The sequence below is a fragment of the Dyella acidiphila genome, assembly GCF_014863405.1.
Lineage (GTDB): Bacteria > Pseudomonadota > Gammaproteobacteria > Xanthomonadales > Rhodanobacteraceae > Dyella_B > Dyella_B acidiphila.
In genome coordinates, this window is sequence record NZ_JACZZA010000004.1 from 57672 (window position 1) to 173014 (window position 115343).

The 115343-nt window shown below is 64.4% G+C and carries 78 protein-coding genes and 1 tRNA gene (2 of these 79 cut by a window edge); 50 read left to right on the forward strand and 29 right to left on the reverse strand.

Annotation, left to right across the window (positions count from 1 at the left end; translation table 11 throughout):
* Together IGX34_RS08650 and IGX34_RS08655 are read right to left on the reverse strand one after the other, a co-directional pair.
* Positions 1-65, reverse strand: the 5' end (the start) of a protein-coding gene (locus IGX34_RS08650) for a DUF1631 domain-containing protein (protein ID WP_192555322.1). The gene continues 2233 nt to the left of window position 1, outside the view; 65 of the gene's 2298 nt are visible here — the first part of the coding sequence; the start codon lies at positions 63-65; its stop codon lies off the left edge, out of view.
* 158 nt (positions 66-223) lie between these two features.
* The gene (locus IGX34_RS08655) at positions 224-490 is read right to left on the reverse strand and encodes a Trm112 family protein (RefSeq protein ID WP_192555323.1); all 267 of its coding nucleotides are present in this window, start codon (positions 488-490) and stop codon (positions 224-226) included.
* Positions 491-557: 67 nt separating this feature from the next.
* Between IGX34_RS08655 and purE the strand changes: the two genes are divergently transcribed.
* Complete coding sequence (gene purE / locus IGX34_RS08660) at positions 558-1061, forward strand: 5-(carboxyamino)imidazole ribonucleotide mutase (protein WP_192555324.1); 504 nt, start codon at positions 558-560, stop codon at positions 1059-1061.
* Positions 1058-2212: a 5-(carboxyamino)imidazole ribonucleotide synthase gene (locus IGX34_RS08665; RefSeq protein ID WP_192555325.1), complete on the forward strand. Its 1155-nt coding sequence runs from the start codon at positions 1058-1060 to the stop codon at positions 2210-2212. Before purE ends, IGX34_RS08665 begins: the two co-directional genes overlap by 4 nt.
* A 43-nt stretch (positions 2213-2255) precedes the next feature.
* On the opposite strand, the gene IGX34_RS08670 is transcribed toward IGX34_RS08665, so the two are convergent.
* Positions 2256-2837, reverse strand: a complete 582-nt coding sequence (locus tag IGX34_RS08670; RefSeq protein WP_192555326.1) for a superoxide dismutase — start codon at positions 2835-2837, stop codon at positions 2256-2258.
* 109 nt (positions 2838-2946) lie between these two features.
* Between IGX34_RS08670 and grxD the strand changes: the two genes are divergently transcribed.
* The 7 genes from grxD to IGX34_RS08705 all read left to right on the forward strand — a co-directional run bounded on the left by grxD (position 2947) and on the right by IGX34_RS08705 (position 11288).
* Positions 2947-3273 carry a Grx4 family monothiol glutaredoxin gene (gene grxD, locus IGX34_RS08675; RefSeq protein WP_192555498.1) on the forward strand — a complete coding sequence of 109 codons (327 nt, stop codon included), beginning with the start codon at positions 2947-2949 and terminating at the stop codon, positions 3271-3273.
* On the forward strand, positions 3270-4037 hold the full coding sequence (locus IGX34_RS08680) for an SDR family NAD(P)-dependent oxidoreductase (protein ID WP_192555327.1): 768 nt from the start codon (positions 3270-3272) through the stop codon (positions 4035-4037). Before grxD ends, IGX34_RS08680 begins: the two co-directional genes overlap by 4 nt.
* A gap of 64 nt (positions 4038-4101) precedes the next feature.
* Positions 4102-4701: a YhgN family NAAT transporter gene (locus tag IGX34_RS08685; protein ID WP_192555499.1), complete on the forward strand. Its 600-nt coding sequence runs from the start codon at positions 4102-4104 to the stop codon at positions 4699-4701.
* A gap of 151 nt (positions 4702-4852) precedes the next feature.
* Entirely contained in the window at positions 4853-6565 is a 1713-nt protein-coding gene (gene olsF, locus IGX34_RS08690; protein WP_192555328.1) for a bifunctional ornithine lipid synthase OlsF, read from the forward strand.
* A gap of 547 nt (positions 6566-7112) precedes the next feature.
* Positions 7113-9557 (forward strand): TonB-dependent receptor, encoded by a 2445-nt coding sequence (locus IGX34_RS08695; RefSeq protein ID WP_225737333.1) that lies wholly within the window; start codon positions 7113-7115, stop codon positions 9555-9557.
* A 183-nt stretch (positions 9558-9740) separates the two neighbouring features.
* Complete coding sequence (gene ppnN, locus IGX34_RS08700) at positions 9741-11141, forward strand: nucleotide 5'-monophosphate nucleosidase PpnN (protein ID WP_192555330.1); 1401 nt, start codon at positions 9741-9743, stop codon at positions 11139-11141.
* A gap of 70 nt (positions 11142-11211) precedes the next feature.
* Positions 11212-11288, forward strand: a tRNA-Asn gene (locus tag IGX34_RS08705).
* Positions 11289-11459: 171 nt separating this feature from the next.
* On the opposite strand, the gene IGX34_RS08710 is transcribed toward IGX34_RS08705, so the two are convergent.
* Complete coding sequence (locus IGX34_RS08710) at positions 11460-13133, reverse strand: Wzt carbohydrate-binding domain-containing protein (RefSeq protein ID WP_192555331.1); 1674 nt, start codon at positions 13131-13133, stop codon at positions 11460-11462.
* Between the two features lie 345 nt (positions 13134-13478).
* On the opposite strand from IGX34_RS08710, the gene tmk reads away from it, so the two are divergent.
* Positions 13479-14138 carry a dTMP kinase gene (gene tmk, locus IGX34_RS08715; protein ID WP_192555332.1) on the forward strand — a complete coding sequence of 220 codons (660 nt, stop codon included), beginning with the start codon at positions 13479-13481 and terminating at the stop codon, positions 14136-14138.
* A gap of 135 nt (positions 14139-14273) precedes the next feature.
* On the forward strand, positions 14274-15545 hold the full coding sequence (locus tag IGX34_RS08720) for a transglycosylase SLT domain-containing protein (protein WP_192555333.1): 1272 nt from the start codon (positions 14274-14276) through the stop codon (positions 15543-15545).
* A gap of 61 nt (positions 15546-15606) precedes the next feature.
* Here the strand turns inward: IGX34_RS08720 and IGX34_RS08725 are convergent, their stop codons facing one another.
* Positions 15607-17559: a S9 family peptidase gene (locus tag IGX34_RS08725; RefSeq protein WP_192555334.1), complete on the reverse strand. Its 1953-nt coding sequence runs from the start codon at positions 17557-17559 to the stop codon at positions 15607-15609.
* A 170-nt stretch (positions 17560-17729) separates the two neighbouring features.
* Here IGX34_RS08725 and lgt point away from each other — a divergent pair, with 170 nt between their 5' ends.
* Complete coding sequence (gene lgt / locus IGX34_RS08730; protein WP_192555335.1) at positions 17730-18623, forward strand: prolipoprotein diacylglyceryl transferase; 894 nt, start codon at positions 17730-17732, stop codon at positions 18621-18623.
* 9 nt (positions 18624-18632) lie between these two features.
* On the forward strand, positions 18633-19427 hold the full coding sequence (locus tag IGX34_RS08735) for a thymidylate synthase (RefSeq protein WP_192555336.1): 795 nt from the start codon (positions 18633-18635) through the stop codon (positions 19425-19427).
* Here IGX34_RS08735 and IGX34_RS08740 read toward each other — a convergent pair.
* Complete coding sequence (locus tag IGX34_RS08740) at positions 19405-20403, reverse strand: pepsin/retropepsin-like aspartic protease family protein (protein WP_192555337.1); 999 nt, start codon at positions 20401-20403, stop codon at positions 19405-19407. The genes IGX34_RS08735 and IGX34_RS08740 overlap by 23 nt on opposite strands.
* A gap of 100 nt (positions 20404-20503) precedes the next feature.
* Here IGX34_RS08740 and IGX34_RS08745 point away from each other — a divergent pair, with 100 nt between their 5' ends.
* The 5 genes from IGX34_RS08745 (at position 20504) to IGX34_RS08765 (ending at position 23855) form a co-directional block, all read left to right on the forward strand.
* Positions 20504-20992, forward strand: coding sequence for a dihydrofolate reductase (locus tag IGX34_RS08745; protein WP_192555338.1), 489 nt, complete (start codon positions 20504-20506; stop codon positions 20990-20992).
* 9 nt (positions 20993-21001) lie between these two features.
* Positions 21002-21979, forward strand: a complete 978-nt coding sequence (locus IGX34_RS08750) for a Nudix family hydrolase (RefSeq protein WP_338015440.1) — start codon at positions 21002-21004, stop codon at positions 21977-21979.
* Positions 21980-22017: 38 nt separating this feature from the next.
* A complete protein-coding gene (locus tag IGX34_RS08755) occupies positions 22018-22290 on the forward strand; it encodes a putative signal transducing protein (protein ID WP_192555339.1) in 273 nt (90 codons plus the stop codon).
* 105 nt (positions 22291-22395) lie between these two features.
* Positions 22396-23340, forward strand: coding sequence for a DMT family transporter (locus IGX34_RS08760; RefSeq protein ID WP_192555340.1), 945 nt, complete (start codon positions 22396-22398; stop codon positions 23338-23340).
* Positions 23337-23855, forward strand: a complete 519-nt coding sequence (locus IGX34_RS08765; RefSeq protein ID WP_192555341.1) for an adenine phosphoribosyltransferase — start codon at positions 23337-23339, stop codon at positions 23853-23855. The genes IGX34_RS08760 and IGX34_RS08765 overlap by 4 nt, the downstream gene beginning before the upstream one ends.
* 165 nt (positions 23856-24020) lie before the next feature.
* On the opposite strand, the gene oxyR is transcribed toward IGX34_RS08765, so the two are convergent.
* Complete coding sequence (gene oxyR, locus IGX34_RS08770; RefSeq protein WP_192555342.1) at positions 24021-24968, reverse strand: DNA-binding transcriptional regulator OxyR; 948 nt, start codon at positions 24966-24968, stop codon at positions 24021-24023.
* A 196-nt stretch (positions 24969-25164) separates the two neighbouring features.
* Here oxyR and IGX34_RS08775 point away from each other — a divergent pair, with 196 nt between their 5' ends.
* The 5 genes from IGX34_RS08775 (at position 25165) to IGX34_RS08795 (ending at position 37155) form a co-directional block, all read left to right on the forward strand.
* On the forward strand, positions 25165-27843 hold the full coding sequence (locus tag IGX34_RS08775; RefSeq protein ID WP_192555343.1) for a M1 family metallopeptidase: 2679 nt from the start codon (positions 25165-25167) through the stop codon (positions 27841-27843).
* A gap of 126 nt (positions 27844-27969) precedes the next feature.
* Positions 27970-32073 carry a hypothetical protein gene (locus tag IGX34_RS08780; protein WP_225737334.1) on the forward strand — a complete coding sequence of 1368 codons (4104 nt, stop codon included), beginning with the start codon at positions 27970-27972 and terminating at the stop codon, positions 32071-32073.
* Positions 32066-32914 carry a peptide chain release factor N(5)-glutamine methyltransferase gene (prmC, locus tag IGX34_RS08785; RefSeq protein ID WP_192555344.1) on the forward strand — a complete coding sequence of 283 codons (849 nt, stop codon included), beginning with the start codon at positions 32066-32068 and terminating at the stop codon, positions 32912-32914. The genes IGX34_RS08780 and prmC overlap by 8 nt, the downstream gene beginning before the upstream one ends.
* Positions 32915-33059: 145 nt before the next feature.
* Entirely contained in the window at positions 33060-35348 is a 2289-nt protein-coding gene (locus tag IGX34_RS08790) for a TonB-dependent receptor (protein ID WP_192555345.1), read from the forward strand.
* A 196-nt stretch (positions 35349-35544) separates the two neighbouring features.
* Complete coding sequence (locus tag IGX34_RS08795) at positions 35545-37155, forward strand: family 43 glycosylhydrolase (RefSeq protein WP_192555346.1); 1611 nt, start codon at positions 35545-35547, stop codon at positions 37153-37155.
* Between the two features lie 161 nt (positions 37156-37316).
* On the opposite strand, the gene IGX34_RS08800 is transcribed toward IGX34_RS08795, so the two are convergent.
* From IGX34_RS08800 to IGX34_RS08810, 3 genes are all read right to left on the reverse strand, one after another.
* Positions 37317-39917 carry an MMPL family transporter gene (locus IGX34_RS08800; protein ID WP_192555347.1) on the reverse strand — a complete coding sequence of 867 codons (2601 nt, stop codon included), beginning with the start codon at positions 39915-39917 and terminating at the stop codon, positions 37317-37319.
* 110 nt (positions 39918-40027) lie between these two features.
* Positions 40028-41794, reverse strand: a complete 1767-nt coding sequence (gene dxs / locus IGX34_RS08805; RefSeq protein WP_192555348.1) for a 1-deoxy-D-xylulose-5-phosphate synthase — start codon at positions 41792-41794, stop codon at positions 40028-40030.
* Between the two features lie 93 nt (positions 41795-41887).
* Positions 41888-42487, reverse strand: coding sequence for an HNH endonuclease (locus IGX34_RS08810; protein WP_192555349.1), 600 nt, complete (start codon positions 42485-42487; stop codon positions 41888-41890).
* Between the two features lie 255 nt (positions 42488-42742).
* On the opposite strand from IGX34_RS08810, the gene IGX34_RS08815 reads away from it, so the two are divergent.
* The gene (locus tag IGX34_RS08815) at positions 42743-43504 is read left to right on the forward strand and encodes a SapC family protein (protein ID WP_192555350.1); all 762 of its coding nucleotides are present in this window, start codon (positions 42743-42745) and stop codon (positions 43502-43504) included.
* Between the two features lie 157 nt (positions 43505-43661).
* Here the strand turns inward: IGX34_RS08815 and IGX34_RS08820 are convergent, their stop codons facing one another.
* The 7 genes from IGX34_RS08820 to IGX34_RS08850 form a co-directional block, all read right to left on the reverse strand.
* A complete protein-coding gene (locus tag IGX34_RS08820) occupies positions 43662-44174 on the reverse strand; it encodes a RidA family protein (protein WP_192555351.1) in 513 nt (170 codons plus the stop codon).
* Positions 44171-44629 (reverse strand): c-type cytochrome, encoded by a 459-nt coding sequence (locus tag IGX34_RS08825; protein ID WP_192555352.1) that lies wholly within the window; start codon positions 44627-44629, stop codon positions 44171-44173. The genes IGX34_RS08820 and IGX34_RS08825 overlap by 4 nt, the downstream gene beginning before the upstream one ends.
* Positions 44626-46230 (reverse strand): flavin monoamine oxidase family protein, encoded by a 1605-nt coding sequence (locus IGX34_RS08830; RefSeq protein ID WP_192555353.1) that lies wholly within the window; start codon positions 46228-46230, stop codon positions 44626-44628. The genes IGX34_RS08825 and IGX34_RS08830 overlap by 4 nt, the downstream gene beginning before the upstream one ends.
* Positions 46231-46343: 113 nt before the next feature.
* Positions 46344-46817, reverse strand: coding sequence for a GNAT family N-acetyltransferase (locus tag IGX34_RS08835; RefSeq protein WP_192555354.1), 474 nt, complete (start codon positions 46815-46817; stop codon positions 46344-46346).
* 128 nt (positions 46818-46945) lie between these two features.
* Positions 46946-48922 carry a CocE/NonD family hydrolase gene (locus tag IGX34_RS08840; RefSeq protein WP_192555355.1) on the reverse strand — a complete coding sequence of 659 codons (1977 nt, stop codon included), beginning with the start codon at positions 48920-48922 and terminating at the stop codon, positions 46946-46948.
* Between the two features lie 167 nt (positions 48923-49089).
* Positions 49090-50865: an acyl-CoA dehydrogenase C-terminal domain-containing protein gene (locus IGX34_RS08845; protein ID WP_192555356.1), complete on the reverse strand. Its 1776-nt coding sequence runs from the start codon at positions 50863-50865 to the stop codon at positions 49090-49092.
* A gap of 35 nt (positions 50866-50900) precedes the next feature.
* Complete coding sequence (locus tag IGX34_RS08850) at positions 50901-51398, reverse strand: hypothetical protein (protein ID WP_192555357.1); 498 nt, start codon at positions 51396-51398, stop codon at positions 50901-50903.
* A 258-nt stretch (positions 51399-51656) separates the two neighbouring features.
* Between IGX34_RS08850 and IGX34_RS08855 the strand changes: the two genes are divergently transcribed.
* Both IGX34_RS08855 and IGX34_RS08860 read left to right on the forward strand, forming a co-directional pair.
* Positions 51657-52124, forward strand: a complete 468-nt coding sequence (locus tag IGX34_RS08855; RefSeq protein WP_192555358.1) for an SET domain-containing protein — start codon at positions 51657-51659, stop codon at positions 52122-52124.
* Positions 52125-52205: 81 nt separating this feature from the next.
* Positions 52206-52754 (forward strand): type 1 glutamine amidotransferase domain-containing protein, encoded by a 549-nt coding sequence (locus IGX34_RS08860; protein WP_192555359.1) that lies wholly within the window; start codon positions 52206-52208, stop codon positions 52752-52754.
* A gap of 227 nt (positions 52755-52981) precedes the next feature.
* Here IGX34_RS08860 and IGX34_RS08865 read toward each other — a convergent pair whose 3' ends face one another.
* Positions 52982-53476, reverse strand: coding sequence for a GreA/GreB family elongation factor (locus IGX34_RS08865; protein WP_192555360.1), 495 nt, complete (start codon positions 53474-53476; stop codon positions 52982-52984).
* A gap of 152 nt (positions 53477-53628) precedes the next feature.
* Entirely contained in the window at positions 53629-55668 is a 2040-nt protein-coding gene (gene fusA, locus IGX34_RS08870; protein ID WP_192555361.1) for an elongation factor G, read from the reverse strand.
* 442 nt (positions 55669-56110) lie between these two features.
* On the opposite strand from fusA, the gene IGX34_RS08875 reads away from it, so the two are divergent.
* Positions 56111-56980, forward strand: coding sequence for a hypothetical protein (locus IGX34_RS08875; protein ID WP_192555362.1), 870 nt, complete (start codon positions 56111-56113; stop codon positions 56978-56980).
* Between the two features lie 75 nt (positions 56981-57055).
* Positions 57056-59005, forward strand: coding sequence for a hypothetical protein (locus tag IGX34_RS08880; protein WP_192555363.1), 1950 nt, complete (start codon positions 57056-57058; stop codon positions 59003-59005).
* A 176-nt stretch (positions 59006-59181) separates the two neighbouring features.
* Here the strand turns inward: IGX34_RS08880 and IGX34_RS08885 are convergent, their stop codons facing one another.
* From IGX34_RS08885 to IGX34_RS08900, 4 genes are all read right to left on the reverse strand, one after another.
* Complete coding sequence (locus IGX34_RS08885; protein WP_192555364.1) at positions 59182-61437, reverse strand: xanthine dehydrogenase family protein molybdopterin-binding subunit; 2256 nt, start codon at positions 61435-61437, stop codon at positions 59182-59184.
* Positions 61434-61958, reverse strand: a complete 525-nt coding sequence (locus IGX34_RS08890; RefSeq protein WP_192555365.1) for a (2Fe-2S)-binding protein — start codon at positions 61956-61958, stop codon at positions 61434-61436. The genes IGX34_RS08885 and IGX34_RS08890 overlap by 4 nt, the downstream gene beginning before the upstream one ends.
* 53 nt (positions 61959-62011) lie before the next feature.
* Positions 62012-63331 (reverse strand): APC family permease, encoded by a 1320-nt coding sequence (locus IGX34_RS08895; RefSeq protein WP_192555366.1) that lies wholly within the window; start codon positions 63329-63331, stop codon positions 62012-62014.
* A gap of 123 nt (positions 63332-63454) precedes the next feature.
* Positions 63455-65386: a S53 family peptidase gene (locus IGX34_RS08900; RefSeq protein ID WP_192555367.1), complete on the reverse strand. Its 1932-nt coding sequence runs from the start codon at positions 65384-65386 to the stop codon at positions 63455-63457.
* A gap of 374 nt (positions 65387-65760) precedes the next feature.
* On the opposite strand from IGX34_RS08900, the gene IGX34_RS08905 reads away from it, so the two are divergent.
* From IGX34_RS08905 to IGX34_RS08945, 9 genes are all read left to right on the forward strand, one after another.
* Positions 65761-67275: a fumarate hydratase gene (locus tag IGX34_RS08905; protein ID WP_192555368.1), complete on the forward strand. Its 1515-nt coding sequence runs from the start codon at positions 65761-65763 to the stop codon at positions 67273-67275.
* A gap of 199 nt (positions 67276-67474) precedes the next feature.
* Positions 67475-70087, forward strand: a complete 2613-nt coding sequence (locus IGX34_RS08910; protein ID WP_192555369.1) for a bifunctional aspartate kinase/diaminopimelate decarboxylase — start codon at positions 67475-67477, stop codon at positions 70085-70087.
* A gap of 178 nt (positions 70088-70265) precedes the next feature.
* The gene (locus tag IGX34_RS08915; protein ID WP_192555370.1) at positions 70266-70646 is read left to right on the forward strand and encodes an endonuclease domain-containing protein; all 381 of its coding nucleotides are present in this window, start codon (positions 70266-70268) and stop codon (positions 70644-70646) included.
* Positions 70647-70751: 105 nt separating this feature from the next.
* Positions 70752-72119 (forward strand): UDP-N-acetyl-alpha-D-muramoyl-L-alanyl-L-glutamate epimerase, encoded by a 1368-nt coding sequence (murL, locus tag IGX34_RS08920; RefSeq protein WP_192555371.1) that lies wholly within the window; start codon positions 70752-70754, stop codon positions 72117-72119.
* A gap of 1 nt (position 72120) precedes the next feature.
* On the forward strand, positions 72121-73479 hold the full coding sequence (murD, locus tag IGX34_RS08925; protein WP_192555372.1) for a UDP-N-acetylmuramoyl-L-alanine--D-glutamate ligase: 1359 nt from the start codon (positions 72121-72123) through the stop codon (positions 73477-73479).
* Between the two features lie 353 nt (positions 73480-73832).
* Positions 73833-74156 carry a hypothetical protein gene (locus tag IGX34_RS08930; RefSeq protein WP_192555373.1) on the forward strand — a complete coding sequence of 108 codons (324 nt, stop codon included), beginning with the start codon at positions 73833-73835 and terminating at the stop codon, positions 74154-74156.
* A gap of 109 nt (positions 74157-74265) precedes the next feature.
* Positions 74266-74661, forward strand: coding sequence for a TIGR03067 domain-containing protein (locus tag IGX34_RS08935; RefSeq protein WP_192555374.1), 396 nt, complete (start codon positions 74266-74268; stop codon positions 74659-74661).
* A gap of 266 nt (positions 74662-74927) precedes the next feature.
* Complete coding sequence (locus IGX34_RS08940) at positions 74928-75770, forward strand: RDD family protein (RefSeq protein WP_192555375.1); 843 nt, start codon at positions 74928-74930, stop codon at positions 75768-75770.
* Positions 75767-77419 (forward strand): GYF domain-containing protein, encoded by a 1653-nt coding sequence (locus IGX34_RS08945; RefSeq protein WP_192555376.1) that lies wholly within the window; start codon positions 75767-75769, stop codon positions 77417-77419. Before IGX34_RS08940 ends, IGX34_RS08945 begins: the two co-directional genes overlap by 4 nt.
* Positions 77420-77846: 427 nt before the next feature.
* Here the strand turns inward: IGX34_RS08945 and IGX34_RS08950 are convergent, their stop codons facing one another.
* Positions 77847-79922, reverse strand: coding sequence for a M13 family metallopeptidase (locus IGX34_RS08950; RefSeq protein ID WP_192555377.1), 2076 nt, complete (start codon positions 79920-79922; stop codon positions 77847-77849).
* Between the two features lie 278 nt (positions 79923-80200).
* Between IGX34_RS08950 and IGX34_RS08955 the strand changes: the two genes are divergently transcribed.
* Positions 80201-81244, forward strand: coding sequence for a fimbrial protein (locus IGX34_RS08955; protein ID WP_192555378.1), 1044 nt, complete (start codon positions 80201-80203; stop codon positions 81242-81244).
* Between the two features lie 239 nt (positions 81245-81483).
* Here the strand turns inward: IGX34_RS08955 and IGX34_RS08960 are convergent, their stop codons facing one another.
* Entirely contained in the window at positions 81484-84843 is a 3360-nt protein-coding gene (locus IGX34_RS08960) for a GH92 family glycosyl hydrolase (RefSeq protein WP_425598783.1), read from the reverse strand.
* Between the two features lie 367 nt (positions 84844-85210).
* Between IGX34_RS08960 and IGX34_RS08965 the strand changes: the two genes are divergently transcribed.
* The 3 genes from IGX34_RS08965 to IGX34_RS08975 are packed head-to-tail and all read left to right on the forward strand — an operon-like array spanning position 85211 to position 88067.
* Positions 85211-86662 (forward strand): MFS transporter, encoded by a 1452-nt coding sequence (locus IGX34_RS08965; protein ID WP_225737335.1) that lies wholly within the window; start codon positions 85211-85213, stop codon positions 86660-86662.
* Positions 86663-86687: 25 nt separating this feature from the next.
* Positions 86688-87458 (forward strand): DUF899 domain-containing protein, encoded by a 771-nt coding sequence (locus IGX34_RS08970; protein ID WP_192555379.1) that lies wholly within the window; start codon positions 86688-86690, stop codon positions 87456-87458.
* 21 nt (positions 87459-87479) lie between these two features.
* Entirely contained in the window at positions 87480-88067 is a 588-nt protein-coding gene (locus tag IGX34_RS08975; RefSeq protein WP_192555380.1) for a response regulator, read from the forward strand.
* Positions 88068-88165: 98 nt separating this feature from the next.
* Here the strand turns inward: IGX34_RS08975 and IGX34_RS08980 are convergent, their stop codons facing one another.
* The 3 genes from IGX34_RS08980 to IGX34_RS08990 all read right to left on the reverse strand — a co-directional run bounded on the left by IGX34_RS08980 (position 88166) and on the right by IGX34_RS08990 (position 96526).
* Positions 88166-91954, reverse strand: coding sequence for a translocation/assembly module TamB domain-containing protein (locus IGX34_RS08980; RefSeq protein ID WP_192555381.1), 3789 nt, complete (start codon positions 91952-91954; stop codon positions 88166-88168).
* Positions 91955-91962: 8 nt separating this feature from the next.
* A complete protein-coding gene (locus IGX34_RS08985; RefSeq protein ID WP_192555382.1) occupies positions 91963-93729 on the reverse strand; it encodes an autotransporter assembly complex protein TamA in 1767 nt (588 codons plus the stop codon).
* Positions 93730-93925: 196 nt separating this feature from the next.
* The gene (locus IGX34_RS08990; protein ID WP_225737336.1) at positions 93926-96526 is read right to left on the reverse strand and encodes a glycosyltransferase; all 2601 of its coding nucleotides are present in this window, start codon (positions 96524-96526) and stop codon (positions 93926-93928) included.
* Positions 96527-97159: 633 nt separating this feature from the next.
* On the opposite strand from IGX34_RS08990, the gene IGX34_RS08995 reads away from it, so the two are divergent.
* Positions 97160-100234, forward strand: coding sequence for a TonB-dependent receptor domain-containing protein (locus IGX34_RS08995; RefSeq protein WP_192555384.1), 3075 nt, complete (start codon positions 97160-97162; stop codon positions 100232-100234).
* A 49-nt stretch (positions 100235-100283) separates the two neighbouring features.
* Here the strand turns inward: IGX34_RS08995 and IGX34_RS09000 are convergent, their stop codons facing one another.
* Positions 100284-100751 carry a Dps family protein gene (locus tag IGX34_RS09000; protein ID WP_192555385.1) on the reverse strand — a complete coding sequence of 156 codons (468 nt, stop codon included), beginning with the start codon at positions 100749-100751 and terminating at the stop codon, positions 100284-100286.
* A 110-nt stretch (positions 100752-100861) separates the two neighbouring features.
* On the opposite strand from IGX34_RS09000, the gene hrpA reads away from it, so the two are divergent.
* The 8 genes from hrpA to yoaA all read left to right on the forward strand — a co-directional run.
* On the forward strand, positions 100862-104944 hold the full coding sequence (gene hrpA / locus IGX34_RS09005) for an ATP-dependent RNA helicase HrpA (RefSeq protein ID WP_192555386.1): 4083 nt from the start codon (positions 100862-100864) through the stop codon (positions 104942-104944).
* 132 nt (positions 104945-105076) lie between these two features.
* Positions 105077-107203, forward strand: a complete 2127-nt coding sequence (locus IGX34_RS09010; RefSeq protein ID WP_192555387.1) for a RelA/SpoT family protein — start codon at positions 105077-105079, stop codon at positions 107201-107203.
* Between the two features lie 107 nt (positions 107204-107310).
* The gene (locus IGX34_RS09015) at positions 107311-109035 is read left to right on the forward strand and encodes a tetratricopeptide repeat protein (protein ID WP_192555388.1); all 1725 of its coding nucleotides are present in this window, start codon (positions 107311-107313) and stop codon (positions 109033-109035) included.
* Positions 109032-109859, forward strand: a complete 828-nt coding sequence (locus tag IGX34_RS09020) for an SDR family oxidoreductase (RefSeq protein WP_192555389.1) — start codon at positions 109032-109034, stop codon at positions 109857-109859. Before IGX34_RS09015 ends, IGX34_RS09020 begins: the two co-directional genes overlap by 4 nt.
* 161 nt (positions 109860-110020) lie before the next feature.
* The gene (gene mrcB / locus IGX34_RS09025; RefSeq protein WP_192555390.1) at positions 110021-112348 is read left to right on the forward strand and encodes a penicillin-binding protein 1B; all 2328 of its coding nucleotides are present in this window, start codon (positions 110021-110023) and stop codon (positions 112346-112348) included.
* A gap of 41 nt (positions 112349-112389) precedes the next feature.
* Positions 112390-112887, forward strand: a complete 498-nt coding sequence (locus tag IGX34_RS09030; protein ID WP_338015442.1) for a tetratricopeptide repeat protein — start codon at positions 112390-112392, stop codon at positions 112885-112887.
* 3 nt (positions 112888-112890) lie between these two features.
* On the forward strand, positions 112891-114015 hold the full coding sequence (locus tag IGX34_RS09035) for a prephenate dehydrogenase (protein WP_192555392.1): 1125 nt from the start codon (positions 112891-112893) through the stop codon (positions 114013-114015).
* Positions 114016-114173: 158 nt separating this feature from the next.
* Positions 114174-115343, forward strand: the 5' portion of a protein-coding gene (gene yoaA, locus IGX34_RS09040) for a DNA repair helicase YoaA (protein ID WP_192555393.1). It continues 810 nt past the right edge of the window; only the first 1170 of its 1980 coding nucleotides appear in the window; its start codon is at positions 114174-114176; its stop codon lies beyond the right edge, outside the window.

A 115343-nucleotide genomic window follows, 5' to 3' on the forward strand; every position in this document is an offset into this window, starting at 1 on the left:
CGGCCACTGGAGGGATCCAGCCGCTGACTGAGATTGACGATGTTCGATGGCTCGTTTTGACTCATCGCCACACCCCTGTGGTTAAGCAATTTGACGACTGACGACGGATGGCCGGTTTATCCAGGCAACATAAGCGAAAAAGGGCGTGGCCGCCATGCTGGGCGTCATGGAATTGGACTCCGACACCCGTGCAGCCAGGATCTTGCGCCAGGCTGACGGCCTCTCAGGCCGGGAAGTCGCTGAACTGGGTGGTGCCGATGCCTTCCTCGGGCAGCATTACCGGGATGCCGTCCTCGACCCGGTAGATCACCTTGCGGTCGATCGTGATCAGCCCCTCGCCCAGCCGACCCGCTACCGCCGTGCCACCCACGTTGAGTGCGTGGCCGGCATCGATCGCCTTGTTCACCGCGCCGAGCTCGCTGCTGGTGAGCGGGCGCACCGGGGTCTTGCTTACCGGGCAGCAAAGAATGTCGAGCAGGCGCTTGTCCATGGGCAGGCGAAGGTATCGTTGCAATGCGGGGAAGCACGTACAATATCCCCTTTTGGACGACCGGGCCATGACGGTAACAACGGCAGCACCGCTGGTGGGTGTGGTGATGGGATCGCGTTCGGACTGGGAAACCATGACCCACGCGGCCGAGGTGCTCCAGGAACTGGGCGTGCCGCACGAAGTACGCGTGGTCTCCGCGCACCGCACGCCGGACCTGCTGTTCCGTTATGCGGAAGAGGCGGTGGGCCGCGGTATCCAGGTGATCATCGCCGGTGCCGGTGGCGCCGCCCACTTGCCGGGCATGCTGGCGGCCAAGACGCGCTTGCCGGTGCTGGGGGTGCCGGTGCAGTCCAAGGCGCTCAACGGCATGGATTCCCTGCTCTCGATCGCGCAGATGCCGGCCGGCATTCCGGTGGGCACGCTGGCGATCGGCCGGGCCGGCGCGGTCAATGCCGGCCTGTTCGCCGCCGCGATGCTGGCCTTGCACGACCCGGCGCTGGCCAAGGCCGTCGACGCCTTCCGTTCCCGCCAGACCCAGTCGGTGCTGGATAACCCGGATCCGCGCGCGTGAGCGTTCGCAAGCAACCTGTTCTGGGCATCCTCGGTGGCGGTCAGCTGGCCCGCATGCTGGCGCTTGCCGCCGCGCCGCTGGGCGTGAATACCCTGGTGGTGGATAGTGCCGCCGATGCCTGCGCCGGACAGGTCGCGCCGCTGCGGCTGGCCGACTGGACCGACTACGCCGCGCTGGAAAAATTTGCCGCCGAAGTCGATGTGGTCACCTTCGATTTCGAAAACGTGCCTGCCGAGACGGCGCACTGGCTGGCTGAGCGCGTGGCGGTGTTCCCCGACCCGCGCGCCCTGGCCGTGGCACAGGATCGCCTGGCCGAGAAGACCCTGTTTCGCCAGTGCGGTCTGCAGACCCCGGCATTCGAGGCGGTCGACACCCGCGCAGACCTGGACCGGGCCCTGGCCGCGATCGGCGCGCCGGCCATCCTTAAGACCCGCCGCCTGGGCTATGACGGCAAAGGCCAGTTCCGCATCAAGCAGCTGGCGGATGCCGATGCCGCCTGGGCCGCGCTGGGTGCGCAGGCGGCCGCGCATGGGCTGATCCTGGAGGCATTCGTGCCGTTCGAGCGCGAGCTTTCGGTATTGGCCGTGCGCACGCGCGAAGGCGATTTCCGGATCTGGCCGCTGACCCAGAACTGGCATACCGATGGTGTGCTGAGCCTTAGCCTAGCCCCGGCTCCGGAGGTGGGCGCACTGCAGCAGCGGGCGGAAGATCTGGCGCGTACGCTGGCCGAACGGCTGGGTTATGTGGGTGTGTTTGCGCTGGAGCTGTTCGTCAAGGACGGCCAGCTGCTGGGCAATGAAATGGCGCCGCGCGTGCACAATTCCGGCCACTGGACCATCGAAGGCGCGGTGGCCAGCCAGTTCGAAAATCACGTGCGCGCCGTGCTGGGGTTGCCCCTGGGCGATACCTCGGCGCATGGCTTGTCGGTCATGTTCAACTGGATCGGCGATCTGCCCGATGCCGCGCCGGTGCTGAGCACGGTGGATGCGCACTGGCATGACTATGGCAAGCAGCCGCGCCCGGGTCGCAAGGTGGGGCATGCCACGGTATGTGCAGCCGATGCACAGAGCTTGGCGCTGCGAGTGGCGGCAATGGCGCAGGCGCTGAAGCGGGAAACGCAGGCCGAGCCTGGATTGAGCGCGCTTTCCTAAGTGAAGCGCACCCCGCTGCCGGCGGCAGCGGGGTGCGGGAAAATCAGGCGAGGTTCTTCGCCGCGAAGTCCCAGTTCACCAGGTTCCAGAACGATTCCACGTACTTCGGACGCGCATTGCGGTAGTCGATGTAGTACGCGTGTTCCCACACGTCGATGGTGAATAGCGGCTTGTCGCTGCCGGTGATCGGCGTGGCGGCGTTGGACGTGTTGACGATGCCCAGCGAGCCATCCGGACGCTGCACCAGCCAGGTCCAGCCCGAGCCGAAATTGCCGGTGGCCGACTTGGTGAATTCTTCCTTGAACTTGTCGAAGGAACCGAAGGCCTTGTTGATCTCGTCGGCCAGCTTGCCGGTCGGCGCATTGCTCTCCAGCGGCTTGCGCATGGAGTGCCAGTAGAAGGTGTGGTTCCAGATCTGCGCCGCATTGTTGAACACGCCGCCGGAGGACTTCTTGATGATGTCTTCCAGCGCGGCGCTTTCGAACTCAGTGCCCTTGATCAGGTTGTTGAGGTTGGTCACATAGGCCTGGTGGTGCTTGCCGTAGTGGAACTCCAGCGTTTCGGCCGAAATGTTCGGCTCCAGCGCGTTCTTTTCATAGGGCAGCGGGGGAAGTTCGATCGCCATGGGTAACTCCTGGGCGTTGGCTGAGGAAGACGGCGCCGACAGCGGCTGGGCCGCCGGGACGGCTGGTACACTACTGATCGGGCTGCATTGTAGTGATGAATCGGAAGTTATGGACGTCAACGAGCGAATCAAGGCGGTGCTCGCCGAGCATCCCATCGTGCTCTTCATGAAGGGCACGCCGGAGTTTCCGATGTGCGGCTTTTCCAGCCGTGCCGCACAGGCATTGCATGAAGCCGGTGCCAGCTTCCATGTGGTGAACGTGCTGGCCGATCCGGAAGTGCGCGCCGCGCTGCCGCACTACGCCAACTGGCCGACCTTCCCGCAACTTTTCATCCAGGGCGAGCTGATCGGCGGCTGCGACATCGTGGAGGATCTCAAAGTCTCCGGCGAACTGGCGCGCATGGCCAACGACGTCGCCGGCGAGAGTCACGCATGAGTCTTCCGCTGCAGCGTCTGCCCGAAGCCTGGACACTTTCCGGCAAGCCGCTGGAAGGACGCGTGGTGCTGGTCACCGGTGCCTACGGCGGCCTGGGCAAGGCGGTGGCGTACGCCGCCGCGCGCGCGGGTGCGACGGTGGTGATCACCGGCAAGCGCAAGCGCCAGCTCGAGCAACTCTACGATGCCATGCTGCAGGAAGGGCTGCCCGAACCGGTGATCCATCCGCTGGATATGGAAGCGGCCACGCCGCGCGATTACGCGTCTTTTGCCGAAGCATTGCAGCGCGACCTGGGCCGGCTCGATGGCATCGTGCACGCCGCGGCAAGCTTCGCCGGTCTCACGCCGATTGCCATGCACAAGCCCGATGCCTGGCTGCGCGCGCTGCATGTAAATGTCTCGGCGCCGTTCGCGCTGACCCAGGCCTGCCTGCCGCTGCTTACTGCGGCGCCGGCCAGCGCCGCGGTGTTCGTGCTCGACAATCCCGAACTGGTGCAGCGTGCGCACTGGGGTGCTTACGGCGTATCCAAGGCTGCGCTGGAGCGCTTCGTCGCGATCCTGCATGAAGAACATGACGAAGGTGCGTTCCGCGTGCACGCCGTGCTGCCGGCACCGATGCGCACCACCCTGCGCCGCACCGCCTATTTCGGCGAGGACTCGCTGCAGCAGCCCTTGCCGGATGCCACCGCCGAGGCGGTGGTGTATTTGTTGAGCGACCAGGCTGCAGCCGCGCGCGGCGCTGTGCTCGACTTGCGCGTGGCATGATCGCGCCGCTTCGCTATCAGCCGCGCACGCAGATAACCGCACAGGGGGCAGCATGGAAACACAGATGACCACGCTGTCGGCGGCGATCCTGCTGTTCCTGATCATGGATCCGCTCGGCAATATCCCGATCTTCCTCAGCCTGCTCAAGGATGTGGCGCCCAAGCGCCGCCGTGCGGTGATGGTGCGCGAGTTGTTGATCGCACTGGCCGTGCTGCTGGTATTCCTGATGGGCGGCCAATGGATTCTGCGGCTGCTGCAGCTACGGCAGGAATCGATCAGCATCGCCGGCGGCATCGTCCTGTTCCTGATCGGCATCCGCATGGTGTTCCCGCCGGCCGATGGCGGCGGCATCTTCGGCCGTTCCGGCGAGGGCGAGCCTTTTATCGTGCCGATGGCGATTCCGGGCGTGGCCGGTCCTTCGGCCATGGCCGCCTTGCTGCTGCTCACCAATACGCAGCCGGGGCGCACCGCCGACTGGGCCATCGCCTTGCTCTGCGCATGGCTGGCCACCGCGGTAATTCTGCTCAGTTCCACCTATCTGTTCCGCTGGCTCGGCGAAAGTGTGCTCACTGCGCTGGAGCGGGTGATGGGCATGTTGCTGATCGCCCTTTCCGTACAGATGTTTCTCAGCGGTATCGCGGCGTACCTGCATTTGGCCGTTTGAAGCATGCGCGGGACCCGGCTCTAAACGAGCTCTTAAGGAATCGCCCGCAGCTGATCGTGTATTCTTGCGAATGCGGCAAGTTTGACTGCGCAATTTCGCGCAGTTGTCACACTCGATCGGCAACATGCGACAAAACCAAGGGGAGGCGGTCATGCTTCACGTCGAACAGGCCCTTACCGAACGTCTGCCATGGCTGGCACAGCACCCGATGATTCGCCGGCCGGTGGCCGGCATGCTTGGTCGTCTTGCCGACGAAGCCGGGTTCAATCGCGTGCTGGAGCGGCTTGCTGACACGACCGGCTTCGACTTCGTCGACAAAGTGCTCGACTTGCTGGGCTGCAGCTACCACGTGGTGCAGCGCGAACGGGAAAATATTCCCGTCGAGGGCGGCGTACTGATCGTCGCCAATCATCCGCTCGGCATGCTCGATGCCATGGCCTTGTTGCAACTGGTCGGCTCGGTGCGCCAGGACGTACGTATTCTCGGCAATGACTGGCTGGCGGCGGTGCCGCAACTCGGTCACTTGCTGCTGCCGGTCGATGTGTTCGGTGGTGGCGCGGCTTCGCGCTTGCGCAATGTGTTTCGCGCACTGGAGCGTGGTGAAGCATTGGTCGTATTTCCCGCGGGCGAAGTCTCGCGCATGGGCCCTGCCGGTGTGCGCGATGCGCGCTGGTCGGATGGCTTTGCGCGCCTGGCCATGCGCGGCAAGGTGCCGGTGCTGCCGATCCATGTGGCCGCACGCAATTCGGCGATGTTCTACGGTCTTTCCATGCTGGCAAAGCCGCTGAGCACCGCGATGCTGCCGCGCGAAGCGGTTGCCACCAACGTCAGCCGGATCGGTTTCAGCGTCGGTGCGCTGGTTGGCGCCGAGGAGCTGGAAAAGCGTAGCGAAGGCTCGGCCGAACGCGCCGCCAAGCTGATGCGCCGCCATGTCTATCGACTGGGGCGCCAGCGCGGCCTGATCTTCGGTGGCCAAGTGCCGCTGGCGCATCCGGAGCCGGTGGAACGCGTGGCGATGGAGCTGTCGCAATCCGAAAAGCTGGCCGACTTATCGGACGGCAAGCAATTGCTGGTCCTGCGCGGATCGACTGATGGAGCGGCCCTGCGCGAGATCGGCCGTCTGCGTGAACTCACTTTTCGCAAGGTGGGCGAGGGCACCAATACCCGCCGTGATCTCGATGCCTACGATGCCCATTACGAACACCTGGTGCTGTGGGATCCGAAAGCCCTGCGCATCGTCGGCTCCTATCGACTGGGGGACGGCAAGCGCCTGATTACCGAGCGCGGCATGGATGGCCTGTATACCGCCAGCCTGTTCCAGTATTCGCCGGCGCTGGAGTCGCGGCTGGCGCAAGGGCTGGAGCTTGGCCGCAGCTTTATCGCCCCGGCCTACTGGCGTTCGCGTGCGCTGGATCAGCTGTGGCAGGGCATCGGGCTGTATCTGCAGCGCCATCCAGATCTGCGCTATATGTTTGGGCCGGTCAGCATGTCGGTCAATCTGCCGCGCCAGGCGCGCGAGTGGATCGCTGCCGCCCACCAGCACTACTTCGGCGCCCCCGGCCTCGCCGCGGCGCGTCAGCCGTTCAAGGTATCGCCGGACGTGCTCGAAGGCGTGCGCCGCGAGCTGGAAGGGCTGGACCCGGCCAGTGGCCTGGGTCGGCTGCGGCACCATCTGGATGCCCTGGGCGTAAGCCTGCCGGTGCTGTATCGCCAGTATGTCGACCTGGTCGAGCCGGATGGTGTGCAATTCCTTGATTTTGGTGAGGATCCGGGCTTTTCCGGCTGCGTCGACGGCCTCGTCATGCTCGATTTGGCCCGGCTCAAGCCGGCCAAACGCAGCCGGTATCTCGGCAAGGGCGCCTGAGCTCCCTTCTGGCCAGGAAAACAAAAAAGGCCGCCCCTGGGGCGGCCTTTTTGCGTTTGAGCGCCGAGGGAGTGGACAGGCTCGGAGCCTATCCACTGACTGAGATCACTCTGTAAAATTAATGTAAAGCTTATGCGTAATCATGCTAAGGTATCGCTAAGGATACGTGACTGTTTTCTCCTCCTCCCGGTGTAGGGAATCGCCGGGTAAAGCGTACGAATCAGCCAGCCAACACGTGTTTCTCATCCAGGGTTCTGTAGTCGGAATGGGGTCCTTCCACCCCGCTCCAAACTGAAAATCGCAAAACCGAGGGTTCCAGAAGAGGTTCCGCGAGGCTCATGAGTAATGAGCCCGAGGCCTTTTTTGCGTCGATGAGTCAGTGCGTACGGCGGCTCGCAAGAGCCGGGCAGATGTCGTGTGTCGCAAGTGCAGTGCATGCAGTCATGAAAAGCGGTGCCAAAAGAAGTATCGAAACTACAAATCCGGACTTACGGGGCTATCAATGAAACGAACGCATCTTTCCGCAGCAATTGCTATGGCTTGTTACATGTCCATGGGCGTTGCCATGGCGCAGACCGCCAGCAACGACCAGACCCAGGGCAACCAGAGCACGGCTAACAGCCAGCAGCGCGTCAACGCCTCCAGCACCTCCAACACCACCACCTCCAACGCGACGCAACGCGACGCGAAGCAGCTGTCGGAAGTGACGGTGCAGGGCCAGTCGCTGTCGCTCGGCGGCGGATTGATGTCGGTGCAGACCGCACCGAAGGCTGTGTCGACCATCACTCGTGATGCGATCGAAAAGGCCAGCCCGGGCAGCAACTTCACCCAGATGATCGGTTCGATCCCGGGCGTGAACGCAGCGACCGACGACATCACCGGCCTGGCCAACGGCCACTACAGCATGCGCGGCTACGACTCCTCGGACATCGGCATGACCGTCAACGGTGCGCCGATTACCGACACCGGCAGCTACTCGGTGTACGCCACCGAATACGGTGATTCCGAGAATATGGGCGACATCACGGTGCTGCAGGGCATTCCGGATATCGACATGCCCGACTCCGGCGCCAGCGGCGGCCACATCGGCTGGGCCACCATCGACCCCTCGCACCAGGGCGGCGTGGACTTCACCCAGACCTTCGGCAACAACGACTACCGCCGCACCTTCGTGCGCCTGAACACCGGCGACCTCGGTCCGATCCGTTCGTGGGTGTCGCTGTCCGACAACACCGCCGACATGTGGCGCGGCCAGGGCGACCTGCACGTGACCAAGGTGGACGGCAAGTCGGTGCTGACCATCGACGACAACAACTCCATCAGCGCCTCGCTGCAGTACAGCCGCCAGAGCAACTACGCCTATGACGGCCTGTCCAAGGCGCTGGTCGCGCAGGATGGTTATTTCTACAACTACAACAACACCTGGATCCCGCTGAGCAACCTCAAGGGCAAGGCGTTGAACACGGCCGCCACCGCGGACGAAAACTTCTACGGACTGCACACCAACCCGTACTCCAGCTACATGTTCAGCATGGACGGCGAGTTCAAGGTCTCCGATAGCATCCATCTGTCGGTGATCCCGTACTACTGGTACGGCGATGGCGGCGGCGGCGCTGCTTCGCTGGCGCAGGAAAGCACTTCGCCGGTGAACAAGTACCTGTACGCCAATATCGACCTCAATGGCGACGGCGTGATCGGCAACAGCTCGACCAAGAACAACGATGCGGCCTGGGCCGGCGCGCCGGTATACGGTTATTCGGCGGCCACCACCTGGCGTCCGGGCGTGCTCGTCCGTGCCAACCAGGACTTCGGCATGAACAACAGCCTGGAATACGGCTTCTGGTACGAGCGTTCGCGCAAGAGCCAGGTTGAAGATTTCGGTCTGGTCAATCCGAACACCGGTACGCCGGATGACTTCTGGGGCAACTCCTCTTACCTGGTCTACCCGACCGGCGGCGCGGTGCAGAAGTTCTACGAGGAATACACCACGACCGAGCTGAAGAAGGGCTTCGTCACCGACAACTGGACGCCGAACGACTTCTGGACCTTCGTCGCCGGCGTGAGCTACCTGTACGCCAGTCGCCAGGGCTTCACCTTCGACTACCCGGGCTCGGCCACGCAGACCTTCAGCAACTTCAACAACAACTGGCACAAGTTCCTGCCGACCGCCGGCATCAAGTTCCAGTTGGATGAGAAGAACCAGTTCTACCTCGGCACCGGCAAGACCTTCCGCGTGCCGTCCAACACGGCTGCGATTTTCGACGCCCTGGCCGGTGTGAACAACGCTGCGCCGGAAATGTCGTGGAACACGGACCTGGGCTGGCGCTACTACGGCGATGCCATCTCGGCCAGCGCCGACGTGTACAACAGCAACTACTTCAACAAGCAGGAAGTGGGCTACAACCCGGCCAACAACGCCGAGATCTACACCACGATTCCGCACATGCACATGCGCGGCTTCAACGGCGAAGTGAGCTGGAAGTTCGCTCCGAGCTGGACGGTGTACAGCTCCTACACCTATACCCAGGCCAATATCCGCGGCGACCTGGACGGCGGTCCCTACGACAGCGTCAACGGCAAGGGTCCCGGCATCTACCCGACCGAAGGCAAGACCATGCCTGACACGCCGCGCAACATCGGCAACGTCAGCCTGAGCTATGACGACACCCATGTCTGGGCAACCTTGAACGCCCGCGCCACCAGCTCGCTGTGGGGCGATTACATGAACACCGAGTCGGTCGCGGGCTTCACCACGCTGAATTTCAGCGCAGGTTATCGCTTCGCCGACTTCAGCAGCTGGTTCACCAAGCCCTACATCAAGCTCAATGTGGACAATCTCACCGATCGTCGTGCCTTGAGCTACGTGAGCTCGGCGCCGGTGCTGTCGTCCGCTGCGGTGGGCAAGGAACTGAACCTGTACAACAGCACCGCCTACTACGGCCTGCTGCAGCCGCGCGCGTACGTAGTCACCTTCGGCGTGTCGTTCCGCTAAGCGGATCGCCAGCTGATCGAAGCAGTAGAACAGCTCCCCGCGGGTCTCCGCGGGGAGTTTTTTTATGGGGGCGCCGGATCCGACCCCGCGTTGACCGCATGCACGCGAAGCGGGATGCTAGGCGGCCGCACGCACGGCGCAGGCCCATCTGCGCCCTGTTGAAGTGGCAGGAGAACGATAGGAATGAATGACACGCAGATCGACAAGTCCGGCAAAGCCGCCACGGTAAGCGCGCGCATTTCGCCCGCGGGCGGCCTGGACATCCTTTCCCGCAACGAGGTGGCGCGCCTGCGCGACGCCAGCGGGTCGGGCCTGCACAGCCTGCTGCGGCGCTGTGCGCTGGCCACGCTCACCTCCGGCGAGATCAGCGACGATCCGCGCGGCATGTTCGAGCAATATCCGAATTTCGACATCCAGGTGCTGCAGCAGGATCGCGGCATCAAGATCGAGCTGATGCATGCGCCGGCCAAGGCCTTCGTCGACGGCCAGATCATCCGCGGCATCAACGAGCTGCTGGTGGCGGTGGTGCGCGACATCGTCTACGTATCGACCCAGCTGGAGCAGGGCAGTTTCGACCTGGAAGACTCCTCCGGCATCACCCATTCGGTGTTCGAGATCCTGCGCAACGCGCGCATCCTCAAGCCGCAGATCGATCCCAACCTGGCGGTGTGCTGGGGCGGCCACTCGATTTCGCGCGACGAATACGAATACACCAAGTCGGTCGGCTACCAGCTCGGTCTGCGCGGCCTGGATATCTGCACGGGTTGCGGCCCGGGCGCGATGAAGGGGCCGATGAAGGGCGCCACCATCGCTCACGCCAAGCAGCGTCGCCGCAACAATCGCTATATCGGCATCACCGAGCCGGGCATCATCGCGGCCGAGTCGCCGAATCCGATCGTGAACCAGCTGGTGATCATGCCGGACATCGAAAAACGCCTGGAAGCTTTTGTGCGCATGGGTCACGGCATCATCGTGTTCCCCGGCGGCGTGGGCACGGCGGAAGAGATTCTGTATCTGCTTGGCATCCTGCTGCACCCGGACAACGCGGGCATCCCGTTCCCGCTGATCTTCACCGGTCCGAAGCAGTCGGCGGCGTACTTCGAGCAGATCGATAAATTTCTGCGCCTGGCGCTGGGCGACGAAGTGGCGCAGCACTACAAGATCATTGTCGACGACCCGATCGCGGTGGCGCACACGATGGTGCGTGGCGTCGACAAGGTGCGCAATCACCGCCTGGACAACAAGGATGCGTTCTTCTTCAACTGGTCGCTGAGCATCCCGCTGGCCTTCCAGCAGCCCTTTGCGCCGACGCATGAGGCGATGCGCGGCCTGGCAATCCATCGCGATCGCCCGCGGCACGAGCTGGCGGCCGACTTGCGCCGCGCCTTCTCCGGCATCGTGGCCGGCAATGTGAAGGACGAGGGCGTGCGTGCGATCGAGCAGTACGGCCCGTTCGAGATCAATGGCGAAGCCGAGATCATGCACGCGCTGGACCATTTGCTGCAGGCTTTCGTGCAGCAGCACCGCATGAAGCTGCCCGGCGGCAGCGCGTACGTGCCGTGCTACCGCGTGCTGACCGGTTAAGCTTTGTATGCAGAATCGGGAGCGCGGCTTGACAGCCGTAGCCCCCATTCTTCAAACTATGCAGCTCCCCGCCCGAATAGCTCAGCCGGTTAGAGCACTTGACTGTTAATCAGGGGGTCGTTGGTTCGAGTCCAACTTCGGGCGCCAGATAAAACAAGGGCTTACCTTCGGGTGAGCCCTTTGTTTTTGGGCGATTGGAATGCGCGCCGCGCGCTGCAACGGCGCAGGGTCCAACGCTGTTGCGCCGCGTGCTGGCGCCCTCGATTTATGCGCTGCCGACACGCGGCTTGCGCTCAGTTGTTCATGCCCGGAATGCGCTTAGCGCGGATCCACGGCAACCACGTGCGCCGAGCCCGGATTCTTGTCGACGAACCACGCAACGGCTTCCTGCACCAGTGAAATCACCAGGCGCATGGACTGCGATTCGTTGGGGACGCTGATCTGCATGGGCACGACCACGGCATTGCCGGGCGGCACATCCGAAGGCAGCTGCGTGCGCACACCATCTGCAACGATGACTTTGCCGCTCTTCGTCAGCCAGCGATAGGTAAGTGCCACGGACTGTTTGCCGGAGGCGCCCCAGGGTTCCTTGCCGGTGTTTTCCACGCGCACGGGCACGCAGATATCCATGCCGGGGAATACATTTTCAATGCGGGCGGTGGGCTTGATAGTGGCTTTGAATTGCGTGAGTTGCTTGTTCGAGTAGCCCAGGGCGCGTACGTGATTGCTGCCCGCCACATGCTGCTTGTCTTCGCAGGTGGGTTCGTCCGTGGCGGATTTCATGGAGACATCGGCGTCCATGAAAATATGGCCTTCGAAATGCGTGACGATGGTGTCATGCACTTTGAAGGTCGCGACATTTTCGTGCCAGTGATAACAGCCGACCAGCGGGCTCTCGCTTTCCATCAGGGCGGCGTCAATGTGGTAATTGCCGCGCGGCAACCGGTTGAGCATGTTGAAACGCACGATGTATTCGCCCTGCTTGAGCGAATAGGCATGTCCCAGCTGCATGGCCGTGGTGCTGAACATCAGCATGCCGCGCTCGTCCTTGATCGCAATGCTGGCGTTGAGCGTGTCGATCGGGACGCTGGATTTGAGGCGGATCAGGATGTCGAAACGTTCGCCGACCATGGCCAGGTCGCCGCCGGAAATTTCCCCGACGACCGAAACTTCTTCGATGGTGCAGCGCTTGTCGCCGAACTCCACCGGTGAGTCGCTGCAGGAGGCTGCGGCATCGTTATCGGGCTGGGAGGCCGCTGGCGTGGCCTCGGCATCGAAACCCACTGTCACCGAGCGTTTCAGGAGTTCCCTGCGCGTCGCCTTGAAGCGGCTTTTCGCATAGTGATAAAGCTCAAGTTCGAGCGGAAAGAGTTCGCTCAGCTTCTTCGTCTGCTGTGGCGTCAATTCCGTCAGCTTGATGCGCTGCGAGGTGGTGTTCTTCAGCTTGAGCGGTACATGCGACCAGCCGAACTTGGCGTCCAGCATGCAGGCAAAGTCTTCCAGTTCATCCTGCAGGCCGACGAACTCGATGGATTCGACCGCCTTGAGGGCCGCGGCAGATTTTTCTTCCAGCGAAAGAACGGTGCGCGAAGAAGTGCCCAGCTGATAAATCATGGCGATCTGCGCCGACATTGCTTCTTGTTCGGTCAGCGACAGTTGCTGCAGATAGGTATCGAGGCCCAGGCCTTGCAGTCTTGTATCGAGCAGGCGGTTGGCGCAGTCGATCTTTTGATAAAAAAATTCGGACAGGAAGCGGTCGAAAGGATGACGCAGAACCGTGATGGAACATCGGTCGCGCGGAAGCTGATCGCCTTGCTGCAGCAGGAAGTGCCCGCTGATCACATCGAGATGGTCAAATTGAACCAGTGCATCTTTCAGGCGGTAGCCAATGATGGTGTCGGAGACGCGCTTTTCGCCGAGATGCGTCGCCAGGTGATGCCGAATGGCAACACCGCCTGTCTTGGGAATATGCAGATGTAGGATTTTTGCCATGAGCTCGTGTGTTTTTGGGACGCTGCTGTAGTCAAAACGCCATATTGTTGTAAGGATAGCGTAAGAGATTGGCCCATCTGCGCGCTCTGCTACACGAGCCCTAATCGGTCCGTAATTTCTTTCGTGGTCCGGGGTTACGCGGCGTGGCGTGCCAATCCCTAGCTGGCTCTCCGGATTGAACGCGCCATGCCGGTTTTGGTGGCCCGGGGTTCTCTCCCGGGTTCAGCTTCGGCGCGTCCCTATTCAGTCTTTGGGCGACCTGGGGTGGTCCACGGGCGCACAGATCCCGGGTCCGGCACGGGCCTGTCGCAGCGCTGCCTGCGCCTAATCGGGTAAAGTTCGTGGATGACGATTGGCCATATTCCAGGTGGCCTGCTGATCGCGGTGGAAGGCATCGACGGCGCAGGCAAGACGACGGTTGCGCACGCGCTGGCAGAACGCCTGCGCGTGCACGGGGCGACAGTAACGGTGGGCAAGGAGCCGACGGCCGGGCCGTGGGGCGCACAGCTGCGCGCCACCGCCGCACAGGGGCGTCTTTCCGTCGAGGAGGAGATGCGCCTGCTGCTGCTCGACCGGCGGCAGCATGTGGATGAGGTGATCAAGCCGGCGCTGGAGCGCGGCGAAGTGGTCATGCTGGATCGCTACTACCCGTCGTCGGCGGCCTACCAGGGCGCGCGCGGCATTCCGGTGGAGGAGATCCTGCAGCACAACGCCTTTGCGCCGGCTCCGGACGTCACCCTGCTGCTGGACCTGGCGCCGGCCACCGGACTGGCGCGCATCCGCGCCCGCGGCGACAAGCCCAATCACTTCGAGACCGAAGACAACCTGGCGCTCTGCCGCGAGGTGTTCCTCACCATGGCCTTGCCCAGCCGAGTCATCGTCGACGCCACGCGCGGCGCGGACGAGGTGCTGGAAAGTGCCTGGCAGGCGATCGGCAACACGCTGTCCGTCAAGCTCGACCGGGCCGGCGGAACCCAGGCACAAAGCGCCGAAACCCTGCGCTGATCGGCCCCGCCGCGAATGGTCCGCCCACCGGCAACGGTGCGGGAAGCAACAGGCACATACGGAATGTTTGGATATCCGGCCCGATTTGTGCTTGTCTAGCCAGCCGGCCGCTGGGGTGCCGAAAGGATGACGCTCGTGCTGTTGCTACAAGCACCGTTTGATCTCAATGACGAAAAGCCGCCGCTGCGCACGCGTCGGGGTTCCGACGCGGGAGCCGCCCGCTTGCCGCACAGTGGCGGTTCTTCTGGCGCCGCCGGCCAGGCCAGGCCGCGGCCGCAGCCGCAGCCGGTTCAGCAGCGTATTTTGTTGTGCGCGCCGGCCACCTTCCGCGGGCAGCGCTCGGGTGCCATCCCGGTGCCGCATACCCCGAAGATCCTGTTTGTGGATCCGCAGGGCTGGTCCGCCCGCCGGCATGTGCGCGCAGACCTGGACCGGCTGACCCGCAGCCCCTGCTCGGCGCGGCCCTACCGCATGTACCGCGTTTCCTACGGCGCCTCCTTGCCCCCGGCTGCCGCCGACATGTCGACGGTGCTGCTGGCGGCGCGCCGGCACGTCAAGGCCTACCGGCAACCCACCGCGAACACCCTGGCCATGGCCGCGGGAACGGCGGTGGTGGCGATCGTCACGCATTACTGGCATTCGCAGGCGCTGCCGCAGGTGCAGTTGTCCATGAGCCTGGAACGTCCCCACCTGGCCATGGCTTTTCCGCCGCCACCGCTGGGCGCGGCGCCGCATCTGTTCGCCACGCTGTCGCGTCCGGCGCTGCCGACCGGTCGCGAAACACCGTTGATGTCTTCCACCGATATCCAGCGGCTGGTGACCAATTTGCCGGCGCAGGCGGTGCATGGCGACGGCTTCGATCTGGACATCACCTCGCCGAACAGCCTGTGGGCCACGGCGGGTGCGCGCTTTCGCATCGATCCGCTGCTGATCTACGCGGTGGCGCTGGTGGAGAGCAAGAGCGCGCAGGCCGATGGTTCGATTACGCCCAGCCCATGGGTGGTACGCGTCAACGGGCGCATGCACAAGGGTTCGCGCGAAGATGCCGAACGCGCCATCCAGCTGGCGCATCGCATGGCGTTGCCGGTGCAGGACGTCGGCATCATGCAGGTTTACTACCCGGTGCATCGCGATATCGAGCCCGATCCGCTCGCGCTGCTCAACCCGGTGCGCAATATCGAAGTGGGCACCAGCCTGCTGCGCAAGGCGATGCAGGAAAGCCGCGATCCGGTGCTGCGCATCGGCTACTACCACAGCCATGATGTTGCGCTGGCGCGCAGTTACGGCCAGGCCGTGCTGAGCGTGTATCGCGGACTGAAGCTCGCCATGGCCAAGTCTTCCGCGACCGGCGCGGTGGCCATGGCCCGCGCCCCGACGGACAGCTTCGCCGCACGCAGCGGCGGCTGAAGCGCAACAAAAAGCCCGCTTCGCAGCGGGCTTTTTGCATGAGCCTAAGACACTCGCGACATCAATTCGTGCTAGCTCCCGGGCCGATGTACTTGGCCAGGAAGGCTTGCAAATGGTTATACATGTCCACGTTGTTCTGTTCGTTGTAGAAGCCGTGCCCTTCATCGGGCTTGGTCAGCCATTCGTATGGCTTGTGGGCTGCATCCAGGGCTGCACGCATCGCCTTGGCCTGCTCGAACGGAGCGCGTTGATCGGCTTCGCCATGAATCAGCAACACCGGTACGTCGATCTTGTCGGCCAGCTTGTCCGGCGAGTTGTCGGCGAGTTTGCTGGTGTCGGTGCCGATCGCTTCCTTCAGATAGTTGACGCCGATGGTGTTGTCCTTGATGTCGCCCTTGTCGTACATCATCGCCAGATCATAGATGCCGGCGTAGCCGACGGCGCATTTGAACAGGCCCGGTGCGCGGATCACCGTCATCATGGCCGAATAGCCGCCGAAGCTCGCGCCGTATACGCACACGCGCTTGGGATCGGCAAAGTGCTGCGCCTCGGCCCATTTCACGCCGTCGATCAGGTCCTGCTGGATGCGCGTGCCCCATTTGCCATAGCCGATATCGACGAAATGCGGGCCGCGGCCGCCTGAGCCGCGATAGTTCACCTGCAATACCAGATAGCCGCGGCTGGCCAGGAATTGCGCGTCGCGGTCATAAAACCATTCGTCGGCAATGTTGAACGGGCCGCCATGCGGCAGCAGCACCATCGGCAGGTCGTTCATCGAGGCACCCGCCGGCACGGTCAGAATGGCCTCCAGCGGCGTGCCGTCGCTCGCCGTAAAGCGCATGGGCGTACGCGTGCCGAGTTTGCTGCGATCGATGTTGCCGTTGATCGAGAACAGCTTCTGGATCGCATTGCGTTGTGTGTCGAACAGATAGTAGTCGCCCGGATTGCGGTCGCTTCGAACCAGGAATACGAAGCGGGTGCCATCCTCGCTGAAGCTGCTGAAATGGATGAAGTCGTCGGGAAATTTCTTGCTCAGCGCCGCATAGAGCATGGTGAGGTGTTCGTTGCGGTCGATGATGATGGGCGAGGGAATGCCGGTATCTGCCGCAGCAGCGAAGGGCTGGTTGCCCGGGGTCCACTCGACGCGGTCGATGGTGCCGAAGTCGTCCTTGGCCAGGATCTGCTGGTTGGTGCCATCGGGATTCAATTGGGTCAATGCGCCCGGACCGCCATCCGGATTGACGTAGGCATAGAGGTGTTGCCCGTCCGCCGAAAACGCGATCGGCTGAAAGCGGTTGCCATCCGTTTTGGGGCGTTCCGCCCACCCATTGCTGAGCTGCTGATAGACGGTGAACTTGTGTTGCTTGTCGTAGCCGTAGGCATAACGCGGCTTGCCATCGGGGTCGATCACAAAGCGCAAATCCTTCACGCCGATCTGGCTGATCAGGTGGCGCGTGCCGCTCATCGCATCCACGTCATACAGCCAGGTGTTGTCCTGGTCGCGCCAATCGTAGGCCTGCATGTAGAAATGATTGTTGGCCTTGGCCGGCCGGCCGGCGACGGTGGCGTAGCCTTTATCGGCCTGGCGTACGCTGCCGTGCGATTCCAGGTCCCAGTCGCGACTGAACATCGCGTCGATATGCGAACCATCGACGTTGGTGGCGATAATTTCGCCGGTATAGGCAGGCCGGTCGAGCGAGCCGTACATCCTGGCCTTCTCAATGATCAGCCGGGTCGAACCGACCCACATGATATTGGCGGCCAGCTGGAACTTGGGCATCTTCAGATAGCTGCGCGGATGGCTCATGTCGCTGAGCTGGTAAATCGCAACCGCGTGGTCTTCGCCGTTCTCGACATTCACCGCCAGGTATTGGCCATCCGGCGACAGGCGCGGTTCGGTGTAGCTGGCGTGGCGGGCGAAGTCTTCAACGGGTATCGCGTCGGCCGCGATCGCGGCAGCAGGCGCCAACAGGTAACACGCGGCCGCAAGGGCGCGCAATCGTGCAATCCACATTCCTTGTTCCCCCAGTTTGAGTGCTTTTAGTCGCAGCTCCCCGGCTTGCAAAGCTCCCCCGCCGGGCTGCGCCGCCCAGAGTGTATCCAAGCCGTATGAGTCGTGGCAGTGACCCTGACGTGCCGCCGGCGGCCAGCTAAACTGGCCGCTTTGGTCCAGCCGGTTACGCCATGTCGCAGCCTTTTGTCGTGCAGTTCAACCCGGTCGCCCTGCATCTGGGGCCGGTCCAGATCCATTGGTACGGCCTGATGTACCTGCTGGGCTTCCTGGGGGCGTGGGGGCTGGGCGAATACCGTCGCCAACGCGGCCGCCTGCCGGTCAGTCGGGACGCGTTCGGCGACCTGGCCTTCTACGCGATGATGGGCGTGATCCTGGGCGGCCGCATCTGGTACATGCTGTTCTATTACGCGGGCGGTCCTCGCTGGATCTGGACCGAACCGCTGGCGCTGTTCCGCGTCTGGGACGGCGGCATGAGTTTCCACGGCGGCCTGCTCGGCGTGCTGGCGGCCGGCGTGTGGTGGTCGCGCCGGCACAAGCTGCATTTTTTCGATGCGGTGGATTTTTTGGCGCCGGTGGTGCCGATCGGGCTGGGACTGGGCCGGCTGGGCAATTTCATCAACGGCGAACTGTGGGGCAAGCCCGGGCTGGTGCCGTGGGCGATGATCTTTCCCAATGCGCACGATGAAGACGTGGCCCTGGCCGCCGGTCATCCGCAGCTGGCCGAGCTGATGCAGCAATATGGCGGGGTACCGCGGCATCCGTCGCAGCTTTACGAGATGGCGTTGGAAGGCGTGGTGATGTTTACCGTGCTGTGGCTGGTCTCGCTCAAGCCGCGCCCGCGCTACCTGATTTCCGGCTTGTTTGCGCTGATGTACGGTTGCTTCCGTTTCGCGGTGGAATTCGTGCGCGTTCCGGATGCGCAGCTCGGCTACCTGGCCTGGGGCTGGGTCACCATGGGGCAGCTGCAATCGCTGCCGCTGATCGCGGTGGGCGTGCTGCTGATCTGGCTGTCGCGCCGTGCGCCCACGCTGCCGCTCGCCACGGCCGAGACCCGGACCGCGTAGACTCCCGCCATGCACGCCTATCTCGATCTGCTGCGCCACGTGCTGGACCACGGCACCGAAAAAACCGATCGCACCGGCACCGGCACGCGCAGCGTGTTCGGCTGGCAGCTGCGCTTCGACCTCAATCAAGGCTTCCCGCTGGTTACCACCAAGAAGCTGCACTTGAAGTCCATCGTGCATGAGCTGATCTGGTTTCTGCGTGGCGATACCAATGTCGCCTACCTGAAGGAACACGGCGTCTCCATCTGGGACGAGTGGGCGGACGAGCAGGGCAATCTTGGTCCGGTGTACGGCAAGCAATGGCGTGCATGGCCCACCACTGATGGCCGCGTGGTCGACCAGATCCGCTGGGTGGTCGAGGAGATCAAGCGCAATCCCGATTCGCGCCGCCTGATCGTCAGTGCCTGGAACGTAGGCGAACTGTCGAAGATGGCGCTGATGCCGTGCCATGCCTTGTTCCAGTTCTACGTCGCCGACGGGAAACTGAGTTGCCAGCTGTACCAGCGCTCTGGCGATATCTTCCTCGGCGTACCGTTCAACATCGCCAGCTACGCGCTGCTGACGCACATGATTGCGCAGGTATGCGGATTGGGCGTGGGCGATTTCGTGCACACGCTGGGCGATGCGCACCTGTACAGCAATCATCTGGAGCAGGCGCGCCTGCAGCTCACGCGCGAGCCGCGTGCGCTGCCGCGGCTGAAGCTCAATCCGCACGTGGCATCGATTTTCGATTTTCGCTACGAGGACGTGGTGATCGAGGATTACCACCCGCACGCGGCGATCAAGGCGCCGGTGGCGGTGTAGCCAGTTTGCAGCCGCTGGCGCAGCGGAAATAAGCGGTGGCGCGCGGATAGTCGAGCGTCATCACGAAGTGGCTGAAGACATTGGCGCCCACGGCGCCTTCGACGCGCTTGTCCATCATGCTCGACATCATGTCGTGAAAGGCGGCATCCGGGCGCTCGGTAAACCACACCGGACCGACCGACCAGCCGGCGATGTCCAGCTGCGGTACTTCAATCAAGCGTGCTTCGTAGTGGCCGAGCCGATCGCCTTGTTGCACCAGCCGCCATTGCGGATGCGCGCGATGCCAGGCCTCCAGCGTGCTGCGGGTGATGTAGCTGGCGACACCTTCGCCGTGAACGGTAGCGACACCGCTGATGCGTGCGCCGGCGGGCGTGGGGTAGGCGGAAGCGCCGGTATCGAGCAGCATGTCCAGCGGTTGTCCGTCCACGCGAATGGTGATGCGCGGAAAGCTGGCGACGACCTGGCCGGCGTCATTCTTCTGAAAGCCCATCGGCGTGGTATGCGCATCGGCATGCGGCTTCCAGGAGCTGTCCTGCATGATCAGCTGCTGGCCGGGATAGTCGAAGGTCCAGATACGGCCTTTGAAATAGGCGGCGCCAAGTTGGCCATCGTCGAAGGACGTCTGGTTCTGGATCAGCACCACCTGCGCGCAGAACACCGACAGCGGGGGCGGCAGCCCTTGTCCGGGGCGGTAGCTGGGCAACGCGGCGACCTCGACGTTGCCGTCCGGCAGCACGCAGGTATGCGTGGCAAGTTGCAGACGCTGTGCCGCCTTGGCGCTGAGCCAGTACAGGCCCAGATTGCCGCCGCCGCCGGTATCGGCCAGCAGGCGCAGCGTTTGTCCGTCACGGGTGGTGGGCGTGGCGAAGAAGTGCCCGGCTTCGTAGCGGGTGGGCAGCACCTGCGCCGCCGTATTGCCCGCAACGGGCGCCAAGGCCAGTGCCATGGCCAGCGCCAAATATCCTGCTCCCATCATGCGGCCTCCCTGCTTAAACGCTACAATGGCCGGTCAGCGTGACCGGGCAGTGGTCCGGTCGCAAGTGTCACTCGATCCTGTCATATACGCCGGAGCCTCCATGGCCATTTCGTTGATTGCCGCCCTCGATGAGAACTTCGCCATCGGTCGCAAGGGCCAGCTCCCCTGGCACCTGCCGGACGACTTGCGCTGGTTCAAGCAGCTGACGGTCGGCAAGTATGTGCTGATGGGCTACAACACCGCGGTATCGATCGGCCGTACCCTGCCGGATCGCGAGAACTTGGTGCTGTCCAGCCGGCACGAGGCGCCGTTCCCGGGCCAGGTCACGGTGCGCTCCATCGAAGAGGCGCAGGCACGCTCCAACGGCACCGGCCTGATGGTGGTCGGCGGCGGCAAGGTATTCCACGATGCGCTGCCGATGGCGCAGCGCTTGTACCTCACCTGGGTTGCCGCTGCGGTAGAGGGCGCCGACACCTTCTTCCCCGGCATCCATTTCGCCGACTGGACCGAAGTCAAGCGCACGCACCATAAGAAAGACAGCGAGCACAGCTACGACTTCGACATGGTCGAGTACATCCGCAATCACTGATTGTCTTCCGTGAGCGATCGCGCCGAGCCTCCCATGCACGTGATGGCCGGCGTGTTGCGCGATGCGCAGGGCCGCGTGCTGCTGGCGCAGCGCCCGCCAGGCAAGCATCTGGCCGGCATGTGGGAATTTCCCGGCGGCAAGCTGGAGCCCGGTGAGCTGCCGCAGCATGCGCTGATGCGCGAATTGCACGAAGAACTCGGCATCCAGGTCGATCCGGCCGACGGCGCACCGCTGATTCGTGTGCCGTGGCGCTATGGCGAACGCGGCCTGCTGCTGGATGCCTGGCAATTCACGCACTGGCAGGGCGTACCGGTTTCGCTGGAAGGGCAGGCCCTGCAATGGATGCTGCCGACGGCGGTCGATCCGGCCGAACTCGCGCCGGCTGATCGCCCGATTCTGCAGGCGCTGTGCCTGCCTTCGATCTACGCCATTACGCCCGCCGATGTTGCGCCGGATCAACGGGAAAGCTGGCGCGCGCGGATTGAGCTGGCTCTTGCACAAGGCGTGCGCCTGATCCAGCTGCGGTTGCCGCATTGGCCGCTGCCGCAGGTGCGCGCGCTGGCCATGTCGCTGCAGGCAAGTGTCGTGCGCCATGGCGCGCATCTATTGCTCAATGGCGATATCGACGGTGCGCGTGAACTGGGTGCGGGCATGGGCGTGCATCTGCGTTCCGCGCAGCTCGAGGCCTTGCAGGCGCGTCCGCTGCCATGGGGGCAACGCGTGAGCTGCAGCTGTCATACCGCCGCGGAGCTGGCCCGTGCGCTGGCGATCGGCGCCGATTTCGCCACGCTGTCGCCGGTGGCCGCTACAGCCAGCCATCCGGACGGTACGCCCTTGGGCTGGGCGGCTTTTCAGCAGCTGGCGGACGCGGCGAGCCTGCCGGTGTATGCCCTGGGCGGCGTGGCGCCGGCCCAGCTGGCGCTGGCCCGCGCGCATGCGGCGCAAGGGGTGGCGGGTATCCGCGCCTTTTGGCCGGACCTGGGCTGATGCTTGCCGATCCGCGGCTGCGGCAGTAGCGTGCGGCCATGCGCATCATTTATCGAGCCCAGAACCTGATCGACGCCCATCTGGTGAAGGACGCGCTTGAAGCCGAGGAAGTGCCGGCATTTATTTCCGGCGAATACCTGACCGGCGGGGTGGGGCAGCTGCCGGCGCTGGATTACGTGGCGGTGCTGGTGCCCGAATCGAGCGTAGATATCGCCGAGCCGATCGTGCGCGAGATCGATCGCGCCCTTGCTGAAGCCCGGCAGGCGCTGCAGGAATACGACGGCGACAGCGGCGACCTGCTGCCGGCCTAGCCATCGCGGAGTCTGCCGTGCGGCTTTGAGTACACTGCCGGTACCGCGCTCCCTGCGGTCGTCGCATGCCGATCATGGCGACGATCGCTCGCAAGGAAGTCCCCCATGTCCGATCCCGTTACCGCGACGCCCGACGGCGCTCGCAGCGAAGCCTCACTGCGCCTTGCGCTGGTGCAGATGGTTGCCGGCGCCATGTTGCTGTCGAGCACCAGCCTGCTGGTGGTGTATGCGCATACGCCGCCGACCGTCTCGGCGTTCTACCGCATGCTGTTCGGCGGCGGCATGTTGCTGGTGTGGGTAGCGCTGCGCGGACGCTGGCAGCCTTTCACCTTGCGCGACGTGGGTTGGGCCTTGCTGCCGGCGGCGGGCCTGGCGCTCGATCTGATCCAGTGGCATCGCAGCATCCTGTGGATCGGCCCAGGCATGGCCACCTTGCTGACCAATTTCCAGGTGTTCCTGATGGTGCTGGCCGGCTTCGTGTTTTATCGCGAGCGGTTCGGGCGCTGGTTTGTGCCCGGCATGCTGCTGGCGATGGTCGGCCTATGGCTGCTGGTCGGTGCGCACTGGTCGGTATTCGATGCGCGGCATCGCCAGGGCGTGTGGCTGGGCCTGGGCAGCGGCGTGGCGTACACGGTGTATCTGCTGAGCTTCCGGCAGGCGCTGAAAACCCATACACGTTTGTTGCCCGCGCAATTCCTTGGCCTGATGAGCCTGCTGTGCGCGTCGATGCTGTGGCTATGGGGCATGGGCGAGGGCGACAGCTTCGCCTTGCGCGATGCGGAAAGCTGGAGCGCGCTGCTGGCGCTGGGATTCTTCGGGCAAGTGCTGGCCTGGCTGCTGGTGGTGCAGGCGATGCCGCGGCTGCCTGCGTCGCTGGTGGGGCTGTTGCTGCTGTTGCAGCCGGCTCTCGCCTTTGTGCTGGATGTGATCTTGCTCGGACGCCCGACCACGCCCAGCGACTGGATCGGCCTGGCGCTGGCGCTGGCAGGTATCCTGTGCGGCGCGCTGCGGCCGGCCCGACGCGCTACCAAGACTGGAGTACATGCATGACATCGCTTGAAAACCTGATCCGCGCGGTACCGGATTTTCCGAAGCCGGGCGTGACCTTTCGTGACATCACGCCGCTGCTGGCCGACGGCGCCGCCTTCGCGCGCTGCATCGACGCCCTGGTCGAACCCTGGCAGGGCAGCGCCGTGCAGGCGGTATGCGGGGTCGAATCGCGCGGTTTTATCTTTGCGGCCGCCATGGCGCAGAAGCTGGGCGCCGGCTTTATTCCGCTGCGCAAGCCCGGCAAGCTGCCGCCGCCGGTCATGCATGCGGATTACCAGCTCGAATACGGCACCGACCGGCTGGAAGCGCGCGTGGATACGCTGCGCGCAGGCGAGCGCGTGGTGCTGGTCGACGATGTATTGGCCACCGGCGGCACCCTGGGTGCGGCGCGCAACCTGCTCGGGCAACTGGGGGCGGAACTGGTAGGCGCGTCGGTGGTGATCGAGCTGTTGGCGCTGCAGGGCAGGAAGCTGTGGCCGAAAAACGTTCCGCTGCATGCGTTGCTGCATTACTGATGGCGTGGCCGGATTATCGTTTGGCCGTCCATACGTTCGAGGCGATGCGAGTGCCTCGAAATGCTTGCTCGATGTTCTGAATGATTGAAATTGCTCCACCGTCATTCCGGCCTTCGCCGGAATGACGGCTAGGCGAATTGTTCGCTTTCGCCTGGCGTGCGGCGCTCAACTGACACGCCGGCGCTTGGTAGTAGCAACATGCGTCGCGCTGTGCGGATCGAGCAGATCGCGCGGCAGGCTCTTGAACACATCAGCCAGCTGCTTGAGAAAGCCGCCCATCGCCGAACTCTTGCGCCACACCATGGCGATCCGACGGCTCGGCGGATGGCCGCTGAATTCCACCAACTGCAGGTTCGGCGCCTGTGCAATCGGCGGTTTTACCGCCAGCGTGGGCAGCAAGGTGATGCCCACATTGGCGGCTACCATCTGGCGCAGTGTTTCCAGGCTGGTGGCGCGAAAGCCGCTCTTTTCGCCGGCGCCCGCCATATGGCACACCTCCAGCGCCTGATCGCGCAGGCAGTGGCCGTCTTCCAGCAGCAACAGGCTCTGGTCGGACAGATCGTTGAGCTTCAGCTGCGGACGCTTGGCCAGCGGATGCGATTGCGGTACTGCCAGCACGAAGGGTTCTTCGAACAGAAACTCGGTGTGCAGGCTGTCGTCGTGCAGCGGCAGCGCCACGATGCAGGCATCGAGCTTGCCTTCACGCAGGCGGTGCAGCACGGTTTCGGTTTTTTCTTCCACCAGCAGCAGTTCCAGCCGCGGGAAGCGCTCGCGTACCAGCGGCACCACATGCGGCAGCAGATACGGGCCGAGGGTGGGGAAGATGCCCAGTCGCACCGTGCCCGATTCCGGATCCACCGTGCGCCGCGCAATGCCCTTGATCTGCTCGATCTCGTTCAGCACTTCGCGGGCGCGATGCGCGATCTCGCGCCCCACCTCGGTCAGCAGCACTTTGCGCGGTGTGCGCTCCACCAGCGCCACCCCCAGTTCGTCCTCCAGTTTCTTGATCTGGGTGGACAGCGTGGGCTGGCTGACGAAGCAGGCCTCGGCAGCGCGTCCGAAGTGCCGATGCTCGGCCAGGGACACCAGGTAGTGCAGGTCGCGCAGGTTCATGGCTCTCCCGCAAAAGGGGTTGATAGAAATTCTCTATGGATATCTATGGTAAGGATCGATTTTGACAATGCAAGCCTTGCATCGCCCATGCGCACCTGTGTAGGGCGCTGCCTTCGGACTATTCCTTCTGGCACTGGGGGGTAAGTTCTGCGTCAGCTAGCGTCGGTCGTTTTGAACACCACCTGCGAGGCTCGCTATGCACCGTCTTGTATCCACCATCGCCTTGACCGCATTGGCGGCCTGCTGCACGGCGGCCTTCGCCGCCACCCCGAACGACCAGGCGCCGCACGGCCGCCTGCCGGCCTGGGCAGTGCCGCAGTCCTACCAGCTGAGCTTCCGGGTCGATCCGTCGCAGGCGCAGTTCACCGGCACCACCACCATCAAGGTCGCGCTGAAAGCCGCCGCCGACCATGTATGGCTGGACGGCAACGGCCTGGTGGTCAGCAAGGTGGCCGTGACCGGTGCCGACGGCAAGACGCTCGACGGCAAGTACGTGGCCGTCTCGCCGAAGGAAGGCGTCTCGCGCATCGATTTCGGCAGCGTGCTGAAGCCGCAGCTGCTGACCCTCACCATCGACTACAGCGCGCCCTTCAACGAGCAGCTGCAGGGCCTGTACAAGGTCAGCCGCGCCGGCGTGCCGTATGCGATGACGCAGATGGAGCCGATCAGCGCGCGCTTTGCCTTCCCCGGCTTCGACGAGCCGGGCTTCAAGACGCCTTACGACATCACGCTGACCATCCCCAACAGCCAGGTCGGCGTGGCCAATACGCGGCAGATCAGCGAGACCGCGGCGGGCGACGGCTTCAAGACGCTGAAGTTTGAACAGACGCGTCCGCTGCCGACCTATCTGGTGGCGTTTGCAGTGGGCCCGTGGGATATCGCCAAGGGACCGGACATTTCGCCCGACGACTTCCGCAAAGATGCGATCACCCTGCGCGGCGTCGCCGCCACCGGCGAAGCGCATCGCATGCAGCACGTGCTGAGCGAAACGCCGAGCATCATCCATACGCTGGAAAACTACTACGGCTTCGGCTATCCGTTCGGCAAGCTTGACCTGCTTGCCGCGCCGGACTTCTCCGCCGGCGCGATGGAAAACCCCGGCCTGGTCACCTTCCGCGACTGGCTGCTGCTGCTCGATCCGGATTCGCCGGAACAGTACGTGCGCGGCTCGTTCAACGTGACTGCGCATGAGCTGGCGCACCAGTGGACCGGCGACACGGTGACGCTGGCATGGTGGGACGACATCTGGCTCAACGAAGCCTTCGCCACCTGGATGCAGCAGAAGGTCACCATGAAGGTGCATCCGGAATACCGCGCCGACCTCGACCGCATCAGCGGCGCCGAAGGCGCGATGCGCAATGACAGCCTCAACAGCGCGCGCAAGATCCGTCAGCCGATCACCGGCAACGGCGATATCGAAACCGCCTTCGACGGCATCACCTACCAGAAGGGTGCGGCGGTGATCGGCATGTTCGAAGGCTATGTCGGCGAAGACACCTTCCAGCAGGGCATGCGCAGCTATATCCAGGCGCACAAGTTCGGCAATGCCACGGCCAAGGACCTGGTCGGCTCGATCGCCACGGCGGCGCATCAGGGCGATGCGTTCAAGCATGCGTTCAACAGCTTCCTCGATCAGTCCGGCGTGCCCTACGTGCAGGCCAAGGTCGAACAGAAGAACGGCAAGACCGAGGTGCAGCTCAGCCAGAGCCGCTATCTGCCGCTGGGCAGCACCGGCGACATGGGTCGCGTGTGGGGCATCCCGGTGTGCGTGCGCTACGCCAGCACGGCCGGCGCCAAGAGCAGCTGCATGATGCTCGACAAGGCCACCGGCAGCATGACCCTGGCCGATGCTGCGCCTTCCGCCTGGGTGATGCCGAACGCCGATGCGCGCGGCTATTACCGCTTCAGCCTGGACAAGGCCGGCTGGACCAACCTGGCGCAGCACGTGGACAGCTTGAGCAACGGCGAGCAGCTCGCCTATGCCGACAGCGTCGACGCCGGTTTCCGCAAGGGCGAGTGGACCGCTGCCGAAGCGATGGCCGCCTTGCAGCCGCTGACCAAGGTCAACGTCGGCGAAGTGGCCGTGGCGCCGCTGTCCACGCTGGAATGGATCTATCGCTACGAAGCCACCAACGATGCGCAGCGCGCCAAGGTGGTCGAGTGGGTGAAGGCTGCTTATCTGCCGCGCATGCAGCAGCTGGGTTATCAGCGCAAGGCCGGCGAGCTCAGCGCCGATACGCTGCTGCGTACCCAGCTGGCTGCCGCGCTGGCGTTGAACTTCAAGGTGCCGGAAGTGCGCGCGGCCCTGCTGACGCAGGGTGATGCGGCGCTGGCGAAGAAGGCCGATGGTCATTTGAACCTGCAGGCGGCCGATCCCGACCTGCTCGGCGTCGCCCTGGGCGTGGCCGTGCAGGAACGTGGCAAGCCGGCGGTGGATGCGCTGATCGCCGAACTGCCGCAGACCACCAGCCCGGATCTGCGCAATGCCATGCTCGAAGGCTTGAGCAATGTCGAGCAGCCGGCGCAGGCCGATCAGGTACGCGACTTCGCCCTTACCAAGGACGTGAAGGTGGGCGAGATGGCGATGATCCTGCGCGGTGGCCAGGAAACCACCGAGTCGCGCAATAGCTTGTGGCAGTGGTTCACCGCGCACGATGCGCAGGTGCTGGGCCGCACCGGCAGCTTCGCCAGCGGCATGCTGCCGCGGCTGGTGGGTGGCGGCAGCTGCTCCACCGCCGAGGCCGACCGCCTGCAGGCGTATTTCACCCCGCGCCTGAAGGACATCGCCGGATCCGATCGCGGCCTGGCGCAGACGCGCGAGCAGACCGTGCTGTGCGCGGCGCTCAAGGCCAAGCAGGATCCTTCGAAGATCTAAGCGCGGCAGCTCCACCAGCGCCGGACGGCTACCGCCGTCCGGCGCTTTTTTATGCGCCTGGGCAAGTCTTTCCAGCGCGGCGATTCCATCTAAACTGCCCCCAACGCCGACTTGGGGGAAAGCCGCATGCGTCGATGGATAGGGATGTTCGCTTTGCTGTGGCTGGCGCTGCCGGTAATGGCGCAGGAGGTACCGGCAGCCCTGCACGACTGGCAGGACTGGGTGCTGCACGATGTGCCCGAGCACGCCTGTCCGTTCCTGGCCAACCGCAATCCCGGTGTCGGCAATAACCAGTGCATCTGGGCCAGTCGGCTGGCGCTGCAGGCCGACAAGGACGGCGGCCACTTCAGCCTCGGCGTGCATGTAGATGCCGCCGGCTGGGTCGGCATACCAGGCGACGAACATGCCTGGCCGCAGCAAGTGCAGGTGAACGACAAGGCCATGCCGGTGCTGGCGCACGAAAGCCAGCCTGCGCTGTGGCTGGAGCCGGGCGACTACACCGTGCGCGGCAACCTGCCGTGGGATACGCGGCCGGCGCGCCTGCGTGTGCCGATGAGCATCGGCCTGGTCGCACTCAGCCTGGACGGCCAAGCGGTGGATCACGTCGAGCGCAGCGGCGATCAGCTCACGCTGGGCGAGGCCGCCGCCGCGCAACGCCAGGCCGATGCGCTGTCGATACGCGTGTACCGGCATCTGGCCGATGGCATGCCGGCGATGCTCGACACGCAGCTGCAGTTGAACGTCACCGGCAGTTCGCGCGAGCAGGTGCTGGGCCCGGCTTTGCCCAAGGGCTTTGTCGCCACCGCCTTGAACAGCGATCTGCCGGCGCAGCTCGATGCAGACGGAAAATTGCGCGTGCAGCTGCGCCCCGGGCAATGGAACGTGCAGTTGTCGGCGCGCAGCGTGGATACCTTGCAGCAGGTATCGCTCAATCTGCCGCCGCAACCGTGGCCGCAGCAGGAAATCTGGAGCTATTCGGACGACCAGGAACTGCGCAGCACGCATGTCGACGGTCGCGCCACCGACGCCGCGCAAGCCGGCGTGCCGTCGGACTGGAGCAGTCTGCCGGCCTACGTGCTCGATGCCGGCAATGGCCTCAACGTGGAGCAGGGCGTACGCGGCAATGAAGGCAGTGCCGCCGACCAACTGCAATTGCAGCGGCAGATCTGGCTGGATTTCGACGGCCAGGGCTTGAGCATCAGCGATCACCTCACCGGCACGCTGCAACATCGCCTGCGCCTGGATGTGGCCAGTCCGTGGCAGTTGCAGCGTGCGTCGCAGGGCGAGCAGCCCTTGCTGGTCACCCAGCCGGATCCGCAGCATAGCGGCGTGGAATTGCGCGGCAAGGAGCTGGACCTGCAGGCCGGCCTGCGCATTGCCGACCGCAGCGGCAGTCTGCCCAGCACCGGCTGGCTAACACCGCTGGAACACATCGATGCCACCTTGCATCTGCCGTATGGCTATCGGTTGATCGGTGCGAGCGGCGTGGATCGTTCGCCCGATTCGTGGATCGCGCAGTGGAGCTTGCTGGATCTATTCGTGGTGGCCTTGATCGCGCTGTTGGCCGGGCGTCTGCTTGGCTGGCGCTGGGCACTGGTGGCCGTGGTGTTTCTGGTGCTGTCGCAACACGAAGGTGGCGCGCCGCGCTGGACGCTGGGCTTGGCGCTGGCTTTAGGGCTGCTGAAAAAAGCCTTGCCGCAAGGACGACTGGAGCGCGCGGCACAGCTGGTTGCGGCGGCGATGCTGGCGCTGGCCGTGCTGTGGACACTGCCCTTCGCATTGACGCAATTGCAAAGCGCCCTGCATCCGCAACTGGAAACATCCGGCGGTACGTCGATGGTTGATTTCATCGAGCCGATGATGGACGCAAAGCAGGAAGTGAAACCGCAGCCGCAGGTGATGCAGCAAGCTGCACCGGCTCCGCCTGCGCCGCCCGCCGCGCCGGCACCGGTCATGCAGGAGGCATCGTCCGCCGCGGCGCCGGCAAACCGTCAAGCACCGGCAGACATGGTGCTCAGTGCCAGCATCATCGGCGGGCGCCCGCCGGCGAACGACAACGACACGCGCAGCGTGATCCAGGCTGGTGCAGGCGAACCGTCATGGGATGTCGGCAACAACTATGCGTTGAGCTGGTCCGGTCCGATCACGGCCGAACAAAGCATGCGCCTGGTGATCGCGCCCGCATGGCTGGTGCGCTGGCTGCGCGTGATCATGCTGGCGCTGCTGGTTGTGCTGCTGGGACGCATGGTGCAGAACCTGCTCAGGCCGCTGCAGCCGTCGTGGCGCGGCTGGTGGCCGGGACGCGGTACGGCGGCCTTGCTGGCGATCGCCTGCCTGCCGCATCTGGCGCACGCACAGGCGACCCCGAACCCGACCCTGCTGAGCCAGTTGCAGGCGCGCCTTACCGAGGCACCGAAATGCACGCCCGACTGCGCCGTGGTGGCCAACGCCACCGTGCAGGCCAAGGACGACCAGATCAGCCTGGATCTGGAAGTGCATGTCGGCGCCACGGTGGCGCTGCCCATGCCTTCCACCGACGGCGGTATGCAGATGGCCGGCATCAGCGTGGACAACAACGCCAATGCTTCGATCGGCCGCTTCGAAGGCCAGCTGGTGACGCGGCTGGCGCCGGGCGTGCATCACCTCAGTTTCAGCTATCGCGTAAAACCGGTCGACAGCACCACGCTGAACTTCACCTTGCGTCCGCAGCGGATTGCCTTCAGCGGTCAGGGCTGGTCGATGGACGGCAGCGATGCCGGACGCATGCTCGGCGACAGCATCACCTTCAATCGCGTGAAAACCGCCAGCGACGGCCAGCAGGCACCGTTGCCGCAGCAGGCTTTTCCACCTTATGTGCGGTTGACCCGCATGCTGCAGTTGGGCGTGGACTGGAGCGTGATCAACACGGTCGAACGGATTGCGCCCAGCACCGGCGGCTTCACGCTGGAGCTGCCCTTGCTAGCCGGCGAACATCCGCTGGGCGACAACGTGCGCGTGCAGAACGGACGCATCAGCGTGACCTTCAATGCCGGGCAGAACACCGCATCGTGGACCAGCCGGCTGGAGCATGCCGACAATCTGTCGCTGACAGCACCGCCGCTCGACCAGCGCGCGGAGATCTGGCAGCTGCATCCGGCGGCGATCTGGCACGTGCAGGCCAAGGGTGTGCCGGCCGGCAACAGCAGCGACGGGCTGCGTTTCGAGCCGCTGCCGGGCGAAACATTGGCGATCGCGATCAGTCGTCCGCAGTCCGTGCAGGGCGACAGTCTTGCGTTCGACAGTGTCACGGCAAGCAGCAGCGTCGGCGATCGCTCCACCGAGACCACGCTGGACCTGCTCGTGCGCAGTACGCGCGGCGGCGAACATGCGATCGTCTTGCCGGCGGGTACCGAATTGCTCGATGCGGCGCGCGATGACGATTCACTCAATCTGGCGGTGAAGGACGGCAAGCTCAGCCTGCCGCTGCTGCCCGGCAAGCATCACTACGTGCTGCATGTACGCGAGCCGCGCGGCGTGGGCTTGCGTTCGGTAACGCCGGATTACGCGCTGGCTGCGCCCTCGGCGAATCTGTCGCTGCAGCTCAAGTTGCCGCAGGATCGCTGGGTGCTGTGGACATGGGGTCCGCGCATGGGGCCGGCCGTGCTGTATTGGGCGCAGCTGATTGTGCTGCTGCTGGCCGCGTGGCTGCTGGCGCGCTATGCGCCAACGCCGCTGCGCTTCCATCACTGGCTGCTGCTTGGGCTGGGTTTTTCGGCGTTCGCATGGAGCGCGTATGCGCTGGTAGTGGTGTGGCTGATTCTGCTTGGTCTGCGCGCACGGCATGAGTCCGCGTTGCAGCGCCTGGGCAGTCGTCGTTTCAACCTGCTGCAGACGGTATTGGGCGCGGTGACCATCCTGGCGCTGTGCATGCTGGTATCGGCGGTGCCTACGGGTCTGCTTGGCGTGCCGGATATGCATGTCAGCGGCAACGATTCCAGTGCCTGGGAACTGAACTGGTTTGCCGATCAGGCTGCTGATGCCTTGCCGCAGGCGGGTGTATTCAGCGTGTCGCTGTGGTTTTACAAGATCGCCATGCTGGCCTGGGCATTGTGGCTGGCCAACGCGTTGATCGGCTGGTTGCGCTGGGGCTTCGATGCATGGACGCGCGGTGGTTATTGGCGCAAGCGCGAACCCAAGCCGGCACCGCTGCCGGTTGCCGCACCCACCGAGAGCAAGCTGGGCGATGCATAAAGTACGTGACGTATTGCAGGCGGCGACGCAGCAGCTGGGCGACCGCGTCGATGCGGAAGTGTTGCTGGCCTATGCCTTGAGCAAGCCGCGCAGCTGGCTGATCGCGCATGCGGACGATGGCTTGGCGGCCGAGCATGCCTCGGCCTACCACGTGCTGATCGAGCAGCGTAAGGCCGGCGAACCGGTGGCTTATATCACCGGACGGCGCGGCTTCTGGTCGCTCGATCTGGAGGTGACGCCGGCCACGCTGATTCCGCGGCCGGAAACCGAACTGCTGGTGGAGCTGGCGCTGGAGCGCCTGCCAATCGACGCGAACGTGCGCGTGCTGGACCTGGGCACCGGCAGCGGTGCGATCGCCTTGGCGATTGCGCGCGAACGTCCGCGCGCGCAGGTCACCGCCACCGACGCCAGCGTCGAGGCGCTGGCGGTGGCGCAGCGCAATGCGCAGCGGCATGGCATCGGCAATGTCAGCTTCGCGCATGGCAACTGGTTTGCGCCGCTGGGCGCGCAGCAGTTCGAGTTGATCGTGTCCAATCCGCCGTATATCGAAAGTCACGATCCGCACCTGGAACAAGGCGATCTGCGCTTCGAGCCGGTCAGCGCACTCGCTTCGGGTATCGATGGACTGGACGATATCCGCCGCATCATCCGCGATGCAGGCAAGCATCTCTGCAGTGCCGGCTGGTTGCTGTTCGAACATGGATGGCATCAGGGCGATGCAGTTCGCTCACTGCTTCGTCATGCATCTTTCGCCAAGGTTTCAACCATGCGCGATCTGGAGCAGCGCGATCGCGTCACTGGCGGGTGCTGGTCAGTCAGCGAGGATTGTGACTCGCCATAGCCATCGGCGTAGACTGCAGGCACAACGAGGGAGCCCGGGTTACATCGGCGCGTCCGGGCACTACAAAACAAAAGTCTGCCCCGGATCTACTGCCATGAATCCTTGTCGTCGTGCTGTTGCCCGTCGTAGACCCGTGCAACGCCGCTTGCCACGGCTGATTCGCCTGCTGCTGGTGCCGCTGGTGTTTCCTGCCGCGATACCGGCGGTGATGGCGCAGACGACACCTGCGCCGGCGTCTTCCAGTAATCCGCCGCCATCGCCGGCGCAAGTTTCAACGGCGAACAAATCCGCCGTTACCTTGAGTGAAGTGATGGTGACGGCCAATCGCCGCCGTGAGCCGGAGCGCGAAGTGCCCATGCATGTCGCCACAGTATCGGCGACCTCGCTGCAGCAGCTCGGCGCCAAGAACCTCAACGACTACGTGTCGTACCAGCCCGGCGTGTTCTTCGCCAGCTCCGGCGGCACGGGGCAGGGCGAATTGATCATGCGCGGCGTGTCGACCGGCAACCAGACCAGCCCGACCGTGTCGGTGTATATCGACGACGTGCCGGTGGGCGGCAGCACGGTGTATGCGGCCGCCGCCACCTTCGTGTTCGATCCGGCGCTGCTGGATCTGGATCACATCGAATTTCTGTATGGCCCGCAGGGCACGCTGTACGGTGCCGGCTCGATGGGCGGCCTGGTGAAATACGTGACGGTGAAGCCGGATACCAGCGGTTTTTCCGGCAATGTCGGCGGCGATATTTCCAATACCAATCGTGGCGGCATGAGCTACACCGAACATGCCTCGCTGAATATCCCGCTGGTGAAGGACAAGGCCGCCCTGCGTGTGGCGGTAGTGGATCAGCACATCACCGGCGTCTACCGCGCCGTGGGCGAAACCCCGGCCGGTGGCGACGATCGCACGCATACCAAGGGTGCACGCGTGCAGCTGGAAGTGGATCCCACCGACAAGCTCAGCTTCAATGTCACCGCGATGGCGCAGCAGATTGCCGCCGATGGCTTGTCGATGGCCGATTACAACCTGCAAGGCCAGCCGATCTCCGGCGGCATCTATACGCGCCGGCTCAATCACCGCGAACCGTTTACGCAGACGCTGGAACTGTATTCCTTTCACGCCGGCTACGATTTCGATGCCGGTACGCTGGACTGGATCAGCTCTTACCAGAACTTCGTCAATCACAGCGTGCAGGATTATCCGGATTCCTTCCTGACCTTGTTGAACGCGCTTGGCCCGGCGCTTGGCGTGGATCAGCCGCTGAGTTCGCTGTATGTCGACTCGCAATACACCGTGCACAAGGCTTCGCAGGAAATGCGCCTGACCTCGCGCAAAAATCCCAACTTCGATTGGCTGGGCGGCTTCTGGTTCAACCGCGAGAATGTGTGGGAGCAATATGTGCTGGAGGGCGACAACAAATCGCAGCCCGGCCAGACCAGCCTGATCCAGCAGAACGTCAACGCCGGTTTCTCCGAGTATGCCGGCTACGGCGATCTCACCTGGCATGTGAATCCGACGTTGGATCTGACCGTTGGTGCGCGCGCCAGCGGCAACTCGCAGCACTTGTCCAATTTCGAGCAAGGCCCGGTGGCGGGCAGTCCCGGTGGATTCCGCGAGCACCTGCTCAGCGACGACATCACCAAGATGATCACGCTGAGCTGGCGCCCCAACGACAAAGGCAGCTACTACATGCGCGCCTCCACCGGCTATCGCCCGGGCGGCCTGCAGGCGCCGATCGAAAGCACCTTGCTTGGTCCCAATCCGAATGCCAAGGACAGCTTCGGTTCCGACGACCTGCAAAGTTACGAGCTCGGCTACAAGAGTCGCCAGTTGGACGGCCATTTGAATGTAGGCATCGACGGCTACGATATCGAATGGCACCACATGCAGCTGTACACCTACACCCTGGGCAACACCATCATCCAGAACGCCGGCGATGCACGCGTGGAAGGCGTGGAGATGCAGGCCAATTATTCGAACGGTCCGTGGCAGCTGGGGGCTTCGTCGGCCTATACCGATGCCTATGCCAAGAGCGGCAGCCCGCAGCTGGGCATCCAGCCCGGCGCGCCGTTGCCGTATTCGGCCAGGTGGGCCGGCACGCTGAGCGGCAAGTACAAGTTCATCCTGGCCGGGATGGACGCTTATGTCGGTGTCAATGCACGCGCATCGAGCCATCGCAATGCGGGCTTTAGCGGTGACGACAGCGATCCGAACTTCTATCTGCCGGGCTTCATGTTCCTCGACCTCAATACCGGCGTGAACCTGCGCAACGGTGCGAACATCGATTTCTATGTGCGCAACGTGCTGAACCGGCAGGTTCCGATCGGCACCTTGAACGATGAGGCGGTGAACTTTCTGGCTACGGTCGGCGGCCCGATGCTGGTGCAGATGTCGACGCCGCGTACGGTGGGGGTGTCGTTCAATGTGCCGTTCTAGTCGCTTTGCTTGGGTTGGGTTACGCCGGATTTGACCTGGGGTAACCCAACGATGTTGCTACGAAGACAGATCGTTGGGTTACGCTGCGCTAACCCAACCTACGCGGTTTGATTGCGCAAAAAATAGTAAGCGACTGCGGCGATTTTCGTAATGCAGGCGCGTTGCACAATGCGTGGCAGCTATCGGGGCCATGCGCATGACCAGTCAATCGCGTCGCAATGCTTTCAAGTTGATCTTGGCCGGTGCCGCTGCCGCACCCTTTTCGCTAGGCGCGACGGCCGCGGCCGAATGCACGCGCTCCGTCCGCTGGGGCCGCGGTATCGAAGGCCAGCGCAAGGCCGATCTGGGTGACGGTCGCTACGTAAATCCGATCGTGCCGGGCGATCATCCGGATCCCACCATCCTCAAGGATGGCAGCGATTACTACACGACGTTCTCGCCGTTCGATGCATTTCCTGCGTTGATCATCTGGCACTCCACCGACTTGGTGAACTGGGCGCCGCTGGCGCCGGCGTTGAACAAGCCGCTGGGCAGCGTGTGGGCAGTGGATCTGTGCAAGCACGACGGACGATATTTCATTTATATGCCGGCCAATCCGGGCACGGGCTGGTCCATCTATGTGATCTGGGCCGATCACATCGAAGGGCCATGGAGCGATCCGATCGATTTGAAGATCGGCGATTGCATCGATCCGGGTCATGTCGTGGGCGAAGACGGCAAGCGCTATCTGTTCGTCAACGGCATTCGCTATATCCGCCTCAGCGACGATGGGCTTTCCGCCGCCGGCACATTGCAGCTGGCGTACCAGCCGTGGCGCTATCCGCAGGATTGGGTGGTGGAAGATTTCGCACCGGAAGGCCCGAAGCTGCTGCGGCGTGGCGAATGGTTTTATCTGATTACGGCCATCGGCGGCACCGCGGGTCCGCCGACCGGCCATATGGTGATTGCAGCGCGGTCGCGCTCCATCCATGGCCCGTGGCAACACTGTCCGCACAATCCGCTGGTGCGCACGATCAGTGCCGAGGAGCCATGGTGGTCGCGCGGGCATGCCTCGCTGGTAGAAGGACCGGCGGGCGACTGGTGGATGGTTTATCACGGCTACGAAAACGGCTTTCGCACACTCGGCCGGCAGACTTTGCTGGAGCCGATGGTGTGGACCGATGACGGCTGGTTCCGCGCGACCGGTGGCGATCTTTCCGCGCCGTTGGCGAAACCTGCCGGTGGTCGTGCGAGCCCGTCCGGGCGGCCCTTGTCCGACGACTTCGCACACAACCGCCTGGGCGTGCAGTGGTGTGTGCAGGACACCGCGCCGGATGCCATGCAGTGCATCAGCTATGAAGCGAACAGCATGCGTATTGCTGCGACAGGGCGCTCGCCGGGCGACAGTTCGCCCGTGACCTGCCTGGTCGGCGATCGCGCCTATGTCGCGGAAGTCAGCCTGGAGTTGATCGGCCACACCGAGGGCGGGTTATTGCTTTACTACAACCCGGTCGCCTACGTCGGCATCGGTTTTACGCCGAGCGAAATGAAAACCTTCGAATACGCGCAGGAACAGACCTGGGCGCGCAAGCCGATGGCCAGTTCCAGTGTGCGGATCCGGCTGACCAACGATCATAACGTCATCACCTGGCACTACTCGCACGACGGCGGCAAAACCTGGGTGCTCAACGACCTGCGCATGGAGGTGTCGGGCATCCACCACAACGTGTTCGGTGGTTTTGTGAGCCTGAATATCGGTATTTACAGCGCCGGCGAAGGCAGTGTCGTGGTGCGGGATTTTCGCTATCGGGCGATCGAGGCAGCATAACCCTTAAGGCAAATCACCAGAGACCCCGTGCCCGAGAAAGCGAGTGCGCGGGCTTGGGGGCGAGGGATCTGTTGTTGCTCTTGCGCAGGAATCGACATGGATTCCCGCTTTCGCGGGAATGACGACGGTGAAGATCGCGGGCGCCGGGTTAACCAGCCTGCTCAATGACCGGTGCCGCTCACTTGCGCCGGTGGCTTGATCGCATACAGCAGCGCCGGCAGGAACACGAACGTCGCCAGCAGCACCGCCACCAGGCTCACCAGCAGCATGCGTCCCATGCTCGCCATGCCCAGGTCATGCGACAGCGCCAGCGAACCGAAGGCGGTGCCGGTGGTAAGGGCCGAGAACAACACCGCGCGCGCCGAGGCCGAGCTGATAAAGCGGCGCATGCCGGCACGCCAGTTCATCACGAAGTACACGTTGAACGACACGCCTACACCCAACAACAGCGGCAGCGAAATGATGTTGGCGTAATTCACCGCCATGCCCAGCATGCGGGCGAGCAGGGCGGTCAGCAACGCGGACATGCCCAGCGTCAGCAGCACGATGCCGGTGTCCTTCAGGCGGCGGATCACCAGCAGCAGCACGATCGCGATCGCGATAATCGCCAGCACGGCGGCCTGCTCGAAGGCGTGCATCATGGTGTCGGCCGAAGCGACGGTGGTTACGGCGGGGCCGCCGGCATCCGGAGCGATTCGCTGCACGGCGTCCACGAAGCGATGCAGACCCTTGGTGTCCTGGTCGTTGACGGTGGGCGAGACCTGGATGCGCACTTGCCCGGACGAGCTGACCCAGTCGCGCTTGATCGATTCGGGCAGCGTCGCCAGCGTCACGCCCTTGGCATCCAGGGCATCGCGCAGGCTTTGCAGCTGTGCGGGCAGGAAGCGGCTGACCGCGTCGTTCATGCCCATCAGGCGATCGTCGGGCACCTTGGCCAGCTTTTGCAGTGCGGCGTCGATGCCGCGCAACGGCGAATCGGCCGGCATTTCCGCATTGGCGTCGACGATCGCCTCGTGCGCGTCCTCGATCGCCGAACGCAGCGCGGCGGGCGTGATCGGTGGCGCCGAGGGCTCTACATCCAGCGAGGGCAGCATCAGCACCTGCGCCTGGTTGAGCTGCTCCAGCGACGCATCCTGGTCGGGCGGCACGAAGGTGGCGGCGGAAATCACGCTGGAGACTTCCGGCAGCTTGGACAGCTTGTCGCTGAGCGTGCGCGCCGTCTGCAGGTCCGGCACCATGATGTTGATGTTGAACGGGTTGGTGATCGGATTGTCGGCCAGGCTGCGCAGCGTGCGCATCGGCTCGGAAGTCTGGTCCTGGGTGTTGAGCGGATTGGCGTCGAACGGCATGCGGATTGCCGCATACAGGCCGACCAGTCCGAGCACCAGGAATACGATCAGTACACGCTTGTAGCGATGATGCAGGAACCCGTCCATCTTCGGACCGAACGGCAGCGACAGCTCCTTGGTCTGGCGCTGCGGCTTGAACAGGCTGAATAGCGCAGGCAGCAAGCTCAGCGTGCATACCAAGGCGATGCCCATGCCCACGCCGGCAATCGTGCCCAGTTCGGCCACACCGACGAAGCTGGTCGGCGAAAAGGCCAGAAAGCCGCAAGCAGTGGCGGCGGCGGCCACCGCGATCTGGCTGCCGGACACGCGTGCGCATTCGGCGATGGCGGTATTGATGTCGGCATGCAGCATGCGCATCTCGCGCATGCGCACGGCGAACTGGATGCCGAAATCCACCGCCAGGCCCACGAACAGCACAGCGAACGCCACCGAGATCACGTTCAAGGTGCCGATCGCCGCGGCGGCGAAGCCGATGGTCAGCGCAAAGCCGATCAGCAGGGTGATCAGAATCGGAATGATGCGGCGGAACGAATGCATCGCCAGATACAGCCACAGCGCGAGCAGCAGCAGGCTGCCGACGGTGCTCCACACGATGCCTTTGGTCAGCGCGCCGAATTGCACGTCGGCCAGCGGCACCGGCCCGGTGTAGTCGATGCGCACGCGGCCGGCTTTCACATCGGGCAGGTTGTCGCGGATCGCTTCCATCGCCTTGGTGGCGGCGCGGCCGGGCTCGAGCGAGTTTTCTTCCAGCACCGGATGGGTCAGCACCATGCGCACATTGTCCGGCTGCTGGGTGACGTCGGAGCCCAGCAGGCCCTGCCACGACAGCGGCGTGGGATGGCCGTCGGCGGCGTCATCGAGCACCTTGCGCAACTGATCGAGCGCGGGCTTGTATGGCGACAGATCGGCGTGCTGGATGCGTACGCCAGCCGCCATCAAGGACACGCCGTTCAACAGGCCGCGCGCCGACGGATCGGTAGCCAGCGGTCCCAGCAAAGGCTGTGCGTTCATCAGCGAATTGAGCAGCTTGGTCAGATCGTCCGAACCGAGCAGCAATAACCCTTCGGTGCGGAAGAACGGATCGGCATCCGGACGGCTCACATCGATAAAGTGCTTTTTGTCCGCAGCCATCGCCTTGGCCAGCGCGGCGGCGGTTTCGTCCGATTCTTCCGGCGTGGCGCCGCGCACCACCGCGACCAGCAGATTGTTGAACTGCGGGAATTCGCGATCGAAGGCCATCGCATGCTGGCGCCAGGGCAGCGTCTTGGCGAACAGGTTGTCCGTGTTGGTGTCCACGCTCAGCCGATGCGCGGCCAGCCAGATGCTGGCGGTTGCCGCCAGCACATAGAACAGCACCACGTACACGGCAAAACGCCGGCAAAATTGAACCAGACGGACGATAAGCTCAGTCACGGGCCTAACGCTTCCTTTAATGGGTGAATGAAAAACCAAGATGCGCCGTGCGCACCGGGCAGTTCTCCGCGGAGAGCTGCGTCAATCAGCGGGCCGCTTATCGCAGCCCCTCAAGCACTTGCCTGGTTACACGAACCGAGCTTGGGAAAACGCGCCAGAATCGCCTTGCGGATCCCGGGCAGATCGAGCCCGGCCTCGCTCAGCACTTCCTCGCGGGTGCCGTGCTCCAGATAGGTATCGGGCAGGCCCAGATGCAGGATCGGCAAGGTTACACCATGTGCCGCCAGACATTCGGCCACGCCCGAGCCCGCACCGCCCGCCACCGCGTTGTCCTCCAGGGTGACGAAGCCGCCATGCTCTTTCGCCAGCTCCAACAGCAAGGTTTCATCCAGCGGCTTCACAAAACGCATATTGACCAGGGTGGCGCCAAGCTCGTCGGCGATTTCCGTGGCCGGCGCCAGCATCGCGCCAAAACTGAGAATCGCCAGCCCGTGGCCGCGGCGGCGCAGTTCGGCCTTGCCGATCGGCAAGGTATCCAGGCTGCTGCTGATCGCCACGCCCGGGCCGTTGCCGCGCGGATAGCGGATTGCCGCCGGGCCGGGGTAGCCGAAGCCGGTGCTGAGCATGGCGCGGCATTCGTTCTCGTCGGCCGGCGCCATCACCAGCAGGTTGGGCACGCAGCGCAGAAAGCTCAGATCGAAGCTGCCCGCATGCGTGGCGCCGTCGGGGCCGACCACGCCGGCACGGTCGATGGCGAAAGTTACGTCCAGATTCTGCAGCGCCACGTCGTGGATGGTCTGGTCGTAGGCGCGCTGCAAAAAGCTGGAGTAGATCGCCACCACCGGCTTGGCGCCTTCGCACGCCATGCCGGCCGCCAGGGTCACGGCGTGCTGTTCGGCAATCGCCACGTCGAAATAGCGTTGCGGATATTCGCGTGAAAAACGCACCAGGCCCGAGCCCTCGCGCATGGCCGGCGTGATGGCGAGCAGGCGGTCGTCTGCGGCGGCCATATCGCACAGCCAGTCGCCGAAGACATCCGAATAAGTAGGCCGCGACGGACCGGATTTTTTCACCACGCCGGCGAGCGGATCGAACGGCCCCACCGCGTGATATTCGATCTGCGCCTGCTCTGCCGGCGCATAGCCCTTGCCCTTGGTCGTGATCACATGCAGCAGCTGCGGGCCGGGCAGGTGCTTCACCGCGCGCAGCGCATGCAGCAGCTGCGCCACATCGTGGCCGTCCACCGGGCCGTTGTAGTGAAACCCCATTTCTTCGAACAGCGTGCCAGGCAGGTGCGATTTGGTCAGGCCACCTACGTTCTCGCTGATCGACATGCCGTTGTCGTTGAACACCACCAGCATGTCCGCGTTGACGTCGGCCGCATGATTGAGCGCCTCGAACGCCATGCCGGCAGTCATCGCGCCATCGCCGACCACGGTGACCAGCTTGCGCGGATCGCCCTTGCGCCTGAGCGCGATGGCCATGCCCAGGGCGGCGGAAATCGAGGTGGAGGAGTGACCGACGCCGAAGGTGTCGTAGTCGCTTTCCGCGCGACGCGGGAACGGCGCCAGGCCACCCTTCCGCTTGATGGTGGTGATCAGGTCGCGGCGGCCGGTCAGGATTTTGTGCGGGTAGCACTGGTGGCCCACGTCCCAGACCAGTCGGTCGTGCGGGGTGTCGAACACGGCATGCAGCGCCACCGTCAGCTCGACCACCCCCAGCCCCGCCCCGAAATGACCGCCGGAACTTGCGACGGCCTCGATCAGGTAGCTGCGCAATTCGCCGGCCACCGCGGCCAACTGCTCGTCGGAGAGGCGGCGAAGATCTGCCGGCGCCTGGATCGCGGACAGCTGCGGGTAGCGGGACAGGTCGATCATCCGCGTATTGTTAATCCTGCGTTAGGGAGGGGCAAGCAAAACCGGGCGCCGCCAGGGCACCCGGTCAAATGGCACTCAGTTTGGCGGTGCGGCTCAGGCCAGGGCTTCGCGTCGGTGGCGGGGCAGGTGACTGACCAGGAATTCCATCTGGTCGGCCAGGATATTGCGGTTGGACAGGATCAGGTGCTCCACCCAGCTCGGCCGGTAGGGCACCGCCAGCAGGGGCATATTGGCCTCCTGCGGGGTGCGGTTGGCCTTCTTGAGGTTGCAGGCCAGGCAGGCGCAGACCACGTTTTCCCAATCGTCGCGGCCGTGCTTGGAAATCGGCAGCACGTGGTCGCGGGTCAGCTCGCCGCGGCTGAAGCGCTCGCCGCAGTACATGCACAGATAACGATCGCGCCCGAAAAGGGCGCTGTTGGTAAGGGCTGGGGCGGGGTCGATCGCGTGGTCGCGGCAGTGTCCGGTGCTGGCCACGATGGGATGGAGCTGGATCTGGCTCTGCCTGCCCAGGCTGCGGTTATGGCCGCCGTGCACGGTCAGGCAAGGGTCGCCCAGGGTCCAGGCCACGGCCTCGCGGACGTACAGGCAAACTGCGTCCTGCCAGCTGATCCAGTCGAGAATCCGGCCGGCCGCGTCCAGCGACAGCACGCGGGTCGCGTTCAGGTCGGCCTGCTTTGGCACTTCCATCAGCATGCGTTTCGTCCTTCACCCAGTAGCGAAAGAGCGCCCATCCATGCAACGGTGCTCGGATTTTCCGCAGCATAGAACAAATTGATTGCAAAACGCATGCAAAGGCCCGCGGATATTGTCCCAAAAACCAGGACTTGTGATGATTCGCCCCGGGCTCCCGGCGCTGATATAGTGACTGTTCATCTGTAGACCCGACGCCGGGTTTGGGAGGGGAAGCCTGGGTGGCGGCCCCGGCACGGCGGGGCAGAGGTAAGCAACGTGGCTGAAGTACTTTTCTACGAGCGGCCGGTACCGCTCAATCGCACCGCGCACAAGGATCTGCGCATCAAGGGATTGCAGAACCTGAGGTTCGCACACGGCGTGCATTCCGTGCCGCTGACCTGCGCCGAATTCCCCGTCACCGCCCGCGACATCCCGATCCTGTTCGCCGGCCCCGACATGGCCAGCGCCGGTCCGATGGCGTTGCTGGGTCTGCGCCAGAACGAAAACCTGTTCCTGGACGACAACGGCCAGTGGGCACAGAACGTCTACATCCCGGCGTTCGTGCGCCGTTATCCGTTCGTGCTGGCCGAGAAGCCGCCGGGCGCGGAAGGCGACGATTTCACCGTGTTCCTCGATGAAGCCTACGAAGGTTTCAACAACAGCGAAGGCGAGCGCCTGTTCCAGGACGACGGCAGCGAAAGCGACGTGCTGAAGAACGCCGTGAATTTCCTCGGCGAATTCCAGCAGCACGTGGCGCGCACCCGCCAGTTCATGGACGACCTGCGCAAGTACGACCTGCTCGAAGGCCGCAATATCCGCCTGGAGCGCAACGGCAACGTGCTCAACCTCAACGGTCTGTTCGTGATCAACGAGGAAAAGCTGCGCAAGATCGATGCGGAAACCGCACACCGTTTCCTGATGGACGGCACCATGGGCTGGATCTATGCCCATCTGCTGTCGCTGCAGAACGTCGATCGTGTGGGCCAGCGCCTAGCTCTGCGCGAGGAAGTGGAAGCGTCGAACCAGACCAAGAACTGATTGCTCTTGCAGCGATCGCGAAAAAGCCGCCCACCGGGCGGCTTTTTTTGTGCGCGTAGGTTGGGTTGGCGCAGCGTAACCCAACAATGTCGTGTGGCTTCGATGGAGATTTGTTGGGTTACGCTGCGCTAACCCAACCTACGGCGGTGGGCGGTGTTTAGGGGCGCACTGCGGTTACTTCGATTTCCACGCGGAAGCCTGGATTGGCCAGCGCCGCCACCTGCACCGCCGAACGCGCCGGCAGCTTGGGCTGCTCCTTGGTGCCGAAGAACTTGGTGTAGCCGGCCATGAAGCCGGCGAAATCCATCTGGCCGCCGTGCTCCGCATCGCCCACCAGAAACACATTCATCTTCACGATGTCGCCCATGTCCAGGTGCATGGCCTGCAACTGCTGCTGGATATGGGTAAGTGCGCCGATGGTCTGCGTCTCGGTGTTGCCATAGGCGGCCAGGCTGTCTTTCGGCGCCTTGGCATCCGCCACTGGCGGTACGTTGCCGCTGAGATAAATGGTGGCCTTGCCCGCCGGCACTTCCACTGCGGCGGAAATCGGAAAATGGCTGTTGGGTATCGGATAGCGCACCACGTCCTGGGCGCTGCTGGCAAAGGAGACCAGCAGCGTGGCGAGCGCTGCGGCGTGGATGGCCTTGTGCACGGCGGGTCTCCTGATCATGGTTTGGATGGCTGATCTTGCGGGTGCATGGCAGCGACCTGCGCCGCCGTGATGCTGTCGGTGTAGTGATTGCCGAAATGCGAACGCACGTAGTTGATCACCTCGGCAATCTGCTCGTCGCTCAGCTTGGTGTCTTCGAAGAAACTGCCTTGCGTGGCAGGCTTCATTTCGAACGAGGGCATGTCGTGCCGCCCGAACAGAATCACCGCCGCCATATATTGCGCGGAGGCCAGCTTGGGATTGCCGGTGAGCGCGGGATACCTGCCGGCACCGGTGGCGCCTTTGGCATCGGGCATATGGCAGCCCTGGCAGATGTGCTGGAAGATGCCTTCGCCATGGGCGTTCTTGATGCTGCTGCGCGTATACAGCGCGTCGTCCATGGACTGCGCGTTCACCGTACCGCTGCACGCGAGCAACACGGTCATTGCGCACGCATAGGAGAGCGGACGGCTCATGCCGCACCTCCGGCCAGGATGCGCTGATGCAGGCGCGTCACCAGGTCCAGCGCCGAGGTCACGGCGCCTTCCTGCCAGGCCGGCAAATAGGAAGCATGCTCGCCGGCCAGCGCAATGCGACCGTCGATCTGGCACAGGTTGTCGTAGTGCTTGGCGCGCAGTTCGTCCGACCACGATGCGAAGCAGCCCATGGTGAAGGGCGAGCGATGCCAGGCCACGGCCATGCCGTTCTCGAATTCCGCCCGGTATTGCGGATGGATCTGGCTACCGTATTCAACCGCTTTGCGAATCCGTTCGGCCGGCGTCATGGCGGTGAACTCGTAAGCATTGAGGCCCCACACATAGGCGCCCAGCAGCACGCCCTTGCGGCTGTGGAAATCGTTGCTGGGGTAGCTGATGGTGTTGATCGGCAGATCGGTGGCGGTGACGCCGCCATAGATGTCCTCATCTTCTTCCCAGAAGCGGCGCTTGAATTGCAGCCCCACTTTCACGGTTGCCGCATACGGCACGGCGCCGATCGCCTCGGCCATCGGCGTGCTCACGTTGATCGGAATCTGGCTGAGGATGGACAGCGGAATCGTGCAGATGCACCAGTCGGCGCGGCTGGTCTGCGCTGCACCGGGATGCTGCGCATCCACATGCGTCACGCTGACGCCGTGCGCATCCTGCTGGATGCCGGTGACCTTGCGCTGGTAGCGAATCAGTCCATGCAGTTCGCGGCCGAATGCTTCGCCGATCCGCCCCATGCCGCCGACCGGCTGGAACAGGGTGGTCTGGAACTCGAAGATCTCGCCCTCGGTAAGGTTGCGCCACAGCTTCGAATCGAGCACGTCGTGCAGTTGCAGCGGCTGCGAATCGGTAGGCCTGGCGGACAGGCCGCCGCCTGGCGGCTTGTCGAAGCCGCGCCGGTTGCTCACACCGGGCCCGGCAGCGTAGGCGTAGTTTTTATCGAGTGCGCCCCAGCCGCGCAGCGAATCCAGCAGCTGCGCCTGGTCATCTTTGCTGATCTGCGCATCGAGCTTGCCCTGTTGCGCCACTTTCGCCAGCAGCTCGGCGATATGGCCGCGGTAGTCGGCATTGATGCTGCGATAGCGCTGCGGCTTGCCGCCGAAGGCGTTGGCACTGTGCAGGTAGGCGTTGTGATTGACCTGCACGAAGGGCTCGAGCGGTACTTTGAGTTTCTTGCAGTAATCGAGCAGACCGCGATGGTGATAGGGAATGCGCCACGGACCCGGATTGATATACAGGCCGCGGTCGAACTGGCAATGCTGGGTATAGCCGCCCAGTTCGGTGTAGGTGTCGCCGCCGCGCAGCGTCCAGTTGCGGCCGCCGGGACGGCCGTTGTATTCCAGCAATTGCACCTTGTAGCCGGCCTGGCGCAATTCATAGGCCGCCACCATGCCGGCCAGTCCCGCTCCCAGTATCAACACCGAGGTGCCGCGTGGCGCCCCTTGCAACTGCGGCGTGCCGCGGTACGGCGATTCGGCGGCAAAGCCCAGGCTGCTCATCGCCTGGTACATCGCCGCACCGCCCGCACTCACGCCGATCATGCGCAGCAGATCGCGGCGCGTCATGGATGATCCCGAACTTTCCCCTTGCATCACTCAGCCCCTCACAAACCAAGCGTGCAGCACATCGCATCCGGCGACCGGGCGACAGTGACATAAGACATGCCTGAGGCTGGCGCTCCGCCGCGTGCAGACGCTGCGCGCAGTCAGTGGGTGGGTTTGGCTAGCCGCAGCAGGTCCACGCTGTAGCCCGCCGCTTCATACAGCGCCAGCGCACGCGCATTGCCGGGGAATACCGCCAGTGTCACCAATTGGCACTGATGCTCGCGCGCCCAGGCTTCGGCGTGCTCCATCAGCGCCTTGCCCACGCCTTGGCCTTCGTGGCGCGGCGCCACCGCCAGATCGGAGATATGGCAGTTGGCGCGGCCGGTGAAGTAATCCTGGGTTTTCTGCAGATGGATAAAGCCCACCCGCTCGCCCTCGCCGTTTTCGGCCACGAACACGTAGCTGTTGGACGGCTGCTCATCCAGGTGGCGGCCGAGGTCCTTGCGGATGCCCTCGATGCATTCGTGCCGCTTGCGCCAGGCGGGCAGGCTGAAATCCACGAAGCGGGGAACCAGGCCGAGGATGAAATCGTCGTCATCCTCGGCAAGACGGATATGAAAAGCGTTGTCACTCATGCGTCGGCCGGTCGGCAAGAACGGAAACGGGTAAGCCCGGTTCTACACCCAAGCAGGGCGCGGTTGGAAGTCCCTTGGCCGTCATGGCGCATGCCCCGCCCGCCGGAACGGGCGGGGCATGCCGGCGATCAGTCGCCGATGACCGGCAGTGCGATATAGCTGGCCTCGTCCGCCGCGTGGTAAATGCGCTGCGTGGCCTTCTGATAATCGCCCGGCTTGGCCCAGAAGATATTCGGCACGAAAGTCTGCGGATTGCGGTCGTAGAGCGGGAACCAGCTGGACTGCACCTGCACCATCACGCGGTGGCCCGGCAGGAATACATGATTGGCGTTGGGCAGTTCGAAGCGGTACGCGAGCGGCTGGTTGGCGGCCAGCGGCTTGGGCGTGTCGAAGCCTTCGCGATAGCGGCCGCGGAAAATATCCATCGCCACGGCGAGCTGATAGCCACCCATTTCCGGCTGCTCGCTGACCTGGTCCGGATACACGTCGATCAGCTTCACCACCCAGTCGCTGTCGGTGCCGCTGGTGGAGGCCACCAGGTGCACCATCGGTGCGCCGGCAATGGTCAGCGGCTGGGTCAGCACGTCGGAGACATAGGTGACCACGTCGGTGCGGCCGGATGCTTCGCGCTGGTCGTCCACCAGCCACTGCGACCAGGTGAGGCCGTTGTCGTAGCCGATCGGCTGGCTCGGGCGTGCGCGGAACGATACCGGATGCGCCGGATCGGAAATGTATTCGTCGTAGCCTGCGCCCGTTGCCGGTGCGCTGAAGCCCAGCTTGTTATCAGGCTGCAGATAGAGCGCGCGGCTCTTTGTCTTGCAGCCGTCCTCGCAGGCCAGCGGCCAGTGGCTGAGCCGCTGCCATTGATTGGTGCCGGTCTGGTACGCGGTTACCGGGGCGATGTCGGCCTTGGGCGCGCCATCCTTCAGGTACTGCGCCAGATACGGCCGCAGGATGTGCTCGCGGAAATACTTGCCGGTGTCGCTGCCGAAACGGATCGCGCCGAGCGCGCTGGCATCCTCGATTTCCTGGCCGTGATGCCAGGGGCCCATCACCAGCTTCACCATGTTGCCGCCGGTGTCCTTGGGCTTGATCGCGCGATACACCGCGAGCGCGCCGTAGATGTCTTCCTGGTCCCACAGGCTGTGCACCAGCATGGTCGGCACTTTCAGCGGCTGCGCGGCGAGCACCTTGTCCACCGCCTGCTCGCTCCAGAACGAGTCGTAGGCCGGATGCGCCACCAGCTTGTTCCAGAAGCCGAGCTGTTCCATGCCGTACTGGCGACCCAGTTCGCCGGCCGAGCCGGCCTGCATGAACAGGTCGTAGTCGTCGTGATAGCTGGTCCACCACTTGTAGAAATTGTCGCGGCTGGCGCTCTGCTCGTAGATGTAGGCCATGTTCTGCTGGCGGAAGGCGCCGTGATGGAACCAGTCGTCACCCATCCAGCCGTCCACCATCGGGTTCATCGGCACCGCCACTTTCAGCGCCGGATGCGGATTCACCAGCGACATCAGCGGCTCGAAGCCGTCATAGGAAATGCCGATGGTGCCGACCTTGCCGTTCGATTCGGGAACGTTCTTCACCAGCCAGTCGATGGTGTCGTAGGTATCGGTAGCGTCGTCCACCGGCGTGGGATTGAGCGGGCCATGCACCGGCCGGTTCATCACGTAATCGCCTTCCGAACCGTATTTGCCGCGGATGTCCTGGATGACGCGGATGTAATGGTCTTCCACGATCACGTCGGTGGCGTTGTCGTAGCCTTCCAGCATCGGGCCGAGATGGCCGCTCAGCACGTGGTGGGTCAGTTCCTTCGCGTCGTACGGCGTGCGCGTCATCACGATGCCGGCATGCGTGGTGCCCTTGGGAATCAGGATCACCGTATTGAGCTTGACGCCGTCGCGCATCGGGATCATCACGTCGCGCTCGACGTAGTCGTAGCTGCCGGTGACCGGCGTGAACTGGGCCGGCGTTTCGCTGGGGTAGTTGGGGTATTGCGAAGTGTCTGGCGCATCCATCGCCGTCACGGCACCGCTCAGGCTGAGCAGCAGGGCAAACATGGCAGGCGTGAGCCTGCGTAAAGCGATCGCGGCACGACTCGACTTCATGGTGACTCCCCTTTGGGTATGCCCGGCTAGCCTAGCGTTTAATTCGCGCGCGCGGGTAGGGTCGAACCATGCCTCAGCGACCTGTGTTGCGAGAGCGCTTGTGACGGCATGCATAAAAAAAGCCCGGACCAGCCGGGCTTTTTCTTCAGGCACAGAAAGAACGAGGATCAGGCAATCGTCGGCAAGGTATCCACACCCGCCTCGATCGCTGCCTTGTGCATGTGCGTACGCGGCAGGATGCGGGCGAAATAGAATGCCGCGGTATCGCGCTTGGCCTGCTTGAAGTCGGCCTGCTGCGCGCTCTTTTCCACCGCAGCCACGGCGCGCGCCCAGAAATAGGCAAGCGTGATGTAGCCGCTGTAGTAGAGGTAGTCATTCGCGGCGGCGCCGAGTTCTTCCGGATTGCCCTGGATGCGCTGCGCCAGCTTCAAGGTCAGCTCGCCCCATTCCCTGGCCAGCGCGCCCAGCGTGGCGATATACGGACGCAGTGCCTCGTCGGCCGCATGCGCCTTGCAGAAGGCGCCCACCTCGGCCAGGAAGTGCTGCAGGCCCACACCCTTGAGCTGGAGGATCTTGCGGCCGAGCAGATCGGCGGCCTGGATGCCGGTGGTGCCTTCGTACAGCGTGATGATGCGTGCATCGCGTACGAACTGCTCCACGCCGTTTTCCACGATAAAGCCGTGGCCGCCGTAGATCTGCAGCGCTTCCTTGGTGCATTCCTGCGCCAGTTCGGTCACCACGCCCTTGGCGATCGGAATCAGGAAGGCGAGCAGTTCGCTGGCCTGCTGGCGCGAGGCTTCATCTGCGCCGCGTGCTTCGATATCGGTCTGCAGCGCCGCGTACATGATCAGCGCGCGCGAACCTTCCACGAAGGCGCGCTGGGTCAGCAGCATGCGGCGCACGTCCGGCTGCACCAGCAAGTTGTCGGCGGGCTTGTCGGGGAATTTCGGACCGGACAGTGCACGCGACTGCAAACGCTCGCGCGCATAGTTGAGACTGTTCTGCAGCGCGCGTTCGGCCAGCGCCAGACCCTGCAAACCCACCGACAGGCGCGCGGCATTCATCATGGTGAACATCGCTGCCAGGCCCTTGTGCGGCTGGCCGATCAAATAGCCTTCCGCTTCGTCGAAATTCATCACGCAGGTGGCCGAGCCGCGAATGCCCATCTTGTGCTCGATCGCACCCGGATAGGCATTGTTGCGCTCACCCACGCTGCCGTCGGCTTTCAGCTTGAACTTGGGCACGATGAACATCGAGATGCCGCGGCTGCCGGCCGGTGCGTCGGGCAGGCGGGCCAGCACCAGATGGATGATGTTTTCGGCCAGATCATGATCGCCGGCGCTGATGAAGATCTTGGTGCCGCTGATCTTGTAGCTGCCGTTGGCGCCCGGTTCGGCGCGCGTCTTCAACAGGCCCAGGTCGGAGCCGGCCTGCGGTTCGGTCAGGCACATGGTGCCGGTCCACTGGCCGGACACGATCGGCTTCAGATAGGTGTGCTTCTGCTCGTCGGTGCCGTGCAGCTCCAGCGCATGGCAGGCGCCTTCGGAGAGCAGCGGATACAGGCTCCACGACAGGTTGCCCGACTGGAACATCTCGGAGGTGGCGATGCCCATCACCGACGGCAGCGCCTGGCCGCCGAATTCCTCCGCCATGGTGAGACCGGCCCAGCCGCCGTCGGAGAACTGGCGGAAGGCTTCCTTGAAGCCCTTGGGCGTAGTGACGCTGCGCGTGGCCTTGTCGAAGTGGCAGCCTTCTTCGTCGCCGGGGGCATTGGTGGGCGCCAGCACCTGTTCGCTCAACTTGCCGGCTTCTTCCAGCACCGCGTCGAGGAGGTCGCGGGTATGGCCCTCGCCGCCTTGCAGCTTGGTGAGGGTGGCTTCCGCGCCGAGCACGTCAAACAGTGCGAAGCGCTGGTCGTCGAGGGGAGCCTTGTAGAGCGTCATGGCATAAATCCTTCGGGTGGCGAATGCGGGAAGCGTCAGCGGTAGGTGTTGGCGATGCCGGGTACCGGTGACAGGAAATCGTCGTGCTTGAACGGGAAATCACGCGGATTCTTGTTGTCCGGGTGATCGTCGAGATTGGGCTGGCAATGCACGATGCCGCGGACGGTGTAGGCGAGCGAACCGGCGCTGCCCTTGGCGGCCACGGCCTGCAGTGCCTGGCTCATCGGCGCGGTCGGCAGCACCGTCACCTGCAGCACGTCGCCGGCGAAAGAGGGCACGTCCAGCTCGAACTTGTCATGCAGGCGCACCGGGATGCCCTGGGCAACCTGCAGGTCGCCTTCGATCGACTGGTACTGCATGCCGGTGTAGCTGTTGTTCTGCAGGCGCAGGGTGAGCTCCCAGGTGCCGTCCGGCATCACATGCATCTGCTGGATGGTGATGGTGGGCGGGAACACGCTCTGGCGCTGCGGGCCGCAGGCGGCGAGGCCGCCGATCAGCAGGACTAGGGCCAATCCGTGGAGCAGTCGTTTCATGAAATCACCTCAAACGATTGTTTGAATATAGCAGGGAAAAGGGCGCGTGGAACGGCGCTGCGCAGCACGCAAAACGTTTGAAACTTCGACGGTTATACAAAATGGCGGGCAGCGCGGGGAGCTCCCCGTGGAGCCGCGCAGGAACGCGCGCCGGCCGCCCGGCCATCGCCATCGGACCTCCGCCCGGACGCCGCCGTTCCCAATGTCATGCAGAGCAGGCATCATTAGCGGTTGCATCCCCTTATTTACCGGTTGCCCATGTCACGTCGCATTGTTGCCCGTCGCTCTCCCATCCATGGCAATGGCGTATTCGCCGTCGCTCCGCTCAAGAAAGGCGAAGAAGTCATCGAGTACAAGGGCACGCTGATGACCCACGACGAAGCCGACGACATGTACGGCGACGGCGGCGAAACCGGTCACACCTTCCTGTTCACGCTCAATGACGACTACATCATCGACGCGAACCGCAAGGGCAATATCGCGCGCTGGATCAACCACAGCTGCGACCCCAACTGCGAAGCCTTCGTCGAGGAAAACGCCGACGGCAAGCCGCACAAGGACCGCGTGATCATCCAGGCCAAGCGCAATATCAAGCCCGGCGAAGAACTCACCTACGATTACGGCATCGTGCTGGAAGTGGCGCACACCGCGCGCCTGAAGAAGCTGTGGAAGTGCCTGTGCGGCTCGCCCAAGTGCACGGGCACGCTGCTCAAGCCCAAGCGCTGATCACGTTCCACTTACATCCGGCATACGCTGCCTCCATGGCGGCGTATGCAGACTGCTGACCTTGTCACCAGGAGTAAGCGCATGAACAGCAAAGCCTCACTCGCCGGCAAGAAAATCGCAGCCCTCGCCACCGACGGCTTCGAGTACGCCGAGCTCACCGAGCCCAAGCGCATCCTGGAAGAAGCGGGTGCCACGGTGGAAGTCATCGCACCGGGCGACGCCAAGCAGATCAAAGGCTGGAAAGACGGCAACTGGACTGATGCCGTGAAGGTCGATCGCGCGCTGGAAAAAGTCGATGCCGAGGATTACCAGGCGCTGCTGTTGCCAGGCGGCGTGATGAATCCCGATTCCCTGCGCGGCAAGGCCGCGGCGATTTCGCTGGTGCGCGCATTCGGCGACGCCAACAAGCCGATTGCCGCCATCTGCCATGGTCCCTGGACGCTGATCAATGCCGGGCAAGTAAAAGGGCGCACCATGACCTCGTGGCCGACGCTGCGCAAGGATCTGGAAAATGCCGGCGCGCATTGGGAAGACCGCGAAGTAGTGTGCGATGGCAACCTGATCACCAGCCGCAAGCCGGACGATATTCAAGCCTTCAGCAAGGCATTTATCGAGATGCTCGCCGCCTGAGTTTCTCTCTCCCCGGCGCAGAGACGAACAACAGTGTCGAGTTGCGCTCCCTCTCCCCGCTGGGGAGAGGGTTGGGGTGAGGGGTCAACCTCGCACAGAGGTGTATTCAGTGCATCGCTTTGATCTAGCTCATCGCGAGTGTGTCCCCCTCACCTCGATCCTCTCCCCGCAGGGGAGAGGAGGAAGAGCCGGCCCGGGCGCTGATTGGAAGCCTCCGTTCCAACCAACTAATAATCGATACGCAACACCTCGATCGTGATGTCACCCGCCGGCCGCGCCCAGCGCACTTCATCGCCGACCCGTGCGCCGAGCAGCGCCTGCGCCAGCGGCGATACGTAGCTCACCAGGCCATGCTCGGCATCGGCTTCGTCCTCGCCGACAATCTGCCAGCGCTGCGCGCCTTCGGCACTCTCCACGGTGACAATGGCGCCGAAAGCCACCCGGTCGTGCGGCTGCTTGGCCGGATCGGTTTCGATGGCGCCGGCCACCCGCGCATTCAGCCAGCGCAATTCACGTTCCAGTGCGCTGCGCTCGCGCTGCTCGTCGAGTGCCGGATCGTCGCTGGCTTTCAGCGCATCCAGGCGCATCTGCGTTACGGCGACGCGCTCGCGCAACTGGTGGATGCCACGCGGCGTAACGTAGTTGGGATGTTCGCTTACGGGTAGTTCGGGCAAGGCATCCTGTGCGTTGCCGTCATCGTCTTTGACGAAGGCGCGATTCATGCGGCCCTCCGCGTGTAAAAGTGATGTATGGAAGCTGTGATCGAATTCTTGCTGGCTCGCGCCAGGAGGATCCAGCCGGTCTTACCTGACATGGGGCTGTGGCCGGGCGACTCAATCGACGCCCGGCCTTGCGGTTCAAAAACGTAAAGGCGTCAGTCTTCGTCCATCTTCGGCTTCCACGCTTCACTGAGCTGGCGCTGCACCGGCGGCGGCACCGGCTCGTAGTGGCTCAGATCCAGACTGTAGCGACCTTGCCCACCGGTCATGGCTTTGAGCTCGGTCGGATAATCGGTGAGCTCGGCCAGCGGCGCTTGCGCCTTGATCACCAGTTCGCCGCCGCGCTTGGCATCGGTGCCCATGATGCGTGCGCGCTTGCCGGCCAGACCGCCGGTGACATCGCCCACGTTGTCCTCGGGAATCGATACTTCCACATCCACGATCGGTTCCAGCACGATCGGATGCGCCTTGGCGATCGCATCCAGAAACGCCTTCTTGCCTGCGCTGACAAAGGCCACTTCCTTGGAATCGACCGGATGGTATTTGCCGTCGAAGACAGTCACGCGCAAATCCTGCAGCGGATAACCGGCGACCGCGCCGCTTTCCATTGCCTGGCGCACGCCTTTCTCGATCGCGGGCAGGAACTGGCCCGGAATCACGCCGCCTTTCACGGCATCCACGAATTCAAAGCCGGCGCCGCGTTCGAGCGGATCCACGCGCAGGAACACTTCGCCGAACTGCCCGGCGCCGCCGGTCTGTTTCTTGTGGCGATGATGGCCTTCGGCCGAGCCGGCAATGGTTTCGCGATAAGCGATGCGTGGCGGATGCGTCACCACTTCCACGCCATAACGGTCCTTCATGCGTTCCAGCACAATCTTCAGGTGCAGATCGGATAAGCCGCGCACCACCGTTTCGTTGAGCTCTTTGTGATGCTCCATGCGGAAGCAGGGATCTTCTTCCGTCAGCCGCGACAGCGCCTGCGACAGCTTCTGCTCCTGCCCCTTGTGTTTAGGCTGCAGCGCCAGGCCGAACATTGGCTGCGGGAAATGCACGGGTTCCAGATGGATGCGGTCTTCGTCGTGCGAATCGTGCAGCACTGCATCGAAATGGATGTCTTCCACCTTGGCCACCGCGGCGATGTCGCCGGGCACTGCCTGGTCGATTTCCACGTGGCTTTTGCCGTTGAGGCGGAACAAGTGGCCGACCTTGAATGCCTTGCGGCTGTCGTCGATAAACAACTGGCTGTCGCGGCGGATCGTGCCCTGCCATACGCGGAACACGCTGAGCTTGCCGACGAAGGGATCGTTGATCACCTTGAAGACGTCGGCGACCACGTGCGAGGCGGGATTGGGATCCACCGCAATCTGCACATTGTCGCTATTGCGGAACGGCGGCGGATTGGCCTCGGCGGGATTGGGCAGCAGGCGTTCGAATACATCGAACAATTCACTCACGCCCGCGCCAGTGCGCGCGCTGACGAAGCAGATCGGCACCAGATGCCCTTCGCGCAGGCATTGCTCGAACGCGTCGTGCAATTGCTGCGGCGTGAGGGCTTCTTCGCCCTTGTCCAGGTAATCGCCCATGGTGGTTTCGTTGATTTCCACCACCTGGTCGAGAATCTGCTGATGCGCCTCGGCCAGCGACGAAAAATCGGTGGCGCCGTCGCGATGGAAGAAGCAATCGAGCACACGGCCGCCATGTTCGGCGGGCAGGTTGATCGGCAGGCATTCGGCGCCGAACTCCTCGCGCAGCGCATCGACCAGGGCGCCCAGTTCCACGCCATCGGTGTCGATCTTGTTCACCACCAGCAGGCGCGCCAGCCCGCGTTCGCGTGCGCGCTCCATCATGCGTCGCGTGCCGTGTTCGATGCCGTTCGCCGCATTGACCACGATGGCCACCGTTTCGACTGCGGTGAAAGCGGAAAGCGTGCCGCCGCGGAAATCCGAATAGCCGGCGGTGTCGAGCAGGTTGATATGGCAATCGCCACGGTCGATGCCGGCGATGCAGCTGTCGATCGAATGACCGCGCGCTTTCTCTTGCGCGTCGCTATCGGACTGGGTGGTGCCACGCTCTATCGAGCCCAGCGTCTGGATCACGCCGCCGGCATGCAGCAAGGCCTCGAACAAGGTGGTCTTGCCGGCGCCGGCGTGGCCGGCGAGTGCGATGTTGCGGATGTTTTCCGTGTTATAGGACACGATGCGACCCTCCTCTGAAGAGGCGCGGGATCGTGCGTCCACACCGCATGAGGCCGCGCATTTGGCGGGCCGTCATGGTCGTCCTTCGCGTGCGGGACGCAGGGGCGGTCATGGCGGGAAGGCGGCGGGAGACATGGGTCTGCGGCCGCCGGGGTAGCGTTCTCCCATTGCCCGCGGCGGTCAAGCTGCAGTGCGAAGACGCAGCGCGCGCAAGCGTTAACGCGATGTGAGCGCAGGCATGGAACCGCAGGGCGGATGAAAGGTCTGTGTGAGATCTTGGCGCTGCCCACGGCGCCCCAGTTCCGCCGGCCCCCTGCAGCGGCTGGCGACATCCAGAGGAAGGCTTATCGAACGTCCTGACCAGGTCGAACATCACCGTTGGTCTTCGTCGGCATCCGGCAAGGACCGCGGACTGCATCCGTTCGACGGCCCCACCCGCGCCATGCTGCATCAGATGCGCTGGCGCAAGACGCCGCGCGATCGCCGCCGCCTGTGGCTGGCGTTGAGCATCGCGGCGCTGCTGCACGTCTTTTTCCTGCTGGTGATGTGGTACGGGATGAAGCCGCGCGGACCCTTGCGGCAAGTGGTGGCGGTGCAGGCGGAAAGCGCGATCCAGGTACGTTTCATCACGCACATCGCGGCGCCTGCGCAGGTACCGCCGCCGGTGGTGCCCGCATTGCCGGCGCCGCCGAAACCGTCGCACGAGGCACCCGCCAAAAACGCGCTTACCGTGCATATAGCCGGCACCGCACCGGCGCCCGCGGCGACCACGCAGGCCCCGCCGCAACCGGCACCGGTGCTGTTCGATCGCACCGGGCGCATCATCCTGCCGGCGAATCCGGCGAGTGCGCCGCCCGCGCCTGCGGCCGCCCCCGATTACGTGCAGCGCGGCCCGCAGGGCGATACGCAGATCATGCACGACCAGAATCCGGTCAAGTACAAGCCGACCAAGCTCGATCCGTATTGGCGCAAAGGCGGCACTGCGGTGGACGACGCCTTGCAGAAGCTGGTCGAGAAAACCACGGTGCAGAAGACCATCCAGCTGCCGCGAGGCATCCGCATTCACTGCGGCATTTCGCTGGCGGCGCTGGCCGGTGGCTGCGGCGGCGAACCGCCGCCGCCACCGCCGTCCAACGACGGCGATGAGCGCATGAACATGGCGCCGGCCGCGTCGCTCGGCGGCAACGCGCCGGCAAAGCCGGACGCGGCCACCTGCATCGCCCTGTACAAGGCCGGCCGGCCCTTGCCGCAAGGTTGTCCGGTGGATACGCCGGCACGCGCAACAAGTGCGCCGATGCCCCCGGCGCATTAGCCCATCCGCCGCGGCAGCGACGGCCGGGGCGAACGGCCGCGCAAGAAATGCCGCCGCGGCCATTACACTGCGCGCATGTCGCCGCCGCCCCCCGATCAACCCGTCCGCCCCAAGTCCACCGTGTTGATCAAGTCGCCTCGCGACGCGGCCACTTGGGCGATGGTCTATCGGCAACGCAACCGCCAGCGACCGCGCGAACGCCTGCTCAAGGTGATCGCCGTGCTCGGCGCGGTGATGGTGCACATCCTGTTTCTGCTCGGCTCGATGCTAGGTTCGCCGTATGAGTACCAGCCGCCGCCGGAGCCGAAAGGCAACACGATGCTGGTGCGCCTGATCAACAACAAGCCGCTGCCGCCGCAGCCGCCGCCCGTGCGCGGTGTTCCGCCGAAAGAGCATGGGCCGACGCACCGCGGCAACACCGCGCAAGTGGTGCACGCCACGCACGAGATCTCCACGGCCGCACCGGTCGCCGCCGTCCAGCAACCGCCGGTGCCGGCACCCAAGCAGCAGCCGGTAGTCAGCGAAAAGAAAGTGACGGTCGCGGAAAAGCCGAAACCGGCCGCCGCGCCATTGCCGCCGATCACTTTGCCCAAGCCGTCGGCAGCGACGGTCGTGCAGGCCAAGCCCGTCGGCCTGCCGCCGCCGGCACTGTCGCTGCAGGCAGTGCAGGCGGTCCAGCCGGTGCCGCCGCAGTTCCAGCCCGAGCCCCCGCGCAAGGCGCAGTTGGAAGGCACCCAGCCGATGCCGCCGTTGCCGTCACTGGCCTTGCCGACGCAGCCGGCGCAATCCGCGTTGACCGCCACGCCGCCGCAGATCGCGGTGGAGAAGCCTTCGCTGGCGCCGGTGCCGATGCCGCAAGTGGCGGCCGTGGCGCCCGCGCCCGAGGCGGCCGCACCGCCAGCGCCGGCCGTGCAGCCGGTGCCGTTGCCGGCGCAGGCTGCGCCCACCGTCAATCTGCAGTCGTCGGTCGCGCCGCTGGAAACGCCGAGCTTGCCGCGCATTGCACCGCAAGTGGTGACGCCGGCCGTGCCGGTGCAGCAACAGGAAGCACAGCTGGCGCCGGTGCCGGTTACGCCCACCGTCGCACCTACGCCCAACCTCACCGCTTCCGCGCCTACCTTGAGCGTGGAGGCCCCCAAGCTCGCCGTGCCTGCGATCTCGGTACAGCCGCAGCTGAGTACGGCAGCGGCCGCCACGCCGGCGACTTCGCAGGCCCAGCCGGCCGAAGCAAGCTCCAACGAGCAAGCCGCGCAAAGCGCGTCTTCTTCGGCGAGCAATCCGGCTACCTCCAGCGCCGCGGCGAATGAAGGCAACGCCAGCGCCAGCACGGCGCCGAATGCGACGCCGCAAGGCAGCGAAACGGGCAATCCCGGGCAGCCCAACGGCATCAGCCAACCGTCCGAGAGCAACGGCACACAAGGCACGCAACCCACGTCGACCACCGGCGCGGGCAACACCGCCAATGCGCAGGGCAGCGGCACCTATGGCACGCCGAACGGCAGCTATATCCAGCTCAAGCCGCGCGGCGACACGGAGATCATGTCGCACAACACCAACCTGCCCAAATACCAGCCGACGCGTTTCGACCAGTACTGGACACCCAAGGGCGAAAGCTCGGTCGACACGGCGCTGCGCCATGCGGCAGAAAAGACCACAGTGAGCCACACCTTCAATCTGCCCAAGGGCATCCGCATCAAATGTGCGGTAACGCCGCTGGTGCCAGTCTCGCTGTTCGGTTGCGGCGGTGCGGATCCGCCGGCCGCGCCGTTGCCGCAGAAAATGTACGACCGCCTGAACCTGCCCACCGCCAATGCCTCGGTGCCGAAAGTGGCGCCGGCTGCGGCGGCGACGCAGGCCGCATCGCAACCGGTGCAACTGGACAACAGCGCCGAGTGTGCGGCCGCGCGCGTCAGCGGCGGCCCGATGCCGCCGAACTGCCCGCCGACCACGGCGCCAGTGCAGCCGTTGAAATTGCCCACGCAGGGTTCCGGCTCATGGGTGCCGGCCAGCGACCAGTTTCACTGACGGGTCATGCCGTGGGCGAACTGCACGCTGCCGTAGCGTTTGCAGGTGCTGCTGGAACAGTGGGATGCCATTGGCGCGCTTGCACTGATCTGGCGCTAGCCATCTGTCCCTCGTCATTCCCGCTGATGCGGGAATGACGAGGGACAGCGATAACACAATGAAATGCGGTGACCGACTCACAGCATCCGCAGCAATTCCTTCATCAGCGGCAAGCGCCGCACGCGTACCGCGCTGACGCGAAACACCGCGTTGGCCAAGGCCGGCACGGCGCTGGGCATGGCGATAAAGCTTGCACCGGTAGGATCGCCTTCGCCCGGCACGGTAATCACTTCCACCTTATTGGGCAGCTGCGCCATGCTGGCCAGCGGGTAATCCTTCCAGCTGCTTTGTTCCACCTTGCCGTCCTTGCTGGTGATGGCCAGGTTGAGCGCGGTGGACAGCGCATCCAGCGTCGCGCCGGCGACCTGGCCTTCCAATCCTTGCGGATTGATCACGCGGCCCACGTCCACCGCGCACACCACGCGATCGATGGTGAGCTGGTTGCCTTGCAGCGATACCTCGACCGCATGCGCGACATACGCGCCATCCATATACCAGCAGGCAAGGCCCAGGCCGTTGATCGAGTGCAGCCAGTCTTTCCAGTTGATGCGGTCGGCGACCAGCTTCAGCACATTGGCCAGGCGTGCGGTGTCGATGGCGCCGCCGCCTTGCAGCGGCACCAGCCGCGGGTCGCCGATCAGGCGCAGATGGGTGTCGAGCGGATCTTCTTTAAGCGCATGCGCAATTTCGTCGATGAAGCTTTCGACGGCAAACGCATTGGTGGTTTCCGGCATGCCGCGGTGCGGGCCGCGCGGCAGCGACGAGGCCAGGCTGAACCAGTCGCTGCGGTAATTGGGCACGAAGCCGGCGGGCAACTGATTGACGCCCACTTCGGACGTCCACAGATGATCGCTGGGCGTGCCGCGGCCGCTGAGTGCCGAGGCACTCGCCAGGCGCTGGTTCCACGCAATGATGTGGCGCTTGGCATCGACGATCGCGCTGAATTTGTGCACGGTGCCGGAGCGGTAGTAATCGTGCGTCATGTCTTCGTCGCGCGGCCAGAACAGCCGCAGCGGCTTGTTTACCGCCTGCGCCAGCAATACCGCTTCGGCGACGTAGTCGTGATCGAGGCGCCGGCCGTAGCCGCCGCCCACGCGCGATACGCGTATGTCGATCTGGTCTGCGGGCAGGCCGGTAAGACGCTGCACGATGGTCCAGGCCTGCACCGGCGATTGCGTGGGCACGAACAGAATGGCGCTGGTTTTATCCAGCCGCACCAGGCAGTTCATCGGCTCGCTCGCGGCGTGCGCCAGCCAGGGCTGGTAATACATCGCCTCGACCCGGCGCGCCGCCTTGTGGCCGGCCTTGTCCACATCGCCATCGTCGCGGACACGCGTGGTGGGCGCGCTGTCGCTGTTGAGCAGGTTGGTGGCCTGTTGTTCCAGTGCGGCGGTGCTTTCGCTGCCGCTGGCGCCGGCTTTCCAGTCCAGCTTGAGCGCACGGCGCCCCTGCAGGGCTGCCCAGGTGTTTTCGGCGATCACCGCCACGGCCGGTGCGATCACCGTCTGCCCCGGCTGCAGCTTCGGATCGGGCTTGAGTTCGATCACGTCGATCACGCCCTTGATCGCCAGTGCGGGCGCCTTGTCCAGATCATCGAGTTGGCCGTCGGGCCACGGGCTGTGCGCGAGCACGGCAACCACGGCATCGGCGAAAGACTGGTCGAGCGAGTAGGGCGTCTGGCCGGTGACGATGCCGCGTGCGTCGACGTCGCCGGCAGGCTGGCCGATCAGGCTGAAATGATCGGGCGTCTTGAGCGGAATCGGCGTAGTCGGCGGGGTGATCTTCGCGGCGGCGGCGGCCAGCTGGCCGTAGCCGATACGATGGCCGTTCGGCGCAATCACCACGCCTTTTTCGGTGCGCAGGCGTTCGGCCGGCAGATTCAGCTGCTGCGCGGCCGCCTGCACCAGCAGCCAGCGGGCCAGCGCGCCAGCCACGCGCAGATCGCGCCATGCGCGCGGAATCGAATTGCCGGTGCCGCCCACCTGCTGGCCGTAGAGCCAGTGCAGATGGCCGTTGCTGTTGTCCACGCCCAGGCCCAGCGGCAGTACGCGCACGCGCTGCCAGTCGGCGTCCAGTTCGTCGGCGATGATGCGCGGCAAGGCGGTGTTGACGCCGGTGCCGGTATCCGGATCGCGCGCGCCGATCAGCACATCGCCGTTCTGGTCGATACGCACGTACAGGCCGAGGTCGCTGAGATTGTCGCCCAGCATGTCCGCCGGCACCTGCGGGGTCGTGGCGGCGTGCGCGCTGCGGATGCCTACGATCAAGGCACCTGCGGTGCCGGCCAGCACCTGCAGAAAGCGGCGGCGGGACAGCTGCGTCTGGCCGCTCATGCCTTGGCTCCTTGCTTCATGGCGGCGGCCGCGCGCTTGATCGCCGCGCGCACGCGCGTCTGGCAGCCGCAGCGGCAGAGGTTGGGCAGGGTATTGATATCGCCGTCGGAAGGATCCTTGTGGCGATTGAGCAGATCCATCGAGGCGATCAGCCAGCCCGGCGTGCAGTAGCCGCAGCCGATCGCATCCTCGTCGATAAAGGCCTGCTGCAGCGGATGCAGCGCGCCCTTGGCGTCGGCCAGGCCTTCCACCGTCACCACCTTCTTGCCGCTCAGCTTGCTCATCGGCACGCCGATGGCCGAGCTGGCCTTGCCGTTCACCAGCACCAGATCGGCGCCGCCCTCACCATGCTCGCCGGCGTACTTGGTGCCGTCCAGTTGCAGCACGTCGCGCAGATACCACAGCAGCGGCATCTGCGGGTCGCCGGTGTGTCGGTAGCTCTCGCCGTTGATCTGCAGGTCGATTCCGGAGCGGACCGCAACCGGGGTGATCTGCGCCGGTGCGGCGTGGTCTTGCGCCATCGGATGGGTTCTCCTGAATAACTAGCACCACATTGTGGCATTGCCGCAGGAAATTAGGGGCTCGCCGGCCTGAATAGGCGGCGCCACACCCAGTACACCGGAACGCCGGCCGCCATGATCGCCAGCCCGATCCCCGTATTGACCAGGCTTGCACGCAGGCTCTGCACCACCACCAGCGCGATGGTGGCGATGAAGATCAGCGGCAGCAACGGATAGCCGGGCACGCGGAACGACACCTCGCCGCGCTGGCGGCTGCGGTACCAGAACAGCGTGCTCACGCCCACCGCGCAGGCCAGCCAGTCGCCGAAGGTGGCGTAATCCAGCAATTGACCGTAGCTGCCCGACAGCACCAGCACGATCGACCAGCCCACCAATAGCAGCAGGGCGATGTTGGGGGTGTGATGACGCGGATGCAGGCGCCCCACGCTGGCGAAGAACAGGCCGTCCGACCCCATCACCTGCAGCACGCGCGCGCCGGCCACCAGGGTGATGTTGCAGAAGCCGAAGGTGGAGATGGCGATGCCCACCGCGATCAGCTTGGCGCCGGCCGAACCGAACACCTTGCCCATCACGTCCGCCGCGGGCGTGTGGCTGAGCGCCAGGCCGTCGTGGCCGAGCACGGCGAGGTAGGCCACGTTCACCAGCGCATACGCCACGATCACGCCGAGCATGCCCAGCAGCAGCGCGCGGGGCAGGGTGCGTTGCGGCTCGCGCACTTCACCGGCGAGATTGTTGAGATAGGTGAAACCCGAATAGGCGAACAGCACCGGCAGCGATGCACTCATAAAGCCCACGCCGCTGCGCGCCGGATCCGCCGCCAGTGCCGCGGTCTTGCCCGCGCCGGCCAGGAACAATCCGCACACCACCAGCACCGCCACTGCGATCAATTTCAGCAGCGTGAACAGGTTCTGCATCTGCACGCCGAACTTCAGCCCGAACAGATTGATGCCGGCCACCAGTACCAGCGCGCCGGCAGCAAGCGGCGTGGCCATGCCCGGCGGCAGCCCGAACACCGAGGCGGTGTAGCTGGCGAAGATGGTGGCCACTGCCGCGCTGGAGCCGGAGTAGATCACCAGCAGCATGGTCCAGCCGAACAGAAAGCCGGCCAGCGACCCGAACGCTTCGCGCAAGTACACATAGCTGCCGCCGGCATGCGGGCGACGTGCGCCGAGCTCCGCGTAGCACAGTGCGCCAATCAGGGTGAGCACGCCCGCGCCCACCCACATCAACAACAGGCTCAGCCCCGATTCGGTGCGCTGCGCGGCAATGCCGGGATTGAGAAAAATGCCGCCGCCGATAATGCCGCCGACCACGACCAGCGCGGCATCCCGCAGCCGCAGGCTGCGCTGGTAGCCGGGTTCCGGTGACGTCATGGATATTCCTTGCTGGCGAAAGACCCGCAGCATGGCAATCGGGCGGGGCCAGGGCAAGGGTGCGAAGCACAAAAAAACGGCCCGCGTGCTTGCACGCGGGCCGTTTTCACAACAATCGCTGGCTTAGAACCCGCTGCGCAGGAACACATCCAGATTCGCCACATCCAGCGTACCGATGCCGGCACCCGGGTTGTAGCGCGGCTGGCCGTCGTAGAACCAGTTGTCGCCGGCGCGCACGCTGTTGAACGGGGTGTAGCGTCCGTAGCCGAAGATGTTCTGGATCGCGTACACCTGCGGATTCCACAAGCCGATGCGATGGCCGGTGCTCTGGCGCAGCAGGGCGGTGATGCCGTTGAGCTGCGGTGCTACGAAGCTAGTGCCGCCTTCGCCGCTATTGAGGCCGCCATCCGCGGTGGAGATGTAGATGTAGCCCGTCTCCGGATCGGCATTCAGCGAAATATCCGGCACGTTGCGGCCGGCAAAATGGCCGGGCAGTTTCAGCAGCGTGGTCGGGCCGGCGCTGGGATCGTTATAGACCAGCGACTGCTTCGTTTCGCTGCGGCGCACGCCGTCGGTGAACGCCTGGTAGAACGGCGTATGCCAGTACACGCTCACGCCGCCGCCACCGCCGGAGGAGAACAGGTTAACCACGCCCTGGCCGATATAGGTATCGAAATAGTTCTGGATGTAATCCCAGCCCCAGACGCTTTCCTGCTTGATCGCTTCGGTCGGACCGGTGCCGAAGGCGTATTTGTACGGCGTGGTGGTGCCGCCCGCCGCCGTGATGTACGGATCGGATGCGGGTGAATCCACCGACAGCGGCGCGGTGTAATCGCCCACCGCCGTGCCGGCGCCGAGGTCGCGCACCGTGTCATACGCACCGGAGTCGCCCGCCGCTGCGAACAGCGACTGTCCCTGCACCGCCGCTTCCAGGAAGATCGAATGGAACGCGCGCAGATCGCCGGCATCGCTGGTGTCGGTATTGCTGGCGCCGTCCACATTCAGTGCGGCGAAGCTGAAGATTTCCGGCAGGCCCCAGCTGGTGGAAATGCTGTCGGCGATGTTGTCCGACACGGCCTGGGCGAACGCATCGACATAACCGTTGCCGGCATTCGGTGCGTCGTAGACCAGGATGTCGGCATACGGCGCAACGCCGCCGGACTGCTCCACGTCGATCGAGGTTTCGCCGCTGCCGCCATCGATCGCGCCGCCGCCGTCCACATGCACCTGGGTGATGCGGTTCGGCTTGGTCGTCAGGTGGATATGCGACCAGTAGGCGGTCGCATCGGCCGGATAGAAGTTGGACAGGGTCACGATGGCTACGGTCGAGCCGCGACCCACCACGCCACGCTGGTACAGCGGATTGATGTCGTAGAAGTTGGCCACATCGCCCACGGTGTACTGGCCCGGCAGGCCCGACGCGGTCGAATTGCCGCCGGAACCGCCCGAACCGGAGCTGTTCAGTGCGCTGATCTGCGGATGCTGCGCATTGAGCGCGGCAAACTGCGGCGAAGCCACATGATGCGGGCGATAGTGCAGCTCGTTGCTCAGGCCGCTGGCCACATCCACCACATCGGCAATCGCCGACGGAATCTGCACCGCGCCGGCCGGCTTGTGGAAATGACGTCCGTCCTGGCGCGAGACATAGTTGTGGATCGAGGTGCTGAACAGCGCATTGATCTGCGCCGTGGTACCGCTGGCACGCACCACCAGGTGGCTGGGCAGCACGTCGCTGCTCAGGCCCTGCTTCTGCAGGTAGGCCTGCACGCGCGCAAGGTCACTGCTGCTGGGTCCGAACTGCTGCGCAAACTGGCTGGTGGTGAGGAACTGCTGATAGTGCGCGCTGCCCGGCGTCACCGTCTGGCGGATGTAATCCTCCAGTGCGGTTTGATTGCGCAGCTTCAGCACCAGCGTGACTTGCACGTTCTGGGCGGCCGGCGCGGCGCCGGCATCGATGGCGGGGGAGGCATTGGCGGCGATGGCTCCGGTACTCAGACCGGCCAGCAGCAGGCCCAGGGACAGCGGCAGCGACTTGCGTTGCAACTTCGCGAACATGGTGTTTCTCCTGTTGGGCGCAACGATCCATACGCCTGCACGGCCCGGGTAAAAAGACGCACAACCCCGGCCCAGCCGGCGCAACCGTTGGGCATTCGTTGGTTCTGTTCATTCCCCGCGACGCCGCCGCCTCCCCTGACGACTGAGCGCGCCGCCCGTTGAGCCTATGCGGTTCCGCGCCGGGGTGGAAGTGTCCGGAATGCACGCAGGCATGAGCGAATCTGCATATCGCGATGACCTCCGGTTCTTTGCCGGATATCGCCGGGGCAGAGCCCGAGATGGGTCTGGGCGCCCGATTGGGGCACAATACGGCGGTTGTGCCCCGCGAGTGCAAGGCCCGCCGGGGTGTTTTCCCTCACGTCGAAGCCGCCGCCATGACCACCATCAAGCAAGACGATCTGATCCAGTCCGTTGCCGATGCGCTCCAGTACATCAGCTACTACCACCCGGTCGACTACATCACCAATCTGGCCAAGGCCTACGAGCGCGAGGAATCGCCCGCGGCCAAGGATGCGATGGCGCAGATCCTGATCAACTCGCGCATGGCCGCCGAAGGCCACCGCCCGCTGTGCCAGGACACCGGCATCGTCACCGTGTTTCTGAAGGTGGGCATGAACGTGCGCTGGGACGCCAGCCTGTCGCTGGAAGACATGGTCAACGAGGGCGTGCGCCGCGCCTACAACGATCCGGACAACAAGCTGCGCGCCAGCGTGCTGGCCGATCCGGCCGGCAAGCGCAGCAACACCAAGGACAACACCCCGGCGGTGATCAATGTGTCGATCGTGCCGGGCGATACCGTCGATGTGATCGTGGCCGCCAAGGGCGGCGGCTCCGAAGCCAAGTCCAAGTTCGTGATGCTCAATCCGTCCGATTCCATCGTCGACTGGGTGCTCAAGACCGTGCCGACCATGGGCGCCGGCTGGTGCCCGCCGGGCATGCTCGGCATCGGCATCGGCGGTACCGCCGAAAAAGCCATGCTGCTGGCCAAAGAAGCGCTGATGGAACCGATCGACATCCAGGACCTGATCGCCCGCGGCCCCAGCAACCGCGCCGAAGAGCTGCGCCTGGAACTGTACGAAAAGGTCAACGCACTGGGCATCGGCGCGCAGGGCCTGGGCGGTCTCACCACCGTGCTCGACATCAAGGTCAAGGATTACCCCACCCACGCCGCCAACCTGCCGGTGGCGATGATTCCCAACTGCGCCGCCACCCGCCACGCGCATTTCACCCTGGACGGCTCCGGCCCGGTCGCGCTCGATCCGCCCTCGCTGGAAGACTGGCCCAAGCTCACCTACGACGCCTCCAAGGGTCGCCGCGTGAACCTGGATACGGTCACGCGCGAAGAAGTGGCCAGCTGGAAACCCGGCGAAGTGCTGCTGCTCAACGGCAAGCTGCTCACCGGTCGCGATGCTGCGCACAAGCGCATGGTCGACATGCTCAACAAGGGCGAAAAGCTGCCGGTGGATTTCCACGGCCGCTTCATCTACTACGTCGGCCCGGTCGATCCGGTACGCGACGAAGTGGTCGGCCCCGCCGGTCCCACCACCGCCACGCGCATGGATAAATTCACCGAACAGGTGCTGGCGCAAACCGGCCTGCTCGGCATGGTCGGCAAGGCCGAGCGCGGCCCGGCGGCGATCGAGGCGATCAAGCAGCACCAGTCGGTGTACCTGATGGCGGTGGGCGGTGCGGCCTACCTGGTCTCCAAGGCGATCAAGGCTTCGCGTGTGGTCGGCTTTGCCGACCTGGGCATGGAAGCCATCTACGAATTCGAAGTGCAGGACATGCCGGTGACCGTGGCCGTGGATTCGGCCGGCACCTCGGTCCACAAGACCGGCCCGCGCGAGTGGCAGGCGAAGATCGGCAAAATCCCAGTCTTGGTGGAATGAGGGACGTAGGTTGGGTTAGCGCAGCGTAACCCAACGGATTTCCATCGGAGTTGAGCATCGTTGGGTTACGCTGCGCTAACCCAACCTACCGAGGCTTGGCCGCATTTAGCCATCCATATGCCTCATCGCCGGTTGCATTCCGGCTGATGCAGCGCAACACTGGCAGGATTGTTTTCCCCGCAACCCTGACAGAGAAACCGTGACCTCCCATGCCTCCGCGCCGCTCAACACCGGCGCACCCTGGATCGTGATGAAGTTCGGCGGCACCAGTGTCGCCACCCTGCCGCGCTGGCAGAACATCCGTGAGCTCGTTGCCAGCCGCCGCGCCGAAGGCGCCCGCGTGCTGGTGGTCGTGTCCGCGCTCACCGGCATCACCGACGCACTCAAACAAATGTGCGCGCAGGACGACCAGGGCAAACGCATCGAGGCTGCCAAGGCGATCGCGCAACGTCACTACGACCTGCTCGATCACATGCAGCTGGCGGTTCCGGACGCACTCGGCGCACGCCTGAGCGAACTGGCCAAACTGGCCGAGCAAGGGCCGGCGGTGCTGGGCGAGCTGGCGTGGTCGGCCCTGGTGCAGGCGCATGGCGAGCTGATGTCCAGCGCGCTCGGCGCGGCGTTCCTGAGCCACAGCGGCCTGCCCACGCAATGGCTGGACGCGCGCGACTGCCTGGCCGCCATCGCACTGCCCAACCAGAACGAGCGCACCAAGCTGCTGTCGGCCATGGTCGAGGCCAAGCCCGATCCGGCCTTGAACACGCGCCTGGCGCAGCTGGGCGAGGTGTTCATCACGCAGGGCTTTATCGCGCGCGAAGCGCAGGGCCGCACGGTGCTGCTCGGCCGCGGCGGTTCGGATACCTCGGCCTCGTATTTCGGTGCGCTGCTGAAAGCGCAGCGGGTGGAAATCTGGACCGACGTGGCCGGCATGTTCACCGCCAATCCGCGCCAGGTCTCCGGTGCGCGCCTGCTGCAGAAACTGGATTACGAAGAAGCGCAGGAAATCGCCTCCACCGGTGCCAAGGTGCTGCATCCGCGCTGTCTCTCGCCACTGCGCGAGCCGCGCGTGCCGATGCTGATCAAGGACACCAACCGGCCCGAACTCGAAGGCACGGTGATCGGCCCCGAAGTGCGCGAACACGCCCCCAGCGTCAAGGCGATCAGCGCGCGCAAAGGCCTGACCCTGGTGTCGATGGAATCGGTCGGCATGTGGCAGCAGGTCGGCTTTCTTGCCGACGTGTTCGCGCATTTCAAGCAGCACGGGTTATCGGTGGACCTGATCGGTTCGGCCGAAACCAATGTCACCGTATCGCTCGATCCCACCGAAAACCTGCTCGATTCCGATGCCGTGGCGGCGTTGGCCAGCGACCTGTCCAAGGTGTGCCGGGTGAAAGTGATCGCGCCCTGCGCGGCGATCACCCTGGTTGGCCGCGGCATGCGCTCGATGCTGCATACCCTGTCCGGCGTGCTGGCCGAATTCGGGCAGTTGCGCGTGCACCTGATTTCGCAATCGTCGAACAACCTCAACCTCACCTTCGTGGTGGACGAGAGCGTGGTCGACGAACTGGTGCCGCGTCTGCACGAGATGCTGATTGCCGCCGGCGCCCTGCGCACCGACGACAGCGCATTGTTCGGCCCCAGCTGGCAGACCCTGTACGGTAGCGGCGAAACCGTCGCCGCCGACGATGCGTGGTGGCGTTCGGAGCGTCGCGCCCAACTGCTCACACTTGGCGCCGAAGCCACGCCGCGCTACGTCTACCATCTGCCGACGGTGCGCAAACAGGCGCGCGAGCTGAAAACGCTGAGTGCGGTGGATCGCCTGCATTACGCGGTCAAGGCGAATACGCATCCGGCGATCCTGCGCGCGCTGGCCGAAGAAGGTTTCGGCTTCGAATGCGTCTCGCCCGGCGAATTGAAAGCAGTGATGGCGGTAGTGCCCGAATCGGCACCGCTGCTGTTCACGCCCAACTTCGCGCCGCGCGAGGACTACGCCTGGGCGTTGGGTACGCGCGCCACCGTCTCGCTCGATTCGCTCTATCCGCTGGAGCATTGGGGCGACGTGTTCCGTGGTCGCGAGATCGTATTGCGCGTGGACCTGGGCCGCGGCCTGGGCCATCACGAAAAAGTGCGCACCGGCGGCAGCGGCAGCAAGTTCGGCCTGCCGGTGGATCAGCTCGATACCTTCCTGCGCCTGGCCGACGCCCACCATGTCACCGTGCGCGGCCTGCATGCGCACCTGGGCTCGGGCATCCTCGACGACAAACACTGGGGCGAGGTCTACAACCAGCTCGCCAGCCTGGCCGAGCGCATCGGCAGCGTGGCCTTCCTCGATATCGGCGGCGGCCTCGGGGTGCCTTCGCATCCGGGCGAAGCGCGGCTGGATATCGCCGCGCTGGAAGAAGTGCTGCGCAAGGTGAAATCCGCGTATCCGCATTACCAGCTGTGGATGGAGCCCGGCCGCTACCTGGTAGCGGATGCGGGCGTGCTGCTCACCCGCGTCACCCAGCAGAAGGGCAAGGGCTCCTGGCGCTACCTGGGCGTGGACACTGGCATGAACAGCCTGATCCGCCCCGCGCTGTACGACGCCTGGCACGAGATCGTGAACCTCTCGCGCCTGGACGAGCCGGCCACCGCGTTGTACCAGGTGGTGGGCCCGATCTGCGAAAGCGGCGACGTCATCGGCTCCGACCGCCGCCTGCCGGAGGCGCAGGAGGGTGATGTGATGCTGATCGCCCAGGCCGGCGCCTACGGCAAGGTGATGTCCTCGCCGTACAATCTGCGGGATGAGGCGCAAGAGATCATCATCGAGTGATCCCGCATGCTTTTCCCTCTCCCCTAGGGGGAGAGGGCAGGGTGAGGGGCAAGCTCGCGTTGAATGAAGATCGGGGCGGGCTTGGCTGGTGATTTTCGCAAGGTTGGCTGCTCGCCCCAACCCTTTCTCCGGAGGAGAGAGGGAGCTGTCTACGGCAAGCATGGAAGGATGCGTCAGGATGAAACGCATGCATGTGGATCGGGCGCGTGGATTGCGCCGGGCAATGACCGACACCGAGTTGCGGCTATGGCGTTATTTGCGCAATCGCCACCTGATGGGAAGCAAATTTCGCCGCCAGCACGAGATCGATCGCTACATCGTCGATTTTGTGTGTGTTGAAGCAGCTCTGATTGTGGAGCTGGACGGCGGCCAGCATGCCGAAATGATGGCGGAGGATGCCCGTCGCACGCGCAGGCTCGAAGCATTGGGTTACCGTGTGCTGCGTTTCTGGAACAATGATGCATTGACGAATACCGAGACGGTGCTTGCGGTGATTTTGGAGGCTGTGGCTAGAGCGGCCCCTCACCCCAGCCCTCTCCCCGGAGGGGAGAGGGAGTAGAGCCCGTGCGAGGGCGCCGCTCTTCCCCCTCTCCCCTCCGGGGAGAGGGCTGGGGTGAGGGGCCACCCTCGCGAAGTAACTGCAATAAAGCCGGAGTTTTTAAGCGTGACCAACCCGATCCAACCCCGCCTCACCCAGGTCTTCCGCTTCGTACGCTGCAGCTACGCCAACGGCGTGGCCGAGCTGGTGTATGCCTTCGACCAGGGCGAGGAATTGATCGAGCGGGTCAGTTTTCCCGCGCCGCCGCATTTGCCGCCCGAGCGCAAGCAGGCCTTCGACGCCGCGTTGAAACTGCTGCATCTGTTTGCCGGCGTCAGCTATTACAAAGCCGGCATTCCGCCGAAGATCGATATCGCCGATGGTCCGCTCGACGACGCCACGGCCGATCTGCTGGAGGCGCTGTACCTGCACGGCCTGGCGGAATTCGCCTATCGCAATGGCCTGGATCTGCGCGGCCGCATCGTGTTCCCGCGCACCAGCTCTTCTCCCTCTCCCCTGCGGGGTGAGGGGCACGCACTTGCCCAGGCACTCGCTTTGCCCAAGCGCACCTTGGTCCCCATCGGCGGTGGCAAAGACTCACTGGTCGCCGTGGAAGCCATCAAGCAAACCGGCGGCGACGCCACCGCGGTATGGGTCGGCAATTCGCCGCTGATCGCCGCCTGCGCGCAGCGCACCGGGCTGCCCACGCTCAATATCCAGCGCGAACTCGCCCCGGGCCTGTTCGAACTCAACCGCCTCGGTGCCTGGAACGGGCATATCCCGGTCACCGCGGTGAACTCCGCCATTCTCGCGCTCGCTGCCATCCTCTACGGCTACGACAGCATCGCCTTCGCCAACGAACGCTCCGCCTCCGCCGCCACGCTGGAATACGAAGGCCAGCAAGTGAACCACCAGTGGAGCAAGGGCTACGCCTTCGAGCGGCTGCTGGGCGACTGGCTGCACACGCATGTGGCGGCCGATCTGGATTACTGCTCGCTGCTGCGCCCGTATTCGGAACTGGCGATCACGCGTGCCTTTGCGCGCCTCACGCCGTATTTCGATGTGTTCTCCAGCTGCAACCGCAATTTCAAGATTCTCGGCCCCAAGCCCGCCGATCGCTGGTGCGGCCAATGCCCGAAATGCCACTTCGTATTCCTCGCGCTGGCACCGTTCCTGCCTAAACCGCGCCTGCTCGCCATCTTCGGCCGCAACCTGCTCGATGACGACACCCAAGCCGCCGGCTTCGACGCGCTGCTGGAATACCACGACCACAAACCGTTCGAATGCGTGGGCGAAGGCGCGGAAGCGCGCGCCGCCATGTACGCGCTGAGCCAGCGGCCGGAATGGCAGGAAGACGCCCTCGTCGCACGCTTCCGCAGCGAGATCCTGCCGCAGCTCGATGCGACCGAGCTGGCGCTGGAACCCTGGCTGCAGCCGGCCGGCGAGCATCGCGTACCGGCACGCTTGCAGCCGGCGCTGGCGGCGATCGGCTGATATGCGCATTGCCGAGCTGGCCGGGCAACGCGTCGCGATCTGGGGTTTCGGGCGCGAAGGGCGCGCGGCGATCCAGGCTTTGCGCAAGCGCCTGCCGGAACTGTCGCTGGCGCTGTACTGCGGCGAAGCCGAAGCAGCCGAGGCACAGCAGTTCGATGCGGCGCTGCGCGTGTATCCGCACGAACCCGATGCCGTCGCGCTGAGCGCCTACGACATCGTGATCAAGTCGCCGGGCATTTCCGCCTACAAGCCGGCCATTGTCACCGCCCAGGCGCAAGGCACCCGTTTCACCTCCGGCACCGCCTTGTGGTTCGGTGAGAACCCGCAAGCGCAAGTCATCGCGGTGACCGGCACCAAGGGCAAAAGCACCACCACGGCCTTGCTCGCACATCTTGCGCGTGCGCTTGGCGTGCGCACCGCGCTGGCCGGCAATATCGGCCTGCCACTGCTGGAATTGCTGGACCAACAGGCCGCGCTATGGGCGATCGAACTATCCAGTTTTCAGACCGGTGAAGCCGGTCCGCTGGAACTGGGCGTGATCACCAGCCTGTATGAAGAACATCTCGACTGGCACGGCACGCGCGAACGCTACGTGGCCGACAAACTCAAGCTCGCCGACGTAGCGCATCGCCTGTTGGTGAACGCGCAGCAAGAAGGCTTGCTGGAAAAAACCGCGCAGCACGCGCAGCGCCTGCTGTTCGGCCAGCCGGAGGGCTGGCATGTGGCCGATGGTTTTCTTCGTCGCGGCAGTCTCGAGGTCATCGCACTCGAGCGCCTAGCGTTGCCCGGCGCGCACAACGCACTCAACGCCTGCGCCGCACTCGCCGCACTCGATGCACTGGGCTACGACGCCATCGCCGCTGCGCCTGCATTGGCCACCTTCCGCCCGCTGCCGCATCGCCTGCAAACGCTGGGCGAGCGCGATGGCCTGCACTGGGTCAACGACTCCATCAGCACCACGCCGCAAGCTACCTTGGCGGCACTGGAAAGTCTGCACGGGCGCGAAGTAACCGTCATCGTCGGTGGCCACGATCGCGGCCTGGATTGGAGCGGCTTCGTGGCGGCGGTGGCATCGCGCACGGCGCTGCGCATCATCACCCAGGGCGCCAATGGCCCGCGTATCGCCGCGGCTTTGCGTGTGGCGAAATCCGAAGTGCCGCTGGGCGATGTCGACAAGCTCGCCGATGCCATCGAGATGGCACGCATCGTCACGCCCGCAGGTGGCACCGTCTTGCTTTCGCCTGGCGCGCCCAGCTTCGATCAGTTCCACGATTACGCCGAACGCGGTCGCCGCTTTGCCGGCATGGCCGGTTTTGATGAAGCCGAGATTGCCGGTATCGCCGGCATGGGCATAGCGTAAACAAGCGCGCACATCTCAAGTATCGCTGCCACGTCGCAGGTCGGGTTATCCCGGATTTGATCCGGTAACTCAACCGTGCCGCATCACGTGGATGTTCATCTGCTGCACGGTGCTCAGATCAATTCAACCTACGCAGCCGAAGCACTTTCTGTCGACACCGCAGAACAGCGCTGAGCGACAGCGAGGCATTCGCCTACATACGTGCGTATGTTAACTAGTTAGATTCGACAGGCCGTCGATGCTCATTTGTGCAGCGACATCGACGGCCATGGCAGCAATGCTGTGAGAAGCGCGGATCGTGAGAGGCAGAAACTCTCACGACCCGCTGACCAAACCAACTGAAGGAAGTTGATATGGCTACGCCAGATCATACGTTACTTGCGTCTTTGTCGGGTCTCCCCGCTTATTTGTTCGCCCATCTACGAGCTCCGCCGAAGCTGACGGACACGAACGAGCAGGCGCATGCCAGTCACGTGATCGATTGCATCGAACAAGTGAAGCTGGCTACTACGTGCCTGCTCGGTGACAGCGATGCGTTTCGCGAGGTGTCGACGCAACGGCAGCCATTGCGGCCACAGCAGTGGCCGCTTTCGCCGATGGTGTATGCAAGCCTGCTGGTCGGTTTGCATCTGCTCGACCAGTACGCCGAGCGGCTCATGCTGTGCGAGGACGGATAAGTGGCCAGGTAGCGCATGATCGCCATCGCGGCACATCGCCTGGAGGTCGATGTGCCGCATCTGGAGCGATGCTGTTTAGAATCACGGCAGTTTCTCGGCGAGGTTGCTCATGCCAGACCAGCACGATCCTTCGGCACACGACCTTGCCGCCTTGCAAGGTGCGTGGGAACAAATAGCGCATGAAGCCGATGGCGTGATCGATCCGCCCGATGAATACGGCGCGCCCGGTGCCATCACCACCATTCGCGACCAGCATTTTGCGGTGCATACGGCGCAGGGTGAGCTGCTGCTGGAGGGCCGCTTCGTGCTCGATGCAACGCTAAGCCCCAAGGCCATCACCTGGATCGACGCCGTCGGCGCCGACGCGGGTCGGCCCTTGCCCGCCAGTTATGTACTCGATGGCGACCGCTTCGTGTTTATCGCCGCTGACATGGGCCGCCCGCGCCCCATCGAATTTCGCACGGTAGCGGGGCTGACGATGCGCACGTTTGTGCGCAAGCGCTGAGCGAAGCGCGCCTGTTTTGCTTGCAGGCCATCGCTCCCCCTTGCGAAGCAGGGGAGGGTGAGGGCGAATTGCTTCGCGCTCGCGGGAATCCGTACACGCGCGGACCAGCCCTCGCCGCCTCCCCACGGCCAAACAGGAGGTGCCAGGTCGATCATCTCGACGCTTGCCGAATGCTCCGCTAGCATCGAAACCGGAATCCGCTGGGGGGCAGGGTTCCCAGGGGATACGCAGCGGTTGTAGCCAGGCCTCCCAGCAGGGAGGGGGCAATGCGGGAAGAATGGTATGTGGAGCTGGATGGCGCGGCGCACGGCCCGCACCAGCGTCAATCCGTGCTCGCCTTGCGCGGTGCCGGCCGGCTGAATACGGATACGCTGGTGTGGCGCGAAGGCCTGCCTGATTGGATCCGCTATGCGGAGGCTGGCCTTGAGCAGCCACCCTTGCCACCGGTATTGCCTAACCCGCCAGTTGTGCCGGAGCGTGGATACACCGCTTTGGATACGCTGGACGATGCCGCCGCGCATGCCCCCAAACTGGATGTCGAAGACGATGGCTGGCAGTGGACCGGTCCATCGCCATGGCGCCGCTACCTGGCGCGTTCGCTGGATATGTTCCTGCTCGGCGGCATTACCTGGCTGGCGGTATTGCTCACCGCGGCGGTGGCGAACAAAGCCATGTTCGAAACGGTTTTCACGCACCGCGGCCTGATGGGCTTTCCCGTCTTCGCGTCGATGGCGGTGATGGCATCGTTGATTCCCGCGCAAGCCCTGCTGGTCGGCTTGTCGGGTACCACCATCGGCAAATGGATCTTCGGTATCCGCATCACCCGCCGCGATGGCAGCGCCATCGGCATGCGTGCGGCGCTGGTGCGCGAGCTGAGCGTGTACGGGCTAGGCACGGCTTGCGGCATACCGTTCCTGGCGTTTATCCCGCTCATCATTGCGTATCACGTGTTGATGCGTACCGGTACGACGCAATGGGATCGCGGCCAGGACTGGGTCGTCACCCAGCGCGCGCCGGGCGAACGCCAGAACGCCATGTTCGTGCTTGGCCTGTTGCTGCTGATAACGCTGGTCAATCTGCTCCGGCATGTGGGAGCAGCGCTGCAATGAGCATGCTTTATTTGCGCAGTGCGGGCCGCGTGCAGGGGCCATTCGATCCGGCCGAAGTGCGCCGGCGCGTGGCGGCCGGCGAGCTGCCGCGCTGGACCATGTCGTGGCTGGCCGGCGAAAAGCAGTGGCAATCGCTCGCTCGCCGCTGGCCCGGCGGCGATGTTTCGCATGCAGCCTTCGATGTCGGGGTGGCGCTGATCATCGTTCTGCTGCTGCTGGCGATCGCCAGCATCCCCGGGCGGCTCCTTTCGCATTTGCCGGATGCGTGGCAGACCCAGGGATTCATCTTGACCTCGGTGCTGTGCGGACTGACCGCCGCCATGGCCTTGAGCCTGCTGTTGGTGCGGCATAGCCGCCGGCGACGCGGCCGCGCCTCGCTGCCTGCAGCCCTGTGCATCATGTTGACCGTGTTTGGCGGAATGATCTCGCTTGCGTTGAGCGTGCAAGCCGTGGGCCTGATCGGCGTGGAGGATCGTTTTGCCAACGCAGCTGTGCGCTATGACGAGGCCGCGCACGCTATCCGCATCAAAGGCCCGATCGGGCATCGCTTTCATCGCGATGTTGCCGACGCACTGGCTGCACATCGCGATGCGCAATTGATCGTGATCAGCAGCGGCGGCGGCCTGCTCGACGAAGCGTTCGAGGTGGCTACGGCGATCAAGCAGGCCGGCTTGCCCCTGCGCGTGGATGGCGGTTGCGCCAGCGCTTGTGGATTGATGTGGGCAAGTGTGCCGCAGCGCCAGATGACCGAGTTTTCGCGGATCGGCCTGCATCCGAACCGAACGATCGGCGACACACCGGCCGAACTGACCGTGCAAGTCAGCAAGCAGGCCGAAGCCATGTCGACCGACAGCTTGAGTGCGGCCGGCTTTACACCGGAGATGCTGCGGCGTCGCGCCGAGACGCCGCCCAGCAGCGTGTATTGGCTGGATGCCGTGGATATCTTGATCGCCGGCATCGATGCCAAGGTGGTCGACGCCGACGGCAAACCGGTGGACGCCGCCACGGCCAAATGGGCGGTACTGGGCGCCGCCTTCGGGCGCGACAGTTTGAGCGCGCAGCTTTACCAGGCCATTGCCGTCCATGAGCCCAGCCTTCGCGATAGCTACGAAGACCGTCTGTACAACGCCCTGCACAGCCACAATGTTTCGCTGTTCCGCTACGAAGATGGCTTGATGGAAACGGCCGCCATGCGCCAGGCCTTTATGCAGGTATCCGATCCGGCCGTGCTGGTCTGGACGCAGAGCCGCCAGCACGATCTGGTCGAAGCGCAGAGCCAGGGCAATACGCAGGCTTGCGACGTGCTTACCGGTCGCGCCACCGGCAAGATCATCGATCCGGCCAACCGCAAGTGGGTCAATGAACACACCATTGCGCGCACGATCGTGTTGGTGAATGCGGTGCCTGTTTCGGCGCCATGGAGTGCGGCCAGCATGAACGCACACAAAGCCCTGGACGATTCCAACAGCTACGTGCGCGAACTGCTTGCGCAGGTACACCAGCAGGGCTATCCAGCCGATCCCAAGGGTTGGAGCAGCATGCAGCATTGCGATTATGCCGATCGCTTTTTGCTGGGCGTGCAGCAGATGCCGTTGGCGAGCGGTGCCGAGATCGTGCGTTACAACGAAGCCGGTCGCTATCTGCCTTGATCGTTAGGCCGGGGCGATGTTTACGTTTCCATGTCCATAAAACGCGATGCCATGTGCAGCGCGCTAAAGCCCCAGCAACCCCACCCCAACCCTCCCCTGCCTTCGCAGGGGAGGGAGTCATATCTTCAGCCTTGCGTGATCTGCTCCCTCCCCTACGTGAAGTAGGGGAGGGCTGGGGTGGGGTGAAGCCCCCACACTCGCGGCAAACCACAGAACAACGCCATCCCAACCCTCCGCTGCCTTCGCAAGGGAGGAAGTCATGTCGGCGAGTGCGGAACATCTTCAGCCCCGCGTAATCTGCCCCCTCCCCTACGTGAAGTAGGGGAGGGCTGGGGTGGGGTGAAGCCCCCACGCTCGCGGCAAACCACAGAACAACGCCAACCCAACCTCCCTTGCTATCGCAAGGGAAGAATCCAACCCATCGGAGTTACCAGATCTTCACCCGATCATCCGGCGCCAAATAAAGCTTCTCGCCCGGCTTCACATTGAACGCGTCATACCAGCCATCGATATTGCGCACCGTCAGTGCGCGGAACATCGCCGGTGCATGCACATCGACTGCCAGCTCCTGGCGTAGCGCGGCATCGCGAATCTTGAAGCGCCACGCCTGCCCGAAGGCGAGGAAGAAACGCTGGTCGCCGGTAAGGCCATCGACCACCGCAGCCGGCTTGCCGCCCAGCGATTTGTGGTACGCGGCATAAGCCACGGTCAGGCCGGATACGTCGGCAATGTTTTCGCCCAGCGTCTGCTGCCCATTCACATGCAGGCCCGGCAAGGCTTCGTATTGGTCGAACTGCTTGACCAGCTTCTGCGTCGCCGCCTGGAAGTGCGCGGCATCCTGCGGCGTCCACCAGTTTTCCAGCTTGCCTTGCGCGTCGAAATCCGCGCCGGTGTTGTCGAAGCTGTGGCTGATTTCGTGACCGATCACCGCGCCGATCGCACCGTAGTTGGCCGCGTCATCCGCCTTCGGATCGAAGAACGGCGGCTGCAGAATCGCAGCAGGGAAGTTGAGCGCATTCTGCAGCGGCAGGTTCACCGCGTTCACCGTCTGCGGCGTCATCCACCACTCGCCGCGATCCACCGGCTGATGCAGCTTGGCCAGCTGGTGCTGGTATTCCAGCGCCACGGCACGTTCGTGATTGCCCAGCGCGTCATCCGGCTTCACGTCCAGCGACGCGTAGCTGCGCCAGGTATCGGCATAACCCACGCCTACGCGCAGCGTCTGCAGTTTTTCCTTGGCTTTGGCGCGCGTGGCAGGTGTCATCCATGCCAGCGTGTCCACACGGTCGGCGAAGGCGGCGATGATGTTCTTCACCATCTCCTGCATCTTGGCCTTGGACGAGGCGGGGAAATAGCGCTGTACATAGATCTGGCCCACGGCATCGCCAAGATCGGTGTTGGTGGCGCCGACCGCACGCTTCCAGCGGTCGCGCTGCTTGGGCACGCCCTGCAAGGTGGTGCCGTAGAAGCCGAAGCTGAGATCCGCATACGCCTTGGGCAGCAGCGGGGAGGTCTCGTTCAAGGCGTGGAAGCGCAGCAGCTGTTTCCAGGTATCCAGCGACTCGCTCGCCACCAGCTTGGCGATGGCGGTGGTGGCGGAGGGCTGCCACACATCGATATGCGACTGGTCGGCGAGGCCGGCGGCCTTGAAATAGGCGCTCCAGTTCAGGCCCGGCGCCTTCTGCGCGAAGTCGGCCATGCTCCATACATTGTTGGCCTTGTGCACGTCCTGGCTGTCGACCAGGCTCTCCTGCGCCTGCGCGATCTTGGTTTCCAGCGCCACGATCGCCTTGGCCTGCGCCTCGGCATCGGCCGTGCCGGCCAGCTTCAGCAGCGACGCCACATAGGTCTGGTACTTGGCACGGAAGCCTGCCATCTGCGCATCCTGCGACAGGTAGTAGTCGCGGCTGGGCAGGGCGATGCCGCCCTGCAGCAGATAGGCCATGGGGTGCGCGGGATCTTCCAGGCCCTGCGTTACGAACAGGCCGAACAGGTTCTGCGTGCTGAAGTTGGTGTCGTTGATCGGATCGACATCGGCGCGCTGCTCGCCGCCGAGCACGCCGGCCAGGTCGTCGCGCGTCTTGATCGCATCGATCTGCGCAAACTGGTCTTTCAGCGGCGCCAGGCCGTGTTTCTCGATACTGGCCTCGTCCATATAGGCCGCGTAATAGTCCGCGATCTTGCGTTCGTTGCTGCCGGCGGCGGCATGCCCGGCGGCAATGCTGCGGATCATTTCCGAGCTGCGCTTTTCGGCCAGCTCATACACCTGCAGAAAGGTGCCGGTGCTGGAGCGGTCGGCCGGAATCTGCGCGGTCTTCAGCCAGGTGCCGTTGGCATAGTCGAAGAAATTGTTGCCCGGCAGCACGCTGTGGTCGACGCCCTTGAGGTCGATCCCGATATCCGGGCCGCTGCTCTTGGCGGCCGGTGCCGCGGGCGGTGCCGCCATCAGGCTGCCGATGGCGCCAAGCACGGCTGCCGTAAAAATCCATCGAAGTCGCTGCATGGCGAACACCTCAAAAGTGGGATGTGGTCCGCCACCTTAGTCCGCCGTATCGGGCTTGTGAGCATGACTTTTGGGCTATGGCCCTTCCCACCTAAAGCTCGGGCTTAACCGTTGCCGTCGGTTGTGGCGAGAACCGATGGCCGCCCGCATATTCGCGATTTTTCCGGTATCTAGCCATCGATTCGGTACGTAGCATGGCCGAGCCATTCGTAATTGTTCCAGGCGGTATTGGATACAAACGTCACGTCTAACAGCTATTTATCTTTGTTATTCATCCTATGAATTCATTCGCCAAAACATCGCGCGTGATGCGGAGCGCTTTTGTAGCGCTGATATGGCTCATCGTGGCGCCGTGCTCTTTTGCGGCTTGCAGCGCCAAAACAGCTGCCATCACCCTGCCGCCGGTAACTTATTCAGGTAGTGCCGATAGCCTTAAGCCCGGTACCCCGCTGAATGGCGCATGGAGTGCCCAGGCCGGCGCCAAGTATTTTTTTGACATCGCGGACTGCAAAGCGGCCAGCGTTGCGGCCACACCCGCAAAACCGGCGATTCCAGGACTCAGCTACAGCGACGGAACGAATGTGTATTCGGTGTACCCGAGCGGTGTCGATGGCATCGGCTATGTGGTCAGCGTGGCCGAGCAGGACTACAACGGCTGGTTTCCACTCACGTCGCCAAGAACCTTCATGTATCAAGGCACGTCTGATTATTGGACGTGGATGGGAACCTACGCCAAGGTCATGTTGGTAGTTACAGGTCAATTGAAAACCGGCACCTACACCATACCTGGCCAGACGATTATCACGTCCAATGTCTACAACGTAGCCGGAACCGCCCTGGTGACGCCGCCGGGCAGCATCACGTTGAACAGCGCCAGCATTACCATCGCTGCATCGACCTGCAAAATGACAACGCCGAACAATCAGTCGGTGAATCTGCCAACGGTGGGGCAGGCCGCCTTGGCTGCGGCAGCTTCGGGCGCAGGTGGCGGAGCCGGTTTTCATATCGGCATGAATTGCGATGCCGCCGTGAAGCTATACGTAACGATGACGGACGCATCCAATCCGTCGAGTGTCGCCGATACCTTGTCGCTGGCGCCCGGTTCCACCGCGAAGGGAGTAGGTGTGCAGGTAAGCGGCTCGACCCCGGTCTCGTATGGTCCGGATTCGTCCATCAAGGGCAATACCAATCAGTGGCAGATCGGCGAGAGTGCCACTGCAATGACTTACGACATTCCATTTACCGCTGCTTATGTGCGCACCGGGGCGGTGACGCCGGGCAGTGTGCAGGCCAAGGCGACGTTCACCTTTTCCTATCAATAAGGCTGTCGGTGCGGCGTGGTGAGTGTGGGTGCATAGTGCAGCTTGCACGCTTGCGCAGATCTACTCCCTCTCCCCTGCGGGGAGAGGGTTGGGGTGAGGGGGCAGCCTCGCGATCATGCTGATACGTAGCGTGGAGCCTCTTTGGAAAAGCATCACGCACTGGCGTTGATGCTTGTGGCAAGCGCGGCCCCTCACCCCAGCCCTCTCCCCGCAGGGGAGAGGGAGCAGATCATGGTGCGTCAGTGGCCGAGCAGTTCGATTTCAGCCAGGGCCGTATTGGCGCTACCGTCGAAACGCAGGCGGTAATAGGCATGGGCCTGCGGTTGGGCGATGGCGAATGCGCGGGTCTGTTTCGCCCACGGGAAGTGCTCGCCCTGGCGGGTATCCACGGTGGTCCAGTGCTGTCCGTCGTCGGAAGCTTCAAGCTTCCAGTTCGCCGGTGCGGCGGCCTGCGCGGCGGAGGTCAGCGTGTACATCGCCACGTTGTGCGGCTGGGTGAAGTGCCAGCCCACCGTCGGATGCGAGCCGGGCAGTTGCGCTTCGGTCTCGCTGGTGTGATCGAACAGCGCATTCACGTCGGACATGGCCGGATCGCTGCTGGCCTGTCCTGCACTGGGGCCGGCCAGGTCGCGCAGTGGCGATGGCTTGCCGCTGGTGGTGAGCGAGGGCGGCAGGGCCTGCACGTCGCTGCCCCAATGCGAGGGCTTCGGGCCCATCACGAAATCCAGCGTGGCGCCTTGTGCCAGCAAGGCGTGCGGCAAGGTGAGCTTGGTCCACGGCTGGCCGTTTACCTGCACGCTTTGCACGTAGCGATTGGTATCGCTGACCTGCGGTGCATTGATCACGATGTGCTTGCCGTTTTCCAGCGCGATATCCATATGCGGGAAATACGGTGCGCCAATGACGTATTCAGGCGTGCCCATGCGCAGCGGATAGAAGCCGGCGGCGCTGAACAGCCACCAGCCCGACATTTCGCCGTTGTCTTCGTCGCCCACATAGCCCTGGCCGATGCTGCTGCCTACATACAGGCGTGAAAGCACGTCGCGCACTTTGTCTTGCGCCTTCCACGGCTCGCCGGCGTAGTCGTACATGTAGATGATGTGATGCGAAGGCTGGTTGCTGTGGCCGTATTGGCCCATGCGCACGGCCTGCGCTTCGCGCATTTCGTGGATCGGTTCGCCATAGTCGCCGACGTGATAGATGCCGGGCGTGTTGAAGAACTGATCGAGCTTGGCGGCGAGCGCTTCGCGTCCGCCATACAGCGCCGCCAGGCCGGCACCGTCCTGCGGGGCATGGAAGGCCATGTTCCAGGCGTCGGTCTCGGTGTAGTCGCCGCCCCAGCGCATGGGATCGAAATCCTGCTTATCGAAGCGCCATTTGCCGTCGGCAGCGCGGCCGACAAAGAAGCCTACGTTCGGCTCGAACAAGTTGACGTAGTTCAGCGCACGATTGTGAAAGTAGGCCGCGTCGGTGAGGTACTGGCCGTGATAGGGATCGTGTGCGTCCTGTTGTGCGGCAAGCGTATCGGCCAGGTTGCCGATGGCGAAGTCGGCGATATAGCCGTCCATCGACCATGACAGGCCTTCCGCGATGCCGTCGTCGGTGTAGCCGTTGAAGATCGAGCGCTGCAGCCCCTTGCGGCCGGTGCCCTTGAGCGGGCTGACCACAGTGGCGTCCTTCAATGCCGCCTGATAGAACGACTGCACGTCGAAGTTGTGCACGCCCTTGAGCCACGCATCGGCAAACGCGACATCGGCGCTGGTGCCCACCATCAGGTCGGCATAGCCGGGCGAGGACCAGCGGGCGATCCAGCCGCCGTCGCGGTATTCCTGCACAAAGCCGTCGATCATCTCGCCGGCCTGCTTCGGGGTCAGCAGCGCATACAGCGGCCACGCGGTGCGGTAGGTATCCCAGAAGCCGTTGTTGACGAATACCTTGCCGTCGAGCACGCGGGCGCCGGTCTTGGTCGGTGTGTCGGCGGCGACTGGCGGCGAGAACGGACTGGCATAGCGATACACCGGCTGTGCGGCGCTGCCAGTGTTTTCGAAGGCCGAGTTGGGGTACATCAGCAGGCGGTACATATTGGAGTACAGCGTGACCAACTCGCCCTGGCTGGCGCCTTGCACCTGCACGGTATCGAGCTGCTTGTCCCAGGTCTGCTGCGCGCGCTCGCGCACGCTGTCGAAGCTGTCGTTCGGCGCGATTTCCAGTGCGAGGTTGTGCTTGGCCTGTTCCAGGCTGATCAGCGAGGTGGCGATGCGCACGTTCACCGTCTTGGTCTTTGCGGTGTCGAAGCCGAACCAGGCGCTGACATGGTCGCGGCCTTCGCCGCTGAGGCGTCCGCTTTCGCTGACCGGCTGGTCGACCACCGCATAGAAGAACAACCGCGTGGCGCCGGTGGAGAGATGACTCTTTACATCGGAATAGCCGCTGAAACTGCGGTGCGAGGGATCGAGCGTGATCGCGCCTTGATCGGTGCGGTTATCGAATACCAGCTGCCCGCGCTGGCCGGGGAAGGTGAAGCGCAGCACGGCGGCGTGATCGGTAGGCGTCATTTCGCCGACGATGCCGTTGTCGAAGCTGACCTTGTAATAGTGCGGATGCGCGATTTCGTTGGCGTGGCTGAAGCTGAGTGCGCGCGCTTCGCGATTGGCGCTGGGCGCACCGTTGGCCACCGCGGCCGGCATCATCTGGAAAGTCTGGCGATCGCCCATCCACGGACTGGGCTCGTGCGAGAGCGAGAAGGCTTCCAGGCGCGGGCGGTTCTGCGCGTCGTTGCGCGACTGGTATTGGTACATCCAGTCGGAGCCCGCGTCGGTAACCGGGGTCCAGAAGTTGAAGCCGTGCGGCAGGGTAACCGCCGGAATATTGTTGCCGCGCGAGAAGGTATAGCCAGCGTTGGTGCCGCGCAGGATGTTGACGTCGTCGCTGGCATGCGCGTTGGCGGTTTCGCCGAGCGCCGGGCCGATGCGCAGATCATCCAGGAAGCCCTGGAACGATGCAGCCGGACCGTCATGCATCAGCACGATATGGCGGATGCGCTTGCCGGCGGCGAGCTTGCCCAGATCGATCGCCAGCCGGTTCCATTGGTTGACATACAGGGTGCGGCTGGCGCCCAGCGCCTGCGCATTGGCGGCGATGCGGTGCTGGTCGCGTGCATCCAGCGCAGAAAGGCGCGAGCCGTCGTCGAAGATCAGGTCCACGGAAACGTAGGTAGCCGGATCCGCCAGATCGTTGGCGACGATGCAGGGAAACAGCAGATACGAGAGCTGCGTGTCGGCCTGCACCGGCAAGTCGACATCGAACAAGGCGGCCTGCTGTTTGCCGGCCGCGGTGCCCTGGTAATGCAGCGAATGCAGGCCGCTGAACCCGACCCCGGGCTTGGCGCTATAGGCGTCATCGGCGGAGGGGCCGCCGGCAATGTTCACCTGGAACGACGCATCGGCCTTGCTCGCTAGCAGTGCAGGCTCGCCGGGTTCGAAGGAGCGATAGAAGGTGTCGCCGGTGCCGGCACAGGCGAGGCCGGCAAACATCGCCAGGCTGATAAAAAGCAGCTTGCGCTGCAGACGTACTGCGCTGGAACCTGCTGCGATATGCATCGTGTCACCCCTGTGGGTCGTGCCGGGCATGGCCGGCATGCGCCGAAGGCTGGATTTGAATCGATCTAAATCAGCACTGTCAAACCGCAGTGCAGCACGCTTGCGGGCGCTGCGGGCCGGATGTTTGACTAGGCGGCTTGTATTGCGCGCAGACCGTGTTGTCGATTCGCGCGAGGCTCGTTCGACGCATCCTGTAAGAACACCCGATTCACCGCCTCGTCGCCGTCCGTCATCCCAGCGAAAGCTGGGATCCAGTGCCTTCGATGCACACAGACACTGGATCCCCGCTTTCGCCGGGATGACGAGTAAAACAGAGCGGTGCGCGGTGCCAAGTAACGGAATCCCCTATTCACCTGACGGAGCAATCATGACCACTGCTGCACATGTTTCCATGCACCCCGATCGCCGCTGGCTGGCGCTGATCGTGCTGTGCATGGGCGTACTGATGATCGTGCTGGATACCACCATCGTTAACGTGGCGCTGCCCTCGATCAAGACCGACCTGCAATTTGGCGATACCGCGCTGGCCTGGGTGGTGAATGCGTACATGCTTACCTATGGCGGGTTCCTGTTACTGGGCGGCCGGCTGGGCGACTTGTACGGGCATCGCCGCCTGTTTCTGCTCGGCATCGGCGTGTTTACGCTGGCCTCGCTGGCCTGCGGCATGTCTACCTCGCAGGCGGCGCTGGTGGTGGCGCGCAGTGTGCAGGGCCTGGGCGGCGCGGTGGTGACCGCGGTGGCGTTGTCGCTGATCATGGATCTGTTTACCGATGCGGCCGATCGCGCCAAGGCGATGGGCGTGTATGGCTTCGTCTGCGCCGGTGGCGGCAGCCTGGGCGCGATGCTGGGCGGCGTGCTGACCAGCAGCCTGAGCTGGCATTGGGTGTTCCTGGTGAATCTGCCGATCGGCATTGCCGTGGTGCTGGCCTCGTTGCGCCTGCTGCCGGCGGCGCCGGGCACGGCCACCTCGCGCCATCTGGATGCATGGGGCGCGATTACGGTGACGGCGGCCTTGATGCTGGCGGTCTACGCCGTGGTCAACGGCAACCAGGTCGGCTGGCTGACCACGCGCACCCTGGGCGAACTGGCCGCGGCGGTGCTGCTGCTGGCGATCTTCTTGTGGACCGAAGCGCGCGTGCAGGTGCCGCTGATGCCGCTGCGCCTGTTCAAGCTGCGCAATCTGGTGGTGTCCAATATCGTGGGTGTGCTGTGGGCGGCGGCGATGTTTGCCTGGTTCTTCCTGTCGGCGCTGTATATGCAGCTGGTGCTGGGCTATGCGCCGGTGGAAGTGGGGCTGGCGTTCCTGCCGGCGAACCTGATCATGGCGCTGTTCTCGCTGGGCATCTCGGCCAAGCTGGTGATGCGCTTCGGCATCCGCCGTCCGCTGGCGGTCGGCCTGGCATTCGCGGCCTGCGGCTTGCTGCTGTTCTCGCGTGCGCCGGAGCACGGCCATTTCCTCACCGACATCCTGCCCGGCATGTTGCTGCTCGGCGTGGGTGCGGGCGTGGCCTTCAATCCGGTGCTGCTGGCGGCGATGAGCGATGTGGGGCCGTCCGAATCGGGCCTGGCCTCCGGCGTGGTGAACACGGCTTTCATGATGGGCGGCGCGCTGGGGCTGGCGGTGCTGGCCAGCCTTGCTTCCTGGCGCACGCAGGTGCTGAGTGCCGCCGGCAGCAGTCCGGCGCTGGCGCTCACCGGCGGGTATCAGTCGGCGTTTCTGGTCGGCGCCTGTTTTGCGGCACTGGGTGCGGTACTCGGTGGCTGGTTGTTGCGTACGCGTCAGGCAGCGGCTGCGCAGCAGCCGGCCGTGGCGCACTGAAATCTGTCTACAACGGGAGATCGTGATGAAGCATGAAGTCGTGTCGCGCGAAGCATGGCTGGCTGCACGCCGTGATCTGCTGGCCAGGGAGAAGGCGCATATGCGGCAAGGCGATCAGCTCAATGCCGAGTTGCGCGCCTTGCCCTGGGTAAAAGTCGAAAAGGACTATGCATTCGACAGCCCGAACGGCAGCGTGAGCCTGTCGGATTTGTTCGCAGGCCGCAGCCAGCTGTTCGTCAAGCACCACATGCTCAGCCCCGGCCAGCAGCATTACTGCGTGGGCTGTGCGCTGGAGGTGGATCATCTGCGCGGCATCCTGGTGCATTTGCAGCACCACGATGTTTCCTATGTGGCGATTGCGCGTGCGCCGATCGACGAGATCGAACTATTACGTCGGCGCATGGGCTGGCAGTTTCCCTTCGTATCGTCGTATCGCAGCGACTTCAACTATGACTTCCATGTCTCGTTCCGGCCGGAAGACGTGCAGGCGGGCAGGGCGATGTACAACTTCCGTCCGACGTCGACGGAAATGGAAGATCTGTCCGGCGATAGCGTGTTCTACAAGGATGAGCACGGCGATATTTTCCACACCTACTCGTCGTTTGGACGCGGCGGTGAGCGCTATCTCGGCATCTACGGTTTTCTTGATGTGATGCCGAAGGGGCGCGCCGAAGATGGCCCGTATCACGCACTCGGCGATTGGGCGCGCCTGCACGATAGCTATGGCAGCGGCGATACGGTGGAGCAGAGCGGCCGCCAGCGCAGCGGCGATTGCACCTGCACGCCCTCCGGTTGAGGCGGTAAAGGCGGCGGCGCGTTGCCCGACTTGGATTGTCTTGATATTCCCGGTGACCTTGGTCGGCGTGATGACAATGGCGCCCCATGGCGATACGCCGGATACAAGGCCAATAGCATGGGCAACCGCATTTGTGAGCGCACGCGAGTGACATTGCTCGATGATCATCCGCTCGTCCTGCATGCGCTGGCCGCCTTGCTGGAAGAGACGCAACGGGTGAGCGTGGTGCAGAGTTTCAGCAGTAGCCGGGATCTGCTGGAGGCATTGCCGACGCTGCAGACCGATGTGCTGGTGATGGATTATTCGCTGGCGCCCGGCGATCTCTACGGCGTGAGCCTGCTGCGCACCCTGCGCCAGCGCTTTCCCGCGCTGGAGATCCTGGTGATATCCGGCCATGGCAGCGCATTGACCGCGACGCTGTCGATGCGCTCCGGCGCGCGCGGCTTTGTCTACAAGACACAGCCGGTGGACGATTGGATCGAGGCTATTTTTGCTGTTGCCGCACACCAACGCTACGTCGGTACCGTACCTGCGCGGGAACTCGAGCAGACCGCCGGTGCCCTCGTGCGCGATCGCTCCATCTCCCAATGCGCCGCATTCATGCCGTAGTGCATGCGTAGGTTGGGTTAGCGCAGCGTAACCCAACGATCTCTCTTCGTAGCGACATCGTTGGGTTACCCCCGATCAAGTCCGGGGGGTAACCCAACCTACTTCTCAACGCGATAGTTGAAGCTTGCGCGATTGAAGTCCGTCGCATTCTGCGCCTCGAAATTCCAGCGCCGGCTCAAGTGATAACGCAAGGTAATCACATCGCCCGGATCAAACAGGCCCACGCCGTAGCTCAGGTACAAGCGCGGCGACAGATACTTGCCGACGGTGAAGGCGGAGTTGCCGTTGAGCGCATCGTTGCTGGAGACGCCGATATCGTCGATGCCCAGCTTGCTGCCGATGCCCTTGGCCAGCAGGTTGCCGGTGTATGAACCCAGCGCCTGCGCCGCGGCATTGACCTTGCTGCCGTCGGCACCCGAGGCCTGCGACAGCGGCTTGCCCGTCACCAGGTAGGAGAGTGCGTCGGACTGGTCCATGGTCGGATTGGAGAACACGCTGAGCACTGGACGCTGCGCGGTGCCGGTGATCTGCAAGCCCACCTGCTGACCTTGGTCGATGGTGGCGTTGGGCGTAAGGCTGCGCAGTGCGCGGATGCTCAGGCCGGGGTTATCGATCGGCGTGCTGGCGAACAACAGCTGGCCCTGCTGGATCTGCAGGTTCTGCCCATAAGCTTTGTAAGTGCCGTTGACGGTGATCTGGCCTTGTCCGGTGGTATCGCGGCCGGGACGTTCGTCGACGGTGACGATGCCGCTCAGGCGTCCATCCAGGCCCATGCCGACCAGATGGGCTTTCGGTCCCAGATCCAGCTTGATCGATGCAGTGATCGGCATCGATCCGCTGCCCGCTGGTTGCTGTGGCTGATCGACGATCACGATATCGGGCGAAGCCTTGTTGACGCCGTTGCCGGGCAGCTTGTCGAGATTGACGTCGGCGCTGTCCAGCCGCACCGAGCCGCTGGCATGGATGCCTTGGGCATCGCGCAGTACCAGCACATCGGGCGAGATGGCGACCTTGGCTGCGGGAATATCGACGGCGGTAAAGCCGCTGCCTTTGAGCGTGATGCGCGTAGGCGTCTGCGCATCGAGGCCGGCCACGCCATCGATCGCCAGCGCGCCTTTGCCCGATTGCACGCTGCCGTGCACGCTGAGCTGCTGCGTGGTGGCGGCGCTGAGCGAGAGCTTGCCGTCGGTGAGCTTGAGACCGGCATCGGGCACTTCCGCGGCGAAGCCATCGACGCCGGCCTGGCCGGTGACGGTGGGTTCGGTCAGCGTGCCGCCGAGCTTGAAGTCGCCGTTGAGGCGTCCTTTCACATTGGCCAGCGAGTCGGTGAACAGCGTGATGAAGGCGATATTGTCCAACTGCAGGCCGACGTCGCCGCTCAGCGTCTGTTGCGCGCCGGTGATGCTGGCTTGTCCGTTCAGACGTCCATGGCCGTTGAGTGCTGCGCGCAGGCTGATCTGCTGATTGCCCGGCGCCAGCTTGGCGTTCAAGGCCAGATCGGTGTAGCTCAACACCGGCTGGTCGGGATGCTCGTTATAGGTAAAGCGGCCTTGCGCGGAAGTGATCGAGGCATTGCCGGTAAGCACGCCCGCGGCATTGCGATGCAGCTTGCCGTTGCCTTCCAGCGTGCCCTGCGCACTGAACGGCACGCTGGCGTTGCCGGCGGCATCGGCAATCAGGGTCAGCGGCACGGCGTGCAGCTGATAGCTCGCATCGAGATTGCCGCCCTGGTCGTAGTCGGCGCTCAGGCATAGCAGCGGATCGCCGGCGGTAAGGCAAAGTTGCGTCATGCTCGCACTGCCATGATTCCAGCCCAGGCGTGCCGCCTGCTGCAGATGCCAGCGCGGCATGCCGGACAGATCCAGCGACAGCATGCTCAGGCTGCCGTTCCAGTCCTGGCCTTTCAATGCGCCGTTCAAGGCCAGCGCGATCGACAAGGGCTGGCCTTGCGCATCGAGCGTGAGTTGATGCTGCGCCGACGTGCCCTGGCCATTGAGCTGGATCTGGCGGAAGGTGAGGCCGCCGAGTTGCGCACCGCTTGCTGCCACGGCGAGTTTTCCGCCCGGCTTGCTGATATCGGGAAGATCCGCCTGCAGGTGCAACTGCGCGATGTGCTGCTCCTGCCATGTCAGCGACTGGCCCTGCAGCGTGCCGCTGACAGCAAGCCCGGGCAGCTTGCCGCGCACGCGGAACTGGCCGTTCAACTGGCCGCCCGATTGCGGCAGCCAGTCGCCGAGCGAGGCGATGGCCAGCGTGAGATCGGCATCGTTGCTGCTGCCGGGACGCGCCAGCAGCTTGATGGTGCTGTTGCCCGAAGCGAGCTCCAGCGTGCCGTCGACGACTTGATCCGGTGCCAGGTGCAGGTGTCCGTTGCCACGCAGCGGCCGCTGGCGCAACTGGCCATCGAGCTTGCGCAGGTCCAGCGTGGCATCCGGATGATCCTGCACCAGCTTGCCTTGCGTGCCGAAGTCGGCATTCAGCAGCCCCGGCCAACCGGCAAACAGTTGGCCGGGATCGAGCTTGTCGGCCTTGGCCTGCAGTTGCCAGGCGAGTGCGGGCTGCAGGGTGAGTGTGCCCTCGGCTGTGAAGTTGCCTTGTGGCTGGCGCAGGCTGAGCGTGTGCAGCTGGATCTGCTGCGGGGTGCCATCGAGATTCAAGGCCAGCGCGGCGAGTTTGTCCGGCGGTCCGATGCTGACCTCGCCTTCGGCGTGGTACTGCTCGGCGCTGCCTTTTGCGTTGAGCTGGCCATGACTGCGCAATACCTGGCCGGCCAGCGTGGCAGGCAGCTCTACATCCTTCCAGTCGAGCGCGAGCTGCGCGCTGAGCGGATGCGCATCCCATTGCACGGTGCCGGCCGCATGCAGCTGGCCTTTGACTTGCGGCGAGGCAAGTTGCAGCGTCTGCAGGGTAAGGGTCTTGAAGTCCTTGTCGAAGCCGGCCTGCAGAGGTTGCAGCAGCAGGCGGTAGTCGTTGAGATCCAGTTCGCCGTTCACGCTGCCGCGGTATTGATCGCCGCTGCCTTGCAGCGTGGCGCCGAGACGGGTGATCGAGCTGCTGCCGAGCAGCGGCTTGGGATCGAAGGCCGGCAGATCGAGTTTGGCCGTCCAGGCGTTGTTGTTGCGCTGATCCAGTTGCACCTGCAGCTGCGCCGGCATCGGCTCGACGAGGGCGAGCTGCAATTGCGCGTTGCGGCCGTCGCCTTGCGCATCTAGGCTGCCGCTGTATTGCGTGTCGCCGACTTTCCACACGACTTGCGCGTGGCCTTTGCCGCGATAGCGCCGGCCCACGCCGAGCTGGCCATCCAGGTCGACCTGCCCATCCGGTGCGCGCAAGGCCAGCCGTGTCACGCTGATGCCGCGGTTGGTCCAGGCGCCGGCAAGATCGAGCTGATGGGAAGCGAACAGCGGCTTGCCGTCCTGGGCGATGGCCACGGGACCTACATGCACCTTGTCCAGCACCAGCGCCAGCGGCGGCTTCAGCGTGAAGCCGCCGGATGACGACGATGTCGGCTGCTGCGACTTGGGCAACGCTACATAGACGCGATCGACGTTCAGTTCGACCACATGCAGGCGCTTGTACAGCAGTGGCGCCAGATGCCAATCCAACTGCACATGATCGAGCTCGACCCGAGTGCCCTGGCCATCGTCGTAGCGCAGTGCGGCGACGGACAGCGGCCCGATCACGCGGCCCTGCGCCTGCTCCACCTGCAGGGCGCCATGGGTGAGGTCTTGCGCCTGCGCAAGCGCGAAGCGCAACCCGCTTGCCGTACCCAGCAGCCAGGCCACGCCGCCACCGATCAGCACGAGCAGCGCCAGCAGGCTCAACGCCAGTGCGCGCAGCCAGCGGCGGCGGGGGCGAGGTGCAGGCGACGGCGCGGGTGCGTTCACGATGTGCCTCACAGGTCCGGCCCGATTACCAGGTGCAGCTCGACACCGTGGCGTTGCAGCGTGCTGCGGATGGGCGTGCCAACGTCGACGCGGATCAGGCCGACCGGCGAACGCCAGCGTACGCCGATGCCGGTGCCGATATTCGGATGCACGTCGGTGCCGTTGAAGGCATTGCCGGCGTCGACAAAGGTGGCGATGCCCCAGCGCGGCGTGAAGTAGTGCTCCACGGTGGCGCTGGCGATCGCCAGGCTGTTGCCGCCGATCACGCGCCCGTAGCTGTTCTGCGGGCCCAGCGATTGGAACGAGAAGCCGCGAATGGACTGGTCGCCGCCGGCGAAGAAGCGCAGCTGCGGCGGCAATGCCTCGAAATCGTCGGTCCATACATGGCCGAGACTGCCGCGCAGGATCAGCCGGTTATTGCGCCAGAAGGCGCGGATCCAGCGCCCATCCAGGGTGAGTTCGCTCATGCGCGCGCTGGACAGCAGGTCGCCCGCGGTGCTGCGCGCATCGAGGCTGACCGACCAGCCGCGGCGCACGAAGTCGAAACTGTCTGCCTGTTTGCGCGTAAGCGACGCTTCCGCGTACACCAGGGTGCTGCTGCCGTGTTGCACGCCGGGCGTGCTTTCCGGTTCGTTCGGGGTCTTGCCCACGTCGAAGGTGCCGGTGAGCACATGCAGGCCTACGGTGCGCACCCAGTTGTGCCACAGCTCGCTTTCGTTGGCGACCAGTTCCAGCGTGCGCGATTGCGAGGTGACGGTGTTGGCATCGCGATAGCTGGCGCCGAAGTTGAGGCTGCGCTCGTTGTCGCCGGGCAAGGGAATGGTGTACTGGCTGGACAGCGTCTTCAGCCGCTGCGCCAGCACGATATCGTTCTTCCACTTGTGGCCAAGCCGATTGACCCAGCGCCGCTCCATCCCGCCGCGGATACCGGCGCCGGTGTCGGTGCCCACGAACAGGCCGCCGGTGTAAATGGTGCGCTTGGCGCGCGCCAGCTGCACGTCGATATCGACCACGCCGTTCTTGGCGGTGTCGAGCTGCGGCATCACGTCGACGGCGGCGAAGTAGTCGGCGCCGTTCAAGGTCTGCTGCAGTTTCAGCAGCTGGTTCTGGTCGAAGTAGTCGCCGCGCTTGAACGGTACATAGCGCTGCAGAAAGCCGGGACGGAATTGCGAGCCTTCGAAATGCACGTCGCCATAGCGATAACGGGTGCCGGTTTCCCAGGCCAACTGGATGGCGGCGCTATGCTCGGCGCGATTCACTTCCACCCGGCGCACGGTGTAGCGCGCATCGAGGTAGCCGTTGGCGAACAGCGCGGCATTGAGCGCGTCGCGGGCGGCATCGTAGGTGGCGTCGTCGAGGCGCTGGCCCTTCAGGCGTTCGATCGCGCGCTGGACTTTCTTCACCGGCGCGAGCGCGGCCGCGTTGTGGTCGAGCCGGATCGCCACCGAGGTGACCAGCACCGGTTGCCCCGGCGTGACATGCAGGGTGACGCGCCAGCCCTTGTCGGTCTTCTCCAATTTGCCGCTGGCGTGGGCGTCGTAGTAGCCATACGGCTGCAGGGCGGTGCCGGCCTGTGCATCGGCCCGGTCGTACAGCCGCCGCACCTGCGCCTCGCTCACATCGCGCGTGGCGTATTGCGACAGGCTTACGCCGGCGATCACCGCCGCCTTGAGCGGATCGTCCACGCCGTCCACTACCAGTTGCACCCCGGCATGGCTCAAGCCGGGGATCAGCAACAACAGCAGCAGACATAGGCAGTGGCGTATCCAACGCATGCGTTAGGGTTCCATCCTCGACTCGGCATCGCAAGTCGCAGCTTAGCCTGCGCACCAATTCAAATAACGTGCTTTTCGCGTTCGCTTCCTCTCCCCGCTGGGGAGAGGATTGAGCTGAGGGGCCACTCTCGCGAGAAATCTCAGCAAAATCTGTTTTTTGCTCTCCCCGCTGAGGGGAGAGGGCCCAAGCGCGATATCAGCCGGTCTTGTCGCCCGACTTGTGCGCAATCCATGCGCCGATCATCGCCGAAATATACGGAATCGCCTGCGCGGCCAGGATGAACATCCACAGCCGGCCTTCCGCGAAGCGCGCGAACACGCTCATGGACATGCCGACCACGCACAGCACCAGCGCGAGCAGCATCAGCATTTCTTCGCGTACCGGGGCGAAGGCGGCGAAGTTGCTGCCGCCCAGGCGGCGGCTCTTGGCGGTCACCACGAACGAGGTCTTTTCGCGCGTGAGGCCGTGCAGGATGCCGCGCGCGATGGCGTGGCTCAGGCTCATGCTGGCGATCGAGGCCATGATGGTGTCGTACCAGCTACACGGTACGCGCGCACGGTACAGCACGATGCCGAAGATCATCTTGGCGAAGAAGAAGCCGATCACCGGCACCAGGAACAGCTGCATCGGCAGGCTGAAGGTCTGCGGCATGGCGACCATGCCGGCGGTCCAGAAGATCGCCATCAGGGTGAAGATCAGGTGCAGCGCATCGGCGAACCAGCTGAACCAGCCGGTGAGGAAGTGGAAGCGCTGGCCGCTGGTGAGCGGGCCCTTCTTGGTCATCCAGTCCCAGCGGCCCTTGAGGATCTGCATGGCGCCGAAGGCCCAGCGGTAACGCTGGCTCTTGTAGGCCTTGAAGTCGGCCGGGGTGAGGCCCTTGCCCATCAGTTCGTCGACGTAGACCAGCTCGTAGCCGGAGTGCATCAGGCGCAGGCCGAGTTCGGCGTCTTCGCAGATGGTCCATTCCGACCAGCCGCCGGTGCCTTCCAGTGCGGAGCGGCGCACCATGGTCATGGTGCCGTGCTGGATGATCGCGTTGCGCTCGTTGCGGTGGTGCATGCCGATGCGGAAGAAGCCGTCGTATTCCCAGGCGGTCATGCGGCGGAAGCGGTTCTGCACGAACTCGCGGTGCGCCTGCGGGCATTGCACCACGGCCACCTTGGGGTCGTGGAAATAGCCGGTGAGGGTGGCCAGCCAGTCGGCGCGCACCTCGTAGTCGGCGTCGATCACCGCCACCACGTCGGCGCGCGGGTCGGTTTCCTTCAGGCCGAAGTTCAGCGCGCCGGCCTTGAAGCCGGGCCACGGTTCCAGGTGGAAGAAGCGGAAGCGCTCGCCGAGCTTTTCGCAGTATTCCTGCACCGGCTTCCACACCGCCGGATCCTTGGTGTTGTTGTCGATCACCAGCACTTCGAAGTTCTGGTAGTCGAGCGCGGCCAGCGAATCGAGCGTGATGATCACCATCTCCGGCGGCTCGTTGTAGCAGGCCAGGTGGATGGAGACGAACGGCTGCTTTTCCGGCGGATCGGGCGGCAGCATGCCGGCATGGCGCACCCACTGGCGCCGCCACAGCACTTCGGTGAACTCGAAGCCGTTGATCAGCAGGATCGCCAGGATCGCCACCTGGGCCGGGAACAGCAGCACCAGCATGCTCCAGTCGACCCAGTCCAGATAGAAATTGAAGGGCAGGGTGACCGACCAGACGATCAGGCCGCAGGCCAGCTGGATCAGCACGTCGAAGAACAGCCGGCCCATGATCTTGAAGCGGCGGAAGCGGATGCCGAACCACAGCATCGGCACGATCGCCAGCAGGCTGGCGGCCAGCGCCTTCCACGGCCACTGGGTGTCTTCGGTCACCGGGCCGGTGAACGGGAATTTAAGCTGCCGGTCGGCGTTGAAGATGCCCCAGTAGGCGCCGGTGCGGCTTTCGCCGAGGTTTTCCTTCCACGGCTGGTCGAAGGCCTCGAACAGGTAGTAGTCGATGTCGTTCTGCTGGGCCCAGATCAGCCATTCGCGGTCGAAGATGGCCTCGTTGGAGATCGACGGGTAGGCACGCTCGCGGCGGTCGCCGTTGGAGGGCCAGCCGGTTTCGCCGACCACCACGTGCTTGTTGGGGAAGCGCCGGGTGATGTTGTGGTAGGCGCCGATCGTGGCTTCGAGGGCGTCCTTGCGGTCCACGCCGTTCCAGAACGGGAACAGGTGGATGGTGATGAAGTCGACGTGGTCGGCCAGCTCCGGATACTTCAGCCAGATGTAGTCCGGCTCGGCGATGGTCACCGGCTGGCGGATATGCGCCCGCGCCCGGTCCAGGTAGGCCATCATCTGGTCGACCGACAGCGCATTGGTGTACAGCACCTCGTTGCCGACCACCACGCTCTGGATGGTGTCCGGGTAGCGGTGGGCCAGGGCGATCAGCGCATCCAGCTCTTTTTCGTTGTGATCCAGCCGCTTGTCGATATCGGCGCCGGCCATCACCTTCAGCCCCTCTTTCTGGGCCAGGCGGTAGGTCTGCGGGTTCTCTTCGGTGGCGTAGGTGCGGATCCGGCCGGTATAGCGGCGCAGCAGCTTCAGGTCGCTGTCGATCTGCTCGTCGGTGGGGTAATCCTGCTTGAACGGGTTCTGGTAGCGCTGGTACAGCGCCACCGACATTCCCTTGATCTGGCCGTGCCAGTCCTGCGGGCCGCGTGGGAGATTGCTCCACCACCACAGGCCGATATTCAACGCGGCGACCACCAGGGCCAGCAGGATGGCGGTGAAAATCGACGGCCAGGTTTTGGATTGGATCGGTGTCGCGCTCAAGAAAATCCCCGTCCTGGTGCCTCTTTCGAGGCGCATAAGCCTGTGCAGCTTAACCAATTAACGGTATGGGGCTCAATAAATTGCGCCCGCCGCGGTCAGCACGAGGTCAGGGCGGCGCCGGTGCCGCCCCCGGCCGCCGGCACAGGTAGGGCATCTTCGCCCGCGGCCGTCTAAGGAATGTGAGCGCCCTTGCTGCCGTCCCCAGCATGCAACGGCCGATTTCCCGTGCACCTGCTGCGAACCTTGCACGCGCCGTGTGCGGAACATCGTTCGTGTGTGTCTGCCGCAAGCGGCGCGTGTCGTTTTCGACGCGGCTCGTTCGTCGTATCAATGAGGCGCTGTCGTCGATGTCGATGCTTGCATTGTTGTGATTTTGATAAGTCGCAATCCATTGCGCTTTTGATTCGCAAGAACTGTTGGTTTTTTTGCGGAAGGTTTTACCGGCGTTGGTGCGTAGCGAGTGGTTGCCAACAACCGCCGCATCTGTGCAGAGCGGCACTACTCGTTGCTGCGCGCTGTGTCTATCTTCGTAGTGGGGGAGGACATCGGATTCATGGCCGACTGGATTTTTGAATCCGGTGTATTGGCGTGGGCGGCGTAACGCTTGCGCGAAACTGACAATGGAGGCACGTCATGAAGTCGCAACAGCGGAAACTGTTGTACGTCTTGATCTGCAGCACGCTTGCAGGAACTCTCGGCGCCGGCGTACACGCTCAATCCACCGCATCGAACGCCACTACGCAATCGTCGGGAAACGCTGCGCCATCCACCGCCGCCGCGCAAAGCGCACAGGCGCCGAGCGCCAGCGACCAGACGCAAACCAAGACGCTGAAAACCGTCACCGTTACCGGCTCGCTGATCCGCAGTGTCGACGTGGAACTGGCGCAGCCGGTGGTGACCATTTCGCAGCAGGATATCCAGCGCCAGGGCTTTGCCACCGTGGGCCAGTTCCTGCAGAACCTCAGCTCGGCTTCCGCGCCGGATATCAGCAAATCCGATCCTGACGAAGCGGGTCCGGATGTGGGCGGCACCTTTGTCGACCTGCGCAATCTCGGCGCGCAACGCACGCTGGTATTGCTGGACGGCAAGCGCCTGGGTACGTCGTTCGACGGCTTTACCAACCTGGACACCATTCCGGCCTCGATCATCGATCACATCGATGTACTGGCTGACGGTGCGTCGGCGATCTACGGTTCGGACGCGATCGCCGGGGTGGTGAACATCGTCACCAAGAAGGATTTCAACGGCGGCGAACTGGACACCTATAACGGCCGCTACATGCCCGGCGGCGACGGCGACCAGGGCCAGTATGCGGTGACCTTCGGCAAGACCTATACGCGCGGCTCGATCTTGTTTACCGCGCAATACCAGAAGCAGGATGCGATCGATGCGGGCGACCGGCCGTACAGCGCGTATCCGCTGACCGCCAACTTCCCCTACAACGGCTGGGCATCCCTGGGCACGCAAGGCCAGTTCAATCTGAACAACCAGTGGTATGTGCTCAACCAGGGCGGAAATACGCAGAACATCAACGATTTTCACCCGGTGCAGGGGCCGACCTCGTTGAACAACGGCGTGGTGACCAATCCCGGCGATTACTACAACCCCAATCCTGAGAACACCTTGCTCAGCGCCACGAACATGAAGAACCTGTTCGTGCAGGGGCACTACGACATTCTCAAGAACCTCACCGCGGATTTCACCGCCAGTTACAACGAGCAGGGCAATACGGATGAGCTGGCGGGCTTTCCGCTGTCTTCCGCGGCGCTGTTCTCGCAGCAGTATCCGCAGTACACCGGCATGGAGCTGTCGCAATACAGCTACTACAACCCGACCAATGCGCCGGGCCAGACGCCTACCGATCTGCAGTTCCAGCGCATCGTGGCGGAGGTGCCGCGCCTGTCGATGAACAAGGTGGAGAACTTCCGCATCAGCCTGGGCGTGGAAGGCAACTTCAGCATCGGCGAACACCTGTTCAACTGGGATGCGTATTACTACGACACCCGCTACGAAGGCACGATCCTGGAAACCGGCAACTTCTCCCTGCCGAACCTGTTCAACGCATTGGGGCCTTCCTTCCAGGCCGCCAACGGCAGCGTGGAGTGCGGTACGCCGGGCAATGTCATCGCCGGCTGCGTGCCGTTGAATGTGCTGGCGGGGCGCTACAGCCCGGCCATGCTCAACTACATCCTGGTCAACGGCTATGAGCACTACGGCAGTTCGGAAAAAGGACCGCAGGTGGATTTCAGCGGCGACATTCTCGAATTGCCCGCCGGCGACCTGACCTTTGCGATCGGCGCTTCGCACCGCTCGGTGTCCGGCTACGACACGCCCGATGTGCCGTCATCGGAGGGCCTGACCACCAACCTTGCCGGTGCGCCCACGGCCGGCGGCTTCGGCGTCAACGAGACCTGGCTCGAACTGAATGTGCCGCTGCTCAAGGATCTGCCGCTGGTGCAATCTCTGAGCCTGGATGTTGCCGATCGTTTCTCGCATTACAGCAATTTCGGCGGCACCAACAACCGGCAGTTCAAGATCACCTGGAAGCCGATCGACGACCTGATGGTGCGCGGCAGCTACGGCACCGGCTTCCGCGCGCCGACGGTCGGCGATCTGTATGGCGGCATCTCCACCACCTATCCGTTCTATAACGATCCGTGCGACGTGGTGTACGGCCTGGCACGCTACAACACGGCCGTCGCCAAGAACTGCGCCAGTGGCGTCGGCGGCCAGCCGGCGCTGAATCAGGCGGCGCTCAACGCAGCGGTGGGCGGCAGCGGACAGAGCCTGGGCACGGAATTCCCCGCCGGCTTCATGCAGGAGCAATCGCCCGGCACGCCGGTGGTGTCGCCGGGCGGCACGCCGCAATACGCGCCGTTTACCAGCGGCGGCAATCCCAATCTGCGGCCGGAGACGTCCAAGAGCTCGCAGATCGGCATTGTCTACAGTCCGAGCTACCTGTCCGGCTTCAACATCACGCTGGATCATTTTCACTACATCGTGCGCAACGTGATCTCCACGGTCAGCCCGAACGAAGTGCTCAATAATTGCTACGAGCTGGGCATCACCGCCGATTGCAGCCGGTTCCAGCGCACCGCGGCGGACGATTACCAGGTCAGCAGCATGTTCTTCGGCGAGGAGAACCAGGGTTGGATGGATGTGGCCGGCTATGACCTGGGCTTGTCGTACACGCTGCCGAAATTCTCGTTCGGCCAGTTCAAGATCGACTCCAACAGCACCTACTACACGCACAACAACAGCGAGCAGTATGCCGGCGTGCCGGTCAGCTACAACAACGGCTTCGGCGGCTACTGGCGCATGCGTTCCAACGTGACATTGGGCTGGCAGTACCAGAACTGGGGTGCGCAGTGGACGCTGCGCTATTTCTCGCCGCTCAAGGATCCCTGCTACAACGAGCAGTTCTCGGCCTTCCCCTGCACCCTGCCGAACTACTATCTGCCGGGCTCCGGAGTGACGCCGATGACGCAGATTCCGTCGGTCACGATGAACGACCTGCAGGTGTACTGGAATGCGCCGTGGCACGGCACGATCGCGCTGGGCGTCAACAATATCTTCAACCGCACCGGGCCGTATTTCTACGGCGGCTTTACCTCCAGCGGCCCGATCACCGTCGATTCGCAATACGCCTACAACGCGTCCTACGACTTCGGGCGGTTTGTCTATCTGCGCTATACGCAGAAGTTCTGAGGCTGGCTGCGCGCCCCTCCCCGTTGGAGGAGGGGCGTCGCACGGGCGCTTACTTGAGCAGCGAGCGCAGCATCCACGCGGTCTTTTCGTGATCCTTCAGGCGGCCGGTGACCATGTCGGCGCTGCCTTCGTCGCCGGCAGCGTCGGCCACCTTGATCGCGGCGCGCGAGGTGGCGGCGGCGATTTCATGGCCGGCCACCAACTGCTCGATCATGTCTTTCCAATCCGGCACGCCGGGTTCTTCCTTGATGGTGGTGAGCTTGCCAAACTGGCTGTAGGAGCCGGGTGCGAATACGTCGAGCACGCGGATGCGCTCGGCGATCTCGTCGGCGGCCAGCCACAGCGCGTTGTACTGCGTCTGGAACATGCTGTGCAGGCTGTTGAAATGCGGGCCGGTGACGTTCCAGTGGAAGCTGTGCGTCTTCAGATAGAGCGAGTAGGTATCTGCCAGCAGCTTGGACAGCTGTTTGGCGATGGCTTCGCGATCCTTCTTGGCGATGCCGATGCTGGTGGCCATGCGGGTACTCCTTCCTAGGGTTCGGCTTGCGAGCTTACCGAGCCGCGCAGGACAGGGGAAATGGGCATTGCACATGCCGGTGATAGCCACCAGCTATCATGTACAGCTGCATGAACGATACGAAGCCCAACACCTCCTCTCCTTCCGTCGCGCCGGAGCCCGGCCTGCGCGCGCTGCGCACCGCGCTGGACGGCGTTTGCAGCCGCGATTTCGGCCGTCTGCTCGGCCGCTGGCGCCATCTGTCGCGACGTCCGGATGCGAAAAAACTGCAGGCGCTGGCCAGCGATATCGCCGCTTCGGCCGAGCGCCGGCAGCGGCGTGTCCAGAGCAAGCCGCCGATCCGGCTGGACGAATCGCTGCCGATCACCGCGCGCGCGGAAGAGATCGTCAAGCTGATCGGCGAACATCAGGTGGTGGTGATCGCCGGCGAGACCGGTTCGGGCAAGACCACCCAGCTACCCAAGCTGTGCCTGGCTGCCGGCCGCGGCGAAGCCGGCCTGATCGGCTGCACCCAGCCGCGCCGCCTGGCGGCGCGTTCGGTGGCGCGCCGCGTGGCCGAAGAACTCGATACGCAGTTGGGCGACAAGGTCGGTTTCCAGGTGCGCTTCAACGACCAGGTTTCCGAGCACAGCCTGATCAAGTTCATGACCGACGGCATCCTGCTGGCCGAAACCCAGGGCGATCCGTGGCTGTCTGCCTACGACACGCTGATCATCGACGAGGCGCACGAGCGCAGCCTCAATATCGATTTCCTGCTCGGTTATCTGAAGCGCCTGGCGGTCAAGCGGCCGGAGCTGAAGATCATCGTGACCTCGGCCACCATCGATACCGCGCGCTTTGCCGAGCATTTCAACGGTGCGCCGGTGATCTCGGTGGAAGGGCGCGCCTATCCGGTGGACGTGCGCTGGCGTTCGGTCGACGAAGTGCAGGCGCGGCGCAACCAGCGCAGCGGCGAATTGCAGCAGGGCAGCGCCGAGCATGTGGCCGCGGTGCTGGACGAAATCAGTCACGACGATCCACGCGGCGACGTGCTGGTATTCATGCCAGGCGAGCGTGAGATCCGCGACGCGCATCTGCTGCTGTCGCGCCGGCAGTACCGCGAAACGGAAATCCTGCCGCTGTACGCGCGCCTGTCGGCGACCGATCAGGATCGGGTGTTCAAGCCCGGCACCAAGCGCCGCGTGGTGCTGGCCACCAACGTGGCCGAAACCTCGCTGACGGTGCCGCGCATCCGCTACGTGATCGATACCGGCACGGCGCGCGTGAAGCGCTACAGCCAGCGCAGCCAGCTCGAACGCCTGCATGTGGAGCCGGTATCGCAGGCCGCGGCGAACCAGCGCAAGGGCCGCTGCGGCCGCGTCGGACCCGGCATCTGCTATCGCCTCTACGACGAGGCCGATTTCGCCGCGCGTGCCGCCTACACCGATCCGGAACTGCTGCGTTCCTCGCTGGCCAATGTGATTCTGCGCATGCTGTCGCTGCAGCTGGGTGAGGTGGATGAGTTTCCGTTCCTGGAAGCGCCCGATCCGCGCGTGGTCGCCGATGGCTATCGCCGCCTGAGCGAAATCGGCGCGATCGACGAACGGCGCCAGCTCACCGCCACCGGCCGCACGCTGGCGCGCCTGCCGATCGACGTGCAACTGGCGCGCATGCTGGTGGAAGCGCAACAGCTCGGCAGCCTGCGCGAACTGCTGGTGATCGTGGCCTTTCTCAGCATCCAGGATCCGCGCGAGCGGCCGGCCGATGCGCGGCAGCAGGCGGACCAGGCGCATGCGGCGTTTGCCGATCCCAAGTCCGATCTGGTTGGCGTATTGAACCTGTGGCGTGAATACGACACGGCGCATGAGGACCTGACACAGTCGAAATTGCGCGACTGGTGCTCGCGACATTTTTTGAGTTTCCTGCGCATGCGCGAATGGCGCGAACTGCACCGGCAGTTGTTGCTGGTGGTGCAGGAGCTTGGGTGGAAGCTCGATGCTGCGGCGCCTGCCCCTTCTCCCTCTCCCCTCCGGGGAGAGGGCCGGGGTGAGGGGACAGCCTCGCGCAGATCTGCAAACGCGCGGGAAACAAACCCCAAAAAAAGCCGCACAGAACCACCTTCCCGCAAGCCCCAGCCCCTCACTCCAGCCATCTCCCCTGAGGGGCAACGGAGTGAATCCGAGGCGGAACGAACCTACGAATCGGTGCATCGCAGCCTGCTTGCCGGCCTGCCCACGCAAGTCGGCCACAAGGACGAAAAAGGCATCTACCGCGGTACCCGCGAGCGCCGCTTCCAGATATTCCCCGGCTCGGCATTGGCCAAGACGCCGCCGAACTGGGTGTTCGCCGCGCAGATCCTGGATATCGGCGGCCGCGTGTGGGGCATGATGTGTGCGCGCATCGAACCGCTGTGGATCGAGCAGCAGGCGGCGCATCTGTTGCGCAGCAGCTGCCGCGATGCGCACTGGTCGCGCAAGCGCGGCACGGTAGTGGCGTACGAGCAGGTAACCCTGTTCGGGCTGGTGCTGGTGGAGCGCCGGCCGGTGACCTTCCAGCAACAGGACCCGGCACAGGCGCACGAGATCTTCCTGCGCGAGGCGCTGGTACGCTGCGATCTCGAGGCGCGCGCCGATTTCGTGCGCGCCAATCAGCGCGTGCTGGAAGATGCACAGGGTATCGAGGCACGCCAGCGGCGCGAAGGATTGATCCGCCATGAAGATGAGCTGGTCGATTTTTTCCGCGGCAAGCTGCCCCAGGAGATCGCCGGTAGCCGCGCGCTGGATGCGTGGTATCGCAACGCGCGACCGGCCGAGCAGGCGGCGTTGCGCTGGTCGATCGATGACGTGATGGTAGGTGGCGCGGGACTGGATCCGCGGGCCTTTCCTGCTTCGCTGGAGCTGCCGCCGCAACGCTACCGGCTCGAATACCGCTTTGTGCCGGGCGACGATGCCGATGGCGTGACCCTGCATCTGCCGTTGGCGATGCTCAACGCACTGTCGGCCGCACGCTGCGAATGGCTGGTGCCTGGTCTGCTGGGCGAAAAAGTCGCCGAGCTGATCCGCGGCCTGCCCAAGGCGCTGCGCCGCAACTTCGTGCCTGCGCCGGATTTCGCGCGCGCCTTCGTCGAGGCGGAAGCGCCGCGCGACGAGCCGCTGACCAAGGCCCTTGCGGCATTCCTGCGCCGCACCACCGGCGTGGCGGTCGACGCCGCCGATTTCATGCCGGTCGAGCTCGCGCCGCATTTCGCGATGCGCTATCGCTTGCACGATGAAAAAGGCCGCACCCTGGCCACTGGCCGCGATCTTTCCGTGCTGCGCGGACAGTGGGAAGGGCAGGCACGCGAAGCGTTCTCGCGCAAAACCGATATCGAGCTGACGCGCGAAGATGTCACCAGTTGGGACTTCGAGGAAATTCCCGAGCAGGTGCGTTCCGAAGGCGGCTTGCTGGCGTTTCCTGCGCTGGTCGATCTGGGCGACGCCGTTGCCTTGCGCGTGTTCGAGCGCCGCGACGAAGCCAGGGCGGCGCATCTCAAAGGTGTGGAACGGCTGCTGCGCCATGCACTGGCCAGCGATATGAAACAGGCGCGCCGGCGCCTGCCGATCGCCAGCGCGCTGTCGCTGAAATACGCGCCGATCGGCAGCGTCGATGGTCTGCGCGAGGATCTGGTCGAGGGCGGCTTCATCGATATGCTGGCCAGCCAGGATCTGAACGTGCGCAGCGCCGGCACGTTCGAAGCGCTGCGTACGCATGCCGCGCGCGAACTGTTCGCCGCCGCGGTGGAACGCCTGAAGCTGGCTGAGCCGATCATCGAGGCGCAGGCCGAGCTGAAGCCGTGGCTGCAGCCGCCCTTGCTCGGTTTCGCGCGCGCCAGCTACGACGATCTGCGCGAGCAGCTCGATGCCATGCTCGAGCCCGGCTTCTTGCGTGAACTGGCCACCGCGCGGCTGGCGCACTTTCCGCGCTATCTGAAAGCGATGCGCCTGCGCGCCGAACGCCTGCGCCAGGATCCGACCAAGGACCAGCAGCGCATGCTGCAGGTACTGCCGTATTGGCGGGAATACCTCAATCATCGCGCGGCCGCCGCCGCGGAATTGGATGAGCTGCGCTGGCTGATCGAGGAGTGGCGCGTGTCGCTGTTCGCGCAGGAGCTGAAGACGCCCGAGCCGGTGTCGGCCAAGCGCCTGGCGAAGGCGCTCCAGACCGTCAAGCCATAACCGTAGGTTGGGTTAGCGCAGCGTAACCCAACAAATCTGCATCGGAGCAGGCAAGCATCGTTGGGTTACGCTGCGCTGACCCAACCTGCCGCGTTATGCTGCGTCCCTGGTTCACAGGGAAATCGCCACGCCATGGTCCATGCCACCACCACTGCTGCGGGACACCTGGCGGCGTGGCAGGCACGTGCCGGTGCGCTGCCGCCGGTGCTGGCCGAAGCGCTGGAAGTGTGTGCGCAAAACGGCGTGAACGAGCGCGAATGCGGCGATGTGCTCGACCTGCTGGCCATGCTCGGCTGCGATGCGCAGACCCAGGCCGCCGCACTCTGGTTTGAAGTCGCGCGCATCCATCCGCTGGTGTGGGAGCAGCGCGCTGCCTCGTTGCCGGAAGAACTGCAGCGGCTGGTCGCCGGCCAGGTGGCGGCGGAACGGGTGTGGCACTTGCACGCGCAACGGCCGCCGGAGGGCGGTTCGGAAGGTCTGCGCCGCTTGCTGCTGGCGATCATCCGCGATCTGCGCGTGGTGTTCGTACTGCTGGCGCGCCAGCTGGCGCGCATGCGCGCGGCCAGCACCTTGCCGGAAAGCGAGCGGCAGGAACTGGCGCGGCTTACCCGCGACATCCACTCCCCGCTGGCCAACCGCCTCGGTATCTGGCAGCTGAAATGGGAGCTGGAAGATCTCGCCTTCCGCTACTTGCAGCCCGACACCTACAAGCGCATCGCCAAGCTGCTGGACGAACGCCGCGGCGACCGCGAGAACTTCATCCGCGAAGCGCTGGCGGATCTGGGCCGTGCGCTGCAGGCGGGCGAGATTCGCGCCGATCTGGCCGGACGCCCCAAGCACATCTATTCGATCTGGAAAAAAATGCAGCGCAAGGCGCTGGAGTTTTCCGATCTCTACGACATCCGCGCGGTGCGCATCCTGGTTGGCAGCGTGGCCGACTGCTATGGCGCGCTCGGCGTGGTGCATGCGCTGTGGCCGCATCTGCCAGGCGAATTCGACGACTATGTGGCGCGCCCCAAGAGCAACGGCTACCGCTCGCTGCATACGGCGGTGATCGGGCCGCACGGCAAGACCCTGGAAGTGCAGATCCGCACGCACGAGATGCATCGCGCCAACGAGCTGGGCGTGGCGGCGCACTGGCGCTACAAGGAAGGCGGCAGCGGCGATGCGGATTTCGAGGCGAAGATCGCCTGGATGCGCAAGCTGCTGGAGCCGCGCAACGACGATGGCGAACTGGCCGCCGATCTGCAGACCGAACTGCTGGAAGACCGCGTCTACGTGCTGACGCCGCGCGGCGAAGTGGTGGACCTGCCGCATGGCGCCACCGTGCTGGATTTCGCCTATCACGTGCATACCGAAGTAGGTCATCGCTGCCGCGGCGCCAAGGTCAATGGACGCATCGTGCCGCTGACCTATCAGCCGCACAGCGGCGACCGGGTGGAGATCCTCACCGCCAAGGCGGCCGAGCCCAGCCGCGACTGGCTGTCCGTGCATCACGGCTATCTCAATACCAGCCGTGCGCGCGACAAGGTGCGCGCCTGGTTCCGGCGCAGTGCGCACGAGGCGAATCTGGCCGCCGGCCGCGCGCTGTTCGAGCGCGAGCTGAAGCGCCTGGCGATTCCCGACATGGATCTGGCCAGGCTGCCGGCGCTGTTCAATCTGCAAACGCATGACGAAGTGCTGATCGCCCTGGCGCTGGGCGAGATCAGCCCGGGCCAGGTGGCGCGCGTGCTGCAGGAATCGCAGCAGCCGCCGGAACCGCCCGGCGAGCCGCTGCCCACGGCACGGCCTACGGTCTTCGACCACAGTGCGATCAGCATCGAAGGCGTCGGCAATCTGCTCACCGTGCTGGCGCGCTGCTGCCAGCCACTGCCGGGCGATCCGGTGCGCGGCTTTATCACGCGCACCCGCGGCGTGTCCGTGCACCGCGCCAACTGCGCCAGCCTGGCGCGGCTGGCGCGGCGCGATCCGGACCGGGTGATCGAGGTGAGCTGGGGGCAGGCGGCCGCGCAGGCCTATGAAGTGACCATCCAGCTCAACGGCTACGACCGCAAAGGGCTGCAGAAAGATGTGGTCGGCGTGATCAGCAATGCCAACGTCGGCATCATCGCCTCCTCCAGCCGGCTGTTTGCGCGCACCGGCGAGGTGGAGATGCGCTACACCTTGCGCGTACGCGATTTCGAGCAGCTCTCCAGCCTGCTCGACCGTCTCACCGCCCTGCCGAATGTGGTGGAAACCCGGCGGGTGGGCGCCGGCTAGCCGCCCGGCGCCAAGCCCTGGCCGCCAGTTGAACGCAACATCCTGCCCCCGGCGCGCCCCAGGGGCGCAATGTTAAGCTGCGCCCCTTGACTGCCACGTCTTGAGCCATGAGCGGAACCAACGACCCGCGCGAGCCTTCCAACGGCCGTACCGAACCCAAGCTGGGTGACCTGGACCACCTGGACAAGCCGCGTCCGGCGCCCGCGCCGAACGACGGCTTGCCGCCGATGAATGTCGAGCCGGGCTATCGGCGCAATTCGCCGTCGGGCCGCAGCAAGCGCAAGCCCCGGCGCGGCTGGCTGATGCCGGTGTTGATCGTGGCGCTGCTGGCGGTGATCGCGGGGCTGTGGTTCAACCAGAACAGCCTGCGCGGACTGGTGCCGCGCACCGACTTCGACGATGTGCTGCATCGCGCGCAGGCAGCCTTGCAGCAAGGACATCTGGACGGCACCGACGGCACCAGCGCACGTGAGCTGTTCGAAGCGGCACGTGCCCTGGAGCCGGACAACGATGCGGCGCGCCAGGGCCTCAACGATGTCGGCCGCGCAGAAATTTCGCGCGCGGATACCGCCCTGCAGACCGGCAAGATCGACGAGGCACAGCAGGCGCTGACCAATGCACGCGAATTGCTTGGCGGCGGCAGCGACGTGGATCGCCTGACTCAGGCGATCGCCAAGGCGCAGGTATCCAGCGGCCAGACCGGCAACTTGATCAACCAGGCGCAGCAGGCGCTGAGCAGCGGCAAGCTGGATGGCCCGGATGGTGCGGCTGCTTTGTATCAGCGCGTGCTGGCGGCCGATCCGGACAACGCGGTGGCACGCCACGGCATGGACCAGGTCGGCGAAGCGATGGCGGCGCAGATCCAGAAATCGCTCGATGCCAAGGATGCGGTGAACGCGTCGGTGGGCGTCGATCACCTGGCCGCGCTATTGCCCAATTACGCGCAATTGCCGACCTTGCGTGCCTCCTTGTCGGCCTTGCAGACGCAGAACAGCACCACGCTCACCGATGCGATCAGCCAGGGCAACGACGCGTTGCGTGCGGGCCGTATTGCCGGCGATGGCACCGATACCGCACTGGCGCATTTCAAGACCGCGCTGACCATCGACCCTGACAATGCCCAAGCCAAGGCCGGCCTGGGGCAGGTGGCCGAAGCCTTGATCGTGCAGGCCAATGCGGCACTGGACGGTGGCGACACGGAACGTGCGCGACAGTTGCTCGATCAAGCCGGCGGCCTTACACCGGGTTCGGCCGACCTGATCGCGGCGCGTGCGCGCCTGAGCACCACCCAGCCGGCGCCGAACAAGGCACCGGCCGCCGCCGCTGCTCCTGCAGGCGCGGCAGCCAGCCAGGACGACAACACCCCGCCGCCGCAAGTCACGCTGAGTCCGCAGCAGCAATTGCAGGTCGCCACCATGGTGCAGCGCGCGCGTGCCGCCGCGCAGCGCGGCGACATCATGTCGCCGCCGGGCGATTGCGCTTATGACTTGTATCGCGGTGCGCTCGCCATCGACGGCAACGATCAGGCGGCCTTGTCGGGCCTGCAGGATCTGCCGGGCCTGGTGCGGCAGGAATTCAACCGTTCGCTCAGCGGCGGCAACCTGGTCAAGGCGGCCAATTTGCTCGATGCGCTGTCGGGCCTGTCGCCCGGCGACGCCAGCTTGCTGCCGATGCGCCAGCGCCTGGTCGACGGCTGGACCGATCAGGCCGAACAGCAGCTCGACAGCGGCGACCGCAACAACGCGGCGCAATCGCTGGAGCAGGCGCGCAAGCTGTCGCCCAGCGATCAACGCGTGCAGCAGCTCACTGTGCGCATGCAGGGCGGTGGATGACCGTACTCGTCTTTGGGGGCAGCGGCCAGATCGGGCATTACCTGTTACCGATGCTGGCGGCCCGCGATGAACCGGTGGTTGCGCTCAGCCGCGCGCCGCGTGCGCCGATCGCCGGCGTGGAATGGCTCTCCGGGCAACTGCCCTGGGTGCCGGCGATCGATGGCATCTCCGCCATTTTCAGTTTCGGTCCGCTGCAGCCGTTTGCCGACTGGCTGGCCGGTGCGCATTTGCCGCATGCGCCGCGGGTGATCGCCACCAGTTCGATGAGTGCCGACAGCAAGCGCGATTCGGAGGTCCCGGCCGAGCGCGAGCTTGCGCAAATGCTGCGCGATGGCGAGCAGACCCTGGTGGCGGCCTGCGCACGCCATGGCAGCGACTGGACGGTGCTGCGGCCCACATTGATCTATGGGGCCGGGCTGGATAAAAGCCTCACGCCGATTGCCCGCCGCGCGATGCGCCTGCGCGTGTTCCCGCTGCCGGCCGGCGGTGGCCTGCGCCAGCCCGTGCATGCCCAGGATCTGGCGCTGGCAGCGCTGGCGGCGCTGGATACGGCTGCCGCCGCGATGAAGATCCTGCCGATCGGCGGCGGTGAATGCCTGCCGCTGGGCGAAATGTTTGCGCGCGTGCGCCGCAGTCTGCCGGTCGACACACTGCCGTTGCCCATTCCAGCCTGGTCGCTGCGGCTGGCGCGGCGTGGCGTAGCGCGCCTGCGCGGCCCGTTGGGGCGGATGGAGACGGACCTGGTCGCCGACAATGCGCAAATGACCGACCTGCTGGGTGTGCATCCGCGGCCCTTCCGGCCGGATGCCGATTGCTGGACCTGATCTTCCATTCACATGCTGCGGCGGAGGGAGTGGATCGCATCGCCACAAACGCCGCCGCCGCGCGCCCGCCCCGCGCCACTTTTCCCCCAGCCGCGTTCATCCGGGCGCCGGGTAGGGCGCCCTATGATCCCTGAACCCCGCCTCTACCGGACGTTCCCACGTTGGACTTTCTGAGCCGAATTCGATCGATCGCCGGTGCCTGCTGGCCATGGCTACGCATTCCTTTCTGGATTTGTACCGGCCTGCTGTTTGGTTTCGTCCTGCCGTATTCGCTGATCATGAACAAGCGTGTGCAGGACCGCTTCAACGAACTGGTGTTCGCCGTGCCTACGCGCGTGTATTCGCAGCCGCTGCGGCTGGCGCCCGGTGTGCCGATGACGCCGGGCACGCTGGAAGTGGAGCTGACCTTCGCCGGCTATGTCACCGATGGCCACGGCGATGTGCCGGGCAGCTGGGCCAAGCGCGGCAGCACGTACTACGTTTCTTCGCGCGGCTACGCCGGTCCCGACGGCGGCGAATTACCCAAGCACATCCGCGTGGTGCTGGGTGCGGGCATGGTGCAGTCGGTGACCGACCTGGCCAGCGAAAAGCCATTGCAGGAAGCGCATCTGGATCCGGCGCGCATCGCCACGGTGTACGGCGCCAAGCAGGAAGACCGCAGCATCGTGCAGCTCAGCGACGTGCCGCCGCTGCTGGTCAGTGGTTTGCAGGCGGTGGAAGACCGCGACTTCAAACATCATATCGGCGTGGATTTCACCGCCATCCTGCGTGCCGCCTTTGCCGACCTGCGCGCCGGACACACCGTGCAGGGCGCTTCCACGCTGACCCAGCAGCTGGTGCGCAATCTGTTTCTCAGCCGCGACCAGACCATGGGGCGCAAGTTGAACGAAGCGCTGATGTCGATCCTGCTGGAAATGCATTACGACAAGTCGCGCATTCTCGACGCCTACATCAACGAGGTCTTTCTGGGTCAGCAGGGCAATCAGGCGGTGCGCGGTTTCGCGGCGGCGTCGGAGTTTTATTTCGGGCGCCGCCTGGAATATCTGCGCCCGCAGGAGATCGCCATGCTGGTCGGCCTGGTGAAGGGGCCGAGTCAGTTCGATCCGCGCCGTTTTCCTGATCGCGCGCTGGCCCGGCGCAACCTGGTGCTCGATCAATTCGCCAGTACCGGCCTGCTGACACAGGAGCAGGTGCGCGCCGCACAGGGCACGCCGCTGGGCGTGATCACCGACGGCCAGCTGCCGCATGACCGCTTCCCGGCCTTCATGCAGCTGGTGCGCGCACAGATCACCAACGACTTCGACGAAGACACCTTGCGCCAGGGCAACCTGTCGATCTTCACCACGCTCGATCCCGCTACGCAGCTGTATACCGAGCAGGCTATCGACACCACCATCAAGGGCCTGGGCAAGCGCGGCGACGATACCCAGGCGGCTGCGGTGATCACCGATTCGAAAACCGGCAGCGTGCTGGCGGTAGTCGGCAGCAAGGTCGCCGGCGACCAGGGCTTCAACCGCGCGCTGGATGCGCAACGGCCGATCGGTTCCACCATCAAGCCGTTCGTGTATCTGGTGGCGCTGACCCAGCCGGGCCGCTGGAACCTGGCCACCCAGCTGGACGATTCGCCGATCAGCATGCGCCAGCCCGACGGTACGCCGTGGACGCCGCATAACGACGACAACCAGAGCCACGGCATGGTGCCGATGGTCGATGCGCTGGCCTATTCCTGGAACCTGGCCACCATCCACATGGGCCTGGAAGTGGGCGTGCCGCGAATCAAGGCGTTCCTGGATTCGTTCGGGCTGACCTCGATCCAGCCGGGCCCGTCGCTGCTGATCGGCGCGATCGACCTGGCGCCGGTGCAGGTGGCGCAGCTTTATCAATATCTGGCTTCCGATGGCCATGCGCTGCCCTTGCTGGCGGTCAGCGGCGTCATGGACGGCAGCGGCCATACCATCAAGCGCTATGAAGTGCAGAGCGGGCAGGGCGAATACCAGCCGGCGGTGCGACTGGTGACCTGGGCCATGCAGCAAGTGGCGATTTACGGCACTGCGCACACGCTGGCCGAGTCCAGCCTGGCCGCGCTGCATGTGGCCGGCAAGACCGGCACCAGCAACGAGCTGCGCGACAGCTGGTTCGCCGGCTTCACCGGCGACCGCCTGGGCGTGTTCTGGATGGGCCGCGACGACAACAAGCCCAGCCACCTGTTCGGCGCCACCGGTGCGCTGCGCGCCTGGCAGGAGCTGTTCCGCAAGCTGCCCACCACGCCGCTCTCGGCTGCGCCGGGCGAGGGGCTGGAAATGGCCTGGATCAACCCGTCCGACGGCCGCCGCAGCGACCCCGGCTGCGAGGGCGCCAAGCAGGTGCCGGTGATCGCCGGCTCGCTGTCCAGCGATTCGGAGGGGTGTTTCTGGCAAAAGGTAGGTAATCTGTTCGGCTCCGGGTCCAGCGCTTCGACGCCCGCCGGTGCCACGCCCGCTAACAACTGAGAACGCCCATGCTGTCCCGTCCGCTTCGTGTCCTTCCGCTTGTGCCTGCCGTTGTCGCGGGCGTATTGCTTGCCGCATGCAGCCAGCCGGCGCCCGAAGCGCCCCGGCCTACGGGCAAATCCAATGCCGCGATGGTGGCCGAGATCCAGGCTGCCGGGCAGCGCGACAAATCGGTGATCAACGTGCACCCGCTGGTCGATCCGGGTGTCACGTCGCTGCAGGAAGGTGCACGCAATGACGAGCGCAACGGTCAGTTCGATGCTGCTGCGGCGAAGCTGGAGATGGCGCTCAAGCGCGTGCCCGATTCGCCGGACGTGCTGCAGGATCGCGCCGAACTGGCGGTCTATATGAGCAATTACGACCTGGCTGCGAAACTGGCGCAGCAATCCTGGTCGCTCGGTTCCAAACAGGGCCCGCTGTGCGCGCGCAACTGGCAGACCATGGTCGAGTTGCGCCAGCGCGTGAACGACACTGCCGGCGTCGCGGCGGCCAGCAAGAGTGTCGAAGATTGCCGCGAAGCCGGCATCCAGCGCTTCTGATCTATGCCTGTCTCGCCACGGATCGGGCTGGTCGGCAGCCAGGGCGCGTACGGGCGCTGGCTACGTCGTTTTTTCGAGCAGCGCATGGGGCTGCAGGTATGGGGCCGCGATCCGGTCGGTGACACCGCGCTTTCCGAGCGTGCACTGCTGGAAGAAGTCGATGTGCTGGTGTTCTGCGCACCGATCCGCCAGACCCCCGAGGTAATCCGTCATTACGCCGACATCGCGGCCGGCATCGAGCGTGGCCAGCTGTGGCTGGATATCACCTCGATCAAGGCTGCGCCGGTGGCGGCGATGCTCAGTTCGCAGGCTGAAGTGGTGGGTCTGCATCCGATGAGCGCCGCGCCGAAGTCGGCCACCTTGCGCGGGCGCGCGATGGTGGTGTGCGAGGCGCGACTGGATGCCTGGCGTCCGTGGCTGGAAGCATTCCTTGCTGCCAGCGAAGCCGATTGCGTGCGTGCCGAAGCCGAACAGCACGATCGTGTGATGGCGCTGGTGCAGGGCATGGTGCATGCCTCGCATATGGTGCAGGGTGCGGTACTGCGCGAGCTGGCGCCGGATGTCGGCGGACTGGATGCGATCCGTCCGTTCGCGTCGGTCGGCTATGAGCTGGATATGGCGGTGATGCGGCGCATGCTGGCGAGCAACCCGGCGATTTATCAGGACATCCAGTTCGACAATCCGCATGTGGCGCCGATGCTGGAACGCATGTCGGCGCAGCTGGACAAACTGTGTGACCTGGTCTGGCGCGGCGACAACGTGGCGCGCGACCAGCTGCGCGAGCAGTTGCTGGAACGCAGCCGCGACTATGCCGGCAAGCAATCGGTGGCCGAAGGCAGCTATGCCTTCGAACGCCTCGGCTATCTGCTGGCGGATTTGCGCGAGCCGCGTTTCATCAGCGTGTTCCTGCCGCTGGATCGGCCCGGTTCGCTACGCGCCTTGTTGTCGGTGTTCGAACAGCGCGGCATCAATCTCGATTCGATCCATTCCTCGCGCAGTGCGGACGGCGAATTGCTGTTCCGCATCGGCGTGAGTCGCGATGGCGATGCCACGGCATTGCAGGATGCGGTGCGCGCGATCGAGGCGGAAGGTATTGGCCGTGTACTGGAAGCGTCTGGCATCGCTTGATGAAGTGGCTTCATCATCCCTTGCCGTGATTTCGGCGCAGGCCCGAATCCATCGCGGCCTTTGCGCAAGGGTGAACATGGATTCCGGGCTGCGCCGGAATAAGGGTGTGGGACGGTGCGCCTGTTTCCCGGAATCCGCCCCTGCGCGATACTCGCCCGATGACCGACCCCGATGACATCGACGCCCTGCTCGGCGCCGAAGGCCCGTTCGCCCGCGAATTGCCCAACTTCGCTCCGCGCCCCGCTCAGCAGGCGATGGCCAGGGCGGTGCAGCACGCCATTGCCGAAGGCGAAACGCTGATTGCCGAAGCGGGTACCGGTACCGGCAAAACCTACGCTTATCTGGTGCCGGCTTTGTTGTCGGGCGAGCGCGTGATCGTATCCACCGGTACCAAGGCGCTGCAGGACCAGCTGTTTTTCCGCGATCTGCCCAAGGTGCGTTCGGTGCTTGGTGCGCGCCTGAAAACCGCGCTGCTGAAAGGGCGCGCCAACTATCTGTGCCTTTATCGCCTCGACCAGACAGTGCGCGAAGGCGCGAGTTTCGATCGGCGACAGGCGACGCAGCTGGCGGCGATTCGCGCGTGGTCGGCGCGCACACGGCGCGGCGATCGCATGGAGCTGGCCGAAGTGCCGGAAGATTCGCCGCTGTGGCTGCGCGTGACCTCCACGCCGGAAAATTGCCTCGGCGTGGAATGTCCGTTCTACGACGATTGCCATGTGGTGGCGGCGCGCCGCGATGCGCAGGAAGCGGATCTGGTGGTGGTCAATCATCATTTGTTGTTCGCCGATCTGGCCTTGAAGCAGGAAGGCTTCGGCGAAATTCTGCCGGGTGCGAATGCCTTCATCCTCGATGAAGCGCATCAGATTCCGGAGCTGGCGGGACAATTTTTTTCGCAAAGCCTCAGCGCGCGCCAGCTTACCGAACTGGCCCAGGACGCACTGGCCGAATGCAATGGCATTACCGGTGCGATCGGCCTGCTGCTCGAACCCGTCGAAGCATTGCAGGAAGCGGTGCGCAAACTGCGCCTGGCGCTGGAGCCGCTGCCGATACGCGGACCCTTCCACGAACTGCTCAAGCGCGAGGGTGTGCCGGCATCGCTGCATGACCTGGTCGAATTGCTGGCCGTGCTCACCGATCTACTGGCTTCGCAGGCGGAGCGCTCGCGCGGTTTCATGAATGTGCATGAGCGTGCGGCGAGCCTCACCGAGCGCCTCGACCGCATTCTCGAACAACATTCCGAGCATGACGTGCGCTGGTACGAACTGTTTCCGCGCGGCTTCGCCCTGCACGCCACGCCACTCGATCTGGCGGCGCCGCTGCGCGCGATG

What these genes read in the sequence shown, in the direction of transcription:
- IGX34_RS08745 (WP_192555338.1), top strand. Translation starts at nt 20,504, where the DNA reads ATGGCCATTTCGTTGATTGCCGCCCTCGATGAGAACTTCGCCATCGGT.
- IGX34_RS08780 (WP_225737334.1), top strand. Translation starts at nt 27,970, where the DNA reads ATGCGTCGATGGATAGGGATGTTCGCTTTGCTGTGGCTGGCGCTGCCG.
- tmk (WP_192555332.1), top strand. Translation starts at nt 13,479, where the DNA reads ATGACGATTGGCCATATTCCAGGTGGCCTGCTGATCGCGGTGGAAGGC.
- IGX34_RS08775 (WP_192555343.1), top strand. Translation starts at nt 25,165, where the DNA reads ATGCACCGTCTTGTATCCACCATCGCCTTGACCGCATTGGCGGCCTGC.
- IGX34_RS08735 (WP_192555336.1), top strand. Translation starts at nt 18,633, where the DNA reads ATGCACGCCTATCTCGATCTGCTGCGCCACGTGCTGGACCACGGCACC.
- lgt (WP_192555335.1), top strand. Translation starts at nt 17,730, where the DNA reads ATGTCGCAGCCTTTTGTCGTGCAGTTCAACCCGGTCGCCCTGCATCTG.
- IGX34_RS08960 (WP_425598783.1), bottom strand. Translation starts at nt 84,843, where the DNA reads ATGCATATCGCAGCAGGTTCCAGCGCAGTACGTCTGCAGCGCAAGCTG.
- oxyR (WP_192555342.1), bottom strand. Translation starts at nt 24,968, where the DNA reads ATGAACCTGCGCGACCTGCACTACCTGGTGTCCCTGGCCGAGCATCGG.
- ppnN (WP_192555330.1), top strand. Translation starts at nt 9,741, where the DNA reads ATGAATGACACGCAGATCGACAAGTCCGGCAAAGCCGCCACGGTAAGC.
- IGX34_RS08880 (WP_192555363.1), top strand. Translation starts at nt 57,056, where the DNA reads ATGTCGCCGCCGCCCCCCGATCAACCCGTCCGCCCCAAGTCCACCGTG.
- purE (WP_192555324.1), top strand. Translation starts at nt 558, where the DNA reads ATGACGGTAACAACGGCAGCACCGCTGGTGGGTGTGGTGATGGGATCG.
- grxD (WP_192555498.1), top strand. Translation starts at nt 2,947, where the DNA reads ATGGACGTCAACGAGCGAATCAAGGCGGTGCTCGCCGAGCATCCCATC.
- IGX34_RS08760 (WP_192555340.1), top strand. Translation starts at nt 22,396, where the DNA reads ATGTCCGATCCCGTTACCGCGACGCCCGACGGCGCTCGCAGCGAAGCC.
- IGX34_RS09020 (WP_192555389.1), top strand. Translation starts at nt 109,032, where the DNA reads ATGACCGTACTCGTCTTTGGGGGCAGCGGCCAGATCGGGCATTACCTG.
- IGX34_RS08970 (WP_192555379.1), top strand. Translation starts at nt 86,688, where the DNA reads ATGAAGCATGAAGTCGTGTCGCGCGAAGCATGGCTGGCTGCACGCCGT.
- IGX34_RS08685 (WP_192555499.1), top strand. Translation starts at nt 4,102, where the DNA reads ATGACCACGCTGTCGGCGGCGATCCTGCTGTTCCTGATCATGGATCCG.
- dxs (WP_192555348.1), bottom strand. Translation starts at nt 41,794, where the DNA reads ATGATCGACCTGTCCCGCTACCCGCAGCTGTCCGCGATCCAGGCGCCG.
- IGX34_RS08795 (WP_192555346.1), top strand. Translation starts at nt 35,545, where the DNA reads ATGACCAGTCAATCGCGTCGCAATGCTTTCAAGTTGATCTTGGCCGGT.
- IGX34_RS08835 (WP_192555354.1), bottom strand. Translation starts at nt 46,817, where the DNA reads ATGAGTGACAACGCTTTTCATATCCGTCTTGCCGAGGATGACGACGAT.
- IGX34_RS08680 (WP_192555327.1), top strand. Translation starts at nt 3,270, where the DNA reads ATGAGTCTTCCGCTGCAGCGTCTGCCCGAAGCCTGGACACTTTCCGGC.
- IGX34_RS08860 (WP_192555359.1), top strand. Translation starts at nt 52,206, where the DNA reads ATGAACAGCAAAGCCTCACTCGCCGGCAAGAAAATCGCAGCCCTCGCC.
- IGX34_RS08840 (WP_192555355.1), bottom strand. Translation starts at nt 48,922, where the DNA reads ATGAAGTCGAGTCGTGCCGCGATCGCTTTACGCAGGCTCACGCCTGCC.
- IGX34_RS08905 (WP_192555368.1), top strand. Translation starts at nt 65,761, where the DNA reads ATGACCACCATCAAGCAAGACGATCTGATCCAGTCCGTTGCCGATGCG.
- IGX34_RS08845 (WP_192555356.1), bottom strand. Translation starts at nt 50,865, where the DNA reads ATGACGCTCTACAAGGCTCCCCTCGACGACCAGCGCTTCGCACTGTTT.
- IGX34_RS09010 (WP_192555387.1), top strand. Translation starts at nt 105,077, where the DNA reads ATGGTCCATGCCACCACCACTGCTGCGGGACACCTGGCGGCGTGGCAG.
- IGX34_RS08820 (WP_192555351.1), bottom strand. Translation starts at nt 44,174, where the DNA reads ATGATCAGGAGACCCGCCGTGCACAAGGCCATCCACGCCGCAGCGCTC.
- IGX34_RS08875 (WP_192555362.1), top strand. Translation starts at nt 56,111, where the DNA reads ATGCTGCATCAGATGCGCTGGCGCAAGACGCCGCGCGATCGCCGCCGC.
- IGX34_RS08670 (WP_192555326.1), bottom strand. Translation starts at nt 2,837, where the DNA reads ATGGCGATCGAACTTCCCCCGCTGCCCTATGAAAAGAACGCGCTGGAG.
- IGX34_RS08895 (WP_192555366.1), bottom strand. Translation starts at nt 63,331, where the DNA reads ATGACGTCACCGGAACCCGGCTACCAGCGCAGCCTGCGGCTGCGGGAT.
- IGX34_RS08945 (WP_192555376.1), top strand. Translation starts at nt 75,767, where the DNA reads ATGAGCATGCTTTATTTGCGCAGTGCGGGCCGCGTGCAGGGGCCATTC.
- IGX34_RS08725 (WP_192555334.1), bottom strand. Translation starts at nt 17,559, where the DNA reads ATGTGGATTGCACGATTGCGCGCCCTTGCGGCCGCGTGTTACCTGTTG.
- IGX34_RS08855 (WP_192555358.1), top strand. Translation starts at nt 51,657, where the DNA reads ATGTCACGTCGCATTGTTGCCCGTCGCTCTCCCATCCATGGCAATGGC.
- hrpA (WP_192555386.1), top strand. Translation starts at nt 100,862, where the DNA reads ATGAACGATACGAAGCCCAACACCTCCTCTCCTTCCGTCGCGCCGGAG.
- IGX34_RS08940 (WP_192555375.1), top strand. Translation starts at nt 74,928, where the DNA reads ATGCGGGAAGAATGGTATGTGGAGCTGGATGGCGCGGCGCACGGCCCG.
- IGX34_RS08755 (WP_192555339.1), top strand. Translation starts at nt 22,018, where the DNA reads ATGCGCATCATTTATCGAGCCCAGAACCTGATCGACGCCCATCTGGTG.
- olsF (WP_192555328.1), top strand. Translation starts at nt 4,853, where the DNA reads ATGCTTCACGTCGAACAGGCCCTTACCGAACGTCTGCCATGGCTGGCA.
- IGX34_RS08740 (WP_192555337.1), bottom strand. Translation starts at nt 20,403, where the DNA reads ATGATGGGAGCAGGATATTTGGCGCTGGCCATGGCACTGGCCTTGGCG.
- IGX34_RS08850 (WP_192555357.1), bottom strand. Translation starts at nt 51,398, where the DNA reads ATGAAACGACTGCTCCACGGATTGGCCCTAGTCCTGCTGATCGGCGGC.
- IGX34_RS08985 (WP_192555382.1), bottom strand. Translation starts at nt 93,729, where the DNA reads ATGCGTTGGATACGCCACTGCCTATGTCTGCTGCTGTTGTTGCTGATC.
- IGX34_RS08695 (WP_225737333.1), top strand. Translation starts at nt 7,113, where the DNA reads ATGTCCATGGGCGTTGCCATGGCGCAGACCGCCAGCAACGACCAGACC.
- IGX34_RS08995 (WP_192555384.1), top strand. Translation starts at nt 97,160, where the DNA reads ATGAAGTCGCAACAGCGGAAACTGTTGTACGTCTTGATCTGCAGCACG.
- prmC (WP_192555344.1), top strand. Translation starts at nt 32,066, where the DNA reads ATGCATAAAGTACGTGACGTATTGCAGGCGGCGACGCAGCAGCTGGGC.
- IGX34_RS08965 (WP_225737335.1), top strand. Translation starts at nt 85,211, where the DNA reads ATGACCACTGCTGCACATGTTTCCATGCACCCCGATCGCCGCTGGCTG.
- IGX34_RS08955 (WP_192555378.1), top strand. Translation starts at nt 80,201, where the DNA reads ATGAATTCATTCGCCAAAACATCGCGCGTGATGCGGAGCGCTTTTGTA.
- IGX34_RS08915 (WP_192555370.1), top strand. Translation starts at nt 70,266, where the DNA reads ATGAAACGCATGCATGTGGATCGGGCGCGTGGATTGCGCCGGGCAATG.
- IGX34_RS08655 (WP_192555323.1), bottom strand. Translation starts at nt 490, where the DNA reads ATGGACAAGCGCCTGCTCGACATTCTTTGCTGCCCGGTAAGCAAGACC.
- IGX34_RS08865 (WP_192555360.1), bottom strand. Translation starts at nt 53,476, where the DNA reads ATGAATCGCGCCTTCGTCAAAGACGATGACGGCAACGCACAGGATGCC.
- IGX34_RS08810 (WP_192555349.1), bottom strand. Translation starts at nt 42,487, where the DNA reads ATGCTGATGGAAGTGCCAAAGCAGGCCGACCTGAACGCGACCCGCGTG.
- IGX34_RS08885 (WP_192555364.1), bottom strand. Translation starts at nt 61,437, where the DNA reads ATGAGCGGCCAGACGCAGCTGTCCCGCCGCCGCTTTCTGCAGGTGCTG.
- IGX34_RS08825 (WP_192555352.1), bottom strand. Translation starts at nt 44,629, where the DNA reads ATGAGCCGTCCGCTCTCCTATGCGTGCGCAATGACCGTGTTGCTCGCG.
- IGX34_RS08890 (WP_192555365.1), bottom strand. Translation starts at nt 61,958, where the DNA reads ATGGCGCAAGACCACGCCGCACCGGCGCAGATCACCCCGGTTGCGGTC.
- IGX34_RS09000 (WP_192555385.1), bottom strand. Translation starts at nt 100,751, where the DNA reads ATGGCCACCAGCATCGGCATCGCCAAGAAGGATCGCGAAGCCATCGCC.
- IGX34_RS09015 (WP_192555388.1), top strand. Translation starts at nt 107,311, where the DNA reads ATGAGCGGAACCAACGACCCGCGCGAGCCTTCCAACGGCCGTACCGAA.
- IGX34_RS08930 (WP_192555373.1), top strand. Translation starts at nt 73,833, where the DNA reads ATGGCTACGCCAGATCATACGTTACTTGCGTCTTTGTCGGGTCTCCCC.
- IGX34_RS08765 (WP_192555341.1), top strand. Translation starts at nt 23,337, where the DNA reads ATGACATCGCTTGAAAACCTGATCCGCGCGGTACCGGATTTTCCGAAG.
- IGX34_RS08935 (WP_192555374.1), top strand. Translation starts at nt 74,266, where the DNA reads ATGCCAGACCAGCACGATCCTTCGGCACACGACCTTGCCGCCTTGCAA.
- IGX34_RS08950 (WP_192555377.1), bottom strand. Translation starts at nt 79,922, where the DNA reads ATGCAGCGACTTCGATGGATTTTTACGGCAGCCGTGCTTGGCGCCATC.
- IGX34_RS08900 (WP_192555367.1), bottom strand. Translation starts at nt 65,386, where the DNA reads ATGTTCGCGAAGTTGCAACGCAAGTCGCTGCCGCTGTCCCTGGGCCTG.
- murD (WP_192555372.1), top strand. Translation starts at nt 72,121, where the DNA reads ATGCGCATTGCCGAGCTGGCCGGGCAACGCGTCGCGATCTGGGGTTTC.
- IGX34_RS09035 (WP_192555392.1), top strand. Translation starts at nt 112,891, where the DNA reads ATGCCTGTCTCGCCACGGATCGGGCTGGTCGGCAGCCAGGGCGCGTAC.
- IGX34_RS08710 (WP_192555331.1), bottom strand. Translation starts at nt 13,133, where the DNA reads ATGGCAAAAATCCTACATCTGCATATTCCCAAGACAGGCGGTGTTGCC.
- IGX34_RS08830 (WP_192555353.1), bottom strand. Translation starts at nt 46,230, where the DNA reads ATGCAAGGGGAAAGTTCGGGATCATCCATGACGCGCCGCGATCTGCTG.